At 71.9% G+C, this 111,440-nt stretch carries 110 protein-coding genes and 2 pseudogenes (1 of these 112 cut by a window edge); 68 read left to right on the forward strand and 44 right to left on the reverse strand.

The window, feature by feature from the left end:
- Nucleotides 1-6: 6 nt before the first annotated feature.
- Nucleotides 7-2,064, reverse strand: a complete 2,058-nt coding sequence (locus AB0M54_RS21740) for a SpoIIE family protein phosphatase (protein WP_364473350.1) — start codon at nucleotides 2,062-2,064, stop codon at nucleotides 7-9.
- Nucleotides 2,065-2,245: 181 nt separating this feature from the next.
- Here AB0M54_RS21740 and AB0M54_RS21745 point away from each other — a divergent pair.
- Nucleotides 2,246-2,932 (forward strand): annotated as a pseudogene (locus AB0M54_RS21745) (hypothetical protein); the annotation flags it as partial.
- 1,124 nt (nucleotides 2,933-4,056) lie between these two features.
- Here AB0M54_RS21745 and AB0M54_RS21750 read toward each other — a convergent pair.
- Both AB0M54_RS21750 and AB0M54_RS21755 read right to left on the reverse strand, forming a co-directional pair.
- A complete protein-coding gene (locus AB0M54_RS21750; protein ID WP_364323382.1) occupies nucleotides 4,057-4,401 on the reverse strand; it encodes a DUF6401 family natural product biosynthesis protein in 345 nt (114 codons plus the stop codon).
- 65 nt (nucleotides 4,402-4,466) lie between these two features.
- Complete coding sequence (locus AB0M54_RS21755; RefSeq protein WP_364323384.1) at nucleotides 4,467-4,673, reverse strand: hypothetical protein; 207 nt, start codon at nucleotides 4,671-4,673, stop codon at nucleotides 4,467-4,469.
- Nucleotides 4,674-4,884: 211 nt separating this feature from the next.
- On the opposite strand from AB0M54_RS21755, the gene AB0M54_RS21760 reads away from it, so the two are divergent.
- The 4 genes from AB0M54_RS21760 (at nucleotide 4,885) to AB0M54_RS21775 (ending at nucleotide 7,318) form a co-directional block, all read left to right on the forward strand.
- On the forward strand, nucleotides 4,885-5,484 hold the full coding sequence (locus AB0M54_RS21760; RefSeq protein ID WP_364473352.1) for a hypothetical protein: 600 nt from the start codon (nucleotides 4,885-4,887) through the stop codon (nucleotides 5,482-5,484).
- 68 nt (nucleotides 5,485-5,552) lie between these two features.
- Entirely contained in the window at nucleotides 5,553-6,053 is a 501-nt protein-coding gene (locus tag AB0M54_RS21765) for a hypothetical protein (RefSeq protein ID WP_364473354.1), read from the forward strand.
- Between the two features lie 13 nt (nucleotides 6,054-6,066).
- Complete coding sequence (locus tag AB0M54_RS21770) at nucleotides 6,067-6,912, forward strand: helix-turn-helix domain-containing protein (RefSeq protein WP_364473356.1); 846 nt, start codon at nucleotides 6,067-6,069, stop codon at nucleotides 6,910-6,912.
- The gene (locus tag AB0M54_RS21775; protein ID WP_364323392.1) at nucleotides 6,905-7,318 is read left to right on the forward strand and encodes a VOC family protein; all 414 of its coding nucleotides are present in this window, start codon (nucleotides 6,905-6,907) and stop codon (nucleotides 7,316-7,318) included. Before AB0M54_RS21770 ends, AB0M54_RS21775 begins: the two co-directional genes overlap by 8 nt.
- On the opposite strand, the gene AB0M54_RS21780 is transcribed toward AB0M54_RS21775, so the two are convergent.
- The 5 genes and pseudogenes from AB0M54_RS21780 to AB0M54_RS21800 all read right to left on the reverse strand — a co-directional run.
- Complete coding sequence (locus tag AB0M54_RS21780) at nucleotides 7,315-7,941, reverse strand: response regulator transcription factor (RefSeq protein WP_364323394.1); 627 nt, start codon at nucleotides 7,939-7,941, stop codon at nucleotides 7,315-7,317. The genes AB0M54_RS21775 and AB0M54_RS21780 overlap by 4 nt on opposite strands.
- Nucleotides 7,938-9,170 (reverse strand): sensor histidine kinase, encoded by a 1,233-nt coding sequence (locus AB0M54_RS21785; RefSeq protein WP_364473358.1) that lies wholly within the window; start codon nucleotides 9,168-9,170, stop codon nucleotides 7,938-7,940. The genes AB0M54_RS21780 and AB0M54_RS21785 overlap by 4 nt, the downstream gene beginning before the upstream one ends.
- Before the next feature lie 56 nt (nucleotides 9,171-9,226).
- On the reverse strand, nucleotides 9,227-10,438 hold the full coding sequence (locus AB0M54_RS21790) for a glycosyltransferase (RefSeq protein WP_364323399.1): 1,212 nt from the start codon (nucleotides 10,436-10,438) through the stop codon (nucleotides 9,227-9,229).
- A gap of 101 nt (nucleotides 10,439-10,539) precedes the next feature.
- Entirely contained in the window at nucleotides 10,540-11,178 is a 639-nt protein-coding gene (locus AB0M54_RS21795; RefSeq protein ID WP_364473543.1) for a DUF5753 domain-containing protein, read from the reverse strand.
- 12 nt (nucleotides 11,179-11,190) lie between these two features.
- A pseudogene (locus AB0M54_RS21800) lies at nucleotides 11,191-11,499 on the reverse strand (helix-turn-helix transcriptional regulator); the annotation flags it as partial.
- 236 nt (nucleotides 11,500-11,735) lie between these two features.
- Between AB0M54_RS21800 and AB0M54_RS21805 the strand changes: the two are divergent.
- Nucleotides 11,736-11,960, forward strand: coding sequence for a hypothetical protein (locus AB0M54_RS21805; RefSeq protein WP_364323403.1), 225 nt, complete (start codon nucleotides 11,736-11,738; stop codon nucleotides 11,958-11,960).
- 14 nt (nucleotides 11,961-11,974) lie between these two features.
- Nucleotides 11,975-12,199 carry a hypothetical protein gene (locus AB0M54_RS21810; RefSeq protein ID WP_364323405.1) on the forward strand — a complete coding sequence of 75 codons (225 nt, stop codon included), beginning with the start codon at nucleotides 11,975-11,977 and terminating at the stop codon, nucleotides 12,197-12,199.
- 84 nt (nucleotides 12,200-12,283) lie between these two features.
- Here the strand turns inward: AB0M54_RS21810 and AB0M54_RS21815 are convergent, their stop codons facing one another.
- Complete coding sequence (locus tag AB0M54_RS21815; RefSeq protein WP_364473544.1) at nucleotides 12,284-12,517, reverse strand: hypothetical protein; 234 nt, start codon at nucleotides 12,515-12,517, stop codon at nucleotides 12,284-12,286.
- A gap of 76 nt (nucleotides 12,518-12,593) precedes the next feature.
- Nucleotides 12,594-14,180 (reverse strand): NAD(P)/FAD-dependent oxidoreductase, encoded by a 1,587-nt coding sequence (locus AB0M54_RS21820; RefSeq protein WP_364473360.1) that lies wholly within the window; start codon nucleotides 14,178-14,180, stop codon nucleotides 12,594-12,596.
- Nucleotides 14,181-14,253: 73 nt separating this feature from the next.
- Between AB0M54_RS21820 and AB0M54_RS21825 the strand changes: the two genes are divergently transcribed.
- Nucleotides 14,254-14,718, forward strand: coding sequence for an SRPBCC family protein (locus AB0M54_RS21825; RefSeq protein ID WP_364473362.1), 465 nt, complete (start codon nucleotides 14,254-14,256; stop codon nucleotides 14,716-14,718).
- A 153-nt stretch (nucleotides 14,719-14,871) separates the two neighbouring features.
- Here the strand turns inward: AB0M54_RS21825 and AB0M54_RS21830 are convergent, their stop codons facing one another.
- The 5 genes from AB0M54_RS21830 to AB0M54_RS21850 form a co-directional block, all read right to left on the reverse strand.
- Nucleotides 14,872-16,017: a S8 family serine peptidase gene (locus tag AB0M54_RS21830; RefSeq protein WP_364473364.1), complete on the reverse strand. Its 1,146-nt coding sequence runs from the start codon at nucleotides 16,015-16,017 to the stop codon at nucleotides 14,872-14,874.
- Complete coding sequence (locus AB0M54_RS21835; protein WP_364473366.1) at nucleotides 16,014-17,237, reverse strand: hypothetical protein; 1,224 nt, start codon at nucleotides 17,235-17,237, stop codon at nucleotides 16,014-16,016. Before AB0M54_RS21835 ends, AB0M54_RS21830 begins: the two co-directional genes overlap by 4 nt.
- Nucleotides 17,237-17,635, reverse strand: coding sequence for a hypothetical protein (locus AB0M54_RS21840; RefSeq protein WP_364473368.1), 399 nt, complete (start codon nucleotides 17,633-17,635; stop codon nucleotides 17,237-17,239). Before AB0M54_RS21840 ends, AB0M54_RS21835 begins: the two co-directional genes overlap by 1 nt.
- Nucleotides 17,636-17,729: 94 nt before the next feature.
- On the reverse strand, nucleotides 17,730-19,364 hold the full coding sequence (locus tag AB0M54_RS21845) for an ATP-dependent DNA helicase RecQ (RefSeq protein WP_364473370.1): 1,635 nt from the start codon (nucleotides 19,362-19,364) through the stop codon (nucleotides 17,730-17,732).
- Nucleotides 19,365-19,392: 28 nt separating this feature from the next.
- The gene (locus AB0M54_RS21850; protein ID WP_364473372.1) at nucleotides 19,393-19,515 is read right to left on the reverse strand and encodes a hypothetical protein; all 123 of its coding nucleotides are present in this window, start codon (nucleotides 19,513-19,515) and stop codon (nucleotides 19,393-19,395) included.
- A gap of 114 nt (nucleotides 19,516-19,629) precedes the next feature.
- On the opposite strand from AB0M54_RS21850, the gene AB0M54_RS21855 reads away from it, so the two are divergent.
- Nucleotides 19,630-21,189 (forward strand): glycoside hydrolase family 3 N-terminal domain-containing protein, encoded by a 1,560-nt coding sequence (locus tag AB0M54_RS21855; protein ID WP_364473374.1) that lies wholly within the window; start codon nucleotides 19,630-19,632, stop codon nucleotides 21,187-21,189.
- Between the two features lie 66 nt (nucleotides 21,190-21,255).
- On the opposite strand, the gene AB0M54_RS21860 is transcribed toward AB0M54_RS21855, so the two are convergent.
- The gene (locus AB0M54_RS21860) at nucleotides 21,256-21,537 is read right to left on the reverse strand and encodes a GNAT family N-acetyltransferase (RefSeq protein ID WP_364473376.1); all 282 of its coding nucleotides are present in this window, start codon (nucleotides 21,535-21,537) and stop codon (nucleotides 21,256-21,258) included.
- Between the two features lie 42 nt (nucleotides 21,538-21,579).
- Between AB0M54_RS21860 and AB0M54_RS21865 the strand changes: the two genes are divergently transcribed.
- From AB0M54_RS21865 to AB0M54_RS21895, 7 genes are all read left to right on the forward strand, one after another.
- Nucleotides 21,580-21,909 (forward strand): hypothetical protein, encoded by a 330-nt coding sequence (locus AB0M54_RS21865; RefSeq protein WP_364473378.1) that lies wholly within the window; start codon nucleotides 21,580-21,582, stop codon nucleotides 21,907-21,909.
- Nucleotides 21,910-21,949: 40 nt separating this feature from the next.
- Nucleotides 21,950-22,771, forward strand: a complete 822-nt coding sequence (locus tag AB0M54_RS21870) for a DUF1206 domain-containing protein (protein ID WP_364323433.1) — start codon at nucleotides 21,950-21,952, stop codon at nucleotides 22,769-22,771.
- Between the two features lie 72 nt (nucleotides 22,772-22,843).
- Nucleotides 22,844-23,980 carry a mechanosensitive ion channel domain-containing protein gene (locus AB0M54_RS21875; protein WP_364473545.1) on the forward strand — a complete coding sequence of 379 codons (1,137 nt, stop codon included), beginning with the start codon at nucleotides 22,844-22,846 and terminating at the stop codon, nucleotides 23,978-23,980.
- A gap of 61 nt (nucleotides 23,981-24,041) precedes the next feature.
- On the forward strand, nucleotides 24,042-24,476 hold the full coding sequence (locus tag AB0M54_RS21880; RefSeq protein WP_364473380.1) for a phage holin family protein: 435 nt from the start codon (nucleotides 24,042-24,044) through the stop codon (nucleotides 24,474-24,476).
- Nucleotides 24,473-24,883 (forward strand): DUF3618 domain-containing protein, encoded by a 411-nt coding sequence (locus AB0M54_RS21885; protein ID WP_364323437.1) that lies wholly within the window; start codon nucleotides 24,473-24,475, stop codon nucleotides 24,881-24,883. Before AB0M54_RS21880 ends, AB0M54_RS21885 begins: the two co-directional genes overlap by 4 nt.
- Nucleotides 24,880-25,152, forward strand: a complete 273-nt coding sequence (locus AB0M54_RS21890) for a DUF4235 domain-containing protein (RefSeq protein WP_364323439.1) — start codon at nucleotides 24,880-24,882, stop codon at nucleotides 25,150-25,152. Before AB0M54_RS21885 ends, AB0M54_RS21890 begins: the two co-directional genes overlap by 4 nt.
- A gap of 312 nt (nucleotides 25,153-25,464) precedes the next feature.
- Entirely contained in the window at nucleotides 25,465-25,668 is a 204-nt protein-coding gene (locus tag AB0M54_RS21895) for a cold-shock protein (RefSeq protein WP_364323441.1), read from the forward strand.
- 106 nt (nucleotides 25,669-25,774) lie between these two features.
- On the opposite strand, the gene AB0M54_RS21900 is transcribed toward AB0M54_RS21895, so the two are convergent.
- Complete coding sequence (locus AB0M54_RS21900) at nucleotides 25,775-25,999, reverse strand: hypothetical protein (RefSeq protein WP_364323806.1); 225 nt, start codon at nucleotides 25,997-25,999, stop codon at nucleotides 25,775-25,777.
- Between the two features lie 35 nt (nucleotides 26,000-26,034).
- The gene (locus tag AB0M54_RS21905; RefSeq protein ID WP_364323443.1) at nucleotides 26,035-27,012 is read right to left on the reverse strand and encodes an aldo/keto reductase; all 978 of its coding nucleotides are present in this window, start codon (nucleotides 27,010-27,012) and stop codon (nucleotides 26,035-26,037) included.
- A gap of 65 nt (nucleotides 27,013-27,077) precedes the next feature.
- Here AB0M54_RS21905 and AB0M54_RS21910 point away from each other — a divergent pair, with 65 nt between their 5' ends.
- Nucleotides 27,078-27,818, forward strand: a complete 741-nt coding sequence (locus AB0M54_RS21910) for a trans-aconitate 2-methyltransferase (RefSeq protein WP_364473382.1) — start codon at nucleotides 27,078-27,080, stop codon at nucleotides 27,816-27,818.
- Between the two features lie 67 nt (nucleotides 27,819-27,885).
- Nucleotides 27,886-28,905 (forward strand): adenosine deaminase, encoded by a 1,020-nt coding sequence (locus tag AB0M54_RS21915; RefSeq protein WP_364473384.1) that lies wholly within the window; start codon nucleotides 27,886-27,888, stop codon nucleotides 28,903-28,905.
- A 35-nt stretch (nucleotides 28,906-28,940) separates the two neighbouring features.
- On the opposite strand, the gene AB0M54_RS21920 is transcribed toward AB0M54_RS21915, so the two are convergent.
- From AB0M54_RS21920 to AB0M54_RS21935, 4 genes are all read right to left on the reverse strand, one after another.
- Complete coding sequence (locus AB0M54_RS21920) at nucleotides 28,941-29,099, reverse strand: hypothetical protein (RefSeq protein ID WP_364323449.1); 159 nt, start codon at nucleotides 29,097-29,099, stop codon at nucleotides 28,941-28,943.
- 58 nt (nucleotides 29,100-29,157) lie between these two features.
- A complete protein-coding gene (locus tag AB0M54_RS21925) occupies nucleotides 29,158-31,272 on the reverse strand; it encodes an RICIN domain-containing protein (protein ID WP_364473386.1) in 2,115 nt (704 codons plus the stop codon).
- A 277-nt stretch (nucleotides 31,273-31,549) separates the two neighbouring features.
- Nucleotides 31,550-32,944 carry a HAMP domain-containing sensor histidine kinase gene (locus AB0M54_RS21930; protein WP_364323808.1) on the reverse strand — a complete coding sequence of 465 codons (1,395 nt, stop codon included), beginning with the start codon at nucleotides 32,942-32,944 and terminating at the stop codon, nucleotides 31,550-31,552.
- Between the two features lie 8 nt (nucleotides 32,945-32,952).
- Nucleotides 32,953-33,642: a response regulator transcription factor gene (locus AB0M54_RS21935; protein WP_364323453.1), complete on the reverse strand. Its 690-nt coding sequence runs from the start codon at nucleotides 33,640-33,642 to the stop codon at nucleotides 32,953-32,955.
- Between the two features lie 169 nt (nucleotides 33,643-33,811).
- On the opposite strand from AB0M54_RS21935, the gene AB0M54_RS21940 reads away from it, so the two are divergent.
- The 5 genes from AB0M54_RS21940 to AB0M54_RS21960 are packed head-to-tail and all read left to right on the forward strand — an operon-like array spanning nucleotide 33,812 to nucleotide 37,144.
- Entirely contained in the window at nucleotides 33,812-34,483 is a 672-nt protein-coding gene (locus AB0M54_RS21940) for a DUF4184 family protein (protein ID WP_364473388.1), read from the forward strand.
- A 2-nt stretch (nucleotides 34,484-34,485) separates the two neighbouring features.
- Complete coding sequence (locus AB0M54_RS21945; protein ID WP_364473390.1) at nucleotides 34,486-35,373, forward strand: ADP-ribosylglycohydrolase family protein; 888 nt, start codon at nucleotides 34,486-34,488, stop codon at nucleotides 35,371-35,373.
- 3 nt (nucleotides 35,374-35,376) lie between these two features.
- The gene (locus tag AB0M54_RS21950) at nucleotides 35,377-35,835 is read left to right on the forward strand and encodes a metalloregulator ArsR/SmtB family transcription factor (protein WP_364473392.1); all 459 of its coding nucleotides are present in this window, start codon (nucleotides 35,377-35,379) and stop codon (nucleotides 35,833-35,835) included.
- Nucleotides 35,832-36,311 carry an SRPBCC family protein gene (locus tag AB0M54_RS21955; protein WP_364323461.1) on the forward strand — a complete coding sequence of 160 codons (480 nt, stop codon included), beginning with the start codon at nucleotides 35,832-35,834 and terminating at the stop codon, nucleotides 36,309-36,311. The genes AB0M54_RS21950 and AB0M54_RS21955 overlap by 4 nt, the downstream gene beginning before the upstream one ends.
- A 29-nt stretch (nucleotides 36,312-36,340) precedes the next feature.
- Nucleotides 36,341-37,144, forward strand: a complete 804-nt coding sequence (locus tag AB0M54_RS21960; protein WP_364473394.1) for an alpha/beta fold hydrolase — start codon at nucleotides 36,341-36,343, stop codon at nucleotides 37,142-37,144.
- On the opposite strand, the gene AB0M54_RS21965 is transcribed toward AB0M54_RS21960, so the two are convergent.
- Genes AB0M54_RS21965 through AB0M54_RS21975 form a run of 3 tightly spaced genes read right to left on the reverse strand, consistent with a single transcriptional unit; the run spans nucleotide 37,131 to nucleotide 41,619 of the window.
- Nucleotides 37,131-39,221: a glycosyl hydrolase gene (locus AB0M54_RS21965; RefSeq protein WP_364323465.1), complete on the reverse strand. Its 2,091-nt coding sequence runs from the start codon at nucleotides 39,219-39,221 to the stop codon at nucleotides 37,131-37,133. The two genes, AB0M54_RS21960 and AB0M54_RS21965, sit on opposite strands and share 14 nt — an antisense overlap.
- The gene (locus AB0M54_RS21970; RefSeq protein ID WP_364323467.1) at nucleotides 39,218-39,979 is read right to left on the reverse strand and encodes an HlyD family efflux transporter periplasmic adaptor subunit; all 762 of its coding nucleotides are present in this window, start codon (nucleotides 39,977-39,979) and stop codon (nucleotides 39,218-39,220) included. The genes AB0M54_RS21965 and AB0M54_RS21970 overlap by 4 nt, the downstream gene beginning before the upstream one ends.
- 26 nt (nucleotides 39,980-40,005) lie before the next feature.
- On the reverse strand, nucleotides 40,006-41,619 hold the full coding sequence (locus tag AB0M54_RS21975) for a glycosyltransferase family 2 protein (protein WP_364473396.1): 1,614 nt from the start codon (nucleotides 41,617-41,619) through the stop codon (nucleotides 40,006-40,008).
- A gap of 388 nt (nucleotides 41,620-42,007) precedes the next feature.
- Between AB0M54_RS21975 and thrS the strand changes: the two genes are divergently transcribed.
- Complete coding sequence (thrS, locus tag AB0M54_RS21980) at nucleotides 42,008-43,993, forward strand: threonine--tRNA ligase (RefSeq protein ID WP_364473398.1); 1,986 nt, start codon at nucleotides 42,008-42,010, stop codon at nucleotides 43,991-43,993.
- A complete protein-coding gene (locus AB0M54_RS21985; RefSeq protein ID WP_364323473.1) occupies nucleotides 43,990-44,487 on the forward strand; it encodes an HIT domain-containing protein in 498 nt (165 codons plus the stop codon). The genes thrS and AB0M54_RS21985 overlap by 4 nt, the downstream gene beginning before the upstream one ends.
- 26 nt (nucleotides 44,488-44,513) lie before the next feature.
- Here the strand turns inward: AB0M54_RS21985 and AB0M54_RS21990 are convergent, their stop codons facing one another.
- Nucleotides 44,514-45,110, reverse strand: a complete 597-nt coding sequence (locus tag AB0M54_RS21990) for a TetR/AcrR family transcriptional regulator (protein WP_364323475.1) — start codon at nucleotides 45,108-45,110, stop codon at nucleotides 44,514-44,516.
- Between the two features lie 54 nt (nucleotides 45,111-45,164).
- Here AB0M54_RS21990 and AB0M54_RS21995 point away from each other — a divergent pair, with 54 nt between their 5' ends.
- The gene (locus AB0M54_RS21995) at nucleotides 45,165-46,526 is read left to right on the forward strand and encodes an FAD-dependent monooxygenase (RefSeq protein ID WP_364473400.1); all 1,362 of its coding nucleotides are present in this window, start codon (nucleotides 45,165-45,167) and stop codon (nucleotides 46,524-46,526) included.
- A 20-nt stretch (nucleotides 46,527-46,546) separates the two neighbouring features.
- On the opposite strand, the gene AB0M54_RS22000 is transcribed toward AB0M54_RS21995, so the two are convergent.
- Nucleotides 46,547-48,706, reverse strand: a complete 2,160-nt coding sequence (locus tag AB0M54_RS22000) for an elongation factor G-like protein EF-G2 (protein ID WP_364323479.1) — start codon at nucleotides 48,704-48,706, stop codon at nucleotides 46,547-46,549.
- A gap of 155 nt (nucleotides 48,707-48,861) precedes the next feature.
- On the opposite strand from AB0M54_RS22000, the gene pgsA reads away from it, so the two are divergent.
- From pgsA to AB0M54_RS22040, 8 genes are all read left to right on the forward strand, one after another.
- Nucleotides 48,862-49,482 (forward strand): phosphatidylinositol phosphate synthase, encoded by a 621-nt coding sequence (pgsA, locus tag AB0M54_RS22005; RefSeq protein ID WP_364323481.1) that lies wholly within the window; start codon nucleotides 48,862-48,864, stop codon nucleotides 49,480-49,482.
- Complete coding sequence (locus AB0M54_RS22010; protein ID WP_364323483.1) at nucleotides 49,479-50,345, forward strand: phosphatidylinositol mannoside acyltransferase; 867 nt, start codon at nucleotides 49,479-49,481, stop codon at nucleotides 50,343-50,345. The genes pgsA and AB0M54_RS22010 overlap by 4 nt, the downstream gene beginning before the upstream one ends.
- 10 nt (nucleotides 50,346-50,355) lie before the next feature.
- Complete coding sequence (locus AB0M54_RS22015; protein ID WP_364323485.1) at nucleotides 50,356-51,510, forward strand: glycosyltransferase family 4 protein; 1,155 nt, start codon at nucleotides 50,356-50,358, stop codon at nucleotides 51,508-51,510.
- Between the two features lie 33 nt (nucleotides 51,511-51,543).
- The gene (locus AB0M54_RS22020; protein WP_364323487.1) at nucleotides 51,544-52,071 is read left to right on the forward strand and encodes a hypothetical protein; all 528 of its coding nucleotides are present in this window, start codon (nucleotides 51,544-51,546) and stop codon (nucleotides 52,069-52,071) included.
- A 99-nt stretch (nucleotides 52,072-52,170) separates the two neighbouring features.
- Nucleotides 52,171-53,085, forward strand: a complete 915-nt coding sequence (gene pdxS / locus AB0M54_RS22025; protein ID WP_364323489.1) for a pyridoxal 5'-phosphate synthase lyase subunit PdxS — start codon at nucleotides 52,171-52,173, stop codon at nucleotides 53,083-53,085.
- Nucleotides 53,082-53,684: a pyridoxal 5'-phosphate synthase glutaminase subunit PdxT gene (gene pdxT, locus AB0M54_RS22030; RefSeq protein WP_364323491.1), complete on the forward strand. Its 603-nt coding sequence runs from the start codon at nucleotides 53,082-53,084 to the stop codon at nucleotides 53,682-53,684. The genes pdxS and pdxT overlap by 4 nt, the downstream gene beginning before the upstream one ends.
- A 29-nt stretch (nucleotides 53,685-53,713) precedes the next feature.
- A complete protein-coding gene (locus AB0M54_RS22035) occupies nucleotides 53,714-54,466 on the forward strand; it encodes a YebC/PmpR family DNA-binding transcriptional regulator (RefSeq protein WP_364323493.1) in 753 nt (250 codons plus the stop codon).
- Between the two features lie 53 nt (nucleotides 54,467-54,519).
- Nucleotides 54,520-56,106 carry a methyl-accepting chemotaxis protein gene (locus tag AB0M54_RS22040; RefSeq protein WP_364323495.1) on the forward strand — a complete coding sequence of 529 codons (1,587 nt, stop codon included), beginning with the start codon at nucleotides 54,520-54,522 and terminating at the stop codon, nucleotides 56,104-56,106.
- Here AB0M54_RS22040 and AB0M54_RS22045 read toward each other — a convergent pair.
- Nucleotides 56,103-56,609: a hypothetical protein gene (locus AB0M54_RS22045; protein WP_364323497.1), complete on the reverse strand. Its 507-nt coding sequence runs from the start codon at nucleotides 56,607-56,609 to the stop codon at nucleotides 56,103-56,105. The genes AB0M54_RS22040 and AB0M54_RS22045 overlap by 4 nt on opposite strands.
- Before the next feature lie 103 nt (nucleotides 56,610-56,712).
- Here AB0M54_RS22045 and ruvC point away from each other — a divergent pair, with 103 nt between their 5' ends.
- The 8 genes from ruvC to AB0M54_RS22085 all read left to right on the forward strand — a co-directional run bounded on the left by ruvC (nucleotide 56,713) and on the right by AB0M54_RS22085 (nucleotide 67,192).
- A complete protein-coding gene (ruvC, locus tag AB0M54_RS22050) occupies nucleotides 56,713-57,279 on the forward strand; it encodes a crossover junction endodeoxyribonuclease RuvC (RefSeq protein WP_364323499.1) in 567 nt (188 codons plus the stop codon).
- Complete coding sequence (gene ruvA, locus AB0M54_RS22055) at nucleotides 57,276-57,881, forward strand: Holliday junction branch migration protein RuvA (RefSeq protein ID WP_364323501.1); 606 nt, start codon at nucleotides 57,276-57,278, stop codon at nucleotides 57,879-57,881. The genes ruvC and ruvA overlap by 4 nt, the downstream gene beginning before the upstream one ends.
- Entirely contained in the window at nucleotides 57,878-58,924 is a 1,047-nt protein-coding gene (ruvB, locus tag AB0M54_RS22060) for a Holliday junction branch migration DNA helicase RuvB (RefSeq protein ID WP_364323503.1), read from the forward strand. The genes ruvA and ruvB overlap by 4 nt, the downstream gene beginning before the upstream one ends.
- A 164-nt stretch (nucleotides 58,925-59,088) precedes the next feature.
- Entirely contained in the window at nucleotides 59,089-59,424 is a 336-nt protein-coding gene (yajC, locus tag AB0M54_RS22065; RefSeq protein WP_364473546.1) for a preprotein translocase subunit YajC, read from the forward strand.
- A gap of 144 nt (nucleotides 59,425-59,568) precedes the next feature.
- A complete protein-coding gene (secD, locus tag AB0M54_RS22070; protein ID WP_364473402.1) occupies nucleotides 59,569-61,491 on the forward strand; it encodes a protein translocase subunit SecD in 1,923 nt (640 codons plus the stop codon).
- Between the two features lies 1 nt (nucleotide 61,492).
- Nucleotides 61,493-62,758, forward strand: a complete 1,266-nt coding sequence (gene secF / locus AB0M54_RS22075; protein WP_364473404.1) for a protein translocase subunit SecF — start codon at nucleotides 61,493-61,495, stop codon at nucleotides 62,756-62,758.
- 1,330 nt (nucleotides 62,759-64,088) lie between these two features.
- The gene (locus AB0M54_RS22080; RefSeq protein WP_364323509.1) at nucleotides 64,089-64,622 is read left to right on the forward strand and encodes an adenine phosphoribosyltransferase; all 534 of its coding nucleotides are present in this window, start codon (nucleotides 64,089-64,091) and stop codon (nucleotides 64,620-64,622) included.
- Between the two features lie 116 nt (nucleotides 64,623-64,738).
- Nucleotides 64,739-67,192 (forward strand): RelA/SpoT family protein, encoded by a 2,454-nt coding sequence (locus tag AB0M54_RS22085; RefSeq protein ID WP_364473406.1) that lies wholly within the window; start codon nucleotides 64,739-64,741, stop codon nucleotides 67,190-67,192.
- 98 nt (nucleotides 67,193-67,290) lie between these two features.
- Here the strand turns inward: AB0M54_RS22085 and AB0M54_RS22090 are convergent, their stop codons facing one another.
- Nucleotides 67,291-68,172 (reverse strand): peptidylprolyl isomerase, encoded by an 882-nt coding sequence (locus tag AB0M54_RS22090; protein ID WP_364473408.1) that lies wholly within the window; start codon nucleotides 68,170-68,172, stop codon nucleotides 67,291-67,293.
- Nucleotides 68,173-68,203: 31 nt separating this feature from the next.
- The gene (locus tag AB0M54_RS22095) at nucleotides 68,204-69,076 is read right to left on the reverse strand and encodes a peptidylprolyl isomerase (protein WP_364473410.1); all 873 of its coding nucleotides are present in this window, start codon (nucleotides 69,074-69,076) and stop codon (nucleotides 68,204-68,206) included.
- Nucleotides 69,077-69,229: 153 nt separating this feature from the next.
- On the opposite strand from AB0M54_RS22095, the gene AB0M54_RS22100 reads away from it, so the two are divergent.
- Nucleotides 69,230-69,913, forward strand: coding sequence for an MBL fold metallo-hydrolase (locus tag AB0M54_RS22100; RefSeq protein ID WP_364473412.1), 684 nt, complete (start codon nucleotides 69,230-69,232; stop codon nucleotides 69,911-69,913).
- A gap of 15 nt (nucleotides 69,914-69,928) precedes the next feature.
- Nucleotides 69,929-71,233, forward strand: coding sequence for a histidine--tRNA ligase (gene hisS, locus AB0M54_RS22105; protein ID WP_364473414.1), 1,305 nt, complete (start codon nucleotides 69,929-69,931; stop codon nucleotides 71,231-71,233).
- Here the strand turns inward: hisS and AB0M54_RS22110 are convergent.
- Nucleotides 71,227-71,727 carry a PaaI family thioesterase gene (locus AB0M54_RS22110; protein ID WP_364323523.1) on the reverse strand — a complete coding sequence of 167 codons (501 nt, stop codon included), beginning with the start codon at nucleotides 71,725-71,727 and terminating at the stop codon, nucleotides 71,227-71,229. The two genes, hisS and AB0M54_RS22110, sit on opposite strands and share 7 nt — an antisense overlap.
- Nucleotides 71,728-71,781: 54 nt before the next feature.
- Here AB0M54_RS22110 and AB0M54_RS22115 point away from each other — a divergent pair, with 54 nt between their 5' ends.
- The 6 genes from AB0M54_RS22115 (at nucleotide 71,782) to AB0M54_RS22140 (ending at nucleotide 79,579) form a co-directional block, all read left to right on the forward strand.
- Entirely contained in the window at nucleotides 71,782-72,255 is a 474-nt protein-coding gene (locus AB0M54_RS22115; RefSeq protein ID WP_364473416.1) for a helix-turn-helix domain-containing protein, read from the forward strand.
- A 49-nt stretch (nucleotides 72,256-72,304) separates the two neighbouring features.
- On the forward strand, nucleotides 72,305-72,445 hold the full coding sequence (locus AB0M54_RS22120; protein WP_364473418.1) for a hypothetical protein: 141 nt from the start codon (nucleotides 72,305-72,307) through the stop codon (nucleotides 72,443-72,445).
- A 69-nt stretch (nucleotides 72,446-72,514) separates the two neighbouring features.
- Nucleotides 72,515-75,196: a cyanophycin synthetase gene (gene cphA / locus AB0M54_RS22125; protein WP_364473420.1), complete on the forward strand. Its 2,682-nt coding sequence runs from the start codon at nucleotides 72,515-72,517 to the stop codon at nucleotides 75,194-75,196.
- 540 nt (nucleotides 75,197-75,736) lie between these two features.
- Nucleotides 75,737-78,025 carry a protein kinase gene (locus AB0M54_RS22130; RefSeq protein WP_364473422.1) on the forward strand — a complete coding sequence of 763 codons (2,289 nt, stop codon included), beginning with the start codon at nucleotides 75,737-75,739 and terminating at the stop codon, nucleotides 78,023-78,025.
- Between the two features lie 191 nt (nucleotides 78,026-78,216).
- A complete protein-coding gene (locus AB0M54_RS22135) occupies nucleotides 78,217-78,480 on the forward strand; it encodes a hypothetical protein (protein WP_364323532.1) in 264 nt (87 codons plus the stop codon).
- A 196-nt stretch (nucleotides 78,481-78,676) separates the two neighbouring features.
- Nucleotides 78,677-79,579 carry a sigma-70 family RNA polymerase sigma factor gene (locus tag AB0M54_RS22140; protein WP_364323535.1) on the forward strand — a complete coding sequence of 301 codons (903 nt, stop codon included), beginning with the start codon at nucleotides 78,677-78,679 and terminating at the stop codon, nucleotides 79,577-79,579.
- 6 nt (nucleotides 79,580-79,585) lie between these two features.
- Here AB0M54_RS22140 and AB0M54_RS22145 read toward each other — a convergent pair whose 3' ends face one another.
- The 8 genes from AB0M54_RS22145 to AB0M54_RS22180 form a co-directional block, all read right to left on the reverse strand.
- A complete protein-coding gene (locus AB0M54_RS22145) occupies nucleotides 79,586-80,326 on the reverse strand; it encodes an urease accessory protein UreD (protein WP_364473424.1) in 741 nt (246 codons plus the stop codon).
- On the reverse strand, nucleotides 80,326-81,036 hold the full coding sequence (gene ureG / locus AB0M54_RS22150) for an urease accessory protein UreG (RefSeq protein WP_364323539.1): 711 nt from the start codon (nucleotides 81,034-81,036) through the stop codon (nucleotides 80,326-80,328). Before ureG ends, AB0M54_RS22145 begins: the two co-directional genes overlap by 1 nt.
- Before the next feature lie 16 nt (nucleotides 81,037-81,052).
- A complete protein-coding gene (locus AB0M54_RS22155) occupies nucleotides 81,053-81,697 on the reverse strand; it encodes an urease accessory UreF family protein (protein ID WP_364323541.1) in 645 nt (214 codons plus the stop codon).
- The gene (locus AB0M54_RS22160; RefSeq protein WP_364323543.1) at nucleotides 81,697-83,415 is read right to left on the reverse strand and encodes an urease subunit alpha; all 1,719 of its coding nucleotides are present in this window, start codon (nucleotides 83,413-83,415) and stop codon (nucleotides 81,697-81,699) included. The genes AB0M54_RS22155 and AB0M54_RS22160 overlap by 1 nt, the downstream gene beginning before the upstream one ends.
- Entirely contained in the window at nucleotides 83,412-83,717 is a 306-nt protein-coding gene (locus AB0M54_RS22165) for an urease subunit beta (RefSeq protein ID WP_364473426.1), read from the reverse strand. The genes AB0M54_RS22160 and AB0M54_RS22165 overlap by 4 nt, the downstream gene beginning before the upstream one ends.
- The gene (locus tag AB0M54_RS22170) at nucleotides 83,714-84,016 is read right to left on the reverse strand and encodes an urease subunit gamma (protein WP_364323548.1); all 303 of its coding nucleotides are present in this window, start codon (nucleotides 84,014-84,016) and stop codon (nucleotides 83,714-83,716) included. The genes AB0M54_RS22165 and AB0M54_RS22170 overlap by 4 nt, the downstream gene beginning before the upstream one ends.
- 105 nt (nucleotides 84,017-84,121) lie before the next feature.
- Nucleotides 84,122-84,499: a Rid family detoxifying hydrolase gene (locus AB0M54_RS22175; protein ID WP_364473428.1), complete on the reverse strand. Its 378-nt coding sequence runs from the start codon at nucleotides 84,497-84,499 to the stop codon at nucleotides 84,122-84,124.
- Nucleotides 84,499-85,752 (reverse strand): amidohydrolase/deacetylase family metallohydrolase, encoded by a 1,254-nt coding sequence (locus tag AB0M54_RS22180; RefSeq protein ID WP_364473430.1) that lies wholly within the window; start codon nucleotides 85,750-85,752, stop codon nucleotides 84,499-84,501. Before AB0M54_RS22180 ends, AB0M54_RS22175 begins: the two co-directional genes overlap by 1 nt.
- 163 nt (nucleotides 85,753-85,915) lie before the next feature.
- Between AB0M54_RS22180 and AB0M54_RS22185 the strand changes: the two genes are divergently transcribed.
- A complete protein-coding gene (locus AB0M54_RS22185; RefSeq protein ID WP_364473432.1) occupies nucleotides 85,916-87,094 on the forward strand; it encodes an alanine racemase in 1,179 nt (392 codons plus the stop codon).
- Nucleotides 87,094-88,893 (forward strand): beta-N-acetylhexosaminidase, encoded by a 1,800-nt coding sequence (locus AB0M54_RS22190; RefSeq protein WP_364473434.1) that lies wholly within the window; start codon nucleotides 87,094-87,096, stop codon nucleotides 88,891-88,893. The genes AB0M54_RS22185 and AB0M54_RS22190 overlap by 1 nt, the downstream gene beginning before the upstream one ends.
- Nucleotides 88,894-89,043: 150 nt before the next feature.
- On the opposite strand, the gene AB0M54_RS22195 is transcribed toward AB0M54_RS22190, so the two are convergent.
- Nucleotides 89,044-89,568 carry a tetratricopeptide repeat protein gene (locus AB0M54_RS22195; protein WP_364323561.1) on the reverse strand — a complete coding sequence of 175 codons (525 nt, stop codon included), beginning with the start codon at nucleotides 89,566-89,568 and terminating at the stop codon, nucleotides 89,044-89,046.
- Between the two features lie 66 nt (nucleotides 89,569-89,634).
- Between AB0M54_RS22195 and AB0M54_RS22200 the strand changes: the two genes are divergently transcribed.
- A complete protein-coding gene (locus AB0M54_RS22200) occupies nucleotides 89,635-90,072 on the forward strand; it encodes a hemerythrin domain-containing protein (protein ID WP_364473436.1) in 438 nt (145 codons plus the stop codon).
- A 346-nt stretch (nucleotides 90,073-90,418) separates the two neighbouring features.
- Nucleotides 90,419-92,221 (forward strand): aspartate--tRNA ligase, encoded by a 1,803-nt coding sequence (gene aspS / locus AB0M54_RS22205; protein WP_364323565.1) that lies wholly within the window; start codon nucleotides 90,419-90,421, stop codon nucleotides 92,219-92,221.
- 74 nt (nucleotides 92,222-92,295) lie between these two features.
- Here the strand turns inward: aspS and AB0M54_RS22210 are convergent, their stop codons facing one another.
- Together AB0M54_RS22210 and AB0M54_RS22215 are read right to left on the reverse strand one after the other, a co-directional pair.
- A complete protein-coding gene (locus AB0M54_RS22210) occupies nucleotides 92,296-92,784 on the reverse strand; it encodes a GyrI-like domain-containing protein (protein WP_364323567.1) in 489 nt (162 codons plus the stop codon).
- A 7-nt stretch (nucleotides 92,785-92,791) separates the two neighbouring features.
- A complete protein-coding gene (locus tag AB0M54_RS22215; protein WP_364473438.1) occupies nucleotides 92,792-93,262 on the reverse strand; it encodes a GNAT family N-acetyltransferase in 471 nt (156 codons plus the stop codon).
- A 52-nt stretch (nucleotides 93,263-93,314) separates the two neighbouring features.
- On the opposite strand from AB0M54_RS22215, the gene AB0M54_RS22220 reads away from it, so the two are divergent.
- The 11 genes from AB0M54_RS22220 (at nucleotide 93,315) to AB0M54_RS22270 (ending at nucleotide 106,708) form a co-directional block, all read left to right on the forward strand.
- Nucleotides 93,315-93,863 carry a helix-turn-helix domain-containing protein gene (locus AB0M54_RS22220; protein ID WP_364473440.1) on the forward strand — a complete coding sequence of 183 codons (549 nt, stop codon included), beginning with the start codon at nucleotides 93,315-93,317 and terminating at the stop codon, nucleotides 93,861-93,863.
- Complete coding sequence (locus tag AB0M54_RS22225) at nucleotides 93,860-95,107, forward strand: MFS transporter (protein WP_364473442.1); 1,248 nt, start codon at nucleotides 93,860-93,862, stop codon at nucleotides 95,105-95,107. Before AB0M54_RS22220 ends, AB0M54_RS22225 begins: the two co-directional genes overlap by 4 nt.
- Nucleotides 95,101-95,319 (forward strand): hypothetical protein, encoded by a 219-nt coding sequence (locus AB0M54_RS22230; RefSeq protein ID WP_364323576.1) that lies wholly within the window; start codon nucleotides 95,101-95,103, stop codon nucleotides 95,317-95,319. Before AB0M54_RS22225 ends, AB0M54_RS22230 begins: the two co-directional genes overlap by 7 nt.
- A 73-nt stretch (nucleotides 95,320-95,392) precedes the next feature.
- Nucleotides 95,393-96,937 carry a replication-associated recombination protein A gene (locus tag AB0M54_RS22235; RefSeq protein ID WP_364473444.1) on the forward strand — a complete coding sequence of 515 codons (1,545 nt, stop codon included), beginning with the start codon at nucleotides 95,393-95,395 and terminating at the stop codon, nucleotides 96,935-96,937.
- 1,463 nt (nucleotides 96,938-98,400) lie between these two features.
- Complete coding sequence (locus AB0M54_RS22240) at nucleotides 98,401-100,647, forward strand: hypothetical protein (RefSeq protein WP_364473446.1); 2,247 nt, start codon at nucleotides 98,401-98,403, stop codon at nucleotides 100,645-100,647.
- Between the two features lie 87 nt (nucleotides 100,648-100,734).
- Nucleotides 100,735-101,190 (forward strand): DUF948 domain-containing protein, encoded by a 456-nt coding sequence (locus tag AB0M54_RS22245; protein WP_364323583.1) that lies wholly within the window; start codon nucleotides 100,735-100,737, stop codon nucleotides 101,188-101,190.
- A 31-nt stretch (nucleotides 101,191-101,221) separates the two neighbouring features.
- Nucleotides 101,222-101,527 carry a hypothetical protein gene (locus AB0M54_RS22250; RefSeq protein ID WP_364323585.1) on the forward strand — a complete coding sequence of 102 codons (306 nt, stop codon included), beginning with the start codon at nucleotides 101,222-101,224 and terminating at the stop codon, nucleotides 101,525-101,527.
- On the forward strand, nucleotides 101,524-104,211 hold the full coding sequence (alaS, locus tag AB0M54_RS22255) for an alanine--tRNA ligase (protein ID WP_364323587.1): 2,688 nt from the start codon (nucleotides 101,524-101,526) through the stop codon (nucleotides 104,209-104,211). Before AB0M54_RS22250 ends, alaS begins: the two co-directional genes overlap by 4 nt.
- Nucleotides 104,212-104,226: 15 nt before the next feature.
- Nucleotides 104,227-104,688: a Holliday junction resolvase RuvX gene (gene ruvX, locus AB0M54_RS22260; RefSeq protein ID WP_364323589.1), complete on the forward strand. Its 462-nt coding sequence runs from the start codon at nucleotides 104,227-104,229 to the stop codon at nucleotides 104,686-104,688.
- A complete protein-coding gene (mltG, locus tag AB0M54_RS22265; protein ID WP_364323591.1) occupies nucleotides 104,685-105,881 on the forward strand; it encodes an endolytic transglycosylase MltG in 1,197 nt (398 codons plus the stop codon). The genes ruvX and mltG overlap by 4 nt, the downstream gene beginning before the upstream one ends.
- Nucleotides 105,878-106,708, forward strand: coding sequence for a shikimate dehydrogenase (locus tag AB0M54_RS22270; protein WP_364323593.1), 831 nt, complete (start codon nucleotides 105,878-105,880; stop codon nucleotides 106,706-106,708). The genes mltG and AB0M54_RS22270 overlap by 4 nt, the downstream gene beginning before the upstream one ends.
- Nucleotides 106,709-106,800: 92 nt before the next feature.
- Here AB0M54_RS22270 and AB0M54_RS22275 read toward each other — a convergent pair whose 3' ends face one another.
- Nucleotides 106,801-108,009, reverse strand: coding sequence for a multidrug effflux MFS transporter (locus tag AB0M54_RS22275; protein WP_364323595.1), 1,209 nt, complete (start codon nucleotides 108,007-108,009; stop codon nucleotides 106,801-106,803).
- 178 nt (nucleotides 108,010-108,187) lie between these two features.
- Between AB0M54_RS22275 and aroC the strand changes: the two genes are divergently transcribed.
- Nucleotides 108,188-109,366, forward strand: coding sequence for a chorismate synthase (gene aroC, locus AB0M54_RS22280; RefSeq protein ID WP_364473448.1), 1,179 nt, complete (start codon nucleotides 108,188-108,190; stop codon nucleotides 109,364-109,366).
- A complete protein-coding gene (locus AB0M54_RS22285; RefSeq protein WP_364323599.1) occupies nucleotides 109,366-109,872 on the forward strand; it encodes a shikimate kinase in 507 nt (168 codons plus the stop codon). The genes aroC and AB0M54_RS22285 overlap by 1 nt, the downstream gene beginning before the upstream one ends.
- 64 nt (nucleotides 109,873-109,936) lie before the next feature.
- Here the strand turns inward: AB0M54_RS22285 and AB0M54_RS22290 are convergent, their stop codons facing one another.
- Entirely contained in the window at nucleotides 109,937-110,614 is a 678-nt protein-coding gene (locus AB0M54_RS22290) for a Clp protease N-terminal domain-containing protein (protein WP_364473450.1), read from the reverse strand.
- 59 nt (nucleotides 110,615-110,673) lie between these two features.
- Between AB0M54_RS22290 and aroB the strand changes: the two genes are divergently transcribed.
- Nucleotides 110,674-111,440, forward strand: the 5' portion of a protein-coding gene (aroB, locus tag AB0M54_RS22295; protein ID WP_364473452.1) for a 3-dehydroquinate synthase. The gene runs 301 nt beyond the window's last position; only the first 767 of its 1,068 coding nucleotides appear in the window; its start codon is at nucleotides 110,674-110,676; its stop codon lies beyond the right edge, outside the window.

The raw sequence follows: 111,440 nt of genomic DNA on the forward strand, positions 1-111,440 counted from the left end.
CGGTGGTTATCCCGGGATCAGCATCTCGAACCACACGGTCGAACCTCGAACCGTCGGATCGGTGCCCCAGCTGTCGCTGAGCTCCTCGATCAGGCCCAGGCCGCGGCCCCGGCTGCTGAGCGCGTCGGTGTGCGCGCGGGTGACGCTGCCCCGGGTGCCGGTGTCGGCCACGGACACCAGCAGGCGTTCGGCGGTCAGATCGACGCGGACCGACGCGGGGGTGCCCGCGTGGAGCAGGGCGTTGGTGGTCAGCTCGCTGGTGCACAGCACCGCGGCGCCGACCACCGGCTCGGGCACCTGCCACTCGCGGAGCTTGCCGGCCATCCAGGCCCGCACCCGGCTCGGCCCGGTCGGCTCGGCCGCCACCTGCATCGTCGCCGACCGGCTCAGCGCCAGCGCCCGCTCGACGGCCAGCACCGCCACGTCGTCGTCGGTCGAGCCGGTCACCGCCGAGGTGGCCAGCGCGCACATGTTGCGAGGGTCGCCGCCGACCGCTTTCGCCGCCGCTTCGACCAGGTCGTCCAGGCCGTCGGTGAGCGGGCGGCCCCGGCGCTCGACCACGCCGTCGCTGAACATCAGGATGGTGTCGCCCGGCTCGAGCGTCACCACCCCGGTCTGCCAGCGCCCGCCCAGCCCCAGCGGCGCGCCCGGCGGAACCTTGACCAGTTCGGCCGTGGCCGGGCCGCCGGAGACGCCGGCGCGGCGCAGCACCGGCGGCGGGTGCCCGGCGCTGGCCAGGGTGATCGTGCCGTCCTCGGTGTCCAGCAGGCCGTACACCACGGTCACGAAGATCTCTTCGTTGCGCGACTCGGCGCCCAGCGAGCCGACCAGCCGGTCGAGCCCGGCCAGCACGCTCGGCGGCGCCGGGTCGGTCAGCGCCAGGGCCCGCAGCGCCGCCCGCACCTGACCCATCACCGCGGCCGCCCGCACGTCGTGCCCGGCCACGTCGCCCAGCACCATCGCCAGCCGGCCGTCGGCCAGCTCGAACGCGTCGTAGAAGTCGCCACCGGCCGCGTTGCCGTCGACGCCCACGTCGTAGCGGGCGGCGATGCGAAACGTGTCCAGCTCGGGCAGGTGTTCCGGCAGCATGCTGCGCTGGAGCAGCTGGGCCGTGCCATGTTGGGCCTCGAACCGGCGGGCCCGCTCGGCGGCCTGCGCCACCAGCTCGGCGATCGCCGTCAGCAGCGCCCGCTCGGCCGGCAGCCACGCGTGGGGGTCGATGAAACCCATGGTCAGAGCACCACGCAACGACGGGGTGCGTAACGGCAGCACGGCCAGCGCCCGGATCCGGCGCTCATGCCGGTCGGTGGCCACCTCGGCCAGCGGCGTCCCGTCGGCCACGAACGTCGCCCGCCCCGCCTCGGCCACCGCCACCAGCGGCGCCCGCGGCTCGGTGACCCGCTTCCAGACCGGCGGCAGCCGCTCGTCCGCCTCGTCCAGCATCTCGCCCCGCACCCGCCGCACGTAGCGGTAGGCGGTCGCGCCGTCGTCGACCGCGAACACGCAATGATCAACATCAAAGGCGCTCATCGCGTACGAGAGGACGACCCGGGCCACGTCGTCGATGGTCATCGCGCCGGCCAGCCGCGCGGTCAGGTCACCGAGGCTCTGCAGCCGCCGGGTCACCTGGGTGGTCTCGGCGGCGACGGTCAGCACGCCGGCCACCAGCCCGTCCTGCCCGCGGACCACGGAGTGTCCCCGGGTGAACCAAGCCTGCTCACCCCGCGGCAGGTGCACCTGGGTCTCGGTTTCGAGGAACGGCTGCCCGCTGCGGTAGACGTCGTTGATCACGCCGCCGACGCTCGGCGCCTGCCACAGCGTGCCGAACACCTCGCCGGCCGGCCGGCCCAGCGCGCCGGGGTGCTTGTCGCCGAGCAGCCCCGCATAGGCGTCGTTGTAGAGCAGCAGATGGGTGTCGCCCCAGGTGAAGACCATGGGCACCGGGGAGGCCAGCATCACCTCGACGGCCGCGCGCACCACCGGGTCCCACGAGTCGATCGGGCCCAATGGGGTACGAACCCAATCGTGCGCCTGGAGCAAAGCGGCGCACGTGGTTCCGGCCATGGGGAAAGAGTATCCCGCCTCGTCCGTTTGGACGATGCCCTCCTGCCCGATAGTCCGATTCCTGACCGTACGACGGTCTCGTCACTTGTGTACGCCCTGCCCCAGCCGTTTCATCCTGCGGGTGGAGCGCGGTACCCCTAAGGTCGTTGTGACTCTTCTCGGCTCTCCCTAGGAGAAACGCATGACTGGCGACGGCCTCGGCCGCGGACTGAGCGACATGTGGCGCTCGGTCCTGTTGTTCCTCCCGGCCCTGCTGGCGTTCATCGTCATCCTGGTCATCGGCTACGTGGTGGCCCGGCTGCTGCGCGCGGCCGTCGGCAAGGGCCTGCACCGGATCGGCTTCGACCGCGCCGTCGACCGCGGCCCGATCGGCCGGGCCCTGCGCGGCAGCAAGATCACCGCCAGCGACGTGTGCGCCAAGATCGTCTACTACGGCATCCTGCTCTTCGCCCTGCAGCTGGCCTTCGGCGTCTTCGGCCCCAACCCGGTCAGCGACCTGCTCTCCGCCCTGATCGCCTGGCTGCCGCGGGCCTTCGTGGCCATCGTGATCATCGTGGTCGCCGCGGCCATCGCGAACGCCGCCGGCGACCTGATCGCCAGCGCCCTCGGCACTCTGCCCTACGGCCGCCTGCTGGCCCGCATCGCCTCCGTGCTGATCATCGCCCTGGGCGTGATCGCCGCCTTGGAGCAGGTGCAGATCGCCACCGCGGTCACCGGCCCCGTCCTGATCGCCGTCCTGGCCACCATCGCCGGCGTCACCATCGTCGGCGTCGGCGGCGGCCTGATCCGCCCGATGCAGTCGCGCTGGGAGTTCTGGCTGGGCCGGATGAGCACCGAGTCGGCCGTCATCCGCGAGCGCGCCCGCGCCTTCCAGGAGGAGAAGGCCGAGGCCGCCCGCCTCGCCGAGGAGGCACGCCTCGCCGAAGAGGCGCGCAAGGCCGAAGAGGCCCGCCTCGCCGAGGAAGCCCGCCGCGCCGAAGAGGCCCGGAAGGCCGAGGAAGCACGCAAGGCCGAAGAGGCCCGCAAGGCCGAGGAAGCACGTCTGGCCGAGGAGAAGCGCAAGGCGGACGAGGCCCGCAAGGCCGAGGAGGCTCGCCTGGCCGAGGAGAAGCGCAAGGCGGACGAGGCCCGCAAGGCCGAGGAGAACCGCAAGGCTTCCGAGGCCCGCCTCGCGGAAGAGGCCCGCGTGGCCGAAGAGACCCGCAAGGCCGCCGAGGCCCGCCAGGCTTCCGAGGCGCGTCAGGCTTCCGAGGCGCGTCAGGCCGAAGAGGCCCGGCGTGCGGCCGAGGCCGCCGAGCAGACCCAGGTCATCTCGTCCCTGCCGCCGGTCGACGACCGTCCGCACCTGGTCCCCGGCTTCGACCGCGACGACGACCCGACCGCCGAGGTGGTCCGCGACGACGAGAGCGAGAAGACCCAGATCCTCCCGCAGCCCGGCCGCAACGCCGGCGAGACCCAGGTCCTGCCGCCCCCGGACGACGACCCCACCGAGGCCGGCCCCACCCCGGGCCCCGGCAAGCGCCGCTGACCCAACACCCGCCGCGGGCAACCGTGGCCAGGGCACGCCAAGAGCCGCCGGCCCCTTCTGCTCTGAGCGCGTATAGGCACCACTCGGCAGACGTGATCATCCGAGTGGTGCCTATACGCGCTCAGAGCAAGGCGTGGCGGAGGGGCTGGCGCGGCGTGCTCGGAGGGTGGTCACTTACGCGTGGTGCCTATACGCGCTCAGAGCAAGGCGCGGCGGGTGGGGGTTGGGCGCGGAGCGCCCGGAGGGTGACCACCTACCTGGAATGAAGGGTGGGCGGCTCTGTTCTGGCCGGTCACGGCCTTGGAGTCGCGCGCCCGGCCTCGGCGGGAGCTGCGGTCTGAACCACCCACCCAGGCACGACATCAAGCTCTTGATCTTGAAGTGTCGGGCATGGGAGTGGGCCGGCGCCGAAGAGGATCGGCGCCGGCCCTGGGAACGTGCGATGGCCGGTCAGCGGAAGAGCGTCAGAGCGTTGTGGCCAGCGTGACGACGGCCAGCAGGCGGCGGAGGACCCAGTCGTTGGCGGTCCAGTCGATGGCGCCGGTGGGAGGCGTCCAGCCGTGCTTGAAAGCGGCGTCGCGCACCCCCTCGGCGTAGGCGGCCAGGATCACCGGCGTGAGCGCCTTGACGTCCGCGGACAGGCTGTCGCGGACGCCGGCGGCGTGCTGGTCGATCGCGGCCAGCAGGGACGGCGAGGCGGCCACGGCGGCCAGGCCGGAGACGCCGACCGAGGCCGACAGCTCGTCGAGGGACACGTGGGCGGAGCGCAGGGCAGCGCGGGCGGCAGCGCCGCTGAACAGGCCATTCATGTGAGAGAACGTTAGGGAGCCCGGGGTTGCCGACGGTTCTCCCGACCGGTGCAGCTCGGTTGAAGCTATTCGGCGGCCTCGGCGCTGCTCCGGCGGCGGGTGGCGTCGTCGGCCAGGATCACGGTGGCCACGACCAGGGCCACGACCACGGCGAAGAGCCAGGAGGCGTCGTCGACCAGGCGGGCCGCCAGGGGGGCCTGGAATGCGACGATCAGGAAGCCCAGCCAGGCGAAGCGACGCTGACGAGCGGACAGGAAGCCTTCGGAACGCATTCGGACAGTCTGGCTCGATCCGGGCGCTTCGCCGTCACCCGTTCGGCCGATTCTGCGTTGACCGTTGGTGCCCCCAGCGCTGAGTCAAGGTAACTCAACCATTCGTGTGACATCGGCGTTCGCGCTGGTCACCGCCTTGACAGTGGGCGCGTGCACGCCGATGGCGCCCCGGCCGCCGGCGCCGGTGCCGCCGGCTACGGATCGTGTCGTGGTGGGTGCGCTCCGCGGGCGTACGGGCGCGGCGTTACTGGTCGGCGACGCGGCGTCCCGGGTCGAGGTGCGACTGGCCGAGATGCCGGGGCTGCTCTACCGGGTCACCACGCCGGCCGACGGGGGACTGGCGCCGCACGTGACGGTGCGGCGGGGGGTGCTGCGGCTGGATCTGCGGCCGACCGGCGGCACGGGGCCGGACATCGTGCGGATCGTCCTGAACCGCCGGGTCCGCTGGGATGTCCGGCTGCCCGCGGGCGCCGGCGAGCAGCAGCTGGACCTGTCGGCGGGGCGGGTCACCCGGGTCGAGCTGGGCGCGTCCGGCCTGGTCGAGCTCAACCTGCCACACCCCTGGGGCACCGTCCCGGTGGTGCTGCGCCGGGGCGCCGGCACGGTCGAGATGACCACGCCGCCGGCCACGCCCGTCCGCCTGAACCTGCTGGAAGGCGCCGGCGCGGTGACCACACCCTGGACCGTCAACAACGGCACCCCGGCCGCCACCATGCTGACCGCCCCGGGCTGGCACCGCAGCACCGACCGCTACACGATCCGCCTGGCCTCCGGCGCCGGCTCCATCACCGTGCGCGAGCGCGAGCCCTAGCGGAGAGCGGGATCGACGACGGCAGGACCCGGCGAATCAACAGCGGGGACGTCGGGTAAGAAGACCGCATGACCGACGAACCGTTGTACGCCAAATGGGGCTTCACCGACGCCGAATGGGGCCTCCTTGTCGGCCTGCCGCAGGCTGTGCTCACCGCGGCCAGCGCCGCCAGCCAGGACGGCGCCCGCAAGACCCGGGCCGAGAACGAGGCCGGGCTCGACAAGATCTCCGAGGCCCGCGCCTCGGCCAGCGGGCTGGTGGTCGAGGTGGCGTCCGAGGCGCTGGGCGCGGCCGGCGACCCCGAGCTGGGTGAGGACCCGCCGGTGATCGAGCCGGCCGACCCGATCGAGTACGCCCGGGACGTGCTCGTCCGGGCCAAGGAGGTGAACGCCGTCCTGGCCGCCAAGGCGACCCCGGCGGACGCCGAGACCTACAAGCACTGGCTGGTCGAGATCGCCGACTCGGTGGTCGGCGCGGCCAGCACCGGCGGGGTGCTCGGCATCGGCGGCGAGGCGGTCACCGACCGGGAGCGCAACTTCCGGGACAACCTCGCCCAGACGCTGAGCTGATACAAACTGCGGTATGACGGTTGACGAGTACGTGCAGGCCCGGCCCGCGCCGGGCCTGCGGCCGTTCGTCGGCTGGTACTCGGGCTACCGCCAGCGTGGCCTCCCGCCGGGCCTGCACCGCGGGCTGCCGTCGCCCTACCTCACGCTCATCCTCACCCTGGACGAGCCGCTCACCGTAAGCGCGCACCCCGACGGCCGCCAGCCGCCGGGCACCTACGACACGCTGCTCGGCGGTCTGCACCTCGCACCGGCCCTGATCGCGCACGACGGCGCCCAGTCCGGCGTGCAGATCGCCGTCCACCCGCTCGGCTGCCGGGCGCTGTTCGGCCTGCCCGCCGGTGAGCTCGGCGGCCTCGACGTCGACCTGCCCGCGGTGATCGGCGACCGGGCCGCGTCGGCCCTGCGCTCCGCCGTCCAGGCCCACGACCGCTGGCCCGACCGCTTCGCCGCGCTCGACACGACCCTCCTGCGCCTGCGCGGCGACAATTCCAAGATCAACCCCGATGTGGGGTACGCGTACGAGCGCCTGCTTGCCACCGGCGGCACCGTCACCGTTCGCGACCTGGCCGCCGAGGTCGGCTGGAGCACCCGCCACCTGACCACCCGGTTCCGGGCCGAGACCGGGCTCGGCCTCAAGGAGGCGGCCCGGGTGACCCGCTTCGACCGGGCCCGGCGCCGCCTGCGCCCCGGCGTCAAGCTGGCCGACCTGGCCGCCGCCACCGGCTACTTCGACCAGGCCCACCTGGCCCGCGACTTCCACGCGTTCGCCGGGGTCGCGCCCACGCGGTGGCTCGCCGACGAGATCGCATTTGTCCAAGCCGGCGCCGGCCTCACCGCCGAGGATGAAAGGCATGACTGATCTGACCCCGCCACCGGCCGTGTGGCCCACGCTCCGGGCGACCGACGCCCGCGCCCTGATCCGCTTCCTCGTCGACGTGGTCGGCTTCGAGGAGACCGCCGTGTACGGCGACGGCGACACCGTGCAGCACTGCCAGCTCTCCTGGCCGCTGGGCGGCGGCATCATGCTCGGCTCGGCCACCGGCCGCGGCGACGACGACACCTGGGCCCTGCGCCCGGGCACCTTCGGCTGCTACGTGGTCGCCGACGACATCGACGCCTTGCACGAGCGGGTCAAGGCCGGCGGCGCCCCGATCACCCGCGAGCCGGCGACCACCGACTACGGCTCCCGGGAGTTCGCGATGAAAGACCCCGAGGGCAACCTGTGGAGCTTCGGCACCTACCGCGGCGAGCCCAGGAAGGGCTAACCGCGTCCGAGGAGGCCTCGCTCGAAGGCGGCCGCCACGGCCGCGGCGCGGTCGCGGACGCCCAGTTTGGCGTACACGTGGAGCAGGTGGGTCTTGACCGTGGCCTCGGAGATGAAGAGGCGCTGGGCGGCCTCCCGGTTGGTGCCGCCCTGGGCGATCAGCGTCAGGACCTCCAGCTCGCGCTGGCTCAGCGGCTCGGCGGCGGGTGATCGCAGCCGGCCGATCAGCCGGCCGGCCACCGCGGGGGAGAGCACCGACTCGCCGCGGTGCGCCGCCGACACCGCCCGGAAGAGATCCTCGCGCGGGGTGTCCTTGAGGAGGTAGCCGGTCGCGCCGGCCTCGATCGCGGGCAGCACGTCGCGGTCGGTGTCGTACGTGGTCAGCACCAGGACGCGGGCGGCCGAGCCCGCCTTCTTCAGGGCCCCGATGGTGGTGACTCCGTCCATGCCGGGCATGCGCAGGTCCATCAGGACGACGTCCGGCCGCACCGACCCGGCCACGGCGAGCGCCTCCCGCCCGTCGCCGGCCTCGCCGACCACCTCGAACCGGTCGTCGCCGGCGAACATGCCGCGCAGGCCGTCGCGGACCACCGGGTGGTCGTCGACGATCAGCAGCCGGATCACGCGGCGGCCCGCACGCAGGCCGAGATCGCGGTGCCGGCGCCCGGCTCGGACTCGACCTCGAGCGTGCCGGCGATCCGGCGCAGGCGCTCACGCATCGCGGTCAGCCCGTGCCCGCCGGCCTCGGACGCCTCCCGGGGCGCCGCCGGGTCGAAGCCGGCGCCGTCGTCCCGCACGTCCAGCGACACCACATCCTCCATGTAGGACAGGGTGAGGGCGACCCGGGAGGCGCCGGCGTGCCGGGCCACGTTGGCCAGCGCCTCCTGCGCCGCCCGCAGCAACGTCGTCTCGACCTCGGGCGTGAGCGGCCGCACCGTGCCGGTGGTGATCAGCTCGGCCGGCACGTCGTTCAGCGCGGCCCAGTCGTCGACCACCCCGGTGAGGGCGTCCGGCAGCGCCGCCGCGGCCAGCTGCTGCGGGCGCAGCGCCTGCACCGACCGGCGGACCTCGGTCAGGCCGTCCCGGGCCAGGCGCCTGGCCTGGGCCAGGTGCCGGTCGTGGTCGGCCGGCCGGTCGGTGGCCGCGTCGGCCGCCTCCAGCTGCGTCACGATGCCGGTCAGCCCCTGCGCCAGCACGTCGTGGATCTCCCCGGCCAGCCGCTGGCGCTCGTCCAGCACGCCCGCCTCCCGGGCCTGGGCGAGCAGCTGGGCGTGCAGGCCGGCGTTCTCGCGCATCGCGGCGGCCAGTTTGGTGTTGGCCTCGCCCAGCTCGATCACCATCTGGCGGCGGCGTTCCGACTCGGCGTCGTTGGACATCGCCATCCGGGTCATCGCCACGCCGATGACGACGTTGAAGGCCAGCAGCACCAGGAAGCCCGGCAGCACCCCCGGCTCGGCGATGACGACGAAGCCACCGATCTGGCCGATGGCGCTGAACACGGCGACCAGCGCGGCCCCGGCCAGGGCCCGCCGCCCCTGCAGCGCCGTCACCACGAACATGTAGCCGCTCCAGATGAACAGCGCGAACAGCGGGCTGGCCAGGATCAGCACCGGGAAGAAGCAGTAGAGCCCGATCAGGAAGACCCGCATCACCGCCGGCCGGTCGATCCACTGCGGATGCAGGGTGATGAACCAGAACAGCCACAGCGCCACGGCGCCGACCACGGCCAGCCCGACCGGGATCGGCAGCACCTGCGAGAAGTCGGTGAGCAGCATCAGCACGGTGGAGCCGGCCAGCGTTCCGTACGGAAGCCAGCGGATCGCCCGCCGCCCGAACCCGTGGCGCGTATCCATGACTACGAGCCTGGCACGCGTTCGGGCCGCCGGTATCAACCGGTTGGTGGACCCGGTCAGACCTGGGCGACCGCTTCCTCTTCGGCGGGCTTGCCACGACCGGTGACCGCCGAGTAGACCGAGCCGACCTGGGCGGCGACCCGCTTCCACGAGTACGCCTGCCGGGCCCGGTCGAGCGCGGCCGTGGCGTACGCGAACCGGCGTACCTTGTCGTTGACCAACCGGCGCAACGCACCGCCCAGCGCGCGGGGGTCCCGGGGCGGGACCAGATCGCCGGTCAGGCCGTCCACGACAGTCTCGGTGAGACCACCGACGGCGGTGCCGACCACGGGTACGCCACACGCCATCGCCTCGAGCGGCGACATCTCGAACTGGTCCTGCCACGGCGCGGCGACCAGGAGGTCGGCCGAGCGGTACCAGGCCGGCAGGTCCCGGGCCGGCACCCCACCGATCAGCCGCACCCGGTCGGCGACCTGGTACTTCTCGGCCATCGCGCGCAGCGACCGCGCGGCCGGGTCGGAGGCGAGCTGCTCGGGCGGCGGACCACCGATCACGATCATCTCGGCGCCCGGCACGTACCGCAGCGCCTGGATCACGTCGCCGAAGCCCTTGCGCTCGACCAGCCGGCCCACCGACAGGATCCGTGGCCGTTCCGGGTCACGATCGGCGACCGGCCCGTCCGGGGAGAACCGCTCACTGTCGACCCCGGCCGGCACCACGGTCAGCCGGGCCCGCGGCACGCCGATGCGCATCAGGCCCTGCACCTCGTCCTGGCTCTGCGCGACCACCCGGTCGACGGCCCGGCCCAGCGCCCGCTCGTAGCCCGACCGCGACGGCGTCTTCCCGGCGGTGGTGGGCAGGTCGGCCAGCTCGTGGAAGGACTGCACGACCGGGATGCCGACCTGCCGGGCGGCGGTGACGGCGGCGAGGCCGCTGGTCCAGAAGTGCGCGTGTACGACCTCGGGGCGCCAGTCGCCGGCCCACGCCTGCTGCAGCCACTTCGCGAAGTCGCCCATGTGCGGGAGGAGCAGGTCGGGCGGCACGGTCTCGGCCGGTCCGGCCGGAACATGCACGACGCGTACGCCGGAAGCCATCGTCACGATTTCGTCGAGCCCGCCGCGGTCCCGCCGCGTGTACACCCGTACCTCGTGCCCGAGCCCCGCCAGCGCGGCCGACAGGTCGGCGACGTGCCGGCGCTGGGCGCCACCGGTGGCGTCCCCACCATCCGCAAGCGGACTGGCGTGCTCCGAGATCATCGCGATGCGCAACAGGGCCCCTCCTCCAGCGATTACGCGGTGCAGATGCCCGAACCCAAATTCCGTAAACATGAGCCCCGTTGCACCCCACCTTTCCGCAGCGTATCCCCCAGTCAGCCGGTCGAGGACTTGTACCGCCGCGCGTACTCCGCCAGGAGTGGTTCCACCTCGGGGGTGGCCGCTTCCCACAGCTCGTCGAACACCCTGATGTACCGCCGGACATCCTCTGCTCCCGGAGATGTCACGGCAGTGTTGAACAGGTCGATGACCACCCAGCGCTCGTCAGCCACCTCGAAGCCGGTGGAGAGCGGGCCGGGCAGCCGCTGGGTGAACGGCAGGATCCTGATCCGGAATCGGTCGGTGGCGGCGAGTTCCTGGATGAATTCGATCTGCTGAAGCATCGCGTGGTCGTCGGCCACGCGATTGGCCAGAGCCGCCTCGGACATGACGATAGCCACCCGGGTAGCGCGCTCCTGGAGCACCTCACGACGACGAATGCGGGCGGCGGCCGCGTCCATCAGCTCAGACTCCGGGGGCACCTTCCCCGGCGCGGCGCCGAGTGTCTGCGTGGAGATGATCACTGCTGTGGCGTAGTGACCGGTCTGAAGCAGGCCGGGAATCGTGGTCGGATTGAACAACCGGACGAACTTGCTCTTCTGCTCGAGTTCGGCGATCTGTCTCTGCGTGACGACAGCGCTCGCATCCGTGCGCAGGTCCTGCATCCGGTTGTGTTCCCCGTCGGCGTCGTCCACGAGTTGCTCAACCACCTCGGAGGGCAGATTCAGCGCGTCGGCGATGCGGCGGACAGCGGCCGGATCCGGCAGAACGGCTCCGGTCTCGATCCGGGAGATCTTGGACTGTGTCATTCCCACCAGGTCGGCCAGCTGGTGTCCGCTCAAGCCGGCCCGGCGGCGGTGGCTCTGGAGTCTTGGTCCGACGAGTCTCTCGTCAGCCGGACTGGACGAGCCCGATCCCGTGGGCCTCAAGGACTCGCCCCTCTCGTTGCGTTCAGCCGATGCCGTCGGCGGCGGCGGACCGGATGAGTTGGATCGGGACCTCCACAAGCAGTTCACCGGCGGGAACGGTGATCCCCGCAGCAGCGCTCGTGACCTGGTAAACCTGGATGATCATGGTGCCGCGACCCGATCGATACACGGTAGGGCGGGTCCCGCTGATGCAGGTGTTTGCACGACCCTTGGACCGAGGTCGTCAGACGTCTCATGTGCCAGGCCAGCATTGGTCACGGGCGCACCGTATGCAAACCTGCTCGTCCTATGCAAGATCAGTCCTGTCTCAATCAGGCTCATTCATGCTTTTGAACCTCGGGCCCATCGAAGCGATCGCGCCGGGTGCCGGCATCGTCGTCCTTCTCGGCCTCGCCGGTTTCTGTCTCCTGATGTCCGTCCGGCTGGTCCCGCGAGCGGTTGCCGCGCTCGGTGAGCTGGTGCAGGCGGCGGCCGCCGCCGCGATCGTCGCCATCGGGGCCTGCGCCGGGCTGTTCTTTCTTGCCGTCGCTCTGATCATGTCACTCTGACTGGAGGCCCGGAGATGAACAATTTCGCGGTGTTGTGCGCGGTCGTGGTCCTGATCGCGTTGTTCCTCACGGTGGAGATCGCCTCGGCTGTGCTGCCGATCGTCGTCGTCATCACGTTCGTGCCGCCGGAGCAGCGACCTGCTCTGGCTCATCTCATCGCGACCGCGGACAGCTCCCGGAAGTTCCGGCTGTGGCGAGCGCTGCGGCTCGCCGTTCAGGCCCGCCGAGGTCAGCGCTAGATCGGCAGGGCGGGGATTAGCCCACCGCGCGATCGTTCAGGATTCCCGCCTTGTAGACGATCCGCAACAACGCGCGCGCCTCGCTCAGGCGACGTTGTCGATGACCGACAGGAGAAGAGGCAAAGGGATCTCGACCAACTTTTCACCATCGGACACGGAAATGCCGACCGAGCCGGGTTCGATCATGTGCCCCTGCACGATCAACGTTCCCCGGTCGGTTCGATAGATGGTCGGGCAACTGCCCGAGCTGCAGGATGCGGCAATCTTTTCCACAATTGTGGGAGCGACCGCGTGCGGATCTTTCTGCTCGTCTGCCATCACTACCCGAGCGTGACACGACGAGTGCGCCGGGAGCGATTGTCGTTTTTCGCCGGTTAAAGGTGGTCCACCATCGTCAGCGATAGATGGCTCGGTGGGCCGCATTGATCGCCGCTCGATAGGCGCCGCCCGCCAGCGCGTTTTCTCGGGCCAGGGCGGCCCGGGCGGCGTTCGCGCCCGGCACCCCGTGGACGCCGCCGCCCGGATGGGCCGATGCGCTGGCCAGGAACAGGCGGTCGATGGGGGTGTCGGGGCGGCCCAGGCCGGGGATCGGGCGGAAGAACAGCTGCTGGTAGGCGGCCGCGGTGCCGCCGCCGAGGGCGCCGCCGACCAGGGAGGGGTTCTGCTGCTCGAGGTCGCCGGGGGCGAAGACGTTGCGGCCGATGACGGTGGCCTGGAAGCCGGGGGCCTGGGACTCGATGACCTGCTCCATGCGGGTCACGTGCTCGGCGATGTCATCGGGGTTCCACGAACGGCGGAACGGCAGGTGGGTGTACGCCCACAGCGACTCGGTGCCGGCCGGTGAGTGGGACGGGTCGGCCGTGGTCATCTGGCCCAGCAGCATGAACGGGCGGGTGGGCATCTCGTCGGAGGCCAGCTGGGCGGCGTAGCGGGTCAGGCTGTTCAGGTCGGCGGTCAGGTGCACGACCCCGGAGGTGGTGGCGGCGGGGTTGGTCCACGGGACCTTGGCGGAGACCGCCCAGTCGACCTTGACCGTGGCGCCGTCCCAGCGGAAGTTGTCCAGGTCGTCGACCATGCGCGTGGGGAGCAGGGGTGCGCCGACCAGGTCCAGGAAGAGGGCCGGCGCGGGTACGTCGGCCAGCACCGCCCGCCGGGCCCGATGGTTGGCGCCGTCGGCCGTGCGTACCCCCATCGCCCTGTCCTTCGCGATCAGCACGCGGGTCACCGGTGAGTCGTAGACGATCCGTCCGCCGCGGGCGAGAAGGCGGTCGACCAGGGCGGAGGTGATCTGCTGGGCACCGCCGACAGGGACCGGCCAGCCGCTCTCCTGGGCCAGCATGGCCAGCAGCCAGCCCAGCATGCCGCCGCCCGCGTCCTCGGGCGACAGGTCGGTGTGCAGCGTGCAGCCGGCCAGCGTCACCCGCGCGCCCTCGCCGCGGAACAGTTCCTCGCCCAGCCTGCGCGCCGGCAGCATCAGCCGGCGTCCCAGCCGCAGCGCGCCGCCGACGCCGAGCTTCCCGGCCAGCGCGGCGCCGTGCCGCACCGGTGGGAAACCCCCGAGCAGGGTGCCGACCAGGTGGTGCGAGATCTCCGACCATTCCGTGTACGCCGACCGCCAGCGCTCGCCGTCACCGGGCGCGAACGCCTCCATGGACGCCATCGTGCGGGTCACGTCGCGGCTGATGGTGGCGGCCCGGCCGTCGGGGAGCAGATGGGTGAGCGCGTCGGGGGCCTGGGTCCAGGTCAGGCCGTGCTCGTGCAGGTCGAGGCCGCGGAGCACCGGCGAGGCGTACCCGAGGGGGTAGAAGGAACTGAAGAGGTCGCTGAGGTAGCCGGGCGCGGTCACGTGGCCGGATCGGACCGCGCCGCCGGGCTGGGCGGTGGCCTCGACGACCAGGACCTCCCAGCCGGCGTCGGCGAGCAGGTTGGCGGCGACCAGGCCGTTGTGGCCCGCCCCGATGACGATTGCGTCCGCTGTCACAGTCCGGACCGTACCCGCGGCGGTTTGGGTCAATCTTTCCCGGGCACCTCTCGATGTGAAGGAGGGATTCACAGTGAGCACGGTTACCGAGTACATCGATGTTGACGTCCCGGTGCGGGCGGCCTACAACCAGTGGACCCAGTTCGAGGAGTTCCCGCAGTTCATGAGCGGTGTGACGGAGATCCGCCAGCTGGATCCGACCACCACTCACTGGAAGACCGACGTCGACGGCGTGAAGCGCGAGTTCGATGCCAAGATCACCGAGCAGCTGCCGGACGAGCGGGTGGCCTGGACCTCGACCGAGGGTTCCCGGCAGGCCGGCGTGGTCACGTTCCACCGGCTGGACGACGTCCGGACCCGGGTGACGGTCCAGATGGACTTCGAGCCCGAGGGTGTGGTCGAGACGGCCGGCGACAAGCTGGGCTTCCTGGACCGCCAGGTGAAGGGCGACCTGAAGAGGTTCAAGACCTTCATCGAGGAGCGCGGCGGCTCCGAGACTGGCGCCTGGCGCGGCGAGGTTGACCGCCCCGGCGCGTAACGCGTCGTCATAGGTGTGTGAGAAAGGCCGCCGGTGTTCCGGCGGCCTTTCTCAGGTCTCCGACCGGTGCTGGCCAGCGCGGCGGTGATGGCCGGCGCGGCGATGCTGGCCGGCCCGGTGGTGCTGGCCGGCCGGTGGTGACAGCCGGCTTCGTCAGGTGCGTTGCCGGCGGATCATCAGCACGATGACGACGATGCCGATGGCCAGCACGAGCAGCCCGGCCCCGACGGCGAGCACGATCGGCAGGACCTTGCGCAGCGGCAGCGCCTGGGGCGGATCGTCGTCCGGAACCGGAACCGGGGCCGGTGCGGGCGCCCCGGCCGAGGCGGCCGGAGCGGCGGCGCTCTCGGCCGGCGCCGGCCCGACCTCGGCGGTGAGCGCCTTCACCAGGTTGAGCCGCCCGAAGCCGTAGTTGTCGTCGCGTCCCTTCGGCCCGGCGTCGGTGGCCGTCGTGGTGAGCCGATGGATCACGTCGGCCGCCGACAGGTCGGGGTACTTCGCCCGGATCAACGCCGCCGCGCCGCTCACCATGGCCGTCGCCGGGCTGGTTCCGGTGCCGATGCTGTAGCCGGAGCTGAAGATGCCGGTGGTCGCGATGTCCTGACCGGGGGCGACGATGTCGACCCCCTCGTTGGTGACCGAGATCTTCGAGAGCTTGCCGTCCCGATCGACCGCGCCGACGCTGAGCACCTCGGGGTAGAGAGCGGGGAACCGGTCGGCGGCCGGCCGGTCGGTGTTGCCCGAGCCCGCGACCACGACGATGTCCGCCGCCCGGGCCCGTTGGATCGCCTCGCGGATGTTCTGGCCGGCGGGCCGCGCGAACGACAGGTTCATCACCATGGCGCCGCTCTTCGTCGCCTGGTCGATCGCGCGGGCGATGTCCGCGCCGTTCGAGGGCCCGTCGATGGCCGCGCCGGCGGGAAAGATCTTGGCGCCGGGCGCGATACCGAGGATGCCGCTGCCGCCGCCATGCCCGCGCCCGGCGATGATGCCCGCCATCTCGGTGCCGTGACCGACGGGGTCGTCCCGGCCGTCGCCACGCGCGTCGCCGGTGGCGTCGAAGCCGGGCAGGATCGCCGCGCGCAGGTCGCGATGCTCCGCCTTCACGCCGGTGTCGACCAGCGCGACCGTGACGCCGGCGCCGGTGCTGATCCGCTGGGCGTCGGCGACGTCGAGGGCGGACAGATACCACTGCTTGTCCCGGATCGAGTCGGCCGAGGCCGGCCCGGCCGGGGCCGCGATCAGACCGAGGGCGATCGCGGCCGCGACCAGAGAGCGTCCCGGACGGAGACGGATCACGGGCGGCGCCCGATGACGCCGGGGCCGGGATCGTGCCGGGCCTCGGTGGTGTCGGGCCGGATGACCGGCGTGACGCCGCTGTCGACGCCCCAGAGCTGGTCGGCCTCGCCGCCGGGCAGGATCTCTTCCTCGGACTCGCCGCCGGCCCCGCGCCCGCTCTGCCCGGTCATCATCTGACCGGGACCACCGCGGCCGCCGGGCTGGCCACCGATCACCGCCCCGGACGGCAGGCCCTGCCGCATCGGCACCGGCTGACGGCCCATGGCCGCACCGGAGCGACCGACACCCAGGCCGCTCATCGGCAGGCCGGCGCCCCCGCCCAGGCCGGGAGCCAGACCGAGCGCGCCGGTCATCAGCCCCGGCACCCCGCCGCCACCGCCGCCACCGCCGAGCGGAGTCGCCGGGGGAAGCGGACCGGGATTGCCGACGCCGATCGGCGCCGAGCCCGGGGTGATCACGCCGGCCAGGTCGGGCCCGGAGCCCGACCCCGGCGGGATGGTCGAACCCGGGATCGTTCCGGGATTGCCCGAACCGCCGTCAGCCGGCCCGCCCTCGGGCAGCGGCTGGATGTCGGGTGGATCGTTGGGGACCGTCACCGGGATGGGCGTGGCGTGCAGGACCGGGCCGGAGCCGGACCCGGAGCCGGAACCGGACCCGCCGCCCGAGCCCGGACCGCCCCCGCCGGGAGGCGGATCGCCCTGCAGCGGGTCGCCACGCTCGACGCCGCCACCGCTCATCGTGAACATCGCCGGCGACTCGATCTGGTTGAGGTGTTCGCTGATCGTGCGCTCGGCCTGCTCCATCGCCCGCTGGGCCTTCTCGTCGTACTCGTCCTCGGCGTGGTCGACCATGCGCGGCACGATGTCGTCGGCGGCGTCGGCCCGCTCGGATACCAGCGGGCGGATCGTCATCTGCGCCGTGCTGATCGCCTCGATCACGCCCTGGAGGCCCAGCCGGGTGTTCTCGGCGCGGGTCAGCGTGTCGCTCATCGAACTGGCCAGGTGGTCGAGGTAGCGGAAGAAGTTGCCGGCGGACTGGTTGGTGTCCGGCGACCAGGCCGCGGCGAGGTCTTCACCCGACTTCTTCAGCCTCCGGTGCTGTTCACGGACGCCCTGGGCCAGGTTCTGCCAGTCGAGGACCCGGTCGGCGCCGGTGCACTGGTTCTCCTGCTCGATCATGCTCCAGATCGCCGGCAGGTTGTAGTTTCCCCAGTTGCCCATCAGACCGCCCTCCGCGCGCCCGGGGCGCCGGCGATGATCTCGTTGGCCTTGGCGATCGCGCCGTCCATCAGGGCGCTCACCCGGGCCGTGGCCTCGGCGTTGTTGCGGTCGGTGCCCTTGAACTCGCGGGCGATGTCGTCGGCGACGTCGGCGAAGATCTCCGCCGCCTGCTGGTAGGCCCGCAGGTTGGCCTCGGTGTTGCTCAGGGCCACCGCGTAGCGCCCCTTCGCCTGCTGCACGATGTCGCTCATCGTGATGCGCGAGCCGAACGGCACCCCGTACGAGTGCAGTCTTGTGCCTCGATTGGCGACCTGGTTGAACCCAGTAGCCGCCTCGGAACGCATTCCCTTGGCGAAATCGCCCACCTGTCCGGTGTCGATCTCCACGCCGTCTGCCATGCCGCTGCCTCCCCGTGTTGCCAACCTCGGCGGACTCAGCATATCGACCCGGGCCGACATTCTTGCGCCCGTCCACAGCCGGTGGCCGAAACGACTACATAACGGTGAGCAGGTCGTTGGCGACGACGACAGGCACCGAGAGGGTCTTGTAGCCGACCTCGTCGAACAGGACGGTCATGCGTTCCTCCTCGTAGCCCATCACCATGCCGGGACCCCATTCCTCGTGACGCACCTTGGCGTGCACCCTGAACGGCTGGGCGGACGAGGGGGCCGGCGGGGCGGTGGCCGGCGCGGCGCAGTTGTCGCAGTGCCCGCAGGGTGACTTCATGATCTCGCCGAAGTAGGCGAGCAGGGCCTGCGTACGGCAGGCCTGGGTCTCGGCGAACGCGCGCATCATGTCGGTGCGGGACCGCTGCACGACCTGCTGCCGTTCGTACTCGTCCACCGCGGCCTCGGCCGCCGCGGCCGGGAGCGGCGCGAACACCGGGACCGTCCACTTGTTGCGGTCGCCGGCCGTCGCCGCGCCCACCTGTTCCAGCAGGCCGAGCATCGACCCGAGCTTGCGCGGCCCCAGCCCGGTCTTCTCCTTGAGCGCCGTCTTCGTCTGTGCCCCGTCACGCAGCGCCGCCGCCAGCTCGCGGATCTCCACCAGGTCGGGCGCCCCGCCGCTGAAGAACCGCTGGATGGCCTCGTCCTCGGACCGCCACAGCAGCAGCGCCCGGGAATCCAGGTCGTCGCGCCCGGCCCGGCCGATCTCCTGGAAGTACGCGTCCGGCGACCCGGGCAGGGCCACGTGGGCGACCCATCGGATGTTCGGCTTGTCGATGCCCATCCCGAACGCCGACGTGGCGACCATGATGTCCACTTTGTCGGCGTGAAAATCGGCCTGGCGTGACGTGCGGTCGGAAGCCGGTAGGCCGCCGTGGTAGAAGGTGGCGCTGTAGCCGGACGCGGTCAAGGAAGCCGCGAGTTCCTCGGCGGAGCGCCGGGTGGCCACGTAGATGATCCCCGGTGGCGGCGCCGAGTCGAGCAGGGCGTGCAGCTTGCGGGTCCGATACGACTCGTCGGGGCAGTACGCCACCTCGAGGAACAGGTTGCGCCGGTCCAGCCCGGACACGTGCACCTCGGGCTTGCGTAGCTGGAGCCGCGCGATGATGTCGTCGCGCACCGGCGGCGACGCGGTGGCCGTGAGCGCCAGCACCGGCGGCCGGCCGATGCCCTTGATCAGGTGTCCGATGGAGAGGTAGTCGGGCCGGAAGTCGTGTCCCCAGGCCGAGATGCAGTGCGCCTCGTCCACCGCGACCAGGCCGGGCCTGAGCGCCCGCACCTCGGCCATCCGGTCGGGGTCGCTGAGCTGCTCGGGCGTGATGAACAGGAACTCGGCCCGGCCGGACCGGATCTCCTCGATCGCCGCGCGCTGCTGGGCCGGCGACTCGGCCGAGCTGACCCGCACGGCGCGGGTGGCGGGGGAGCCGAGCGCGTTCAGCGCGAGGATCTGGTCCTGCTGCAGGGCCAGCAACGGCGAGATGACCACCGTCGGGCCGGGCAGCAGCACCGCCGGGATCTGGTAGATCGCCGACTTGCCGGCGCCGGTGGGCAGGACCACCAGGGTGTCCTTGCGGCGCAGCACGGCACGCATCGGTTTGAACTGACCGGGGCGCAGCGAGGGCCAGCCGAAGTACTTGCGGGCGACGCGGCGCAGACGGGGTCCGTAGACGGGAAGCTTCATCGAGCGTGCCGGATACCCGCGCCGGCCGCTACTTGAACATGCGCCGGATCGCCCAGACCAGGATCAGCACGGCCAAGGCGATACCCAGCAGTTTGACCGCGTGCACCTGGGACCAGTCGACCCCGGAGCCGGCCGCGAGCGGTGTGTCCACGGGGTGAGTCTACGGGTGCCCCTTCTTACACTTCTAATAGGAAGGTTTGTTGACTAAATCGACACGGGGTGTTTCCATAGCTATCGACCACGATCCGGACGGTACGGGGGACACATGCCGCAGCCGAGCGACGACCTGACGCATCTCGCCGGGGCCGTGCTCCAGCCGGGCTTCCACGGGACCCGGGCCCCCGACTGGGTGCGGCGCATGCTGGCCGAGGGGCTCGGCGGCGTGGCGCTGTTCGCCCGCAACGTGGAGTCGCCGGCCCAGGTGGCCGCGCTGACCGCCGAGCTGCGGGCCGAGCGCCCCGAGGTGATCGTGGCCATCGACGAGGAGGCGGGTGACGTCACCCGCTTCGAGTCGCGGCTGGGCAGCTCCCGACCCGGCAACCTGGCGCTGGGCGCCATCGACGACCCGGCGCTGACCGAGGCGGTCGCCCGTGACCTGGGCCGCGACCTGGCGCATGCCGGCATCACGCTCGACTACGCCCCCGACGTCGACGTCAACAGCAACCCCAAGAACCCGATCATCGGCGTACGCGCGTTCGGCGCCGACCCGGCCCTGGTGGCCCGGCACTCGGCCGCCTTCGTGACCGGCCTCCAGGCCTCCGGCGTGGCCGCCTGCGCCAAGCACTTCCCCGGTCACGGCGACACCGCGGTCGACTCGCACCACGCCGTGCCGTTGATCGACCGCGGCCGGGCCGAGCTGGAGTCGGTCGAGCTGGTCCCGTTCCGGGCCGCGGTGGCGGCCGGCGTCCAGTCGGTGATGACCGGCCACCTGCTCGTGCCCGCCTACGACCCGGACGTCCCGGCCACCCTCAGCCCGCGCATCCTCACCGGGCTGCTGCGCGAGGAGCTCGGGTACGACGGCCTGATCGTCACCGACGGCATCGAGATGCAGGGCGTGTCCCGGACGTACGGGCTGGCCGGCGCCACCGTGCGTGCCCTGGCGGCCGGCGCCGACGCGATCTGCGTGGGTGGCGACCACGCCGACGAGGCCACCGCGATCGCCCTGCGGGACGCGATCGTGGCCGCCGTCCGCAGCGGGGAGCTGCCCGAGGCGCGCCTGCGGGACGCCGCCGGGCGGGTCAACCGGCTGGCCGCCTGGACCGCCGAGACCCAGACCCGAACCGGCGCCCGCGCGGTGGCCGACGCGCTTTCCATCGGCAAGGTCGCCGCCTCGGTGATCGGGCTGGCCGCGGCCCGCCGCGCGGTCCGGGTGACCGGCGCCGGGGACATGCTGCCGCTCGCCGCCCCGCCGCACGTGGTCGAGTTCGCGCCGCCGCGGAACATCGCGATCGGCGCCGAGACGCCCTGGGGGCTCGGCATCCCGCTGCACGACCTGCTGCCCGGAACCACCTCGCTGCGGCTCAGCGAGGACGACCTGGGCGGCCTGGCCGAGCCGGAGTCCCGGGTCCTGGCCGGCCTCGGTGGCCGCCCGCTCGTGCTGGTGGTCCGCGACCTGCACCGGCACCCCTGGGTGGCCGACGCGGTGGCGCGCACGCTGGCGGTCTGCCCGGGCGCGATCGTGGTCGAGATGGGCCTGCCCGAGCGGGTGACCGGGGCGGTGCACCTGGCGACCTACGGCGCCACCCGCGCCTGCGGCCAGGCCGCGGCCGAGATCATCGCCGGCACCAGCGTCCCGGCGCCGGCCAAGCAGCCGGTCGCCGCCTGACCGATCAGTGGTAGCCGGGCCCGGCATCCGGGGCCCGAATACCGGGCCCGGCTACCACTGAGAAGGTCAGTCCTCGAGGATGTCGTCCCAGTCGTGGTGGGTCGACACGTACTTGGCGAAGAACGGGCAGGCCGGCACGACCCGCGCGCCGGTCGAACGAAGGTGGTCGAGGGTGAGCCGGGCCAGCCGGCCGCCCAGGCCCTGACCCTGGTGGGCCGGGTCGACCTCACTGTGGGTGATCACGGTGATGCCGTCGCGCACCCGATAGGCGGCCAGGCCGGCCTGGGCGCCGTCCACGATCAACTCGAAGCGGTGTTCCGCGGGGTTGTCACGCACGCTGACGTCCATCTTCCGAGCATAGGGTCGCTTTCACCTCGTACATTGGGATGGGTGTTGAAGACCACGGCCTCGCGCCGCGCCGCCTTGCTCACGACCGCCATCCTCGCGCTCGCCCCGCTCGCCGCCTGCGGCAACGACAACGTCGACTGCGGGCTCAACCAGTGCACGGTCACCATCCAGCGGGAGACCGACGCCTCCGCCAGCGTGCTCGGCGTGGAGGCGAAATTCATCAGCGCCGACCAGAACACGGTGACGCTCGAGGTGGCCGGCGAGCAGGTCCAGCTGACCAAGGGACAGCAGGCGGTCGACGTGGCCGGGTTGCAGGTGGCGCTGAACACGGTGACCCAGGACGACGTGTCATTCCAGGTGAGCCGCCCGTAGACAGGTTTGGCGAGAGTGGCCGCTGGTGACTTAAAGGCCCATGTCAGCCACTGCACAAGCACGAAGCTCGGCCTCGCGCGCGGCCAACAGCAAACCGCTGGAGATGCTCGCGCGCGGCGGCTTCATCGCGTACGGCGTCATCCACCTGTTGTTCGCGTGGCTGGCGCTCCAGGTCGCGTTCGGCAACTCGTCGGGCGAGACCGACCAGTCCGGCGCCCTCCAGGCCATCGCCCAGAGCCCGGGCGGCAAGTTCTCGCTCGTCCTGATCGCCATCGGCATGGGCGCGATGGCGATCTGGCAGGTCTTCGAGGCCGCGATCGGGGAGAGCGGGCCGCAGGACAAGCAGGCCGTCGCCGAGCGGGTGATCAGCGGCTTCCGGGCCATCCTGTACGGCTACTTCACCGTGATCACGATCAAGACGATCACCGGCGCGCAGGCCTCGCAGTCGCAGAACCAGCAGTCCTCCGCGTCGAACATGATGAGCAGCGGCGGTGGCCGGTTCCTGGTCGGGTTCATCGGCCTCGTGGTGGTCGGTGTCGGCGTGGGGCTGGCGATCTACGGCTACAAGAAGAAGTTCGAGAAGCACCTCAACACCGGCCGGATGAGCCCGCAGGTGCACCGGACCGTCGGCCGGCTCGGCAAGGCGGGTTACATCAGCAAGGGTGTGGCGTACGCCATCGCCGGTGCGCTCTTCACGGCCGCGGCGGTCACGATCGACGCGGAGAAGGCCGGTGGCCTCGACTCGGCGCTGAAGACGCTGGCCGGCACCGCCTGGGGCCCGTGGCTGCTCGGCCTGATCGCGCTGGGCATCGCCTGCTTCGGCGTCTACTGCTTCTTCCAGGCCAAGTTCCGTAAGGTCTGATCTTGAGTGAACCGGCGGCCGCGAAACGTGGCCGCCGTTTCCATGTGGTGTGATGCCGCAGTGAACGGCGTAATGACCGCCCTGCTCGCGGTCGTGGTGGCCGCCGGCGCCGCGCTGGTGCTGGTCGAGGCCATCCATCTGCTCGTCCAGCGGCTCGGCCGCCGGTCGGTGCTGTGGGCCGACCTGGCCCGGACGGCGCACAACCCGTTCCGGGCCCTGGTCGTGCTGTACGGCGTCCGGCTCGCCCTGCAGATCGGCGTCGAGGACTTCGGCGGCCGCCGGATCGTGCTGCACCTGTTGCTGCTGGCCCTGATCGCGGCCGCCGCCTGGCTGATCGCGGCGCTGCTGCTGGTCGTCGAGGACTTCGCGCTCACCAGGTGGCGCACCGACGTCCCGGACAATCTCCGCGCGCGGCGGCTCAAGACCCAGGTCGTGATGCTGCGCCGGGTCACCGTCGCGGCGATCGTGGTGCTCACCGCCGGCGTGATGCTGATGACCTTCCCCGGCGTACGCGCCCTCGGGGCCAGCGTCGTCGCCTCGGCCGGCGTGATCAGCGTGGTGGCCGCCCTGGCCGCGCAGAGCACGCTTGGGAACGTCTTCGCGGGGCTGCAGCTGGCGTTCAGCGACGCGGTGCGGGTCGACGACGTGGTGGTGGTCGAGAACGAGTGGGGCCGGATCGAGGAGCTCACCCTCACCTACGTCGCGGTGCAGATCTGGGACGACCGCCGGCTGATCCTGCCGACCTCGTACTTCACCACCAAGCCGTTCCAGAACTGGACCCGGACCGGCTCGGCGGTGCTCGGCACGGCCGAGGTGGACGTGGACTGGTCGGCGCCGGTCGAGGACCTGCGCGTCGAGCTGCGGCGGGTGGTCGGGCTCAGCGCGCTCTGGGACGGCCGGGTGTGCGTGCTCCAGGTGACCGACGCGACCGGCGGCATGATCCGGCTGCGCGCGCTGGTCAGCGCGGCCGACGCGGGCGCGTTGTGGGATTTGCGGTGCCTGGTCCGCGAGCGTCTGGTGAGCTGGGTGTGGGAGAACCGGCCGGGCTCGTTGCCGCGGCTGCGGGCGGACACCGATCCTCCTGGTCCGCCGGCGGCCGCTCCGGCCGTGGCGGATGGCGCGAAACACGACGATCAGGTCTTCGCCGGCGGGACCGACGGTGACCAGCGCGGCGCGGCCTTCGGAGGCGGCGCCGACGAACCGCGTTGAGCAGGAGGATTGCTTCTTCGCACTCCGGGGCATACACCCGACACAGGGAAAGGAGGACAGCATGGCGGATGTCCTGAACGGCAGCGCGGGTCGCAAGCCCGGCGAACAGTCCACGTCCGAACTGGTGCAGCGCGCCAGCGAACAGATCACCTTGCTCGTCCGTGACGAGCTCGCGCTCGCCAAGGCCGAGTTGGCCGAGAAGGGCAAGCACGCCGGGATCGGCATCGGGCTCTTCGGTGGCGGCGGGGTGCTCGCGCTGTACGGTGTGGGCGCGCTCATCGCGACCGGGATCATCGCGCTGAGCCTGGTACTGCCGCTGTGGCTGGCCGCACTGATCGTCACGGTGGTGTTGTTCGCGGTGGCGGGTGTTCTGGCCCTGCTAGGTAAGAAGCAGGTGACCCAGGCGGTGCCGCCGGGTCCGGAGGCGGCCATCGAGAGCGTGAAGGCGGATGTCGACGAAGTGAAGCACGCGGTCAAGGACAGGAGCCGGGCATGAGCGAGAAGAGCGGCGCGCCCGGGCAGAACGGCAAGCCGGACGTGGCGGCGCTGCGCGCCGAGATCGCGCAGACACGGGCCGAGCTCGGCGAGACCGTGCAGGCACTCGCGGCCAAGGCGGACGTCAAGGCTCGGGCCAAGGAACAGGTGGAACAGACCAAGCAGCGGGTCAAGACGCAGGCCGCCGAGGCCGGTCAGAAGGCGCTCGACGCGGTGCACCTGGCCGGAAACCGGGTCAAGGACGCGGCCGGCCAGGCCGGCGACAAGGCCCGCGAGACGGTCGCGCAGGTGCAGGAATCGGACTCGGTGGAGCAGGTACGCCGCCGGCCGATCCCGTTCCTGGCCATCGCGGCCGGGGTCGCGGCCGTGGTCGGCGTGATCCTGGTGGTGCGGGGGAGTCGCCGATGAGCGGGAAGCTGAACAAGATCGCGTACAAGCCGGTGGGCCTGCTTCTCGGCATCGCCGCCGGTTCCATCGCGGGCTTCGCCTTCAAGCAGGTGTGGAAGCTCGTCGAGGGCGAGGACGACGCGCCCAACGCGACCGACGAGGACCGCAGCTGGGGCGAGATCCTGGCCGCCGCGGCGATCCAGGGCGTCATCTTCTCGGTGGTCAAGGCCGCCGTGGACCGTGGCGGGGCGGTCGGCGTCCGCCGGCTGACGGGCGAGTGGCCGGATTAGCAACACGTAGAGTGATTGACCGTGGTCAAGGTCCTCCGCGACGCTCCGTCGATGTGGGGGACCTTTTCCGTATCTGCCATGGTTTCTTCGAATGTCGCCGAGGGCAGCTTCCACGCCCGGTTTTCGGGTACAGTGTGCCCAGTTTTTGCGTACGTGGTGTGCTGCTCCGCACGCCTCCGAGATGCCATCCAGGGACCTCGGCGGACGAGCGGATGGGACGTCCTCTGGAAAGGCCGCCTCACTGGCGCCGCTGCTCGAAAACGGACATCGGCCCCTAGCATCACGGGCCGGCATTTTCAGAAGGAGAACAGCATGGCAACAGGTGCGGTGAAGTGGTTCAACGCAGACAAGGGCTTCGGCTTTATCACCGTCGACGGCGGGGGTGCTGACGTTTTCGTCCACTTCTCGGCCATCCAGACGTCGGGCTACCGGACTCTGGAAGAGAACCAGCGGGTCGAGTTTGAGATCGCCCAGGGCCAGAAGGGTCCCCAGGCGGAGCAGGTTCGCCCGATCTGAGACCACTAGCCGGCGACGACGTCGGCTGTCGGCTCCAGCGCGCGGGAGCTGACCGACACACAAGCGCCCCGCCTCCCATGGATGGAAGGCGGGGTGCTTGCGTTCGCTAGCGGGGCGGGGGCTGCTCCTCGGCCTGACGCGCCAGCTCGGCCCGCTTGGCCTGGTTGCGCCGGCGGGTGCCCAGCACCAGCAGCACCAGCCCGGCCACGGCCACCACCGGACCCACGATCGCCCACAGTGTCACGCCGGACATCGCGCTGCCGCCGACCAGGTCGAGGCCCTGCAGTGTCCACAAGCCACCGAGGACGAGCAGCAGCAGACCGATCGTCATCGGGGTCCAGCCGACCAGCTTCGGCTTCGCCTCGCCTACCACCGGTCGTGCACCTGAGGCCGGACGACCTCGTCGTAGATCCCGCGGACCGCCTGCAGCACCTCGGGATCGAGCGGCGGCAGCCCGGCCACCGCGGCATTCGCGCGGGCCTGCTCGGGGTTGCGGGCGCCCGGGATGACCACCGTGACGCCGGGCTGGTCGATGACCCAGCGCAGCGCGAGCTGCGCCATCGTCTCGCCGTCGCGGACCAGCGGGCGCAGCCGCTCGACCGTGGCCAGCCCGGTCGCGTAGTCCACACCGGAGAACGTCTCGCCGACGTCGAACGCCTCGCCGTTCCGGTTGTAGTTGCGGTGGTCGTCGGCCGCGAACGTGGTGTTCGCGTCGTACCGGCCGGAGAGCAGACCGCTGGCCAGCGGCACCCGGGCGATGATGCCGACGCCCGCCTCCCGCGCCGCGGGCAGCACCTGCTCGAGCGGCTTGAGGCGCAGCGCGTTCAGGATGATCTGCACGCTCGCCGTGTTCGGCCGGGCGATCGCGGCCAGCGCCTGGTCGGTGGTCTCGACGCTGACCCCGTACGCCGCGATCCGCTTCTCCTGCACCAACAGGTCGAGCGCGTCGTAGGTGGCGTCCGTCGAGAACACCGGCGTCGGCGGGCAGTGCAGCTGCACCAGGTCGAGGGTGTCGACGCCGAGGTTGGCGCGGGACCGGTCGGTCCAGGCGCGGAAGTTGTCGAGCGAGTAGTTCGCCACCTCCTGCGCCATCCGCCGGCCCATCTTCGTGGCCACGAACAGCCCCGGCCGGTCCTTGACGAACGAGCCGATGATCTGCTCGCTGCGGCCGTCGCCGTACACGTCGGCGGTGTCGATGAAGGTGACCCCGGCGTCGACGGCCGCGGCCAGCGTGGCGTGCGCGTCGTCCTCGGTCACCGTGCCCCAGTCGGCGCCCAGCTGCCAGGCGCCGAGCCCGATCACCGAGGCGTCCCGTCCGATCCTTCGAAAGCTGCGATTTTCCACGGCTTGAGCCTATCCCTCGCGGTGCTAGAGTCCTGCAAGACGTACGTACGGTTTGGAGTCGCGCCGTGTGGGACCCCACCCTTTATCAGCGGTACGGAGATGAGCGCTCGCGTCCGTTCTTCGATCTGGTGGCCCGCGTGGGCGCCGAGAAGCCCCGGGCCGTGGTGGATCTCGGCTGCGGGCCGGGTGCGCTCACGGCCGCCCTCGCCCGGCGGTGGCCCGGCGCCCGGGTGACCGGCGTCGACTCGTCGCCCGAGATGATCGCGGAAGCGACCAGGGTGATCGACGCCGAACTGGGCGACGTGCGGGAGTGGCGGCCGGCGCCGGACGTCGACGTGCTGGTCACCAACGCGACGCTGCAGTGGGTGCCCGGGCACGAAGACCTGCTGGTCCGATGGGCGGCCCAACTGCCCGCCGGCGCCTGGATCGCGATGCAGGTGCCCGGCAACTTCGACGCGCCGTCCCACCGGGCCCTCCGCGAGCTCGGCGCCGGCTACGGCCTGGGCGAGGTGCTGCGCGAGGCGCCGGTCCTCGATCCGGCCGGCTACGCGGCCCTGTTCGGCGGCGCGGTCGACGCCTGGGAGACCACGTATCTCCACCTCCTCCCCGAGACTGGGCCCGATCACCCGGTGCTGCGCTGGATGGAGGGCACCGCGCTGCGCCCGGTCCGGGCGGGGCTGGACGACGCGGCATGGCAGGATTTCCGGGGTGCCCTGGCCGCCCGGCTGGCCGCCGCCTACCCGGCGCGCGACGGTCGCGTGGCCTTCCCGTTCCGCCGCGTCTTCGTGGTGGCCCGAACGCCGTAGTGGTAGGAACGGGCGGCATCCGCGCCCGGAATACCGCGCTGAGCTACCACTGAGCTGAGGAGACGCCGTGACCGACCTGACCGCCTTCATCGCCGGGCTGCCCAAGGCCGAGCTGCACGTGCACCACGTCGGCTCGGCCTCGCCGCGGATCGTGGCCGAGCTGGCCGCCCGGCACGAGGGGTCCTCGCCGGTGCCGGCCGACCCGGCGGCGCTCGCCGACTACTTCGCGTTCCGCGACTTCGCCCATTTCATCGAGATCTACCTGAGCGTCGTCGACCTGATCCGGGACGACGAGGACGTGCGGATGCTGACCTACGAGATCGGCCGCGAGCTGGCCCGCGGTCAGGTGCGGTACGCCGAGCTGACCGTCACGCCGTACTCCAGCGTCCGCCGCGGCATCCCGGCCCCCGCGTTCTGCGACGCCATCGAGGACGCCCGGAAGGCGGCGGCCAAGGAGTTCGGGGTCGAGCTGCGCTGGTGCTTCGACATCCCGGGCGAGGCCGGCCTGGCCGCGGCCGAGGAGACGCTGCGCATCGCGCTCGACGAGCGGCCGGACGGGCTGATCAGTTTCGGGCTCGGCGGGCCCGAGATCGGGGTGCCGCGGCCGCAGTTCAAACCGTACTTCGACCAGGCCCGCGCGGCCGGTCTGCACAGCGTCCCGCACGCCGGCGAGACCACCGGCCCGGAGACCGTCTGGGCTGCGCTGCGTGACCTTGGGGCCGAGCGGATCGGGCACGGCATCTCCGCCGCCCAGGACCCGGCGCTGATGGCCCACCTGGCCGAGCACGGCATTCCGCTGGAGGTGTGCCCGACCTCCAACGTGCGCACCCGGGCGGTGGCCGACCTGGCCGAACACCCGCTGCCGGCGCTGGTCGCGGCCGGGGTCCGGGTCACCATCAACTCCGACGACCCGCCGATGTTCGGCACCACCATCGAGCAGGAGTACGCCGTGGCCGCCCGCCTGCTCGACCTGGACCAGGCCGGGGTGGCCGCGCTGGCCAAGGCGGCCGTCGAGGCGTCCTTCCAGCCCGCCGACGACCGCGCCCGGCTGTCCGCCGCGATCGACGACTACACAGCGGCGTTCTAGCGAACCGCGCGACCCGGAGTGACCGGACCGCGCGGTCAGAACCGCAGGGCGTAGAGCGGTTCCTGCCAGATCGCCAGCACGGCGAGAATGCCCAGGGTCAGCACGACCGCCCAGCGGATCAGGCGCCGCTTGCGGAAGCGGGGCTCGAACTCGTCCTCGTCGGTGATCGGGTCCACCCGCACATCGGTCTTCATCTGCGTCGTCTCCTCTCCCCGGCCGGCCGCCGGGTTCTCCGCGCCGGGAGCGTGCCGGTCAGGCCGGCACCGCCGCCCAGCTCTGGTGCCGGGATTCGTTGCCGTTCTGGAGCACCAGCACGCGTTGCGCGCCGAACCGCTGCTCACCCACCCCGACGAACAGGTCGCCGGTCGTGGTGCGCAGGGTGAAACCGTAGGCCGACTGGCGCAGCGTCCACAGGGCCGTCGCCGTCCCCTCGCAGTCGGACTGCACCAGCGGCGTGCCGGCGACCGGGTTGCCGCTCAGCGGCATCGCACACTTGCCGGTCGCCTTGGACCTCAGCGAGAAGTCGCCACCCGACCCGGGCACCAGCATCCACTGCTGCTGGGCGTCGCCGTCCGAGCCGCTCAGCGTGATCGCCGTGCCGTTCGCGGTGCGGGCCGCGTAGAGGTCGGCGGCGCCGCCGGTCAGCGCGTTCTCCAGGACGAACCAGGAGTTCTGGGTGGGCCGGGCGGCCGGCAGGGTGCGGGCCTCGGCCTTGGCCCGGAACTTGAGCGCGGCGTTGTTGATCGTCACCTGGTAGGCGGTGCCCGGCCGCAACCCGATCAGGCCGGCCCGGGTCGCCTTGGTGGTGGCGATGGTCACGCCGTCCACGGCCACCTCGTACGTGGCGTCGGGCGCGGCGGCGGCCCAGGTCAGCCGGACCGAGTTGTTGGTCGCGTCGCGTACCTCGAGGAACGCCGGGGCCGGCGCGGCCGGCGCCTGGAGCTGCTTGGCCGGCGGGCCGGACGCGGCCGGCGCCGGTCCCGACGGCCCGGCGCCCGGCGGGGGAACAGCGTCGCCCCCGCCGTCCGACTCGTCGCCCCCGGCCGCCTGCGACGGCCCGGCCGACGGCTTCCCGGGCGGCGAGGCGGACCCGCCGGGAACCGCGCCGGGCGCGTCCGGGACGTCGTCGCCGCCGTCGCCGCGCAGCAGGAACTCGCTCTGCGCCACGTTCCAGTTCTCGGCCAGCCAGCTGTTCTTCGGCGGGTTGGTGCTGAAGTAGTCGTCGTGCCCGCAGTCCAGCCGGTTCTCGTTCTTCTTCGGGCAGCGCTGGCGCACCGTCGCCCCGGACCGGTCCGGGTGGCACATCAGGTCGAAGTCGTCCGTGCAGCTGCCGCCGCCGGACGAGTTCGGCGAGGTCAGCAGGGCCGCGCCGAGCGAGCGGGTGAGCTGCTGGGCGGCCGCCACGGTGCTCCAGCAGCCGGCGTCGACCCGGGCGTACGACGGGCCGCCGTTGTTGCGGTTGCCCCCGCCGGGCCGGTTGTCGGCCACGAACGTGCTGATCCCGCAGTAGCGGTAGGCGTCGGAGAACAGCAGGTACTTGCGGTCGGTGCGGTTGTAGCCGAGGTCGGACAGCGCCTTCACGGTCTGCGGGAACGTGTCCAGCCCGTGCAACGGCACCTGCACCTCGGCCACGTCGACCCGGCAGGACGGGGTGGCTACGTACCGGATGTGCCGGGAGCCGCCGGTCTCGGCCGCCGACGCGTCGTAGATCGCGTCCACCCCGGCCGCCCAGTTCCGGATCGAGCCCACGAAGTCGGTGAAGCGGCTCGGCGTGCCGAGCGCGTGCACGTAGACGACCTGGACCCGGTTGCCGTCCCGGCCGTCGCCGGTGCAGGCCACGCCGTGGTTGCCCATCACGAAGTCGGCGTCGCCCGGCGCGGCGTCCGGCACCAGCGCCGGCTTGCCCTCGGCGAGCAGGCTGCCGCCCTCGTCCCGGACGATCTCGGCGTCCGAGGGCACCTTGGCCGCCTCACGTCGCGGCGGGACCGGCTCGGCCGCCTTCGCGGTCACCGGGACCACCGCGCGGGTGACCTTCAGGCCGGTCGGCGCCGGGTCGGGGCCGTGGGTGCAGGTCAGCGCGTCCAGCTCGTACGCCCCGGCGCACACCGAGCCCTCCGAGGCCGGCTTCAGGCCCTGGTAGATCAGCCCCTGCGCGGGCCGGTCGGTCTGCGCGGCGGCGAGCCGGACCGCCTGGCCCCGCGGCGGGTCGCCGCCGGAGCGCCCGGCCTCGATCATGCTCGGGCCGGCGATCGCGGCCGTGCCCAGGACGGCGACACCGACCGCGATCGGGAAGAGGTGTTTCCGTAGCCGCTTGGGAATTCTCCGCAGGGCGGCTCCGCGCAACGCATTCCGTCGGTGCGCGGACAAGAGAACATCTCCTCGGTGGGCGGCCGGGCGGTCGGGTGCGCGGTGGGTGGCGGTCATGGGGTTTCCGCCTCCCACCGCTCGGTGGCTACGCCGGCCCTGATCTCGGGGACGTTCTGGCGTCGGACCGGCAAGCCGGATGGGATCGGTCAAAAGCGTGCCAGCCCGGGACCGCGAGCGGAACGCCTTTAATACAGTTCTAAGCAAGTCGTCTACCGTCCGGAGTAATACGCCCACGGTGTGTTTCAGATCCGAGTGCTGGGGGGTCCACTGGGTCCGATCAGTGCGGCCGGCGCCTCCGGATGGTCTCGCGTTCTCGGGCCAGTCTTCCTATCAGACCGAAGCGGCTGGCCTGTTTCGGGGGCGCTTCCGCGTCGGCCAGCAACATCACCACGCTGGCCCCGCCGAGCGCGGCCCGGTCCAGGCTGACCGAGCCGCCGGTGGACTGGGCCGCCCGCCGCGCGATGTCCAGGCCCAGGCCGGTCGAGCCCTGGTTGCTCTCGCCGCGCTTCATCGCCCGTTCCGGGTCGGGGATGCCCGCGCCGGCGTCGTCCACCCGCAGCGCCACCCAGCCGTCCCGGCGGGACAGGCCCACCTCGAACGCGGTGCCCTGCGGGGTGTAGCGGAAGACGTTGCCCAGCACCGCGTCGAGCGCCGCCGCCAGTTCGGGCCGGGCCACCGGCACCGGCACCCGGGTGCTGGCGCCGACCACCTGGTACGGCCGGTTCTGGTCGCCGGCCAGCGCCGACCAGAACTGCATCCGCTCGCGGACCACCTCGGCGGCGTCGCACATGCCCACCTCGGGCGCGGAGGCGACCTGCTTGGCCACCGCCTGGCGGGTGGTGGTGATCAGGTCGTCGACCTCGCCCTCGAGCGTGGCGATGGCCACCCGGATGCGCCGGATGCCGCGGCGGCGGTCGAGCTCGGCCGCGGAGAACTGGCCGATCTGGGTGTCGTCCGGGTCGAGCGCCTCGGCGTCCAGGCGTAGCGCGGTCAGCGGGGTGCGCAGCCGATGGGACAGGTCGGCGACCATCTCGCGCTCGCTGGTGCGGGACGTGACCAGGCGGTCGGCCATCCGGTTGAAGGCGTACCCGGCCTCGGCCAGTTCGCGCGGGCCGGAGGGCTGGATGCGTACGCCCAGATCGCCGCCGCCCACCCGCAGCGCCGCCTGCACCAGGTTGCGCGCCGACATCACCGCGCCCCGGGCCAGCCGGTCGACCACGATCACCGAGCCGAGCACCAGGATCAGCGCGATCCCGACCAGCGTCCACAGGTCACGCGCCGTGCCCGCGGACAGCTCACTCTGCGGTACGAAGACCTCGATCACCGAGGTACGCCCGGCCACCGTCACCGGGCGCAGATGGACCAGCCCGTCGTCGGTGCCGACCAGCTGCGTCCCGGCCGTCGTGGCCGCCTTCGTCACGTCGGCGGCGGTCGCCCTGGTGCCGGCCGTGGTGTTCGGCGCGTGCACGACCAGATCGCCACCGGCCGACTGCACGGCCGCGTTGATGCCACCCCGGCCGGCGCCCGCGATGAGCGCGCCGGCGACCACGGAACTCTGCCGTTCCGCGGTGGCCACGGCCTTGTCCCGGTGGTCCGAACGGAGTTCCCAGCCCAGCGGGACGAGGAAGGCGAGGGCGGCGACGCCGGTCGTGGCGGCGGTGACCCAGGCCAGGCGCGCCCTTAGTCCGGCGCCACCAGCCGGAATCCGACTCCCCGCACGGTGCGCAGGTAACGAGGCTTCGCGGCTGATTCGCCCAGTTTCCTCCGTAGCCAGTACAGATGCACGTCGATCGTCTGGTCCTCGCCGACTGACGGCTGTCGCCATACCTCCTCCAGCAACTCCCGACGCGACACCACCCGGCCGGGCCGGGCGGCGAGGTACGCCAGCAGGTCGAACTCCTTGCGGGTCAGGGCCAACAGGGTGTCGCCGAGGCTGGCGCTGCGCTCGCCGATGTCGACGCGCAGCTCACCGACCTCGTGCACGGCCGGCTGCGCGGTGCGGCTGGCCCGGCCCACCCGGCGCAGCACGGTGGTGATCCGGGCGTCCAGGTGGGCGCCGGTGAAGGGCTTGACCATGTAGTCGTCGGCGCCGGAGCGGAGCAGCCGCACCACGGTCTGCTCGTCGTCGCGGGCGGTCGCGATGATGATCGGGACGTCGGTGATGCCGCGCAGCATGCGCAACGCGTCCGACCCGTCGAGGTCGGGCAGCCCGAGATCGAGGACGACCAGGTCGGGAGTCTCCGCGGCGACCCGGCGCAGGGCGTCCAGGGCCGTGCCGACGGCGTGCACGGCATGCCCCCGGTCGGCCAGCGACCGGAGCATCGCACCGCGCACGACGTGATCGTCTTCGACGAGCAACACCGTGGCCATGCGAAGACCGTAGCGCCCGTGGCAAGCAACGCCTAAACCGTGATGCTGAGGAATCTATCGATCACCGAGAGTCACGGATTTCCATCCCGTCGTTGTCTTGACACGATCTCCGCAATCCCTGCACGCCGGCGTCACCGATGGCGCCGCCCGCGCTCCTAGCGTCGGGATCATGCCGCTGACGATTCCCACCCATCCGATCGCCGTCGTGCCGCTGAAGATCTGGCGGCCGCGCTGGTTCGACGGTGTCGCGCTGGTCATCGGGACGATGGCGCCGGACCTCTCGTACGCCATCCATGGTTTCGGGGTTCTGCCGCGCACCCACAACCTGCCCTCGCTGGTGTGGTGGAGCCTGCCGGTCACGCTGGTGCTCACCCGGCTGGTCCGGTGGGCGGCGCCGGGGGTGGCCGGGCATTTCCGGCTGGGCGACTACGGCGTGCTCGGCACGGTGCGTCATCGGTGGCACGTGACCGTGGGCTCGGCGCTGCTCGGGGCGTTCAGCCACCTGGTGTGGGACGCGTTCACCCATCCCGGCTACCTCTCGTGGTGGGGGCCGCTGTCCGACGCCTCGAACGTCGCCGGGTTCGTGGTCGGGACCTACCTGGTGGTCCGGATCGGGCGGTCGGGGCTGCTCCGGAAGTGGCACGGCGCCCCGCCCCGGTTCTCGCCGCGGCCGCTGGTCTTCTGGCCGATGGTGGCCGGGGTGGCCGGGTGCGGGCTGGCCGCCGTGCTGGCGTGGCCGGTCGACTGGTTCGCCGGGCAGGCGATCCGGGTCCTGGTGATCTGCGGACTGGCCCTGCTGGCGGGTGCCGCGGCCGCCCGGCGTGGGTTATTCTCAGGGTGACTATGACTTTTACCCTCTACCCCGACACCCGCCGCACCCTCGCTCTCGACAGCCTCGCCGGGCTCAGCGTCGGCGACGCGCTCGGCGCTCAATACTTCGTGCCGGGCAACTCCGCGCACGACCTCCTCGACGCCCGGCTTCCCGCCGCCCCCTGGCCGTGGACGGACGACACCGAGGAGGCCTGCTGCCTGGTGGCGTGCCTCGGCGACGAGAGCGACTTCGACCGCGACCGGTTCGCCACGCTGCTCGCTTCGACCTTCGACCCCTATCGGGGGTACGGGCCCGGCGCCGTCGTCATGCTCCGCCAGATCCGTGAGGGCGTGCCGTGGCCGGTGGCCGCCGCGGCCGCCTTCGACGGGCAGGGCTCGGCCGGGAACGGCGCCGCGATGCGAGCCGCGCCGCTCGGCGCGTGGCACGCCGACTCCCTGGCCCGCGCGGCCGGGCAGGGCGCCCGGGCCGCCGAGGTGACCCACGCCCACCCCGAGGGCATCGCGGGCGGCGTCGCGGTGGCCGTGGCCGCGGCGGTGGCCACCGCGGCCCGGCTCGACGGTGACCGTCCCGACCTTCTCGGCGCCGCGCTCGCGCACACCCCGCCCGGTCGTGTTCACGACGGGCTGGCCCGGGCGCGGTCCTTGAGCGGCGTCGAGCGGGCCGCCTACGAATTGGGCAACGGCACCCGCTCGATGGCGTCCGACACGGTCCCGTTCGCCCTCTGGGTGGCCGCGCGGTACCTGGACGACTACCCGGCGGCCGTGGCGGCGTGCGTCTCCGCGGGTGGCGATGTCGACACCACGGCGGCGATCGCGGGCGGCGTCGTGGCCGCGTACACCGGGGTGGACGGCATCCCGCCGGCCTGGCTCTCGGCGCGGGAAGCTCTTCCCGACGTGTAACCGATGGGTTACGCTTCCGCCGTGGACGAGGTGGCGGGCGCGATCGCCGACCCGGTGCGGCGGGAGATCCTGCTGATGCTCCGGGAACGGCCGTTGTCGGCCGGGCAGGTCGCCGACCGGTTCGCGATCAGCCGCCCGGCCGTCAGCCGGCACCTGCGGGTGCTGCGCGAGGCGGGCCTGGTGGACGACGTGGCCGAGGGCCGCCGCCGGGTCTACGCGCTGGTCACCGAGCCGCTCGACGAGCTGGCGGGCTGGCTGGCCCAGCTCACCGCCCCGGCCGACGCCACGCCGGCCGACACCACGCCGGCCGAGGCCGGCTGGCAGCGCCGTTTCGACGCGCTGGAGACCGAGGTCCACCGCACCCGCCGCGAGCGGCGCGTGGCCGCCGACCGCCACCCCGACCAGGACCGCGAGCGGCGCACCGCCGCCGAGAACCATCCCCACCAGGAGAAGAGCGCATGAGCCCTGCACCCACCGGGCGCCTGTCCGGCACCGATCTCGTGCTGACCCGCACCTTCCGCGCGCCCGTCGACGACGTCTGGGCCAGCCTCACCGAGTCCGGACGGACCGCCCGCTGGTTCGGCCCGTGGCAGGGCGACGCCGCGCCCGGCAACACCATCAAGGTCCAGATGGCGCTGGAGGAGGGCGAGCCGTGGATGGACATGACCATCGAGGCCTGCGAGCCGCCGCGCCGGCTCGCCCTGTCGTCGGTCGACGAGCACGGCAGCTGGCACCTGGAACTGGAGCTGGCCGAGACGGCCGGGGTGACCGAGCTGCGCTTCACCCAGCACGGCGTCGAGCCGGACGAGGTCGGCTCGGTCGGTCCCGGCTGGGAGTACTACCTCGACGCGCTGGTCGCCGCCCGCGAGGACCGGCCGTTGCCGAGCTTCGACGACTACTACCCGGCGATGAAGGACCACTTCGAGGCGCAGCGTTAGGCGCGCCCGATCCGGGGCACGTTGCCCGTATGAGATGGCTGACTCGCGCCGACCGGCGGCTGATCTTCTCGGCGCCGCGACCCGCCTCGGGGTTCACGAGCGCGATGGTGACCGCATGCGGCCTGCGCCTGCACGTGCGGCAGCGGCCGGACGCCGAGGGCACGCCCTGGGTGCTGCTGCACGGGCTGGCCGTGTCACACCGCTACCTGATGCCGACGGCGGCGGCGCTGCCCGGCCCGGTGTACGTGCCCGACCTGCCGGGGTTCGGCCACTCGGCGAAGCCCGGCCGGGTGTTCGACGTGGCCGAGCACGCCGACCTGATCGCGTCCTGGATGGACGTGGCCGGTCTGACCCGCGCCCACGTCCTGGGCAACTCGTTCGGCTGTCAGGTCGCCGTCGAGCTCGCCGTGCGCCGGCCCGACCTGGTCGCCTCGCTCGTGCTGGTCGGGCCGACCGTCGACCCGGCGGCGCCGACCGCCGGCGGTCAGGCCGGTCGCTTCGTCCGGGACCTGTTGTGGGAGGACCCGCGGCAGCTGCCGATGATCGCCACCGACGTCTGGGACGCGGGGCTGGGCCGGGTCCTGCGTACCCTGCGGCATTCCGTTGACCATCGGATCGACCAGCGCCTGCCGCTGGTGACCGCGCCCGTCCTCGTACTGCGCGGGGAACACGACCGGATCGCCCCGGCCGGCTGGACCGCCCAGGCGGCCGGGCTCGCGCAGGCAGGCCGCACCGGAGAAATTCCCGGCGCGGCCCACAACGCGATCACCACCGCCGGCCCGGCCACGGCGGCCGGCGCGGTGATGTTCGTGCGAGCCGCTATTCCGACGTGACCGTCCGCGGCGCCCTGGCCGATCCGAACGCCAGCGAGCCGATCGGCGCCGCGACGCCGGGTTGCGGCGGTCCCAGCACGACCAGGGACTCGACCCAGTAGCGGACCATGGCCCGGCTGGTGCTGTCCTCGCGGGTGACGCCCGCGTCGAGCCGGCGCTTGGCCGCCGCCGGGTCGGACAGCGCCAGGTCGGCGGCGAACAGGTCGCCCCACACCGCGGGCCGGTCGCCCAGCGCCCGCTCGCGGCCGGCCGACGGCCCGCGGTAGAACGCGCCCGCGGTCAGCGGCAGCAACTGGATGCCGAGGATGGACTCCGGCTTGGGGTCGAACCACGTCGCGAAGTCCACCTTGGCGTCCCACACGATGCCGGCGTTGCCGTGGGCGTACCCCGGCGGGCGGGTCAGCCCGTCGCCGAGCCAGTACATCCGGGCCGTGGCGGCCTCGACCGCGTAGTGGGTGATGCCGTACCCGGTCATCGCGTCGTTGCCCCGTACCCGGCCCCAGCGCACCACCGCCTCCCAGGCCGCGACCGCCTCGCTGGACGACTCCTGGTTGTTGCCGTCGGCGAACGGCGCGAAGCCGGAGGCGGCCGAGCTGCCCAGGTAGGCGTTGAAGGCCCGGAACGGCGGCAGCCCGCTCGCCGGTCCGATCGCCAGCGACCCGGCGTAGTCGCGGACGATCAGGTCGACCACGTCGCCGTAGTCGCGGGCGAAGCCGGGGTCGGCCGCGGCCAGCACGGCCGCGGCGCGAACCAGGTAGCCGTACTGGAAGTGATGGTCGTTGTAGTCCTGGGCGCCGAACTCGGCCGGCACCGCGATGAGCCCGCCCCAGCCCTTGTCGTAGCCGAAGTGACGACCGTCGGACGGCCCGCCGTAGGTGAGCCAGTCGACCAGTTGTGGCCGCAGCCGGTCGAGCGCCGTCTTCCGCTGGGCGTCCGCGCCCGAGGCCGCCGCGACCTCGGCGATCGTGGACAGCCGGCCGAGCTCCTTGAGTCCGAAGTAGCTGCCGCCCGCGCCGGCCCGGTCGGCCAGGTCGGCATCCAGATCCTTGCGTACGGCGGTCAGCGCCGCCGCGCTCAGGGCCACCTTCGGTACGGCGGTGAGCAGCCCCGGCATCGGCACGGTGACCTTCACCTCGGACGCCGAGGCCAGGGACAGCGTCCCCCGCGCGTCCGGGTAGGAGCCGGGCAGCGTGGCGGCTCCGGCCCGCTGGTGGGGGAGCAGGGCCCACGCCCCGGTCCGGTCGGTGGTCAGCGTCTGGGTGACCGTGCCGGCCTCGGGGTCGTACGACATCGCGGCCGTGGTGCGGGTGACCGGGTCGGCGGTGCTGGCCTTCTCCCAGCCGGCCCGGTCGGCGCCGTCGGGCACCCGGGCGACCGCGAGCTGCTCGCCGGCGCCGGTGATGGTGGCGCCGCTGAGCCGCAGGCCGGTGCCGAGAACATCCCAGCGCCCGCCCGCGATCTCGAGCCGGGCCCGGGCGCCCGAGCCGCCGACGTCCCGGAAGGCGCCGATCAGGCTGGGCGCCGCGCCCTGGAAGCGCAGCCACACCACCGGGCTGCCCTGCGCCACGGTGACGTCGACCCGCCCGCCGCCGGCCAGCTCCACCCGCAGCACGACGTGGAAGGCCCCGTAGCCGGCCACGCTGACCGCTCCGGTGGCGCCGCCCACGGTGAGGGCGGGCACGAACGCGGTGGTGATGGCGTTGGCCGAGGCGGTCACCGGCCCGCCGCTGATCTGCAGGCCGGCCGGGTCGGCCCGGACGGCCAGCGGGTGGGCCCAGATCGGCTGGGTGCGGGGCCCGGTCAGCGCCGAGCTCCACCACTGGTTGGTCGGCACCGCCCGGCCGGCGAGGTCGCCCGCCTGGGCGGGGGCCTTGGTCGGGGCGGAGGCGGCCGGCAGCGTGCCGGCGATGCTGCCGCGGCCGGTCACCGTGGGCACGGCGATCGGGTTCGCCGCGGCGTCCTCCATCACCGGGCCGGCCCGGTTCGGGGCGGCTTCGCGGTCCGGCGCGGCCGGGCCCGAGGTGCACGCGGACAGGGTCAGGATCACGGCCAGGGCGACCGGCAGGCGGATCCTCATGCGCTGTTCACCGCCGGGGTACGGCCGACGGCCGTCTTGGTGTCGACGACGACGTCGAACTGGAGACCCGGCACCAGCGTCCGCACCGTGGCCAGGGACGCCGGGTCGGGCTGGAGCACCACGGTGAGCAGGTCGGCGGTGGCCGGCGTGGCGGTGGAGTCGACCTTGGGCTCGACCTGCTTCAGGGTCGTCGGGATCCGGCCGGACAGTCCGGGGCCGGTCACGTACGCGGTCATCCCGAGCCGCAGCTTGCGCAACGTCTCGAGCGGCACGTCGACCTGGAACGCGAGGTCGGCCGGGTCGTACAGGGTGACGATCGGCTCGCCGGCCCGGGCGACCTGGCCCGGTGCGATGTTGATCTCGGTGACGATGCCCGCGGCGGGTGCCCGGAGCTGCTGCACCCGGGGCTCGCCGCCACCGTCGGCGGTCAGCGTGGCGGTGGCCAGCACGGCGCCGGCGGTGACGCTGGCCCGCTCGGTGGTCAGCACCCGGCTGACCACGGCGGCGTCGGCCGAGCCCACGGTGATCGGCTGGGCGGTCAGCACGGCCGTGCCGGCGTCCACCATGGTCCGTTCGGCGAGGCGCTGCCGCACGATGTGGTTGCCGCCCAGGACGGCGGCGGTGAGCAGGATCGAGACGACCAGGACGGTACGGGTGACCAGCAGCGCCCGCCGCAGCCGGTGTCTCGGCTGTTTCGGTTGCTCCGCCGGGGCTTCGGTCGCTTCGGTGTCCGGGGCAGGGGTGATCGTGGCGTTCATGGGGTGTGCCTTTCTCGACAGGAAGGTCAGGCGACGGCCGCGACGGGCCGCGGCTGAGCGTCGGGCTGTCCGCCGGTGGGAACGGGCGGGTTCTCCGGCGGGTTGGCGGGCGCTGCCGAGCGGTACCGGATCCGGCCGCCGGTGACCGATTCGACGATCATCCGGCCCAGGATCAGCACGATCATGGCGGCCCAGCCGACCGACAACCAGGTCGGCGCCGGGTCGGCCATGACCAGCACACCGACCACGATGGCGGTGGCGTTCAGCACCAGCAGGGCGACCAGGGGGATGACCGCCCAGAGCGATCGGCCGCTCTCGCCACCGGCGTTGGTGGCCTTCCACTTCGACGGCCGGCCGATCAGCACGCCGCCGAGCGCGCGGAGGTGCACCGGCGCGGCGCCGATGCTGGCCACGATCGCGGACGGCTTGAACCCGCCCGACTGCAGCCAGGTGACCAGCAGGACGGCGGCCTGGAAGGGCAGGTAGTGGGTGGCCCAGGTGAAGCCGTCGGCCCGGATCGGGCTCAGCGCGAAGAGCAGGTAGAGCGCCGGGAAGAGCATGAAGGTCAGCATCGCCAGCGACAGCAGGTAGTGGGTGCCGCAGAACAGGTACTGCAGGCGCTGGTCGAGGGTCAGGCCGGTGCCGCGCTTGAACAGGCGGCCGCGCAGCAGCACCTCGAAGCCGCCGCTGGCCCAGCGCAGCTGCTGCTTCAGATAGGACGGAACATCCTCCGGGGCCAGCCCGCGGGCCAGCACCTGGGGCACGTAGATCGACTTCCAGCCGCGCCGGTGCAGCTCGATCGACGTCCAGATGTCCTCGGAGTTGCTGCCGGTCCAGATGCCGCCGATGCTGTCCAGCGCGGTCCGCCGGAACATCACGTTGGTGCCGACGCAGAAGGCGGCGTTGAAGTGGTTCTTGCCGGGGCAGACCAGCTCGTAGAAGATCCGCTGCGCCTCGCCGGAGCCGGTGGCGACCAGGTTGACGTTGTTCGTGTACGACTGCGGGGACTGCACGAACGCCACGTCCGGGTCCTGGAAGTGCGGCAGGATGCTGAGCAGGAAACCGGGCTCGGGCACGTGGTCGGCGTCGAGGACGACGACGAACTCGCCGTCGGTCCGGGCCAGCCCGGCGTTGACGTTGCCGGCCTTGGCGTGGGCGCCGCCCGAGCGGCGCAGGTAGCCGACGCCCACCTCGTCGGCGATGTCGCGCAGCTCGTCGCTGTCGCCGTCGTCGAGCAGGAACGTGCGGTGGGCCAGCTCCAGATCGCGGGCCGCCACCATGGTGCGCCGGACCAGCGCCGGCTCCTCGCCGTACGCGGTGATCAGCACGTCGATGGCCGGGACGTCGGCGCCGGCCCGGAGCCGGTTGCGCCAGACCGTGGCGTCCACCGCTTCGGGCCGGTCGTCGTGGGCCAGGATGGTCCACCAGGTGCCGATCAGGTGCAGCGCGGTCAGGCCCTCGGCCAGCAGCATGCTGATCCAGAGCCAGCCGGGTCCGCGGTAGGCCGGGTCGAGCAGGAACAGTTGATAGAACACGGTGGCCACGAGCGCCGCGATGATGCCGACGCGCGTGGAACGTTGCAGCGGCCGCCATGCCAGGCGGGCACCGGCCCGAGCCGGTGGTGCGGACGGTGCCGTCATTTAATGCTCCCGGAGAACTTGATATTCAGCGCCGTGAATTCGGTGCCGTCACCCAGACAACAGGACGATCGGGCGATCCGCGAGCGCTGGGGGAACATTTCTTCCGAGTCGGTTCTACCGATCGGTAATATGACGACACAAAATTGTTCGATCAAGTCCTGACCTGCGAATAACGGTGGCTTGATCGAATTCCCGACGAATGTGACGTGCGCGATCAGTGAGCGACGGCACAGTGTGAATAGAGCCCTGAGGCGCGATTTATCAATCACCGTGAAATGCCGCAGTAACGCGACCCGATGTGTCGCCGGTAACACCCTTTCGAGATGCGGCCCGGCCCGACCGGTAGCATCGGGGGCGATTCCACGTTCCGCTCCGAAGGAGAACCACCGTGTCTGCACCACTCGTCGTTCCGGCCGGTACCACCGCGGGCGACGCGGTGACGACCGCGGGTCTCCCGGCCAACGGGCCCAAGGCGATCGTCGTGGTGCGCGACCCGGGCGGCCGGCTCCGCGACCTCGACTGGGCGCCGGAGCTCGACACCGAGGTGACCCCGGTGGCGCTCGACGAGCCCGACGGGCTGAACGTGCTGCGCCACTCGGCCGCGCACGTGCTCGCGCAGGCCGTGCAGGACACGTTCCCCGAGGCCAAGCTCGGCATCGGGCCGCCGATCGAGAACGGCTTCTACTACGACTTCGACGTGGCGAAGCCGTTCGTACCCGAAGATCTCGCGAAGCTCGAGAAGCGCATGCAGGAGATCGTCAAGGCCGGGCAGCGCTTCCGGCGGCGGGTCTACGGCTCGCTCGACGAGGCGAAGGCCGAGCTGGCGAACGAGCCGTACAAGCTCGAGCTGGTCGACATCAAGGGGGAGATTGGCTCAGCCGACCTCGAAGCCGAGGTGATGGAGGTCGGCGCCGGCGAACTCACCGCGTACGACAACCTCGACGCCAAGGACGGCCACCGCGTCTGGGGCGACCTGTGCCGCGGCCCGCACCTGCCGTCGACCCGGCACATCCCGGCGTTCAAGCTGATGCGCAGCGCCGCCGCGTACTGGCGGGGCAGCGAGAAGAACCCGCAGCTCCAGCGGATCTACGGCACCGCGTGGCCGACCCGCGACGCCCAGAAGGAACACCTCCGCCTGCTCGAGGAGGCGGCCCGCCGCGACCACCGCAAGCTCGGCGCCGACCTCGACCTGTTCTCGTTCCCGGACGAGATCGGCTCCGGTCTCGCCGTGTTCCACCCCAAGGGCGGGATCATCCGGCGCGAGATGGAGAACTACTCGCGGATCAAGCACGAGCAGGCCGGCTACTCGTTCGTGAACACCCCGCACATCACCAAGGCCGACCTGTTCGAGACCTCCGGCCACCTCGGCTGGTACGCCGACGGCATGTTCCCGCCGATGGAGATGGAAGGGGCCACGTACTACCTCAAGCCGATGAACTGCCCGTTCCACGACCTCATCTTCCGGTCGCGCGGGCGGTCCTACCGCGAGCTGCCGCTGCGGATGTTCGAGTTCGGCACGGTCTACCGCTACGAGAAGTCGGGTGTGGTGCACGGCCTCACCCGGGTCCGCGGCATGACCCAGGACGACGCCCACATCTTCTGCACCGAGGAGCAGATGGCGGACGAGCTGAAGTCGCTGCTCCAGTTCGTCCTCGACCTGCTCCGCGACTACGGCCTGCCCGACTTCTACCTCGAGCTGTCCACCCGCAACCCGGAGAAGTCGGTCGGCACCGACGAGAACTGGGAGAAGGCCACCGAGGCGCTGCGGTCGGCCGCCGAGGATTCCGGCCTCGAGCTGGTGCCCGACCCGGGCGGCGCGGCCTTCTACGGCCCGAAGATCAGCGTGCAGGCCAAGGACGCGATCGGCCGGACCTGGCAGATGTCGACCATCCAGGTCGACTTCAACCTGCCCGAGCGGTTCAACCTCGAATACTCGGCGGCCAGCGGCGGCCGGGAGCGTCCGGTGATGATCCACCGCGCGCTGTTCGGGTCGATCGAGCGGTTCTTCGGCGTGCTCACCGAGCACTACGCGGGCGCGTTCCCGGCCTGGCTGGCGCCGGTGCAGGTGGTCGGCATCCCGATCCGCGACGACCACGCTTCGTATTTGGAAGACTTCGCGTCCTCTCTCCGCCGCGAAGGGGTGCGGGCCGAGGTGGACTTCTCCGACGACCGGATGCAGAAGAAGATCCGCACGGCACAACAGCAGAAGATCCCGTTCATGGTGATCGCCGGCGACGACGACGTGGCCGCCGGGACGGTGTCGTTCCGCTACCGCGACGGCTCGCAGCGCAACGGCGTGCCGCTGGACGAGGCGATCGCGCACGTGACCGAGGTCGTCCGCAGCCGCGTGAACACGGGTCCGTCGGCGTCATGACCGAGCCGGACGGGCTGGAGCGGCTCTGGACGCCGCACCGGATGGCCTATGTGACCGGCTCTGACCAGCCGCCGGGCTGCCCGTTCTGCGACGCGCCGAAGCACACCGACGAGGAGAAGCTGATCGTCGCGCGGGGCTCGTCGGTGTACGTGATCCTGAACCTCTACCCGTACAACCCCGGCCACCTGCTGATCTGCCCGTACCGGCACGTGGCCGACTACACCGACCTGACCGAGGAGGAGGTGGCCGAGGTGGCCGCCTTCACCCGGCGGGCGATGGTGACGATCCGCCGCGCCAGCAGCCCGCACGGCTTCAACCTGGGCATGAACCAGGGCTCGGTGGCCGGCGCGGGCATCGCGGCCCACCTGCACCAGCATGTCGTGCCGCGGTGGGGCGGCGACGCCAACTTCATGCCGGTCATCGGCCGCACCAAGACCATGCCCATGCTGCTGGCCGACACCCGTACCCTGCTCGCCAAGGCCTGGACTTCCTAAGACCTTTCTTTTGTACGCTCGACCGGTCAGGCCTTCCGCCCGGTGGAAGCGCCGGTCGAGGCGCCGGCCAGGGCTTTGATCCCGGCCACGACCTCTTCGGCCGACGGGGCGTTCTCGGGGTCGGTCATCCACTGGATGAGCACGCCCGACATCAGCGCCATCTGCACCGAGCCGAGCGTCCTGACCGTCTCGCGGTCGATCGACTCCTCGACCTGACCGGTGATCATCGCGGCCATGCCCGAGCGGCCCTGCCGGATGCCGTCGGCCATCTGTTCCCGCAGCTCCGGCGCGTGCTCGGCCTGGACCATGGCCTCGACCGTGGCCATGAAGAGCTCCCGGTCGGCCCGGGCCGTGCTGATGATCCGGCGCCACAGCCGGACCAGCTGCTCGTCGCCGGAGTCGCTGTCGTCGGTGACCATCGCGGCGCTGATCTTCTGACCCCACTCGTCGACCGCGCTGAGCATGGCCGCGTTCATCAGGGCCTTGGTCGAGCCGTAGTGGTAGCCGATGGAGCCCAGGTTGGTGCCCGACACGGCCACGATGTCGCGCGCGGTGGTGCGGGCGTAGCCCTTCTCGGACAGGCAGCGCCGTGCGCCGGCCAGCAGGTCCTCGCGATGCCCCATGGCTCTCATCCTAGGATCTATACAAACGTGTAAGACGTTTGTATAGTAACTCGCATGAGGAGTCGAGAGGTGCTGATCTCGGGGGCCGGCGTGGCGGGTCCCCTCCTGGCGTACTGGCTGGGCCGTCACGGCCTTCGGCCGACGATCGTCGAGCGGGCGCCCGCCCTGCGCGACGGTGGGTACAAGGTGGATGTCCGCGGAACGGCCATCGAGGTCCTCAAGCGGACCGGCGTCTACCCGGCGGCCCGGGCCCGGGACACCGGGATGCGGCAGGTCACCTACGTGACACCGACCGGTGGCAAGGTGGCCGCCCTCGACGCGAACCTGCTGATGGGCCGGCGCGGCGACGACATCGAGGTGATGCGCGGCGACCTGGTCCGGATCCTGGCCGAGGCGGCGGCGCCGGTCACCGAGTTCCGCTACGGCGACGCGATCGCCTCGATCTCGCCGGACGGCGACGTGGTATTCGAGAGCGGGCTGGAGCGGCGCTTCGACGTGATCGTGGGCGCGGACGGGTTGCATTCGGCGACCCGTCGGCTGGCCGGGCTGGACGCCCCGTTGCGGCACCTCGGCGCCTACCTGTCGATCGCCACGGTCCCCAACGACCTGCGGCTCGACCGTGAGGAGGTGTTCTGGGCGGTGCCCGGGCGGATGGTGTTCCTCTACAGCACCGGGCCCGACGAGCCGGCCAAGGCGGGGATGATCTTCGCGTCGCCCGAGCTGCCGCGCTCGACTGTCACCCGCGAACTGGTGGCGTCGAAGTTCGCCGGCGACGGCTGGCAGGTGCCGCGGCTGCTCGAATCGATCCTCGCCGAGGCGCCCGGCCCGAGTTCGATCCCCGGCGAGGCGCCCGGGGCGAGTTCGATCCTCGGCGAGGCGCCCGGCGCGAGTTCGATCTTGAGCGGTGGCGCGGGCCCCGCCGCCACCCCCACCCCGGCACTGGGTGGGCGGCAACGTAGCGCGGCGGGCCCGGAAATTTCCGGCGCGGGCGACTTCTTTGTGGACAGTCTCAGTCAGGTGGATATCCCGCGGTGGTCGGCCGGCCGTGTGGTATTGCTCGGGGACGCGGCGTTCTGCCCGTCACCGGCGTCGGGGCAGGGCACCAGCACGGCCCTGTGCGGCGCCTACGTGCTGGCTAGGACGCTGGCCCGGCACGGCGACACCGCGGCCGCGTTCGCGGAGTACGAGGGGACGCTGCGCCCGTACACCGAGCGGAATCTCGCGCTGGGCCGGAAGATGGCCGGTCAGATGGTGCCGGGCGGGCGGCTGAGCATCGCGATGCGCAACTACGCGATGCGGACGCTGCGCCTCAACCCGTGGCACAAGCAGATCATCGCTTCGGTGAACAAGCCGATCTTCGAGGCGGCCAACGCGCTGACGTTGCCCGATGAGGAGCTGCCGGCGGCCGCCCACTGAGTGGCCGGCCGCCGGTGGGATCACTTGGCCGCGTGCTCCTTCAGGACCGCGTCGGCCACCTGGGACGGCATCGGCTCATGGCGGGCGTACGTGCGGCTGAAGGTTCCGGCCCCGGAGGAGATGGCGCGCAGCTCCACCGCGTACCGGATCAGTTCGGTGGCCGGCACCTCGGCCCGCACCAGGCTGAACTCCCCGGTCTCGTCGGCCTCCGTGCCGAGCGGCCGGCCCCGCCGGCCGGAGAGGTCGCTCATCACCGCGCCGACGTACTCGTCGGGGACCCGGACCACGACCTCGTCCACCGGCTCCAGCAGCACCACCTCGGCCGCGGCGGCGGCCTCCTTCAGGGCCAGCGCCCCGGCCGTCTGGAACGCGGCATCCGACGAGTCGACGCTGTGCGCCTTGCCGTCGTAGAGCGTCACCTTCAGGTCGACGACCGGATAACCGGCCGCGATGCCCTTCTCGAGCTGGGCCCGGACGCCCTTCTCGACCGACGGGATGTAGTTGTGCGGCACCGCACCGCCCACCACCTTGTCGGCGAACTCGAAACCGGACCCGCGGGGGAGGGGCTCGACGTGGATGTCGCAGATCGCGTACTGACCGTGGCCGCCGCTCTGCTTGACGTGCCGGCCGTGACCCTTGGCGGCGCTGCCGAACGTCTCGCGCAGGGACACCTTGACCGGCTCGGTGTCGAGCTCGACGCCGCCGGCCCGGAGCCGGTCGAGGACCACGTCGGCGTGCGACTCGCCCATGCACCACAGGACCAGCTGGTGGGTGTCGGCGTTGCGTTCGAGCCGCAGCGTCGGGTCGCCCGCGACCAGCCGGGCCAGGTTCTTGGCCAGGGCGTCCTCATCGGACCGGGTCTTGGCGACCACCGCGATCGGCAGCAGCGGCTCGGGCATCGTCCACGGCGCCATCAGCATCGGGTCGTCCTTGCCGGACAGCGTGTCGCCGGTCTCGGCGCTGCCCGACTTGGTGATCGCGCAGATGTCGCCGGCGATGCAGCGGCCCGTCTCGCGCAGCTGGGCGCCGAGCGGGGAGTAGATGTGGGCGACCCGCTCGTCCGCGTCGTGGTCGGGATGGCCGCGTTCGGCCAGGCCGTGCCCGGAGACGTGCACCACCGACTCGGGGGTGAGCGTGCCCGAGAAGACCCGCACCAGGGAGACCCGGCCGACGTGCCGGTCGATGGTGGTCTTCACGACCTCGGCGACCAGCGGGCCGTCCGGGTCGCAGGTGAGTGGCGCCTTGGGCGAGCCGTCCACGCCGGTGACCAGGGGCAGGTCGTGCTCCAGGGGCGAGGGCGCGCCGGAGACCAGGCCGTCGAGCAGCGCGTCGAGGCCGACGCCGGTGGCTGAGCAGACCGGGATGACCGGGTAGAAGTGGCCGCGGGCCACCGCCTTCTCCAGGTCGGGGACCAGCACATCCGGACCGACGGTCTCGCCGCCGAGGTAACGGTCCATCAGGGACTCGTCCTCGGACTCGGCGATGATCCCCTCGATCAGCGCGTTGCGGTCCTCCTCGATCGGGGTCAGGTGGGCCGGCTCGGCCTGGCCGACCTGGGGCGGGTAGCCGGCCGAGTAGTCGAGCACCCGCAGCGTGACCAGGCCGAGCAGCCCGGCGATGGAGGCGCCGTCGTCGCCCAGCATCGGGCGGTAGATCGTCATCACGTTCTCGCCGAACGCGTCCTGGCAGTCGGCCAGGGTCTCGTCGAAGTCGGCGCGAGGGTGGTCGAGCCGGGTGATCGCCACCGCGCGGGGCATGCCCACCGCGGCGCACTCGGCCCAGAGCGCGGTCGTCGCCGCGTCCACCCCGTCGACCGCCGAGACCACGAAGAGCGCGGCGTCGGCGGCCCGCAGGCCGGCCCGGAGCTCCCCGACGAAGTCGGCGTAGCCGGGGGTGTCGAGCAGGTTGATCTTCACCCCGTCGTGGACGAGCGGAGCACAGGACAGGGCCACGGAACGCTGTTGCCGTACGGCCGCCGGATCGTGGTCGGTGACCGTGGTGCCGTCGGCGACCGTACCCGTCCTCGGGATCGTCGACGTGGCGGCGAGCAGCGCCTCGACCAGCGTCGTCTTCCCCGAACCGGAGTGGCCCACCAGCACCACGTTGCGAACTCTGCCTGGCTCGGTCACCACCGGCGCAGCAGCGCCGGTGACCCCCTTTTCCGAAGTCTTCTGCGCCATGCCAGCGCACCTCCGTTTCCCGGGTGTTACGACGCTATTGTGAGATCCCACACCCCGCGGTACGCGTGCCGCAACCCCTTGTAGTCATCCGAGCCGTGCTGATGACATCAGGGCCGATGCGGCCGGATCAGCGCGCCGATACAGTGGTGACCGCCATGGCAAAGATCTTCAGCGTCCCCGCCCGCCTCGTCCTCGCCCATGTGGTCGACCCGACCGCGCGATTCCTGCTGCGCCGGGGGGTGTCACCGAACGCCGTCACGGTAGCGGGCACCGTCGGCGTGGTGATCGGGGCACTGGCGCTCGGCGCCCGCGGCCATCTGATAGCGGGGGCGTTGGTCGTCACGTTCTTCGCGCTCACCGACATGCTCGACGGCACGATGGCCCGCATGCGGGGGCCGGCCGGCACGTTCGGCGCGCTGCTCGACTCGTCGATGGACCGGATCGCCGACGCGGCCATCTTCGGCGCGGTCTTCTGGTACCTGTTCGGGCAGGACAACCCGTACAACGGCATGGTCGCCGCGGTCATCTGCCTGGCCGCCGGCCAGGTGGTGTCATATGTGAAGGCGCGCGCCCAGAGCCTCGGCCTGAACGCCGACGTGGGCCTGGCCGAGCGCGCCGAGCGGCTGATCGTCGTCGGCGTCGGTGGCCTGCTCAGCGGGTTCGGGCTCGACTGGGGCCTGCCCGCGGCGCTCTGGGTGCTGGCCGTGCTGAGCGCGTTCACGGTCTTCCAGAGGCTGATCCACGCCGCCCGCAGCGACAAGGTGCCCGCCGAGTGAAGGACAGGCTGACCGAGCTGGGGTTCGCGGCGGGCTGGCGGCTGGTCCGGGCCATGCCCCTGGGGGTGGCCCGGCGGTTGTTCACGGCCGCCGCCGACCGCTCCTGGCGGACGAACGGGCCGGGGACCCAGCGGCTGCGTCGCAACCTTCAGCAGGTGGTGGGTCCCGATCTCGACGAGACGCTGGTACGCGACGGGCTGCGCTCGTACGCCCGGTATTGGATGGAGGCCTTCCGCCTGCCCTCCCGCAGCCGGGCCGACCACCTGGCCGGGTTCCGCCTGGAGCCCGAGGGTGAGTTCGAGAAGGTGCTGGCCGAGGGCAACGGGGCCATCATGGCGCTGCCGCACGCCGGCAACTGGGACGCCGCCGCGGCCTGGGTCTCGGCCAACGGGTTCAGGCTGGTCACGGTGGCCGAGCGGCTCAAGCCCGAGAAGGTCTACAAGCAGTTCATGGCCTACCGCGAGGCGCTGGGCATGGAGGTCGTCCCGCTGACCGGCTCGCCCCGGCCGCCGATCGACGTGCTGGCCGAGCGGGCCGGGCAGGGCTGGGCGGTGGCGTTGCTCAGCGAGCGTGACCTGTCGTCGCGCGGCGTCGAGGTGGAGTTCTTCGGCGGGCGGACCCGGATGCCGCCCGGCCCGGCGCTGCTCGCGCTGCGTACCCGGGCGCCTCTCTATGCCGTTGACATGTGGTTCGAGCCCGGGCGGGCGGTGGGCCGGCTGCGCCGCATCGAGCTGCCCGACCCGGCCGAGGGCACCCTGACGGAACGGGTCAAGCTGGTCACCCAGCGGCTGGCCGACTCGTTCGCGATCGGCATCGCGGAGCATCCGCAGGATTGGCACATGCTCCAGAAGCTGTGGTTGTGAGGGGTGGGGCGTGCGGATCGGGATCGTGTCGCCGTACTCGTTCGACGTGCCCGGCGGGGTGCAGAACCACATCGTCGACCTGGCTGAGGCGCTGATCGGGCTGGGCCACGAGGTCTCCGTGCTGGCCCCGGCCGACGAGGACGCCGAGCACCCGCCCTATGTCGTGCCGGCCGGCCGGGCGGTGCGTTTCCCGTACAACGGTTCGGTGGCCCGCATCTCGTTCGGCCCGGTCTCGTCGGCGCGGGTCCGGCGCTGGCTGTCCCGCGGCGATTTCGACGTGCTCCATGTGCACGAGCCGTTCGTGCTCAGCCTGTCGATGCTGGCCGTGCTGCGCACCCGTGGCCCGGTCGTGGCCACCTTCCACACCGCGATGACCCGGTCCCGGGCGCTGGCCGCGGCGCAGGGCATGTTGCAGCCGTTGATGGAGAAGATCACCGCGCGGATCGCGGTCAGTGAGCTCGCCCGCAAGGTGCAGGTGGAACACCTGGGCGGCGGCGCGGTGGAGATCCCCAACGGGGTCGCGGTGGCCAAGTTCGCCGGGGCCGAACCGCTGCCCGGCTGGCCCGGCGAGGGCGGCACGCTGGGCTTCCTGGGCCGGTTCACCGAGTCACGCAAGGGCTTTCCGATCCTGCGTACGGCGTTCGTCACGCTGGCCCGGCGCCGGCCCGGGCTGCGGCTGCTGGTGGCCGGCCCCGGCGACCGCGCCGACCTCTACGACCTGTTCCCGGCCGACGTTCGTGACCGGGTCGAGTTCCTCGGGCTGGTCAGCGAGCAGGACAAGGCGAGAATGTTACGCAGCGTGGATGTCTACGTCGCGCCGAACACGGGCGGTGAGTCCTTCGGGATGATCCTCACCGAGGCCATGGCGGCCGGCACCACCGTCGCCGCGAGCGACCTGGACGCCTTCCGCCGGGTGCTGGACGGCGGCCGGGCCGGGGCGCTCTTCCCGACCGGCGACGCGGCCGCGCTCACCGCCCTGCTGGACGAGTTGCTGGACGATCCCGCGCGGCGCAAGGACCTGGCGGCGGACGCGGTCAAGGCGGTCGCGGCCTTCGATTGGCCGAGCGTAGCCGGGCGGGTACTCGAGGTGTACGCCGCGGCGATCGAGGCCACCGACGGGCGCGTGATCGACGTGGAGTGGTCGGAACCACGTTCGGGCCGGTAACTCTTCGAAACCAACGCGCACTACCATTCCGGCATGCGTATGGTGCTGGGCTTAGCGGCGGTGATCGTCGTGCTGTGCGCGTACCTGTATTGGACCGCCCACCGGGTCGAGCGGGTGCACGTCCGTTCCGCCTCCGCGTTCCGGGCCCTCGACCAGCACCTTCTCCGCCGGGCGGCGGCCGCCGCCGTGGTCGCCGAGCACACCGACAACGCCGAGCTGTACGCCGCCGCCCGCCTCGCCCTGGACGCGGCGCCGGACGGGCGCGAGGCGGCCGAGAACGACCTGTCCCGCCAGCTGGCGAGCGTGCCACTGCCCCCGGGCGACGAGGCCACCCGGGCGCTGGTGGCCACCAGCCGCCGCGTGACGCTGGCCCGCCAGGTGCACACCGACACGGTCCGTGACGCCCTGCGCGCCCGGCGGCGCCCGGTGGTCCGGGTCTTCGGGCTGGCCCGGCGCTACCCGCGACCGGCGTACTTCGACATCGTCGAGCCGGTCCTGCCGGAGCTGCCGGTGGTCATCGCGCCTCGCGCCCAACCGGCCGCGGCCGTCGAAGCGGCCTGATCGGCGAAGGCCACCTTCCCCTCGATTGGCCCTCGTTGGCCCCTTCCACCGCTCCTAGAATCCTCCTCGCAAGCCCACGAGCGTGAGGAGCGGTATCCAGTGTCCGAGAGCGCAGCATCCACGACGCAGCAGCCGGCGGTCGGCACGGCCCGGGTCAAGCGCGGCATGGCCGAGATGCTCAAGGGCGGTGTGATCATGGACGTGGTCACCCCGGAGCAGGCGAAGATCGCCGAAGACGCCGGCGCGGTCGCCGTGATGGCGCTCGAGCGGGTCCCCGCCGACATCCGCGCGCAGGGGGGCGTCTCCCGGATGAGCGACCCCGACATGATCGACGGCATCATCGCCGCGGTGTCCATCCCGGTGATGGCCAAGGCCCGGATCGGCCACTTCGTCGAGGCCCGGGTGCTCCAGGCGCTCGGTGTCGACTACGTGGACGAGTCCGAGGTGCTGACCCCGGCCGACTACGCCAACCACATCGACAAGTGGCAGTTCACCGTGCCGTTCGTGTGTGGCGCGACCAACCTGGGCGAGGCGCTGCGCCGGATCACCGAGGGCGCGGCCATGATCCGCTCCAAGGGCGAGGCCGGCACCGGCGACGTCTCCAACGCCACGACACACATGCGCCAGATCCGGCAGCAGATCCGCCGGCTGCAGAACCTCCCTCCGGATGAGCTCTATGTCGCGGCCAAGGAGCTGCAGGCGCCGTACGAGCTGGTCAAGGAGGTGGCCGAGGCGGGCAAGCTGCCGGTTGTGCTGTTCACCGCGGGCGGCATCGCCACCCCGGCCGACGCGGCCATGATGATGCAGCTCGGCGCCGAGGGCGTCTTCGTCGGCTCGGGCATCTTCAAGGCCGGCAACCCGGCCCAGCGCGCCGCCGCGATCGTCAAGGCCACCACGTTCCACGACGACCCCGAGATGATCGCCAAGGTCTCCCGCGGTCTGGGCGAGGCCATGGTCGGCATCAACGTGGAAGAGGTGCCGCAGCCGCACCGGCTCGCCGAGCGTGGCTGGTGACCTTCTCCATCGGCGTCCTGGCGTTGCAGGGTTCGGTCCGGGAGCACGCCGAGGCCCTGTCGTCATGCGGGGCCGGCGCGCTTCCGGTGCGCCGGCCCGAGGAGCTGGACGCGGTCGACGCCCTGATCATCCCGGGCGGCGAGTCGACCGTGATGAGCAAGCTGGCCATCACGTTCGAGCTGCTGGAGCCGATCCGCAAGCGGATCGCCGGCGGGATGCCGGTGTACGGCTCCTGCGCCGGAATGATCATGCTGGCCTCGACGGTGCTGGACGGACGGCCCGACCAGGAGACCTTCGGCGGCATCGAGATGACGGTCCGGCGCAACGCGTTCGGGCGGCAGGTCGAATCATTCGAGGGCCCGGTCGACATCTCCGACATCTCGGGCGGGCCATTCGAGGCGGTCTTCATCCGGGCGCCGTGGGTTGAGCAGGTGGGACCGGAGGTGCAGGTGATGGGCCGCGTCACAGCCGGCCCGGCCGCCGGTAGGATTGTCGCCGTCCGGCAGGGCAACCTGCTCGCCACGGCTTTCCACCCGGAGCTCACCGGCGACCTTCGCGTGCACCGGTACTTCGTCGAGATGGTCCGCCGGGCCGCCTGACGAACGACGGATTCACACGGAGGTAACGCATGTCCGGCCACTCCAAGTGGGCGACGACCAAGCACAAGAAGGCCGTCATCGACGCCAAGCGCGGCAAGATGTTCGCCAAGCTGATCAAGAACGTCGAGGTCGCGGCCCGGGTCGGCGGTGGTGATCCGTCCGGTAACCCCACGCTCTACGACGCCATCCAGAAGGCGAAGAAGAGCTCGGTCCCCAACGACAACATCGCCAACGCGGTCAAGCGCGGCTCCGGCCTCGAGGCCGGCGGCGCCGACTGGCAGACGATCATGTACGAGGGCTACGGCCCCAACGGCGTCGCCCTGCTGATCGAGTGCCTCACCGACAACCGCAACCGCGCGGCGACCGAGGTCCGCACCGCGCTGACCCGCAACGGCGGCACCTTCGCCGACGCCGGGAGCGTGTCGTACCTGTTCAACCGCAAGGGCGTGATCATCGTCCCCAAGGGTGAGCTGACCGAGGACGACCTGATGATGGCGGTGCTGGAGGCCGGCGCCGAGGAGATCAACGACCTGGGCGAGTCGTTCGAGGTGGTCAGCGAGCCGACCGACCTGGTCGCGGTGCGCACGGCGCTGCAGGACGCGGGCATCGACTACGACTCGGCCGAATCCTCCCTGGTCCCGACCATGACGGTCGAGGTCGACGAGGACGCCGCCCGCAAGGTCCTCAAGCTGATCGACGTCCTGGAAGACTCCGACGACGTCCAGAACATCTACGCCAACTTCGACGTCTCCGACGAGGTCATGGCCAAGATCGACGCCTGACCGCTTTCCCGGTTCGGTCCCGCGACCCACCCACGGCGCGCGATAGTGCGTTCGTGGGCTGGTTCGCGAATCTGGGCGTCAATCTGAAGATCGTCCTGGCGGTCACCGTGGCGGTGGCCGTCACGGTCGTCGTGGGGATCGTCGGGCTGTTGCACTTGCGCGACGCCAGCCACTCGGCGCAGGTGATCTACACCAGCAACTTCGGCGGGCTCGAGAGCGTGTCCCGGGTCAAGGCGGCGATCGTGCATGCCCGGCTGGCCGCGGCGAACCAGGCGATCTCGCAGAACGATGCCGACATGCGGTCGTACGCCCAGGGCTTCGCCTCCCGTGTCGACGAGTACGAGCAGGCGCTGGCGCTGTACCGCGACAGCGAGCCGGCCGGCAACCCGGCCACCGTCGCGGCCCTGGACACCGCCTTCCGGTCCTACGTCACGATCGCCCAGAACGACCTGTTCCCGGCCGGCGCCCGCGACGACCTCGCCGCCTGGGCGAAGACCCGGGACGAGCGGGTCACGCCGCTGATGAAACAGGTCGACAGCTATCTCGAGGAATTGGATCGGTCGGAGCGCACGGTCGCGGCCGCGAACGCCGCCTCGGCCGCGAACGGCTACGACACCGGGCGGCTCACCTCGATCCTGGTCATGGTGCTCGGCTCGGTGCTGGCGCTGGTGCTCGGCCTGATGGTGGCCCGGCGGATCGTCGCGTCGCTGCGCCGGGTGCAGGGTGTCTGCGACGCGCTGGCGGCCGGCGACCTGACCCGGACCAGCGGGGTGGTCTCCCGGGACGAGCCCGGCCGGATGGCCCAGTCGCTGGACGCCGCGATCGAGAACCTGCGCGGCACGGTACGCACCATCGACGGCTCGGCCACCTCGCTGGCCGGGGCCGCCGAGGAGATGAGCAGCACCGCCGAGCAGATCGAAGCCTCCGCGCAGAACGCCTCCACCCAGGCCCGGGCCGCCTCCGCCGCGGCCGAGGAGGTGTCCCGCAGCGTCGAGACCGTCTCGGCCGGCGGCGAGGAGATGGGCGCCTCCATCCGGGAGATCTCGCAGAACGCCACCGAGGCCGCGCGGGTGGCGGCCGAGGCGGTCAGCGTCACCACCGCCACCTCGCAGACCATGAACAAGCTGGGCGAGTCGTCGGCCGAGGTCGGCAACGTGATCAAGGTGATCACCGCGATCGCCGAGCAGACCAACCTGCTGGCCCTGAACGCCACCATCGAGGCCGCCCGCGCCGGTGACGCCGGCAAGGGGTTCGCCGTGGTCGCGTCCGAGGTCAAGGACCTGGCGCAGGAGACCGCCCGGGCCACCGAGGACATCTCCCGCCGGATCGAGGCGATCCAGGCCGACACCTCCGGCGCGGTCAGCGCGATCGAGGAGATCTCGTCGGTGATCGCGCGGATCAGCGACTTCCAGACCACGATCGCCTCGGCCGTGGAGGAGCAGACCGCCACCACCAGCGAGATGAACCGCAGCGTGAGCGAGGCGGCGGCGGGCACCAACGAGATCGCCCGGAACATCATCGTGGTCGCCGACGCGACGATGGTGACCAGCCAGAGCGTGGCCGACACCCGGCAGGCGACCACCGAGCTGGCCCGGATGTCGGGCGACCTCAACGCGCTGGTGGCCGGCTTCCGCTACTAGTAGTAGTCCGGGTTGCTCGGGATCAGGCTGAGGAAGACGCCGATCGTCACCACGATGACGATGACCGTACGCACGATCTTGTGGATCTGGGCCCGGCGCCGGGCGTACGTCCACGCGATCGCGGCCTCGGCCATCGGCGCGGTCGACGAGCGGACCGTCGACGCCAGCACCTCGGCCTTACGGGCGGCGTAGCTCGCCGGGTAGTACGCCACCTGGTAAACCGGCCGCAGCACCCGCACCTCGACCTGGTAGATCTGGTCGTCCCGCCACTGCTTGCTCCGCAGCTGAAGCCGCCGGACGGTGAACGCGCGCGCCTCGTCGGCGTGGGAGAGGCGGGCGCGCAGGCCCAGCCGGCGCCAGTGCAGAGCCAAATCGCTGAGCACCAGGGCGGCGATGCCGGCGGCCTGGTCGGCCCCGTCGGTCAGACGATTCGCCTCCGCGGTCATCCACGGCAGACGGTCCGCGACGAACTCGACGAACTCCTGGGGAGGTTCGTCGGCCATCGGCGGGACGAGATACACGTCTCAGCTTGGAGGTGTGTCGCTGGTGCCGCAAGATGCGCCATCCACTACTGTCGTCGAACATACGTACAGGAGGTTGCCGCTGATGCGCGTGCTCGGCATCGACCCGGGGCTCACCCGCTGCGGCGTCGGCGTCGTCGAGGGTGTGCCGGGCCGGCAGTGCAAGCTGGTCGCCTACTACGTGGTCTACACCGAGCCCGACGACGACATCGCGCTGCGGCTGCTCCACCTCGACGAGTCGCTGGCCGAGCTGGTCACCGAACATCAGCCCGAGAGCGTGGCCGTCGAGCGGGTGTTCTCCCAGCACAACGTCCGGACGGTGATGGGCACGGCCCAGGCCAGCGCGGTCGCGATCCTGGCCGGGTCGCGCGCCCGGCTGCCCGTGCAGACCTACACGCCGAGCGAGGTCAAGGCGGCGGTCACCGGCTCCGGCACGGCGGGCAAGGCCCAGGTCACCTCGATGGTCACCCGGCTGCTCGGGCTCGACGAGCCACCCAAGCCGGCCGACGCCGCCGACGCCCTCGCCCTCGCCATCTGCCACATCTGGCGTGGCGGCACCCGGGCCCGCATCGAGGCGGCGGCGGCCAAGGCCAAGCAGATCGCGGCCGCGCAGCGTACGGCCCAGCGCCGGGTCAGGGGAGGGGTTCGATGATCGCCAGCGTACGGGGAGTGGTCGCGTCGATCGCGCCGGACAGCGCCGTGATCGAGGTCGGCGGGGTCGGGATGCAGCTGCAGTGCGCGCCCGGCACGCTGGCCGGGCTCAAGCCGGGCCATGAGACCCGGCTGGCGGCGAGCCTGGTGGTCCGGGAAGACTCGCTCACCCTCTACGGCTTCGCCGACGACGACGAGAAACAGCTCTTCGAGCTGCTCCAGACGGCGAGCGGGGTGGGACCACGTCTCGCTCAGGCGGTGCTCGCGGTCCATCACCCCGATGCCGTACGCCGGGCGATCAGCGGCGGCGACCTGACCGCGCTGACCAAGGTCCCGGGCATCGGCAAGAAGGGCGCCGAGCGGATGGTCCTCGAACTCCGCGACAAGATCGGCCCGGTCGGCGTGCTCGGCGCGGCGGCCACCGGCCCGCTCCGGCCCGGCGACTGGCAGGACCAGGTCCGGCAGGGTGTGCTCGCCCTGGGCTGGACGGCGTCGCAGGCCGACCAGGCGGTGGCCGCGGTCGCCGAGACCGTCGACGGTGAGGTGCCACCCGTGCCCGTGCTGCTCCGTCAGGCGATCCGCCTGCTCGGGCGTACCCGATGAACGACGATCTGGTCTCTCCCGAAGCCGACGAGAACGACCTCGACGCGGAAGCCAGCGTCCGGCCCCGCCGGCTCGCCGACTTCATCGCTCAACACCGGGTCCGCGACCAGCTCGACCTGCTGCTGCAGGGCGCCCTGAAACGCGGCACCCCACCCGACCACATCCTGCTCTCCGGCCCGCCCGGCCTCGGCAAGACCACCCTGGCCAACATCGTGGCGGCCGAACTGGGGAGCGGCATCCGCACCACCAGCGGCCCGGTGATCGAGCGGTCCGGCGACCTGGCCGCCATCCTGACCGGTCTGGCCGAAGGCGACGTGCTGTTCATCGACGAGATCCACCGCATCGCCAAGCCGGCCGAAGAACTGCTCTACAGCGCGATGGAAGACTTCCGGGTCGACGTGATCGTCGGCAAAGGACCGGGCGCCACCGCGATCCCGCTCGACGTGGAACCGTTCACCCTGGTCGGCGCGACCACCCGGGCCGGGCTGCTGTCCGGGCCGATGCGCGACCGGTTCGGCTTCGTCGCCCACCTCGACTTCTACTCGCCGGACGACCTCGACGCCCTGCTGCACCGCTCGGCACGGATCCTCGGCGTGCCGATCACGGCCGACGGCGCCCGCGAGATCGCCGGACGCTCCCGGGGCACGCCGCGCATCGCCAACCGGCTGCTCCGCCGGGTCCGTGACTACGCCGAGGTCCGGGGCGACGGCGTGGTCACCCACGACGCGGCGCGCGCGGCGCTCAAGGTCTACGACGTCGACGCGCTCGGGCTCGACCGGCTCGACCGGGCGGTGCTGCGGGCGCTGATCGAGTCGTTCCGGGGCGGGCCGGTGGGGCTGTCCACGCTGGCCGTGGCGGTCGGCGAGCAGTCCGACACGGTGGAAGAGGTGTGCGAGCCGTTCCTGGTGCGTGCGGGGCTGCTGGCGCGTACGCCGCGGGGCCGGGTCGCCACCGAGGCGGGCTGGCTGCACCTGGGCAAGACACCGCCGTCGGACGGGCGGGCCGTGCAGGCCGACCTCTTCGCCCGCGATGACACCCGTTAGGGGGATGGCGGAAAACCCGCTGTAATCGGACCGATACCAGTGCCGCGTAGGGACTTCCCAGCTAGAGGGATTAGACTCGCCGCCGATCGAGTGGGATGTGTATCCCCCAGGAAGGCTTTCTCGTGCCAAATTTCGCAGCGGCAGCACAGGGCGGCGGCAGCTTCATGCCGCTCGTGCTCATCGTCCTGCTCTTTGCCGTCATGTATTTCATGATGATCCGCCCGCAGCAGAAGCGGCGTCGTGAGGCCCAGGCGATGCAGTCGTCCCTCGGCCCCGGCGACGAGATCGTCACCATCGGCGGTCTGCACGCGACCGTGGTCTCGGTCGACGACGACGTGGTCACCGTGGAGATCTCGCCCGGCGTCCACGCCCGTTTCGCCCGGCCGGCCATCGCCCGTGTTCTGACCCAGAACTCGGTCGAGGAGCCCGAGCCCGAGCCCGAGGTTCCGGTCTCGGACGAGCCGGTCAGCCCGGTCGTCGAGACCCGCAAGAACGACTGACCCCTTCCGTCGGCTGCCCCAAGCGTGACGGGGCAGCCGACGATGTGAAAAATAGGCATAATCGTCGCGGCGCGGGCTGTCGGCGATGTCCGTCATGCCCACCCCACCTCGCCGGCCCATTCCGTACTAGGGAGATTCACAGCCGTGGCACGACCACCACAGGGGCAGCAACATCCCGGGCGGCAACTCGCCGTGCTCGGCCTGATCTTCATCATCCTCTATCTCGTGGCCTTCTTCGGCTTCGGCGCCAAGGGGCCGATCTCCGAACGCCTGCACCCCAAGCTCGGCCTCGACCTCATCGGTGGCACCCAGGCCACCTACGTGGCGTCGCTGGAATCCAACGGCCAGGCGCCCTCCCAGGCGAGCATGGAAGAGGCCCGGCGGATCATCGAGAGCCGGGTCAACGCGCTCGGCGTCTCCGAGGCCGAGGTGGTCATCGAGGGCAACCGCAACATCGTGGTGTCGCTCGCCGGTGAGGGCAACGACGAGCTGAAGAACGTGGGCCAGGCGGCGCAGATGCGCTTCCGCAAGGTCCTCCAGGCGACCGGCGACGTGGCCGCGCAGGCGATCAACCCGCCGCAGCCCAGCGCCGCGCCGTCCGCCCCGGCGCCCGGCGCCTCCGGCGGCGCGCCCAGCGCCCCCGCCCCGCCGGCCCCGTCCGGTGGCAGCGGCGGCCAGGGTGGCGGCGAGCTCGAGAAGGCGCCCGCCCCCAGCACCCCGCCGAGCGCCCCCGCGTCGGCCGCGCCCGCTCCGGCGCCGTCGCCGTCCGGGTCCGCCGAGCCGGTGCCCGCCGACAAGAAGGCGCTGATCGCCCAGGTCGAGAAGAAGGTCGGCCCGGCCATCTACGCCGCCGCGGCCAAGCTCACGGCCCCGGTCGACCTGCAGACCAACCCCACCGCGGGCAAGCAGTTCGCGCCGTTCAACACGCTCAGCGGCCCCGAGGTCAACGCGCTCTCCCCGCAGATGCAGTACTTCGTCCCGACGATCAGCTGCGACCAGCTCAACGGGCGTCCCAACGGTGCCATCGACGACGCCAAGTCGCAGGTCACCACCTGCCAGAGCGGCGCCAAGATGCTGCTCGACGTGGCCAAGGTGGTCGGCACCGACATCGCCACCGCCAGCCCGCAGCTCGACCAGCAGCAGGGCCAGTGGGTCGTCTCGCTCGACTTCACCTCGGCCGGCCAGGCCAAGTGGACCGCGCTGACCCGTGAGGCGTTCACGCCGGCCAGCGGCGACACCTGCCTCACCGCCGCCCAGGCGGTCTCCTCCGGCGCGACCCACTGCCTCGTCGCCGTGGTGCTCGACAAGGAGATCATCTCGGCGCCGGAGATCCAGGGCGTCCTCTCCGGCCAGTCCCAGATCACCGGCCAGTTCACCCCGGTCTCGGCCCGCGAGCTGGCCAACCAGATCAAGTACGGCGCGCTGCCGGTCACCTTCGAACCGGCCACCGCCCAGACCGTCTCGGCCACGCTCGGCATCGAGCAGCTCGAGGCCGGCCTGCTCGCCGCCGGCATCGGCATGGCGCTGGTCGCGATCTACGCGTTCTTCTACTACCGCCTGCTCGGCACGGTGATCTTCCTCAGCCTGATCCTCTCGGGTCTGCTGACCTTCGCCGCGCTCGTCGCGCTCGGCCGCTCCACCGGGTTCACCCTGACCCTCGCCGGCATCGCCGGTTTCATCGTGTCGCTGGGTGTCGCCGCCGACTCGTTCGTCATCTACTTCGAACGACTCAAGGACGAGATCCACGAGGGTCGAAGTCCGCGAAGCGCGGTGCCCCGAGCCTGGGCCCGGGCGCGGCGTACCATCATCTCCGCGAACACCATCACGATCATGGCCGCCGTGGTGCTCTACGTCGTGTCGGTGGGCGTGGTCCAGGGCTTCGCGTTCGCGCTGGGCCTTTCCACGATCCTCGACCTCGTCGTGGTGTTCCTGTTCCGCCACCCGATCATGACGCTGTTCGCGAACACCAAGGCGTTCCTGTCGCCACGGGTCAGCGGCCTCGGCCGTGTCCTGAAAAACGCCACCACCGACGAGCCGGTCAAGGGCCGGCGCGTGAAGGAGGCCTGACATGGCCAAGCAGGGACTCGCCGATCGCCTCTACCGGGGCGAAGCGAACATCAACATCGTGGGCCGCCGCAACACCTGGTTCATCGCGGCCGCCGTCCTCGTCCTCATCGCGATCGGCAGCTTCGTGTTCCGGGGCTTCGAACTCGGCATCGAGTTCTCCGGCGGCACCCAGATCATCATGCCGGCCGACGTCGGCACCAAGGAGGAAGCGCAGACCGCCGTCGAGCGCGCCATCTCCACCGCCGGCGTCGCCGAGGAAGCCCAGGTCACCGCGGCCCAGCAGCTGGGCAACGGCCCCGACGCGACCTACTCGGTGCGCACCTCGGCCCTCACCCAGGAGGAGTCCACCGCGGTGAAGTCCGCGCTGGTCGCCGACCTGGGCGTGCCGGCCGGCGAGGTCAGCGACAACCGCGTCTCCGCGGCCTGGGGCGGCCAGGTCACCCGGCAGGCCCTCATCGGCCTCGCGGTGTTCCTGGTGCTCGTCATGGCGTACCTGGTCATCCGCTTCGAATGGCGCATGGCGGCCGCGGCCGTCTCGTCACTGCTGCTCGACCTGATCCTCACCGCCGGCGTCTACTCGCTGGTCGGCTTCGAGGTGACCCCGTCGACGGTGATCGGCTTCCTCACGATTCTGGGCTTCTCGCTCTACGACGTGGTCGTGGTGTTCGACAAGGTCCAGGAGAACACCCGGGGAATCACCGCCGGCAGCACCCGCACCTACTCCGAGGCGACCAACCTGGCGGTCAACCAGACCCTGATGCGTTCCATCAACACGGGCCTGGTCGCCCTGCTCCCGGTCGGTGGCCTCCTCTTCATCGGCGCCGGCCTGCTCGGGGCGGGCACCCTGAAAGACCTCGGCCTGGTCCTCTTCGTCGGCATGGGCCTCGGCGTCCTGTCGTCGATCATGTTCGCGGCGCCGCTGCTGACGGCCCTGAAGGACCAGGAGCCCCGCATCAAGTCCCACACGGCCCGAGTCCTGGCCCGCCGGGGATCGGCCCGCTCGGGCGACGTGGCCCCGAGGTCGGAGCGCAAGAAGAGCACCAAGTCGTCGGTCTCCGCCGCGTCCGGCTCCCCGGGCGCCTCGGACTCCGCGGACGCCTCGGACGAAGAGGTGGCGCCGGTGCCGGACGACGCCCCGGTCAACTCGTCGGCCATGGCGGCTTCGGCGCCGCGGCCGGGTGCCCGTCCCACCTCGGGGCGGAACACCAACCGTGGCGGGCGTCCTGGGGCGTCCGGGAATCGGCCTGGGGGTAAGAAGCGTCGCTGACGTTTTTGGTTTCTTCGAACGGCCCGCCAGTTGGCGGGCCGTTCTGTTTGCCTGCGGTGGCGGCCTTTCGCCCGGCTCCGTTCTTTGGTCACCGTGGGGGCTGGGGCGGGGGCTTCAGGTTGCGGTTCGCCTGGCTTGAGGTGGCTGCATTTGTCGCTGAGCGTGATGTCGTGTGCGGTGCTCGCCTTGGCCTGCGTTGGCTTGGTGGTCGCGCTCTGGGAGGCCTTAGGTCGCGGCGGCCGGTAGCGGTTTCCGGATGCCGTGTCAGTACTTCACGCTTCAGGTCGCCGACAGTCGTGCGCTTCCGTTGTGCCGTGGCGTTGAGCAGCGCACTCGTTGCCCTTTGCTCTGAGCGCGTATAGGCAACACGGCTCTCGCCGCCGTGCTTCTGCTCGCGTGTGTTGTCGCTAGGTCGCTTGCTGGTGCGGGTATGCGCGGCATTGCGGCGCGTTCGGTCGACCGGGGCTTCCTTGTTGCGCTCGCTGGTGCTCGTGTGAGGAGCGTTGGTTGATGTGGCGCCCGGAGCTGGGGCCTGGGCTTGTGTGAGCTAGAACTTGGCACGGCGGGGGCTGTGGATAGCGGGCGAATCGTCGTGAACGAGGCCTACGTTGAACGCCCACCCAGTGTTGGGGTGGGGGAGGCGGAGGATCGTCGATCAGCGCAACCCACCCCCCACCGAAGGGGGCGCACGGTTGGCGGTTGTGCGCGAGGAACGCTGGCGTAGTTCAGCTCGGCTTTCGCGCACTTGCGCTGGACGGACTTCTGCTCGTCGACTCTGCCTCGGCAGGCCAGTGCGGAGCCGCTCATTCCTCAGCAAGGGGGGACTCCGCTGGTCCGGCGGGGTTCCGGGGGCTCAGACGCCGCCGTCGCCTGAGGAGTATCCGCAGGCTCAAACTTCTGCTTCCCGCCTTGGCTGCTTGGTCTTGGCGCGGATGCCGGAGGATGCGCTGATCTCGAAGCTGCTCGCGGCCGGGCGTACGAGGACACCTGGATTGTCTCGTTCGTGGTGTTTTGCCGGGACGCCGCTTGCGCACTGCTCGGGCCGGGTTGGCGGTGTTGGCTTCGGCGCCTTCGCGGACGGGCTTCTGGCGCCGGGGTTGGTCGCGAGGTGCGCATCGGCCACTGACACAACGAGCCGCGCACCAGCCTGGCGTGTTCGATGAGCCATCGAGGAACGCTGGGGTGGCGGGCGCGACCCAGCTCCCACTGTTACCAGAGAACCAAAGCCGGGAGCCACCATCGTCGGTGAGCGGCACCACCAACAAACAACCCGGAGGCGGCGCACGGAGCGCGCGGGCCGCTCCACGACAGGGGCCGATAGGGTTGCCGGGTGAGTGAGACGGATCTGGCCGCCGTGGTGGCCGGCAGTGTGCTGGATGTGCCGGATTTCCCGCGGCCCGGGATTGTGTTCAAGGATCTGATGCCGTTGTTCGCCGACGCCGCGGCGTTTCGGCGGGTGGTTGACGGGATTGTTGAGTACTACGGGGCCGGGTCGTTCGATGTGGTGGCCGGGATCGAGGCTCGCGGGTTTGTTGTCGCCGCGGCCGTTGCCTATGCCTCTGGTACGGGGGTGGTGCCGGTGCGCAAGGCGGGGAAGCTGCCTCGGGCGGTGCACTCGGCTTCGTACGCGCTGGAGTATGGGGAAGCCACGCTCGAAGTGCATCAGGATGCGTTTGTGGGTGGGCAGCGGGTGCTGGTGGTGGATGATGTGTTCGCGACCGGCGGTACTGCCTCGGCGGCTCTTGATCTTGTCGAGCGGGCCGGCGGAGTGGTCGCGGGGTTCACGGTTCTGATGGAGCTGGGGTTCCTTGAGGGGCGGAAGCGGCTGGCACCGCGTGAGGTGCATGCGCTCCTGACCGTTTAGTCCGAGTATGCGCCTGTGAGGGGCACCCATTTCGGGTGTTCGTCGCTGGGTATGCGGGAAGAGCAGACGGGTAGGATGGCGTTCCCAAGCAGGTGAGCAGTGAGGTGAGGAGGCCGGTGTCCAGCGACGTCGCACCCTCGACGGAGGACACGGTGCAGCCGGGCGGCTCGAGCGCGGCGGCCGAGGCCGTGTCGCCCGCCGCGGTGGAGAAGCCGGCTGAGCCGCCCGCGACCACGCCGGCCGAGAAGGCCGAGCCCGAGGTCGCCCCGCCGATGCCTCCGGCCGAAGAGGCTGCCGCCACGTTCGGGCTGGCCAGCGCGCCGACCGGGCGCCGGGTTCGGGCCCGGCTCGCCCGGTTCAACGCGCCGTGGCAGAGCACGCAGGTCAGCGAGGTTCTCGAGCCGCTGATCGCGACCCATCGGGCCTCGCACCCGAAGGCCGACGGGCGGGCGTTGCAGCGGGCCTTCGACGTCGCCGCGCGGTGGCATTCGGGGCAGTACCGCAAGTCCGGCGACCCGTACATCACACATCCGCTGGCCGTGGCGACGATTCTGGCCAACCTCGGGATGGACACCACCACGCTGGTGGCGGCGCTGCTGCATGACACGATCGAGGACACCGACTACTCGCTCGACTCGATGAAGGAAGACTTCGGGCCCGAGGTGGCGCTGCTGGTCGACGGCGTGACGAAGCTCGACCGGGTGAAACTGGGCGACGCGGCCAAGGCCGAGACGATCCGCAAGATGGTCGTGGCGATGGCCAAGGACCCGCGGGTGCTCGTCATCAAGCTGGCCGACCGGCTGCACAACATGCGTACCCTCACCTTCCTGCCGCGGGCCAAGCAGGAGCAGAAGGCCAAGGAGACGCTGGAGATCCTCGCGCCGCTGGCCCACCGGCTCGGTATGAACACGATCAAGTGGGAGCTCGAGGACCTCGCGTTCGGCACGCTGTTCCCGAAGCGGTTCGAAGAGATCAACCGGCTCATCGGCGAGCACCAGCCGCAGCGTGAGGCGTTGTTGCGCCAGGTGACGAACCGGGTCTCGCTCGACCTCAAGTCGGCGAAGATCAAGGCCGAGACGACCGGCCGGCCCAAGCACCTCTACTCGATCTATCAGAAGATGATCGTGCGGGGCCGCGACTTCAACGACATCTACGACCTGGTCGGCGTGCGGATCCTGGTGGACACCGTGCGTGACTGCTATGCGGCGCTCGGGGTGATCCACGCGAACTGGCAGCCGGTGCCGGGCCGGTTCAAGGACTACATCGCGATGCCGAAGTTCAACATGTACCAGTCGTTGCACACGACGGTGATCGGCCCGACCGGCAAGCCGGTCGAGATGCAGATCCGTACGTTCGCGATGCACCGGACGGCGGAGTTCGGCATCGCCGCGCACTGGAAGTACAAGGAGCAGAAGGGCGCGACGATCGTCGGGCCGCCGGCGCACATCGACGAGATGACCTGGCTGCGGCAGCTTCTCGACTGGCAGCGGGAGGCGAGCGACCCGTCCGAGTTCCTGGACGCGTTGCGCTTCGACCTGTCCAGCCAGGAGGTGTACGTCTTCACGCCGAAGGGCGACGTGATCCCGCTGCCGACCGGGTCGACGCCGGTCGACTTCGCGTACGCGGTGCACACCGAGGTCGGCCACAAGTGCATCGGCGCCCGGGTGAACGGCAAGCTGGTGCCGCTGGAGTCCACGTTGTCCAACGGCGACGTGATCGAGATCTTCACGTCGAAGTCGGCGACGGCCGGCCCGACGCAGGACTGGCTCGGGTACGTGAAGAGCCCGCGGGCGCGTACGAAGATCAGGCAGTACTTCAACAAGGAACGCCGCGAGGAAGCGATCGAGATCGGCAAGGAGTCGATCGTCAAGGCGATGCGCAAGCAGGGTCTGCCCCTGCAGCGCATGATGACGAGCGAGAACCTGCAGACGATCGCCCGCGACCTGCACCTGGCCGACCTGGCGTCGCTCTACGCGGCGGTCGGTGACAGCACCGTCTCGGCCCAGTCCGTGGTGCAGAAGCTGGTGGCCGGCTTCGGTGGCGAGGAAGGCGCGGTCGAGGACATCGCCGAGACCGCCGTCGCGACCCGCCCGCCGCGCAACCGCGGCACCGCACAGGACCCGGGCGTGGTGGTCAAGGATGTCAGCGACGTCTGGGTGAAGCTGGCCCGCTGCTGCACGCCGGTGCCGGGCGACGCCGTCTTCGGCTTCGTCACCCGCTCCGGCGGCGTGAGCGTGCACCGCGAAGACTGCGCGAACGCGGAAGACCTGCGTGAGCAGAGCGAGCGTGTGGTCGAGGTGACGTGGAAGCCGACGTCGGCGTCCACGTTCCTGGTGGCGATCCAGGTCGAGGCGCTCGACCGGCACAAGTTGCTGGCCGACGTGACCCGGGTGCTGTCCGAGGAGCGGGTGAACATCCTGTCGGCCACGGTGACCACGACCCGCGATCGGGTGGCGGTCAGCCGGTTCACGTTCGAGATGGCCGACCCGAAGCACCTGGGCCACCTGGTCGCCGCGGTGCGTAAGGTGGACGGCGTGTTCGACGCATACCGCGTGACGTCCGGCGCATAAGCAAGAGCGGCTGCCCCCGGTAAGCAAAAGCGGCGGGCCCCGGTGAAGGAGCCCGCCGCGATCGAAGACGCGATCGACGAAGGTTAAGCAGACGAAGGTTAAGCAGCCGCCATCGCCAGGGACTTGATCTCGATCTCGACCTTGGGGTGCCCGTCACCGGGGCCGTTCGCATCGTCCACGCCGCCCTTGGCGACCTTCTGGATGATGTCCATGCCCTTGGTGATGCTGCCCAGCAGGGTGTAGTCGGGCGGGAGCGGCGTCTCGCCGTACACGATGAAGAACTGGCTGCCGGTCGAGCCCGGCTCCTGGGTCTTGGCCATCGCGATCGAGCCGACCGGGTACGCGCCCGCGTTGGCGCCACTGCCGTCGGCCGGCGGGGACGCGCCGCCACCGGCCGCGTTGGTCGGCAGGTTCTCCTCGGCGTACCGGAAGCTGGGGCCGCCGGTACCGTCGGTCTTGCGGTAGCCCTTGCCCTTGGCGGTCGGGTCACCACACTGGAGCACCTTGATGCCCTGGGTGGTCATCCGGTGGCACTTGGAGCCGTCCCAGAATTTCTTGCTGGCGAGGAACTCGAAGGCGGACGCGGTGCACGGCGTCTTCGACTTGTCCACAGTGGCCTCGACGACGCCCAGCGAGGTGGTCATCGTCAGGGTGTCCTTGCCGATGTTCGAGGCGCTCGCCGGCGGGGTGCCGACGTCGACCGGCTTGGCGCCGCCCTGGGCCTCGCCACCGGCCTCGGGCGTCCAGGTGCAGGCGACCGTGCCGGGCGGGGGCGCGCCGGCCACGTTCTTCGGCTTGTCGTCGTTGCCGAGCGCGGTGACCAGCCAGATGGCTCCACCGGCGACGACCACGACGGCGATTGCCGCACCGATGATGGTCTGCCGCTGACGGCGCTTCCGGGCGGCCTCGGCGCGCTCGGCCATCTCCTTCTCGAGCCGGGCCCGCGCCGCCGCGCGCTGCCGGTCCTTTATCGACGACACGGTTGTCCTCCTGCTTTGCTGACTGACCTACTCAGGACTGGGTGCTCGCCGACGGAGCGGGCGCGGGTGCGTCGCCGGCCACGGCGTCGCCCACCGTCAGCGTCTGGATGAGAATCTTGTCCTTGGGCTTCACCTTGTCGCCCGCGGCGTTCGCCACGGTCGGCAGCTTGGCGATCTTGGTGAGCGTGTCCTGGCCACCGGTGACCTTGCCGATGATCGGGTACTGCGCCTGGTCCTTCGGCGCGTAGTCCTTGAAGAACACCAGGAACTGGCTGCCGTTGTTGCCCGGCGGGTCGCTGATCAGGGCGACGGTGCCGGCCGGGTACGCCGGCGGGGTGGCCGGCGAGGCCGGGGCCGACGGGGCGGCGGAGGGCAGGGTCGGGACGTCCTCGTTGTAGAACGTGTAGGTCGGACCGCCGAGCCCGTCGCCGCCGGGGTCACCGCAGCGCAGCGCGCCATACGCGGTGATCTCGGTGCATTCGGTGTTGTCGTAGAACTTCTTCGACGCCAGGTAGAACATGCTCTCGCCGCCGCACGGGGCGGTCGTGAGGTTCAGGTCGGCGGTGATCGGCGCGCCCTGGTTGGTGGTGATCGTCAGCGGCCGGGTGCCGGTGGTCGGGATGCCGTCGGCCGGCGGGGTGCCGACGTCCTTGAGGGAAGGAGTGTTGGCGGCGTTCTGCGGGGTCCACACGCAGATGTCGTCGGCGGCGGGGTCGACCGGCGGTTTGCTGTCGAAGACGCCGCCCAGCCAGGCGATGCCGCCGGCGATCAGCAGGACCGCCAGGCCGGCGCCCACACCGGCCCGCAGCCGCCGGGTGCGGCGCTGCTGGACGGCACGCTTCTCCAACTGGCGATCGAGCTTCGCCCGGGCGAGCTTGCGCTGCCGGTCCTTGCTGGGTGTCACCCGGTGTTCCCTTCCCGTTCGCACTGTGGCGGAGGCCTCACGCCACACCGCGAGAGAGTGTACGGGTATGGGCTGAGAAAGTGGTGTGCGGCTGTCCCGGATAGGCTCATAGGATTCCGACACCGGTAAAAACCGCGAGAGGAGCACCCCGCCGTGCTGGTCACCGGCTTCCCCGCGGAGGCGTTCGGCACGAACTGTTATGTCGTGGCGTCCGCGCCCGGCGAGCAGTGCCTGATCGTCGACCCGGGAATCGGGGTGCTCGACGACCTGGCCGAGGTGCTGGCCGAGCACCGGCTGCAACCGGCCGCCGTGCTGCTCACCCACGGGCACCTCGACCACACCTTCTCGGTGGCGCCGGTGTGTGGCGCCCGAGGCATCACGGCCTATCTCCACCCGGCCGACCGCGAGATGCTCGCCGACCCGCAGAAGGGTCTGAGCATGAACCTCGACCAGCTCTTCGGCGGGCGGCTGCCCTATGCCGAGCCCGACGATGTCGCCGAGCTGACCGACGGCGCCACGCTGAGCCTGGCCGGGCTCGAGGTGACCGTCGACCACGCGCCGGGCCATACCGGCGGGTCGGTGCTGTTCCGCCTGCCCGGCGCCGGCAGCCGGTGGGAGACCGAGCAGGTCTGCCTCTCCGGTGACGTGCTCTTCGCGGGTTCCATCGGACGCACCGACCTGCCGGGCGGCAGCACCGACACGATGCTGACCAGCTTGCGGGACAAGATCCTGCCGCTGTCCGACGACACCGTCGTCCTGCCCGGCCACGGCCCCGAGACGACCATCGGCCGTGAGCGCGCCAGTAACCCGTACCTCCGGGAACTGGTCGCTCGATGAAGAAAGCGAAACACCGTGCCTATTTCCGGCTTCCCTGAGTGGCTCCCGCCCCAGCGGATGATCGAGCAGTACGTCCTGGACCGCATCCGGACCACCTTCGAGCTGTACGGCTTCGCGCCCCTGGAGACGCGTGCCGTCGAGCCCGTCGACACCTTGCTGAGCAAGGGCGAGACGTCGAAGGAGGTCTACCTGCTGCGCCGGCTCCAGGAAGATCCCCGCGACCGGACCGATGACACGCTGGGCCTCCACTTCGACCTGACCGTGCCATTCGCGCGGTTCGTGGTGGAGAACGCGGGCAAGCTCAACTTCCCGTTCCGCCGCTACCAGATCCAGAAGGTGTGGCGGGGCGAGCGCCCGCAGGAGGGCCGGTACCGCGAGTTCCTCCAGGCCGACATCGACGTGGTCGACCGTGACACGCTGCCGTTCCACTACGACACCGAGATGCCGCTGGTGATCGGTGACGTGTTCGCCGGCCTGCCGATCCCGCGGGCCACGATCCTGGTCAACAACCGCAAGGTGTGCGAGGGCTTCTACCGGGGGCTCGGGCTGGCCGACACCGATCAGGTCCTGCGTACCGTGGACAAGCTGGACAAGATCGGCCCGGAGAAGGTCGCCGATCTGCTGATCGAGACCGCCGGCGCCTCGGCGAGCCAGGCCGCGGCCTGCCTCGAGCTGGCCGCGATCTCGGCCGTGGACGGCTCGTTCGCCGACGCGGTGGCCAAGCTCGGCGTCAGCGATCCGCTGCTCGACGAGGGTCTGGCCGAGCTGCTCCGGGTGGTGGAGACGGCCGGGCGGCACGCGCCGGGTCTGGTGCGGGCCGAGCTGAAGATCGCGCGCGGCCTCGACTACTACACCGGCACCGTCTACGAGACCCAGCTCGAGGGGTACGAGCGCTACGGCTCGATCTGCTCCGGCGGCCGCTACGACAACCTGGCCGCCTCGGGCAACGAGCGGTTCCCCGGCGTGGGTATCTCGATCGGGGTGTCCCGGATGCTCGGGCTGCTGTTCGGGCACGACGCGTTGTCCGTGTCCCGCAAGGTGCCGACCTGCGTGCTGGTGGCGCTGCCGAACGAGGAGCAGCGGCCCGACTGCGACCGGATCGCGGCGTCGCTGCGCGGCCGGGGGATCAGCACCGAGGTGGCGCCGGTCCCGGCGAAGTTCGGCAAGCAGATCCGGTTCGCCGAGCGGCGCGGCATTCCGTACGTGTGGTTCCCGGGCGAGACCGACGAGGTGAAGGACATCCGCTCGGGCGCGCAGGTGGCGGCGGACGCGGCGACGTGGTCGCCGCCGGCCGAAGACCTGCAGCCCGCCTTTTACTGAGAAAAGATCATGCAGGTCGAGGTGGCGTGCGCGGCGAGCCGGCCCTGGGCGTCGGTGAGCCGCGCCTCGGCCAGCGCGGTCCGGCGGCCGCGCTGGAGCACCGAGCCGGTGCAGGTCAGCCGGCCCGAGGCGATGGTGATCGGGCGCAGGAACTTCACCGTCAGGTCGAGCGAGGTGTAGCCGACCCCGGCCGGCAGCGTCGACTGCACCGAGCAGGCGGCGGCAGTGTCGAGCAGCGTGGAGATCACGCCGCCGTGCACCGAGCCGAGCGGGTTGTAGTGGAACTCCTGCGGCTCGAGGAACACGCTGACGCTGCCCTCCTCGACCGCGATCCCCTCGGCGCCGATCAGCCGCATGACCGGCGGGGCCGGCAGGTCGCCCTTGACCATGGCCTGCAGCAGCTCGAGGCCGGTCGCCCCACCCGCCAGCGTGGGGCCGTACGCGGCCGGGTCGGACCACTCGAAGGTGCGGGTGCGAGGCTGGGTCTGGGTCATGGACGCAGTTCAGCACGGCTTGCTAGGTCTGTCAACAAGACCTAGCCTGGCGGCATGCACCCTCGAGCCCTCGACTACTCGGTGGACAACTGCACCATCGGCCGCGCCATGGAGATCCTCGGTGAGAAGTGGACGATGGTCGTGATGCGCGAGGTGTTCCAGGGGATCCGGCGCTTCGACGACATCCGGGTCCGCACCGCGATCCCGCGGCAGGTGCTGTCCAACCGGCTGGCCATGCTGGTCGAGACCGGCATGCTGCGCAAGGTGCCCTATCGCGATCCCGGCTCCCGGGAGCGCCACGAGTACCGGCCGACCGACAAGGGGCTGGAGATCTATCCGGTCCTGGTCACGATCGCCGCCTGGGGTGAGCGCTACCTGGCCGGGCCCGAGGGGCCGCCGCAGATCTTCGTGCACCGCGACTGCGGGGCCGAGGTGCACGCCGAGCTGCACTGCGCGGCCGGCCATCACATCACCGGCAACCGGGACGTCGTGGGCGAGCTCGGACCCGGCGCTACGCTGCGCGGGTGAACTGGGCGCCCCTGCGGAACCGGATGCCCAGTACGTCGAGGTCTACCTGGTGCCCACCTGGGCCGAGCACCTGGCCCAGCACGAGGACCGGCTGACCGGCGCCGACGAACGCGCCGAGGAGGCCGCGGCCGCGCTGGCCTCGGGCCCGCCCGAGGTGACCCACCTGCTGCCCGCGGACTCCACCGATTAGTCCAATGTTACGGATTTGTTCCGTTTACCCTTAAGCCCTATCCAAGCCGGGGCAACGGGGGCGGTCCGTGTGGAGATCATCAGTGTCCGTCACCTGCGCGGCCCGAACGTGCACGTCGCCCGCCCGGCCATGGTCGCCCGGCTCGGCCTGGGCGAGCTGACCGGCCGCGAGACCAGCGACGTCGAGGGCTTCCCGGAACGGCTGCTGCGGATGCTGCCCGGGCTGGCCGAGCACCACTGCGCGGCCGGCGTGCCCGGCGGGTTCGTGAGCCGGATGCGCGGCGGGACCTACTTCGGCCACGTGACCGAGCACGTCTGCCTCGAGTTGTCCCAGCGGATCGGCCGGGACGTGAGCTTCGGGCGGACCGTGTCCTCGGGCGTCCGCGGTGAGTACGACGTGATCGTCGAATGCCCGCCGGACGAGGCGCCGTTCGTGGGGGAGGCGCTGCTGGCCGCCGCGGTCGACCTGGTCCGGTCGGTCGTCGAGGGATCCGTCCCGGCCGAGCCGCCGCTGGAACGGTTGCGGGAACTGGTCGACCGCGCCGCCACCGGGCCCAGCACCTCGGCCATCGTGGCCGCCGCCCGCCGCCGCGGCATCCCGGTCGAACGCCTCACCGACCTCAGCCTGCTCCGCCTCGGCTGGGGCAACCGCCGCCGGATGGCCTGGGCGGCGATGACCGACCGGACCGGCGGCGTCGGCATCGACATCGCCGGGGACAAGCAGATCACCCGCGAGCTGCTGACCGACGCCGGCGTGCCGGTGGTGCCGGGCGGCGCGGCGGCCACCGCCGACGAGGCGGTCGCCTGGCTCTCGCGGCTGGGTGGTCCGGTCGTGGTCAAGCCCCGGTACGGCCGTCAGGGCGAGCACGTGGCGCTCGGGCTGACCACGCCGGCGCAGGTGGTCGCCGCGTTCACCGCGGCCGGCGGCGACGTGGTCGTGGAACGGCAGCTGCCCGGCCGCGACTACCGCGTGCTCGTGGTGGCCGGCGAGATCGTGGCCGTCGCCGAGCGGATCGCCGCCCACCTGGTCGGCGACGGCGAGCACACCGTCGGCGAGCTGATCGACCGGGCCAACGCCGATCCGCGCCGGGGCGAGGGCCACACCCGGGTGCTGACCCGGATGCGGGTCGACGAGGTGGCGGCCGAGGTGCTGCGCCGGCAGGGCTGCGCGCTGGCCACCGTCCCGGCGGCCGGGCGCGAGGTCTGGCTGCGGGAGAACGCCAACCTGTCCACCGGGGGCACCAGCCGGGACGTCACCGACCGGCGGCACCCCGACGTGTCCCGGCTCTGCCTGCGGGTGGCCGGGCTGGTCGGGCTGGACGTGGCCGGGATCGACCTGCGGCTGCCGGACATCGGCGAGCCGGTGCCACCGTCGGCCGACCCGTCGCTCACCAGCGCCGGGATCATCGAGGTGAACGCGGTCCCGGGCCTGCGGATGCACCTCGCCCCGGTGCAGGGCAAGGCCCGCGACGCCGGGGACGCGATCGTGGCGGCGATGTTCCCGGCCGGCTCGGACGGGCGGATCCCGCTGGCCTCGGTGACCGGGACCAACGGGAAGACCAGCGTGGCGCGGCTGGCCGCGTACCTGCTCGAAGGGTCTGGTCTGAAGGTTGGTCTGACCTGCACGGACGGCGTGAGCATCGACGGCCGGACGATCTACTCCGGTGACGCCACCGGGCCGCGCTCGGCGCAGATGGTGCTCGGCGACCCGGGTGTGCAGGCGGCCGTCCTGGAGACCGCGCGCGGTGGCATCCTGCGGCGTGGCCTGGGCTACGACTGGTCCGACGTCGGGGTCGTCACCAACATCACCGGCGACCACCTGGGCCAGGACGGGCTCGAGTCGATCGAGGACGTCGCGCACGTCAAGGCTCTGGTCGCGGAGCGGGTGAAGGACGGCGGCACGCTGGTGCTCAACGCCGACGATCCGTACGTCCGCAACCTGCCGGAGCGGCCGCGGGTGCGCGCCGAGCACAAGCGGATCGTCTGGTTCGCCGAGGACGCCCGGCTTCCGGTGGTGGACGCGCACCTGGCCAAGGGCGGGATGGCGTACGTGCTCCAGGACGGCTGGCTGGTGCAGGCGGTGGGCGCCCGGCGTACGCCGCTGATCCGGATCGCCGAGCTGCGCGGGGCGTACGGCGGCGCCGCGCCCTACCAGGCGATGAACGCGCTGGCGGCGATCGCGACGGCCCGGGCCATGGGCGCCTCGCAGGACGTGGTGCTGGAACGGCTGACCACCTTCGACCCGCCGTCGCACAACCCGGGGCGCGGCACCCTGCTGCGGCGCGGCGACGTCTCGCTGTTCGTGGACTCGGCGCACAACCCGGCGGCGCTCGCGGCCGCGCTGCGTACCCTCCACAAGCTCTTCGGCGCCGACCGGTGCCTGGCCGTGGTGACGCTGCCCGGCGACCGCCGCGACGACCTGATCGCCGCCTCGGCCCAGGTGCTCGCCGACGGGGTCGCGCGGGCCGTCCTGCACGAGGACGATGACCTGCGGGGACGCGCGCCGGGGGAGGTGGTCGCGCTGGTGGAGCGCGAGATGCGCGGGCGGCGGCCGGTGATGCGATCGGTACGGGCGGACGGCTACCGCGAGGCGGTCACGACGGCGCTGGGGATGGCCGATCCGGGCGACGTGATCCTGGTGCTCTACGAGAAGATGGCGCCGATGCTGGCGCTGCTCACCGAGCTCGGTGCGGTGCCGGCCGACCCGCTGGTCGTGCGAAAACGCCGCACCGCCCAGGTTGTGGCCGATTAAAGCATGATCGACGTCGAGCCATGGGCCGATCAGGCGAGGTTGCGCAGGTGAGGATGGCTGATCTCCATCGTTGGAGGGGGGCAAAAGCCACTCTCCGGATGGCGACTCTCCGTAATCATTGCCGGTGGGGCTGTCGGATATCTGGTTAAGACACCGACAAATATGCTCGGTGCGTAACCTCATGGCCACAGTTGGTATATCTATTCCAGAGTGGATTCCCCGATCGGGTGAGTAGCTCGACATCCGACGAATCCTGTCTAAATGGACGGCCCCCCTTGGTAACGAGCCGATAAACCGGCTCTGAGCTGCTGAAACGCTGATGTTTGCAGTGCTCATACCCCTTTGTTCGGCCGGGCCACACAGAGTGACGACGTGCAGGTCATCCCGCTATTCGAGCAGTCGAGATAGTGGCCGAACGTCGGCTAACATCCGTGCCGTCGATGGGGAAAGCTGACGGTCCAGGTGGCCCGGACGCGCCCCCGGCGTCGAGAAGCATGGCGGTGCATCTCGACGTTTTCTCGAACGCGCATGTGGGGGCACATGAGCACGACGGACCTGCCCGGTTCGAGTCTGCTGGCCAACCGCTATCGGTTGGTCGAGCGACTCGGCGCCGGCGGGATGTCAGTGGTGTGGCGAGGCTTCGACGAGGTCCTCGGACGCCAGGTGGCGGTCAAGGTGCTGCCGCCCTCGACGAGCTCGGACTCGTCGTTCCGGCGACGGCTGCGTGCGGAAGCGCAGGCGGCCGCCCGGTTGAGCCACCCCAACATCACCAATGTGTACGACTACGGCGAGGCCGTGACGGTCGACGGCGAGCCCGTCCCGTACGTGGTCATGGAGCTGGTCGACGGCGAGTCGCTCGCCGCCGTGCTGGCCCGCTCCCGGCGGCTCCCGTGGCCCGCCGCCGTACGCATCGCCGCCGAGGTCTCCGCCGCGCTGGCCGCTGCCCACGCCCGGGGCATCGTGCACCGCGACGTCACCCCGGCCAACGTCATGCTCACCCCGACCGGGGCCAAGGTCGTCGACTTCGGCATCTCCGCGCTGATCGGCGAGAACGACATCGACCCGGACGGCAGCCTGCTCGGCACGCCGGCCTACCTCGCGCCCGAGCGGCTCGAGGGCGGCCAGGTCAGCCCGGCCACCGACGTCTACGCGGTCGGCCTGCTGATCTACCGCACCCTGATCGGGCAGCTGCCCTGGGACGTCGGCACCACGACCGCCCTGCTGCGGGCCCACCAGTACACCGAGCCCGACCCGCTGCCGCCGGTCGAGGGCCTCCCGCTCGCCGTCTCCGACCTGGTCGAGCGGTGCCTGGGCAAGCGGCCCGACGCGCGGCCGTCCAGCGCCGAGCTCGCCGAGGTCCTGGCCGGAGCGTCCGCGGGCGCCCCGGTGTCGCGCAGCTACGTCCCCGAGTGGGCGGCGGACAGCGGCGAGGACACCACGATCCTGCCCAGCGCCTACCCGTACACCGACGGTCTCGGCCGCATCCGGCCCGGCTACGCCCGCGCCGCCGACGGCCCGGTCCAGGCCGGGCGTGGGGTCGCCGCGGTGCGTGCGGCCGCCGACGGTCCGGCCGGCCTGGCCGCCGCGAGCGCGATGACCGCGGCGGCGGAAGAGAGCGCGCCGATCTCGCCGGCGCCCGGCAACCCGCCGATGCCGATCGCGGTCGCCGAGGTCGAGGCCGCCGTCGACGGGGCTCCTCCGCTGGCCCCCGGCCGCGCCCCCGGTCGCAACAATCGCTTCGGGGCCCTGCCCCTCCCCGCCCCGGTGGGCGGCGCTCCCGACAACTCGGCCACCGCCCTGCGGCCGGCCTTCGGAGCGCTCGTCGCACCGGACCAGGCCCCGGGTGGTGGCGGAACGCCGCCTCCGGGCTCGGACCGGCCGGCCGGTGCCGGTTCGAGCGCGCCCCGGCCTCGGCCGGGTCGCACGCACGGCCGCCGCGTGCTCATCGTGGCGGGAACGGTCGCGCTGCTCGGCGCGGCCACGTACGCATGGTCGCTCGCGGCCAGTGGCGGAGGTCGCACTCCCTCCGCCACGGGGCAGCCGCAGCCCAGTGTGCTGGCCGCGTCGGGCAAGTGCGTGGTGAGCTACGCGGTCTGGTCCGAGGCCGACAAGAGGTTCAAGGCGTCGGTCACGGTGGCGAACCGGGACAACCAGGCGATCAAGAACTGGAACCTCTGGTTCATCATGCCCGGCGACCAGGTGCTCAACAGCAACGGCCAGGCCGGCGTCAACCTCGACCAGCAGCAGCAGGCGGTCACCGTGAAGGGCGCGGCGACGCTCAGCCCGCAGAAGGCGATCACGCTCGACCTGACCGGGCGGTACGACATCAGCAACGCCGCGCCGATGGTGTTCCAGCTCGGCGGGCAGACCTGTGACACGTACGTCTCGCCGAAGCCCGGCGCGCCGTCGCAGCCGGTCCAGCGCCTCTCCAACGGCGACGTCCGGCTGGGCCCGCCGGTGGCGCCGAACACGGTGCCGGGCATCCGGATCGGCCCCAACGGTGTGGCGACGCCGGTCCCGGTGCCCTCCAAGAGCACCGGGCCGCCCAGGAACCCCGGCAACGGGAACGGCGATCCCACCACCCCGGTCAACACCGACAGCAAGGACCCGGACTGCACCACCGTGCCGGGCGGGTGCGATGCCGACCCCGACCCGAACAGCCCGGGCAGCGGTGTCATCAACTCCGGCTCGGCGTCCGCGTCGGCCTCGGCTTCGGCCTCGCCCTCACCCAGCAAGTCGTCACCGTCGCCGCTCAGCACCGACGACGACGAGCCGCTGCCCGAGGTCGGCGGCGGCGATGGCGGCGGGAGCAACCTGACCGCGGAGTGACCGTTTCGTTACGCATGATCGGTCGGCTGGTGATCAGCCGGCCGATCATGGCGTTATGGTGAGGTTGCGGGCCGCGTTCCTCCGCTTTTTCACCCGTGTCGGCGTGCCTGCGAGTCGGCTGACAGCTTCGCGTGGATGATGGCGCTGTCAGCTAGGTCACAGAGCAATACGTCGCATACGGGGAGCTCGTAATGATCAGCATTGTTGAGGACCTGGCGGCGGAGGCACTGTTCGTCTCCGACCTGCAGCCCTCGGACTGCCCGAACCAGGGCCGGGTCCAGGACGCGGTCACCGCGATGATCCTGCGCCACGGCAGTGACGGCTGTGCCGCCGCCGTGGCCGAGGAGTTCGGTGATCACCCTGAGGTGGCCGTGCGCCGGATGAGCTGGGTTCGCCAGGAGTTGCGGCTCGTGGTGGTCGCGCCTCGGCGGCCGGTCGGCGTCCCGCGGGCCTAGCTCGGCCTCGTTCCTGAGCGCTTCGAACGCTTCCTGAGGACTTTTCGCAAAAAACACCATAAAAGCAACCGAGTTCCGCCGCGCCTGCACCTGGGGGCGGCCAACGTTCTCCTCGTCAGCCGGTTGGCGCTGGGTCTTCCCGCGTCCGCCGGAGCATCCGGCCCCCGGCCGGATCGCACTTGCGAGGAGGACCACCGTGATCGTTACGACCGATCTCCCCGCCGCCGTCGGCGCCACCCACGACGCGCCTTCCGCGCGTGACATCGAGGACCTCGTCCGCGAGCACATGCCGATGGTTGGCCACCTGGTCCGGGAACTGCTCAACCGAGTACCCGGCCATGTCCACTCCGACGACCTGTCGTCCGCGGGATTCGCCGCGCTGCTCGGCGCCGCCCGGTCGTTCGACGTCAGTCGCGGCATCCCGTTCCACCGCTTCGCCGCGGTACGCATCCGCGGGGCGCTGCTGGACGAGCTGCGGGGCCAGGACTGGGCGAGCCGCTCCGTCCGCGCCCGGGCCCGCAAGACCACGGCCGCCCGGTCCGAGCTGACCGCGGCGCTGGGGCGGACGCCCACCGACGTCGAAGTGGCCGAGATGCTCGGCATCGGCGTGGCCGAGCTGGCCGCCGTCGAGGACGACGTGCAGAAGGCCGCGCTGCTCAGCCTCCAGGGCTTCCCCACCGGGGCGGCCGAGGAGATGGTGCCCGAGCAGTCCGAAGGCCCCGAGGACCTGCTGCTCAAGCGAGAACGCCTGGGCTACCTGCACCAGGCGATCCAGGCCCTGCCCGAGCGGCTGCGCCAGGTCGTCACCGAGTCGTTCCTGCAGGAGCAGCCGCTGAGCGACGTGGCGGCCCGGCTGGGCGTGACCGAGTCGCGCATCTCCCAGCTCCGCACCGAGGCGCTGCGTCTGCTGCGGGAGGGGCTGAACAGCTCCCTGGCGCCGGAACTGCTCACCGTGGCGGCCGGCGGGCCGCGTACGCGTAAGGGGTGTCTGCAGCGCCGCCGCACGGAGTATTTCGAGCGCGTGGCCACCCAGGGCAACCTGCGGACCAGGCTGGCGCTGACCGACGCCCACGGGGTGCCGATCGCCGTCGCGGCCTGATCGCGTTCAGGCCGCCGCCGTCGCGGCCGGCTGGGGTGTGCAGAGCGGATCCAGGGCGGCGCGGACCTCGCGGATGTCGGCGCCCACCACCGTCGCCAGCACGCCCGGGCCGGCCAGGGGCATCACGGCCGCGGTCTCGGCCGGCCGGTAGGGGTCAGGCAGGTCGGTCCCGGCCAGGATGACGGAGCCGGTGGCGCGGGCCTGACCCAGCACGGCCGCCCCGGACCACCCCGGGGCGTCGGGGCCGACGGTCAGGCGGTGGCGATAGAGGGTGCGGCCGGCATAGCGGATGGTGGTGTCGGCGCGGACGGCGCCGCTCGGCTCGTGGTGGCGGCCGCAGACCAGGTCGTCGCGCCAGAGCAGGGCGCCGCCCTCGGCCACCTCGACCTCGGTGATCGCGTGGTGGTCGCAGCCGGCGGCGGCGATGGTGGGCTCGGGCAGCCAGCGGAGGCTGCCCTCGACGCTCGCCTTGATGTGCAGGCGGGACGGGGGCGCGGGGCGGCCGGGCAGGAGCAGGGTGGCGGCCACGCTGCGGATCTCCAGGTCGGCGCCGGGGCCCACCTCGATCTCCAGCCGCAGGTCGTCGCCCCGCAGGGGGCCCGCCGCCCCGCCGACCAGGTGCACGGTCACCGCGGGCCGATGGGGGCCGGTGCGGCGCAGCAGCAGGGGGGACTCGCCGCGGAGGACGGTCAGGCGGGTGGCGCCGGAACGGTCGGCCTCGGCGACGACCCGCGCGGCCGCGCGCATCAGGCGGGGGCGGCGGCGCGGGACCTGACCAGCATGCGGATCCAGTCGGCCACGGGGGTGGCGGCGCGGTCCTCGACCAGGGACAGGAACGCGGTCGGCAGGTCGCCCCGCCGGGCCCGGGCGTCTCGGTCCATCACGCTCAGGTCGGCGCCGACGAGGGGGGCCAGGTCGGTCTTGTTGATCACCAGGAGGTCGGCCGTGGTGACGCCGGGGCCGCCCTTGCGCGGGACCTTGTCGCCGCCGGCCACGTCGACCACGAAGATCTGGTGGTCGATCAGGCCCTTGCTGAACGTGGCGGTCAGGTTGTCGCCGCCGCTCTCGACCAGGACCAGGTCGAGCGGGCCCAGGGCGTCCTCCAGGTCTTCCACGGCGTCGAGGTTGGCCGAGATGTCGTCGCGGATCGCGGTGTGCGGGCAGCAGCCGGTCTCGACGGCCCGGATGCGCTCGGCCGGCAGGACGCCGTTGCGGAGCAGGAAGTCGGCGTCCTCGGTGGTGTAGATGTCGTTGGTCACCACGGCCAGGCGGAGCTCGTCGCCGAGCGCTCGGCACAGGGCCGCGACCAGGGCGGTCTTGCCGGAGCCGACCGGGCCGCCGATGCCGATGCGCAGCGCCCGCGCTCCGGCGGACAGCGGCGTGTGCGGGTCGACGCCCGGGTCGGGGTGGGTGTGCGGCACCTCGTCGGGGCCGTGCTCGTGCGGGTGATCGGTCATGGGACAAACACCTTCCTTACGATGCGAAGAGCCGCACTTCCCAGCTCGCGTGGTGCTCGGCGCCGATGTCGAGCAGGGGTGCGCCGTCCGCGGGCAGGTCGTCGACGGGTGAGTCGGCGAACGCCACCGCTTCCGCCGCGATCCGGTCGCAGTCGGGGGCCAGCGCGGCGATCAGCGCGTGCGCCGCGTAGGGGTCGAAGCCCAGCAACCGCACGGCCGCACCGGCCGGCCCGGTCACCGTGCCGTGGGCGGCCGCGGTCGCCGCCTCGAGCGGGCCGAGCCCGGCCGCCGCGGCGACCACGCCGAGCGCGATGGGGTGATGAGGCTCGCGCAGGTCGCGCGAGACCGGCCACATCGCCCGGCCGGCCCGGAGCAGAGCACGACCCTGCGCGCGCGAGGCCTTCCGCAGCGCGGGCGACGGAGTCCGGGCGTCCAGCCCCTCGTCGAGAGAACCGAGCCGCGCGGAGGAAAAGCAGGCGGCGGCCGCGAAGGCCGCCGCCACCAGGCCGGAGGTGTGCAGGCGGCCGCGCAGGAAGCCGTCCAGCCCGGCCAGGTCGCGCACCCGCCCGGCCGACACGGCCGCCTCGAAGCCGCCGGAATGCGCGTGCCCGCCCGCGGGCAGCCGCCCGTCGGCGAGCACGAGCAGGGTGGCCAGCGACATCAGAACAGGAAGTAGCGCTGGGCCATCGGCAGCTCGGTGACCGGATCGGGCTCGACCACCTCACCGTCGACGCGGACGGTGAACGTGTCCGGCTCGACCTCGATGCGGGGCAGGGCGTCGTTCAGCGGCATGTCCGCCTTGCCGACCCGGCGGGTGTCGGCCACCGGCGCGAACGGCCGCTTGCAGCCGACCCGGTCGCCGACCAGGGCGTCGAGCGCGGCCTGGGCGACGAACGCCACCGAGGTCTGCGCGGGCACCGAACCGTACGCGCCGAACATCGGCCGGGGCAGCATCGGCTGCGGGGTGGGTATCGAGGCGTTGGCGTCGCCCATCTGGGCGTACGCGATCATGCCGCCCTTGATGACCAGCGCCGGGCGCACGCCGAAGAAGGCGGGGTCCCAGAGCACCAGGTCGGCCAGCTTCCCGGGCTCGACCGAGCCGACCAGGTCGGCCATCCCGTGCGCGACCGCGGGGCAGATCGTGTACTTCGCGACGTAGCGGCGGGCGCGCAGGTTGTCGGCGCCGTTGTCGCCGGGCAGCGAGCCGCGGCGCGCCTTCATCACGTGGGCGGTCTGCCAGGTTCGCAGGATGACCTCGCCGACCCGGCCCATGGCCTGCGAGTCGGAGCCGATCATCGAGATCGCGCCGAGGTCGTGCAGGAGGTCTTCGGCGGCCATCGTGGACGGCCGGATCCGGCTCTCGGCGAACGCCAGGTCTTCCGGCACCGACGCGTTCAGGTGGTGGCAGACCATCAGCATGTCGAGGTGTTCGCTGAGGGTGTTCCGCGTGTACGGCCGGGTCGGGTTGGTCGACGACGGCAGCACGTTGGGGTGGGAGGCGACGGTGATGATGTCCGGCGCGTGCCCGCCGCCGGCGCCCTCGGTGTGGTACGCGTGGATCGACCGCCCGCCGATGGCCCGCAGCGTCTCCTCGACGAACCCGGCCTCGTTCAGCGTGTCGGTGTGGATGGCCACCTGCACGCCGGACGCGTCGGCCACCTCGAGCGCGGCGTTGATCACGGCCGGGGTGGTGCCCCAGTCTTCGTGGAGCTTGAAGCCGCCCGCCCCGCCGCGCAGCTGTTCCCACATCGACTCGGCCGACATCGTGTTGCCCTTGCCGAGCAGCAGCACGTTGATCGGCCAGGCGTCGATCGCCTCGAGCATGCGGGCCAGGTGCCAGGCGTTGGGTGTGACCGTGGTGGCCTTGGTGCCCTCGGCCGGCCCGGTGCCGCCGCCGATGATCGTGGTGATGCCGGAGGCCAGCGCGGTGTCCAGGATGGTGGGGCTGATCAGGTGGACGTGACTGTCGATGGCCCCGGCGGTGAGGATCTTGCCGTTGCCGGCGATCACCTCGGTGCCGCCGCCGATGACCAGGTCGGGGTGTACGCCGTCCATGATGTCGGGGTTGCCGGCCTTGCCGAGCGCCACGATCCGGCCGTCGCGGATGCCGACGTCGGCCTTGACGATGCCCCAGTGGTCGAGCACCACGGCGCCGGTGATGATCGTGTCGGGGGTGCCCTCGGCGCGGGTGGCGCGGGACTGGCCCATCGACTCGCGGATCACCTTGCCGCCGCCGAAGACCACCTCGTCGCCGGCCGTGCGGCCGCCGCTGCGGTCCTCCTCGATCTCGATCAGCAGGTTGGTGTCGGCGAGCCGGATGCGGTCGCCGGCGGTGGGTCCGTAGAGGGCGGCGTACCGGCCCCGATCGAGCGTGCTCACAGCGGCCCACCGGCCAGTCCGCGCAGGCCGGGCACGATGCGGCGGCCGGACAGCGGCACCAGGACGATGTCTCGGGGCATGCCCGGTTCGAAGCGCACCGAGGTGCCCGCCGGGACCGCGAGCCGGTGACCCCAGGCGGCGTCCCGGTCGAACTCCAGCGCCTCGTTGGACTCGGCGAAGTGGAAGTGGGAGCCGACCTGCACGGGGCGGTCGCCGGTGTTGCGTACGGTCAGGGCCAGCTCGGGCCGGCCGATGTTGATCTCCACCTCACCGGCGCCGTGGATCACCTCGCCCGGGATCATGTGATCGGCCCGTGCACGGTGACCAGCTTGGTGCCGTCCGGGAAGGTCGCTTCCACCTGCACCTCCGGCAGCATCTCGGGCACACCCTCGAGCACGTCATCGCGGGTGAGCACGCGACGACCGGCGTCCATCAGGTCGGCCACCGTGCGGCCGTCACGCGCGCCCTCGAGCAGGAACGCGGTGATGATCGCGGTGGCCTCGGGGTAGTTGAGCCTGAGCCCACGCTCCCGCCGCCGGGTCGCGACGTCGGCCGCGACGTGGATGAGCAGCCGTTCCTGCTCGTGCTGGCTGAGGAACAACGGACCTCCCTGGTGTCGCCCAGCGCATGTTTGCAGCCTGGTGTTGCCGGCGTGTTACGCGATCTTCGCACTCCGTCACCGCGCGGACGGCCGCCGAAACGCCGGTCAGCCCAGGTAGAGAATCGCGTCGACCTCGATCTCCATGCCGCGCAGGTCGACCGGGATGGTCGTGCGGACCGGCGGGTGCTCGCCGCCGAAGTATTCGCCGTACACCTCGTTCATCGCCGCGAAGTTGTCGAAGTCGCGCAGGTAGACGCCGACCCGGACGGCCTGGTCGAGGCTGGCGCCGGCGGCCTCGGCGACGGCGGCGAGGTTGCGGAAGGCGGCATGGGCCTGGTCGGCGAACGAGCCGGTCACCCGGGTGCCGTCGGGCAACGCGGGCACCGCCCCGGCCAGGTAGACGGTGTCGCCGGCGACGATCGCCTGCGAGTACGGGCCGCCGGCGGGCGCGGCCTTGTCGGTGCTGACGGAACGCTTGGGCATCAGGACTCCTCGATATCGCGGGGAAACTGCTCGGCCAGCCCGTCCACGCCCACGAGCGGCGTGGACAGGAGATCGCGGAAGGCATTCTCGCGCTCCCGCAGAGCGGTCGTCTGCCCCTCGGTGAGCGGGACCCAGGGCGGCGGGGGAGCGGCGAACTGGGCCGGCAGGCGGCGGCCGCCCACGAACGTATGCCGGTTGACCAGCCGGAACGGGACCGTGCGGGTCTGCCGGTGCGCGTCCGTCAACTCCTGTGGCTGATCGATCCGGGTGAACACCGCCACATCGGCGGGCGAGCCGGGCGCGAGGGAGCCGGCCTGCAGACCCAGGGCCGTCGCCGGACGGATGGTGACGCTCGCCACCACCTCGTCGAGCGGCAGCCCGGCGGCGATCAGCTTGGTCATCGTGGTCGGCAGGTCGAACACCGGCCCGTAGACCGAGCGCGCGTGCAGGTCGGTGGAGATCGTGTGCGGCGGCATTCCGCTCGCCAGCTGGGCCTCGGCCACGTCGAACGCGAACGCGCCGGACCCGTGCCCGATGTCGAAGAGCACGCCACGCGCGTACGCCTCGCGGGCCGCCGGGCCGGTCGGCCGGCCCAGCCCGCTCGCGCAATGGGTGAGAATGTCGCCCGGCCGCAGCAGCTCGAGCACGTCGGCCAGGGCCGGCGGCGTCGTTCCGATGTGGACCATCACCGGCACGCCACACTCGCGCGCCGCGATCAGCCCCCGCCGCAACGGCTCCACACCGTTGTCACCGACGGTCTCCCGATCGATCCGCACCTTCACGCCACACAGGAGGTCGCGATGCTCCCGGATCGCCCGGGCCGCGAGATCAGGGTCACAATTCGCAAGATCAACACCTTCGCCGGTACGGGCGGAGAGGCCCTGACCGGCGATGTTGAGCAACGCGCGTACGCGGACCCGCCGGCTCGCCGCGAACTCCCGCAGCCCGGCCACCGAGTAGGCGCCCGCCGACCCCGCGTCGACCCAGGTGGTCACCCCGGTGTGCCAGGCGATCGGGTCGGGGTCGAGGCCCCAGTAACCGGCGCCCGGATAGACATGCGTGTGCAGGTCGACCAGGCCGGGCAGGACCAGGTCACCGGTCACGTCCACGGTCGCGTGGGCGTCGCCGGGCAGGCCCGCGCCCACGTCGGCGATCAGGCCACCGCGGATGGCCACGTCCAGCCGGCCACGCTGCCCGCCGCCCGGATCGAGCACCTCGCCCCCGGTCAGCAGCAGGTCGTACGGCTCGGGCATGCGCTCTCCGGAAAATGTCGGTGGTGATTGCTAGGTTTTGAGGGCTCTTCGCGACCTACCTCAACATCAAACCTTGCGTAACCTTCGCATTGGATCTCCACCGTCGCGAAGAGACCTCGGACTGACTCCATCGTTTCAGCGATCACTGGTCAAGGGAGGCAGGATGCTCGACATCCCCGACGAGCCGATCGACTGGCGGGCCAAGGGTTTCTGGTCGCCCTCCGGCGGCGGGCCGGCGCGCGGGTCGAGCATCTTCGACGGCGGGTTCACCTGGCCGCTGCTCACCATCCGGGAATCGGCCGTGCGGGCCAACATCGCGACGATGGCCGCGTACGCCGCTCGGCATGGTCTTGATTTCGCTCCGCACGCCAAGACGACGATGGCGCCGCGGCTGCTCGACCTGCAGCTCGAGGCGGGCGCGTGGGGGCTGACGGTGGCCACGCCCAACCAGGCGCTCGTGCTGCGCCGGCTGGGCGTACCCCGAGTCCTGATCGCCAACGAAGTGCTCGACCCCGCCGCCCTCCGCTGGCTCGCCACCGAGGTCGCGGCCGGGTGGGCGGTCTGGTTCCAGGTCGATTCGGTCGCCGGGGTCACGGCCGCCGCCGAGGCCGCCTCCGCCGTCGGGGGCCACCTGCGGGTGCTGGTCGAGCTCGGACACGCGGGGGGCCGCACGGGCGTGCGCGATCTCGGGGAGATGGAAGCGGTGGCGCGCGCGGTCTCCGCTTCGCCGGCGCTTTCGCTGTCGGGCGTGACCGGGTACGAAGGGCAGCTGTCCGACGAGCCCTCGGTCGACGCCTTCCTCGACCAGCTCGCGGCCGGTGTGCGCCGCCTGGGCGAGGCCGGGCTGCTGCCTCCGACGCCGATGGTGTCGGCCGGCGGCAGCGCGTGGTTCGACCGGGTCACCGCGCGGCTGGCCGGGGCCGGGCTGGGGCAGCTGATCCTGCGCAGCGGCGCGTCGGTCACCCACGACGACGGCTTCTACCGCGAGAAAACCCCGTTCAACCGGGTGCCCGCCGAGGGCCCGTTGACCGCCGCGATGGAGATGTGGGCCCAGATCATCTCGGTGCCCGAGCCCGGGCTGGCCCTGGCCGGCCTGGGCAAACGTGACGCGCCGTTCGACGAGGGCCTGCCGATCGTGCTCGAGCCGGCCACCGGCCTGACCGTGACCAAGCTCAACGACCACCATTGCTACCTGCGCGTCGCCCCCGACATGCCGGTGCGCCCCGGCGACCTGATCCGCTTCGGCCTCTCCCACCCGTGCACGGCGTTCGACAAGTGGCGCGACATCCCGCTCGTCGACGACGAGCGCCGCCTGGTCGACGTCCTGCACACCTATCTCTGATGGGCTCCCGATCCGTGCCGGCCACCCCGGCCGCCGTGCCCGGCGTTGTCCCCGCGCCCGCTTCCTGCGTTGTTCCTGCGCCCGCTTCCGGCGTGGTGTCGGCCGAGCGCACCCGCGACCTGACCGACCTGCCGCTGTCCTACCCGCCGGCGCTCTCCGGGGTGGCGACCTGGCTGCGCGGCGTCCTCCAGCCGGTCGGCGTGGCCCTGCCAGACGGCCCCGCCGGGCTTCCCGCGCCGGTGGCTCTTGACGCCGCGCTGCCCGCCTTCACTCCGTCTCCTGGGCTCGCCGCCTCCTCCTCCTCCGCCTCCACCACCGCCCCCGCCTCCGCCGACTCCGCCGACTCCGCCGGCGGCGCTGCTCGGGTCGGTGGGGTTGGCATCGTGCTCGCGCTCGACGAGTCCCGGCCGGCTGAGGGATATCGGCTGGTCGTCTCCGGCGCCGAGGTGTCGGTGACCGGGGGCTCGGCCGCCGGCGTGTTCTACGGGCTCCAGACGTTGCGTCAGTTGCTGCCACCGGCCTTCCTGCGGCGCGCGCTGCCGGCGCCCGCCGCGCCGATCGTTCCCCAGGTCGAGATCGACGACGCGCCGCGGTTCCGGTGGCGCGGCGTGATGCTCGACGTGGCGCGCCACTTCATGCCGGTGGCCGACGTGCTGCGGTTCATCGACCTGATCGCGTTCCACAAGCTCAACGTGCTGCACCTGCACCTGACCGACGACCAGGGCTGGCGGCTCGAAGTGCCCGGCTGGCCGCGGCTGACCGAGGTCGGGGCGTGGCGGCCGCGCAGCATGCTGGGCTCGTCGTCACACGGGCGCTACGACGACCGCCCGCACGGCGGCTTCTACCTGGCCGACGACCTGCGCGAGATCGTGGCCTACGCCGCCGCGCGCCAGGTCACGGTGGTCCCCGAGATCGACCTGCCCGGGCACATGCAGGCGGCGATCGCGGCCTACCCCGAACTGGGCAACGGCGCGACCCCCTCCGTACGCACCGCCTGGGGCATCTCCACCCACCTGCTGAACGTCTCCGACACGGCCGTGGGTTTCGTCCGCGACGTGCTCACCCAGGTCTGCGAGCTCTTCCCGGCCGAGACCATCGGCATCGGCGGCGACGAATGCCCGCCCGGGGAGTGGGCCGAGTCGCCGGCGGTGGTCCAGTTCCGGCGCGACCACGACCTCGCCGACGAACGCGCCGTGCACGCCTGGTGGATCGCCCAGGCCGCCGGGCATCTGCGCTCGCTGGGCCGCCGCGCCTACGGCTGGGACGAGATCCTCGACGGCGGCGCGCCCGACGGCGCCCTGGTCGCGGCCTGGCGTGGCCCGGCCCGAACTGCCCGCGCGGCCCGGGCCGGCCACGAGGTCGTCGCCTGCCCCGACACCGCGGTCTACCTCGACTACCGCCAGTCCGAACTCCCCGGCGAGCCCACCCCCGTCGGCACCCTGCTGCCGCTCGACGACCTGCTGACCTTCGACCCGGTCCCACCCGGCCTGACCGAGGCCGAGGCGTCCCGGGTGATCGGCGCCCAGGCCAACCTGTGGACCGAACACATGGAATCCGCGCGCCGCGTCGACTACATGGCGTTCCCGCGGCTGGCCGCCTTCGCCGAGGCCGTCTGGCACCCGGCGGCCGACTTCCCGGCGCGGCTGCCCGCCCACCTCGACCGGCTGGCCGCGCTGGGCGTCAACTACCGCCCGCCGTCCGGCCCCCGCCCGTGGGACGCCCGCCCCGACGCGCCCGGCCGCCCCCGCACCCGACAGGACCGCGACGACGAACTCTCCGCCATGACCGCCGAGCCCTGACCCGGCCCTTGATGGTGGTCGGCTTCGCGCCGGAGACCATGTCGGCCACGGATTCTGAACTCCTGGGCCGTTGCCCTCAGCGACTCAGGTCGCCGCGACGGCGGTCTGGGCGCCGTCGTCGCTTGATGGCGGCCGGGGCTGGACCGGGGGTCAGTCGTGGACGTCGGACTCGGGGTCGGCGGTGGGGTCGGGCTCGATGAGGAGGCGGGCGTAGTTGGCCATCGAACGCTGGTAGCGGGGGAGGTGGGCGGCCAGCGCGCCGACGGCCACGGCGACGGCCTCGCGTTCGCGGCCCACGTCGGTCAGGGCCAGGGCCAGGACGGCTCGGGCCGCGTCGTCGAGGTGGTCGGACGGTTGTTTCAGCTCGTCCTCGAGCAGGGCGACGCTCTCCTGGGAACGGCCCAGGTTGCGCAGGGAGCTGGCCATCTGGATCACCGAGCGGCGGCGGCGCTCGCCGGTCACGCCCGCGTCCAGGGCCTGGCGGTAGAGGGGGACGGCCAGATCGGAGTGTCCGGTCGAGTCGAGAGCGCAGGCGCGTTCGAAGAAGCCCTCGGGCGCGGCCGGCGGGAGTTCCTCGACCAGCTTCTCGATGAGCGTCAGGAACTCCGGCTCGTCGTAGTCGTCCATCGTGGCCCACAGGGCGGCCACGCGCTGCTCCCAATCCCCCGTCTGCATCCCGACAGCGTCTCATATCGGTCCGGCTTGACCGGGCTCGTCGGATTTGGTCGACTCGGGGGCGCGATGACATCTGAACGGATCGACGCTCTCGGGCTCCAGCTGATCGAAACCCACTCCCACCTGCGCGACGCGCTCGACCGGCTGCGCTCGGGGACGCTGCCGCCCGACGAACTGGCCCTCCACTGCGTGGCGTTCTGCGCGGCGGTCAGCGCCCATCACGGCGGGGAGGACGCGACCGTCTTCCCGGCGCTGGAGTCGCGGCATCCGGAGCTGCGGGAAGTGCTGGCCGGGCTGCGGCATGACCACGAGATGGTCGCTGAGCTGCTCCGGAAGGCGGCTGCCCTGGCCGGCGATCTGGACGCGCCGGGGACGCTGGCTGAACTGGACGGACTCGCGGCGATCCTCTCCTCGCACTTCGCCTGGGAGGAGAGGCGGCTCGTTGCCGCCCTCAACGCCATCGAGTCTCCCGAGGTCGCGGCGGCGGTCGCTCTCCCCGAGTGAAGCTCGCGCGGCTGGGCGCCATGGGGTTGGACGATGAGTTGCTCTGGTCGGTGGTAGGTCGGGACGGTGTTTTGGCTGTGGATGGCGCGCTTGCCTACCACTGGCGGGGCGGAAGCGCGGAGCGCTGAGCATGGGGTTCCGCGCAGCGGCGGCTCGAGTGGGCACGGGGGTGGGAGGGAGCGGTAGCGGACCGACCCTCGGCGGGAGCTGCGGTCTGTACCACCCACCTGGATGCGACATCCGGCTCTTGACCTTGATCTGAGGTGAAGGGTGGGAGGCCGGGGCGGAAGGAGTGGGGCGGGCTGACAGAATGTCGGGTGCTATCGACCTGTGAGGAGACGTTTCCGTGATCCGTACCCATGACGCCGGCTCTCTGCGTGCGAGCGACGCCGGAACTACGGTGACGCTGGCCGGCTGGGTGGCTCGCCGGCGTGACCACGGCGGGGTCGTGTTCGTGGATCTTCGGGACGGCTCGGGTGTGGTGCAGGTGGTCTTCCGGGAGGAAGACGCCCATGCGCTGCGCAACGAGTTCTGCATCTCGGTGACCGGCGTGGTGGCGGAGCGGCCCGAGGGGAACGAGAACCCGGAGCTGCCCACCGGCGCGATCGAGGTGCCGGTCGACACGCTGACCGTGCTGTCCGAGGCGGCGCCGCTGCCGTTGCCGGTCGACGACGCGGTCACTGCCAGTGACGATCTGCGGCTCAAGTACCGCTACCTCGACCTGCGGCGCAGCGGGCCGGCCAAGGCGCTCAAGCTGCGCTCCCGGGCCAACCAGATCGCCCGCGAGGTGCTGCACGCCCGTGACTTCAACGAGATCGAGACGCCGACGCTGACCCGGTCGACGCCGGAGGGCGCGCGCGACTTCCTGGTGCCGGTGCGCCTCCAGCCGGGCACCTGGTACGCCCTGCCGCAGTCGCCGCAGCTGTTCAAGCAGCTGCTCATGGTCGCCGGCCTGGAGCGGTACTACCAGATCGCCCGCTGCTACCGCGACGAAGACTTCCGGGCCGACCGGCAGCCCGAGTTCACCCAGCTCGACATCGAGATGTCCTTCGTCACCCAGGACGACATCATCGCGCTCGGCGAGGAGCTCGTCGTCAAGCTGTGGGGCGAGCTGGCCGGCTACCAGGTGCAGACGCCGATCCCGCGGATCACCTGGCACGACGCGATGGCGCGCTACGGGTCGGACAAGCCCGATCTCCGGTACGGGGTGGAGCTTACCGAGCTGACCTCCTACCTGTCGGGTACGTCGTTCCGGGTGTTCGCCGGCGCGATCGACGCGGGCGGTTACGTCGGCGCGGTGGTCATGCCGGGCGGGGCGTCGCAGACCCGCAAGGAACTCGACGGCTGGCAGGACTGGGCCAAGGCGCGGGGCGCGCGTGGTCTGGCCTACGTGCTGCTCGACGCTGACACCGGCGAGGCTCGTGGGCCGGTCGCCAAGAATCTGTCCGCCGAGCACCTCGGCGGGCTCGCGGACGCGGTCGGCGCCAAGCCTGGTGACGCGGTGTTCTTCGCGGCGGCGGCCGAGCGGCGCGAGGCTCAGGAACTGCTGGGCGCGGCACGCATCGAGATCGCCAAGCGGTCCGGGCTGATCGACGAGTCGGCGTGGGCGTTCTGCTGGGTGGTCGACGCGCCCATGTTCGAGAAGACGGACGAGGGCGGCTGGACCGCGGTGCACCACCCGTTCACGTCGCCGAACGCGGAGTGGATGGACCGGTTCGAGGAGGCGCCGGACGAGGCGCTGGCCTACGCGTACGACATCGTCTGCAACGGCAACGAGATCGGGGGCGGCAGCGTCCGTATCCACCGCGGCGACGTGCAGAGCCGGGTCTTCGACCTGCTCGGCATCTCGACCGAGGAGGCGCAGGACAAGTTCGGCTTCCTGCTCGAGGCGTTCAAGTACGGCCCGCCGCCGCACGCCGGCATCGCCATCGGCTGGGACCGCACCTGCATGCTGCTCTCCGGCAACGACTCGATCCGCGAGGTCATCGCCTTCCCGAAGACGCGCGGCGGCTACGACCCGCTGACCACGGCGCCGACCCCGATCACGGCGCAGCAGCGCCTCGAGGCCGGCATCGACGCCAAGCCGAAGCCGGCGGCCGGCGCCCCGGGCACCGACGGCGTCGCAGTACCGGTGGAGAAGTCCAACTAGGACGACCAAGCAGCACGCACGCGGCGCCGGATGACACATCCGGCGCCGCGAACGCGTTCTGGGCCGGCGGAGGGCTAGGCCAGTTTGAAGTACAGGTGGGTTTCCCACTTGTGCATGTCGGGCTCCTCGGCCGGGTTGGTGAACATCTGCTCGAGGCGGCACTCCCAGACCTCGCCGGAAGGGGTTTGGCGCATGTCGAAGGTGTGGCCCTGGTGGTGGGCCCAGTCGAGGAGTTTGGCGGTCACCGCGATCAGTTCGTCGGGGTGGCCGATGTGGCGGATCGTCGCGTAGCGGCCGGCCGGGAGGCAGTCGACGAACGTGGGGTCGGCCAGGGTCGCGGGGGCGTCGGTGACCGGGATACCGGCCTCGACGAGCAGGTCGGCGGCCATGTCGATGACGCGGTAGCGGAAGAACGGCGGGCCGGCGATCTCGACGCCCTCGGTGGTGAGGTCGTCGAACATGCGGGGCAGGTGGTCGGCGATGCGGGCGAACTCGGTCATCGTGATCGACTCGCGGCGGCCGATGTAGGGCTGTTCGGCGCGTTCGACAATCGTCGGGTCCATCACGACATCATCGCTGAGAAACGCGCCGCAGGCTGGGGTGGCTGGTGGGTTCGAAGCCGAGGTCGCGGTAGAGCGGCTCGCCCTGCTCGGACGCGCGCAGGTCGACCGTGGTGACGCCGGCCTCCTCGAACCAGGTGAGCAACGCCCGCATGCAGGCTCGCGAATAGCCGCGCCGGCGGTGGCCGGGCCGGGTCGCCACGTTGTAGACGTAGCCGCGCCGGCCGGTGGGGTCGCCGGGGCCGGGCAGCCGCTGGTCGATCTGGCCGACCGCGCAGGCGGCGAGGCCGGGCGCGTCGTCGCGGTCGACGACGAAGGCCGCCAGCTCGGCGCCCAGGCGTTGGCGCAGCAACCGCGCGCCGGTCGCCATCCACTCGCCGGGCTGGGCGTCACCCCGGCCCCAGAGCGCGCTGGTCATCACGCCGCGCAGCACCATCAACTCGTCGGCGTCGTCGGGGCCGGCCTGCCGTACATCGATCATGGTCTCGATCCTAGGACTTGCACAATCTCTTTGCACACTTATTGTGGATGGTGTGACCGACGACCTGAGCCACGTGCGTCTCAACTCCCGGCAGATCAGGACGCTGGCCCATCCGCTGCGCTCGCGGCTGGTGGGCGAGCTGCGGCTGAACGGGCCGGCCACCGCCACCCGGCTGGCCGAGCGGTTCGCGACCAACACCGGCGCCACCAGCTATCACCTGCGGCAGCTCGCCGAGGTCGGGCTGGTCGAAGAGACGGACGAGGGAACGCGCGGCCGGGAGCGCTGGTGGCGCGCCGCGCATGACGTGACGAGCTGGGAACGGGACGACTTCGCCGGCGACCCGGACGCGCTGGCCGCCGCCGACTGGCTGGTCAGCTCGTACGCGCGGAATGTGGCCGACCGGATCGACACCTGGACCCGCGGCGTGGACGGCGAGCCGGTCGAGTGGCGGGAGGCCGCCCAGTTCAACGACTACATCCTGCGGCTCGACCCGGACGACCTGACCGCGATGCTCGACGAGCTGGACGAGGTCATCGCGAAATATCAGAAGCGGCGGGGTACGCGGAACGTGCTGCTCTACTGCTGCCCGGTGCCGCTGTGAGGCGCTTCCTGTTCCTGCTCGGGCTGCGCTGGCTGCCCGTCGGCCTGATGATCCCGGTCCTGGTGCTGCTGCCGATGGAGCGCGGGCTGAGCATCGCCCAGATCGGCGTGGCCGCGTCCATGCAGGGCATCGTCGTGCTGCTGCTCGAACTGCCCACCGGCGGGCTGTCCGACGCGATCGGCCGCCGCCCGGTCCTGCTGCTGGCCGGCCTGCTCAACCTGGGTTCGCTGGCGGTGCTGACGGTCGCCGACACGATGCCCCTGCTGATGCTGGTCTACCTGCTGCAGGGCGTGTTCCGGGCGCTGGACAGCGGACCGCTCGAGGCCTGGTACGTGGACCGCGCCCTGGCCGACGACCCGGACGCCGACATCGAGACCGGACTGAGCCGCAGCGGCGTGGTGCTCGGCGTCGCGATCGGCGGTGGCGCGCTGCTCGGCGGGGCGGTGGTCGCGGTCAGCTCGCTGCTGGTGCCGGTGCTGCTGGCGATCGGGTTCGGCGTGGCCAACCTGGTCGCGATCATGGTGCTGCTGACCGAGGAGCGGTCCGCCCGCGGGATGGCCGCGCTGATCGCCTCGGCCAAGGGTGTGCCCGCGGCGATCGGTGGCGCGCTGCGGCTGGCCCGGCGCAACCGGGTGCTCGCCGCGCTGATCGCGGTCGAGTTGTTCTGGGGCTTCGGCATGCCCACCTTCGAGACGCTGATGCCGATCCGGCTCTCCGGCGTGCTGGCCGGCCCCGACGCGGCGGCCGCCCTGATGGGGCCGGTGGGCGCGGGCGGCTGGGCGGCCTCGGCGGTCGGCGCCGCGCTCGTACCCCTGCTCGTCAAGAAGATCGGCACCCGCTGGACCGGCTTCGCCCTGCGCATCGCGCAAGGGCTGACCATCGTCGGCATGGCCGTGCTGGCCGGGCCGGCCGGGATCATCGCGGCCTACCTGTTCTGCTACGCGATGCACGGCGCGGCGAACCCGGTGCACGCCGCGCTGCTGCACCGCCAGGTCGACGGGCCGCACCGGGCCAGCGTGCTGTCGCTGAACTCGATGATGTCCCAGCCCGGCTTCGCCATCGGCATCGTCACGCTGACCGCGATCGCGGCCGGCGCCGGCACCGCGGCCGCGATGGCCGTCGGCGCCGTGGTGCTCGCTCTGGCGGCGCCGCTGTATCTCGTCCACGGTGGAGTTTCAGCAGGTGGGGGGAATGGGTATGACGCCCGTCGAAGTGCTCTCACCCCCGGAGGACAGACATGCTAGCCATTGCCGCAGCCGCAGTTTTCGGCATCTACCTTCTGCTCGACCTGCTCGACGTGGTCCCCAAGGGCGACCTGTTCAACTTCAACACGTTCGTCATGCTCGGTCTCCTGCTGCTGTCGCTCTACCTGGCCGGCATCGGCAGCGGTCCGCGCAACAGCTCGGGCTCGGGCAGCGGCCGCCGCTTCTACGGCCGTCGTCCCGGCCGCGGCTGACACATAGACCACGGCGCCGGCCGTCCTCCGTGCGTTTCGGGCATGGCGGGACGGCCGGTACTCTCTGCTGCTGATGGAACCCGACGGGCTGTTCTCGCTCAAGGCACCCGCTCACTCCGCGGCGCCTGGCTTCACGCCGCCCGCCGCGGATGCGCCGCTGCCCGTCCGGATGCGCCCGGCCACCCTCGATGAGCTGGTCGGACAGCAGCATCTGCTGGCGCCCGGCGCGCCGCTGCGTCAGCTGGTGACCGGCGCGTCGCCGATGTCGGTGATCCTCTGGGGTCCGCCCGGCACCGGCAAGACCACGATCGCCCATCTGGTGGCGGCGGCTACCGACCGTAAGTTCGTGGCCATGTCCGCGCTCACCGCGGGCGTCAAGGACGTGCGTACGGTGATCGAGACCGCGCGCCGCGAACGCCGGGCCGGCGGACTGCCCACCGTGCTCTTCATCGACGAGGTGCACCGGTTCAGCAAGACCCAGCAGGACTCGCTGCTCGCCGCCGTCGAGGACCGCACGGTCACGTTGCTCGCGGCGACCACCGAGAACCCGTACTTCTCGGTCATCTCACCCCTGCTCTCCCGCTGTGTGCTGCTCACGCTGCACCCGCTCGACGACGACGCGGTGCGCTCGCTGGTCCGGCGCGCGGTCACCGACGAGCGCGGGCTGGGCGGTGCGGTCACGCTCACTTCCGAGGCCGAAGATCATCTGGTACGCCTGGCCGGCGGCGATGTCCGCAAGGCGCTGACCGCCCTGGAGGCGGCCGCCGGATCCGCCGAGGCCCAGGGCGCCCAGGAGATCGACCTCGCCACCGCGGAGAAGGCGGTGGACGTGGCGGCCGTCCGCTACGACCGCGACGGCGACGCGCACTACGACGTGACCAGCGCGTTCATCAAGAGCATGCGCGGCTCCGACCCGGACGCCGCCCTGCACTGGCTGGCCCGGATGCTGGTGGCCGGGGAGGACCCGCGGTTCATCGCCCGGCGCATCGTGATCTTCGCCAGTGAGGACGTCGGGATGGCCGACCCGCAGGCGCTGCTGGTGGCCACGGCGGCGGCTCAGGCCGTACAGAATGTGGGTCTGCCGGAGGCCGGTCTCAACCTGGCGCAGGCGGTGGTGCATCTGGCCACCGCGCCCAAGTCGAACAGCGTGACGACCGCGCTCGGCGCCGCGATGGCCGACGTCAGGTCGGGACGGGGCGGTGCCGTCCCGGCACATCTGCGTGACGCGCACTACCCCGGATCGCGTGGTCTTGGTCACGGTCGCGGCTACCGATATCCGCACGATGACCCACGTGGTGTGGTTAAGCAGCAGTATGTCCCGGATGACCTGGTCGGGTCGGATTACTACACTCCGACCGAGCACGGCGCCGAACGCGCGGTGGCCGAGCGTCTTCCGAGGCTGCGGCGCATCGTCCGGGGTACGCCGGGGCCGCCCGCCGCCGCCCGCCCGGCCGCCGAGACGTCCCGGGCTTCTCGGGCCAAGGACGGCGTTGGGGGCGCGGTAGGACATTCGGACGACGGCGCGGCACAGGATTCGACCGTAGGCTCGTCGGCTGGCGACCATATCGACGCCCGCCAGGACGACAGCGGCCCAGCCGCCGGAAAGGAACAGCCGTGAGCCCGCGCGGTGCCGAACGGCCCGACGACGCTGACCCGCGCAACAACGACCAGACCGGCCGTAGCCGCCGGCTGTTCGGGCGCGGCCGTGCGCCGGAGCCCGACGTGCCCGAGGACCTCGGCCAGGAAGAGACCGGCTGGCTCGACGACCTGCGCACGGCCAAGCAGGAACGCGGCGCGATCGGACCCGGCAAGGCGAACGACGGACGGGCCAGCAAGAAGGGCGCGGTGGCGCCGGGGCCGGACGACGACGACGGTCCGGCCGCGCCGGCTCCGCCCGCGCCGGCTCCCTCGGCGGCGCCGGTCAGTCCCGCGCGGGCGCGGTTCGACAACTCGTGGCAGACCCAGTCCGGGACCTGGCAGACGACCTCGGGGTCGTGGCAGGCGCCCTCGGGGCAGCAGCCGCAGGTTTCCGGTGAGGCCGGGCCCGGGCGTGGGCGGCGGCAGATCGATCCGGGTACGGCGCCGGCGCCTGCGCCGGCGAGTCCGGCCCGTGGGTACGGCGGGGCGGCGCCTGGCCCGGGTGAGGTTCCGGCCAGCGGGAACGCGCCTTCGGTGCCGCCGGCGGGCGCGACGCCGCCGGGTGGGACACCGCCGGGCGCGGTGCCTCCGCGGGCGGTGCCTCCTCGTGCGGTGCCGCCGGGTGCGATGCCCGGTGGGGTGCCGCCGGGTGCCGGGGCGCCGACCGGTGCGGTTTCGCCGGCGGGGCAGCCGCCGGGTGGGCCGCGTGGGACCGGGCGGGTGCCGGGTCCGGGGCCGGCGCCGGCCGGGCGTGCGGCGCCGGGGCAGTTCCCTGATCGCGATGAGCCCTCGGGGCCGATTCCGCGTGGCGAGCCGTCCGGTGTGGTCCGGCGTGGGCCGGGTGAAGGGCCGTCGGGGCGGGTCGGGCGGCCGCAGAGTCTTCAGGACGATCCCTCGGGGCCGATTCGGCGTGGGCCGCGAGATGAGACGTCCGGTGTTCCGCGTGGGGCGCAGCCGCCTCCGGGTGGGGCGCAGCCGCCTCCGCCCAGGCGCGCCGGTCGCGCTGCGCCGGGTGGACGTGGGCCGGACGGGATGCCGCCCGCAGGACCGCCGCCGGTCGGTGGGCCTCCGCAGGGCGCGCCTCCGCGGGGCGGGCCTTCTCACGGCGGGCCTTCACACGCCGCGCCTCCGCAGGGCGGCGGGCCTTCACACGCCGCGCCTCCGCAAGGCGGGCCCTCTCACGGTGGGGCGCCGCAGGGCGGTGCGCCGGGTGGGCGGCATGCGAGTGGTGAGTTTGCCCAGGTGGGGCCGCGTGGGCGCGGGCCGGCCGGGCCTGATGACGAAGGTACGGGGCGGCATGGGCTGCCCGAGCCCGGTGGGCGCACCGGGCCGATTCCACGTGGGCAGCGAGGGGCGCCGCCGCGGCCCGGTGGTGGCCGGACCGGCGCCGTTCCGAACCGGGCGACCGGAACCATCCAGGGCGTAGGGCCGACCGGCCAACCGGTGCGGGCCAGTGCCAGCATCGTGCCGCCGGTGGTGCCGGGGCGGGAGGGTGCTCGGGCGCCGGCGATCCCCGGTCGTGCGGGCGCGATGGCGGACAGTCCTTCGGGGCCGATCCGGCGCCCGGGTGACCAGACCGGCCGTGGCACCGGGCGGATCCCCCGCCCGGCGCAGCCCGGCCAGGACCGCCGGGGCCAGCCGGGTGACCAGGGCGCCAACGGCCCGAACGCCCTTCATGGACCCAACGGACCCCAGGCGCCGAACGCCCCGCAGGCCGACCCGCGTGGCCGTGACCAGGCCCAGGGTCAGCCAGGCCAGCGAACGGGCCGCCGCGCCGCGCCCGAGGGCCCGACCCGGGCCGGGCGCGCGGCGCCGCCGCCGCCGCCGCCGGGCGAGATCAGCCAGGCGTTGCCGGGCCGCGCCGGACTGCCGCCCGGCATCGACGACAGCCAGGGTTTCCCGGGTCGTCACCAGCCGGGTGTCGAGGACAGCCAGGGTCTGCCCGGGCGGAGGCAGCCGGGCGTCGACGACAGCCAGGGCATGCCGCTCCGCCCCGGCCGTCAGCCGGGCATTGAGGACAGTCAGGGACTTCCCGGGCGTCGGGGACGTCAGCCCGGTGAGGGGCGTCAGCCCGGTGGTGAGGACGGCCAGGGGCCGGCGGTTCGGTCCGCGGCTCCGGGGCGGGCCAGCGTGCCTGCTCCCGAGGCGGGAACCCCGACACCGGGCCGGGCGTCCGTGCCTCCGCCGCCGGCCGGGCGTGCCGAGCCGGGGACGGCCCGGGGTGAGCAGACCGGGCCGCGGGCGCGGTTCGCGACCGGGGAGTTCAGCCGGGCCTCGCTGACCGGGCCGGCTGACGCCGGCGCCGGGGTGCGTCCGGTCTCGCCGGCCGATGACCCGTCGGCGCGGCCGGGGATGCGGCGCGGCGGCCGGCACAGTGGCGAGTTCAGTCAGGTCCAGCCGCGTGAGGGTGGTGGCCGGCACAGCGGTGAGTTCACCGAGGTGCCGGGCCGGCACAGCGGCGGCGAACCGGGACGGGCGAGTGTGCCGCCGCCCGGTGAGCCGCCGGCCGGGCGGCACAGTGGTGAGTTCACCCAGGTCCAGCCCCGTGCGTCGGCGCCCGGCCGTGCTTCGGTGGCCGTTCCGGGCGAGGTCAGCCAGGCCATCCCGCGGCACGGCGTTCCCGAGCCGACCGGCCGGGCCACGGTGACGCCTCCGGGCGACGGCCGGGCGACGGTCACCCCGCCGGGTGACGTGAGCCAGGCGATGCCGGGCCGGGCATCCGTGGCCGCGCCGGCCGAGGCCGGTCCGGGCCGGGCGTCGGTCGCGAGGCCGGGCGACCTGGGTCAGGCCAAGCCGGGCCGGGCCTCGGTGTCCGTGCCGGGCGACGTCAGCCAGGCGATGCCAGGCCGGGCCACGCCGCCGGGTGACGTCAGTCAGGCGATGCCGGGCCGGGCCACCCCGCCGGGCGAGGCCGGTCAGGCCCTGCCGGGGCGGGCCTCCGTCGCGGTGCCGAGCGACGTCGGCCAGGCTCTGCCGGGGCGTGCTCCGGCCGTACCCCAGGAGGAGCCGGACCCGGACGACCTGGCCGAGGGGACTCTTCTCGAGAAGCTGCGGTCGCAGCGGCGTCTGCGGGTGGGCGCGCTGATCGCCGCGAGCATCGTCGCGCTGATCCTGCTGCCGGCGCTGGTGGTGTTCCGGTCGATCAGCACCGACCCGGTCTACGCGTCGCTCGACTCGCTGGACCTGCCGTCGTGGGCGACCACCCGGGTCGACGACCGCAGCACCGGCAGCCGCTGGTGCCTCGAGGAATGCAAGTTCCGGGAGCGGACCGTGCAGTCGGCGCAGGAGACCGACCCGACGGCCAAGGCGTACACCGCGGCGCTGACCAGTGCCGGCTGGCAGCCGTGGAAGGTCGAGTCCTGCCCGGACCAGCCGATCTCGGACGGCAAGTACTCGTGCTGGCGCCGCGACGAGTTCACTCTGGACCTCTGGGTGCGCCGGCCGGACTGTGCCGTCGACGCCGCCGCCGCGCAGGACCCGGACGCGCCGCCGTCGCTCGGGCCGGACGGCGTGGTGCCGACCGGGCCGCCGAAGGGCTGCAAGGGGTCGACGGTCAGCATCAAGGTGCAGGCCGCGATCGCCGACGGGCGGGGCAAGCCGCAGCCCGCGGTCGACCCGTCGCTGGTCGGCGAGACACCCGACCCGCAGCTGCCCAGCGATCCTCTGGAGCCGACACCCACACAGTCGTGAGGTGTCGCGAAGCGGCCACTCGTCACGGACGGTAGGGTCTGCACGTTGTCCTGCCGCTGTCGATCGGTTGTAAAGAGGAGAGGCTTCATGGACGCCGGAGAAATCGCAGGTCTCATCGCGGCGGGCGCCTTCCTGATGCTCGTGCTGTTCCTGGCCGTGCCCATTCTCAAGCTGGGCCGCACGGTGGATGCCGCGACCCGGGCGATCAATGAGGTGACCGAGCGGACCGGGCCGTTGCTCGGCAACGTGAACGAGACCGTCGAGGGCGTGAACACCGCCCTGGGTCAGGTGCAGGTCTCGCTCGACGGGGTGAACGTGCAGCTGGCCAAGGTCGACACGATGACCAGCCACGCCCAGAACGTGACCGCCAGCGTGGCCAACCTGGCCACCGTGGTGTCGGCCGCCGCCGCCAACCCGTTGATCAAGGTCGCTTCCTTCGGGTACGGCCTGCGCAAGGCCGCCTCCGCCCGCCGGCACGCCGAGGACGAGCGTGAGGTCCGCGCCACGCTCAAGCAGCGCCGCAAGGCCGCTCGGTCGCGCTGATCAGTCTCGCTCTGGGAAGGGAATACCGCACATGAAGCGCCTGCTCTGGCTGGGGGCCGGCCTGGCCGTCGGCGCCCTGGTGGTCCGTCAGCTCACCAAGAAGGCCAACCAGTACTCCCCGTCCGGCATCGCGACGTCGCTGTCGGAATCCGCTGGCGGTCTCGTCGAGTCGGTCCGTAACTTCGTGGATGACGTACGCGAGGGAATGGCCGAACGGGAGAACGAGATCCAGGAGGCCTTCGCCGCGGGCGAGCTGTACAAGGACGAGTTCGCCGAGCTGCGTGACGACCCGCAGGACGGCACGGTGGGGCGGCACGCCCAGGAGGGTCAGCGATGAGGACCGCGGAGATCAAGCGGCGCTTTCTGGCGCATTTCGAGGCCAACGGGCACACGGTCGTGCCGAGCGCCCCGCTGCCCGCCATCGACGACCCCAACCTGCTGTTCATCAACGCCGGCATGGTGCAGTTCGTGCCCTTCTTCCTGGGCCAGCGGGCGACGCCGTACCCGCGCGCGGTCAGCGTGCAGAAGTGCATCCGTACGCCCGACATCGACGAGGTCGGCAAGACGTCGAGGCACGGCACGTTCTTCCAGATGAACGGCAACTTCTCGTTCGGCGACTACTTCAAGGCGGGCGCGATCCCGCTGGCCTGGGAGCTGTCCACCAAGCCGGTCGCGGACGGCGGCTTCGGCCTCGACCCGGAGAAGATCTGGGCGACGGTCTACCTCGACGACGACGAGGCGATCGAGATCTGGAAGCAGCAGCCGGGCATGTCGCCCGACCGGATCGTGCGCCGCGGCAAGAAGGACAACTTCTGGTCGATGGGCATCCCCGGCCCGGCCGGCCCCTGCTCCGAGCTCTACTACGACCGCGGCCCGGCGTACGGCCCGGACGGCGGCCCCGAGGTCGACGAGGACCGGTTCCTGGAGTACTGGAACCTGGTCTTCATGCAGCACGAGATCACCGACGTCAAGTCCAAGGAAGACTTCACGATCGTCGGTGACCTGCCGAAACAGAACATCGACACCGGCATGGGCCTGGAGCGCATCGCGTCGATCCTGCAGGGCGTCGACAACCTGTACGAGATCGACGAGGTCCGGCCGATCCTGGCCCGCGCGGCCGAACTGACCGGGACGACGTACGGCCGTAACTCCGGCCACGCGGCGTCCGAGAGCCACCCCGACGACGTCCGGCTGCGGGTGATCGCCGACCACGTCCGCACCTCGCTGATGCTGATCGGCGACGGCGTGACCCCGTCCAACGAGGGCCGCGGCTACGTGCTGCGCCGGATCATGCGCCGCGCGATCCGGTCGATGCGCCTGCTCGGCTGGCAAGGACAGTCGTTCCCCGAGCTGCTGCCGGTGGCGCGCGACTGCATGGCGCCGTCCTACCCGGAGCTGGCCGAGGAGTTCGGCCGGATCTCGACCTACGCGTACGCGGAGGAGGACGCGTTCCTCTCCACCCTGCGCGCGGGCACGACGATCCTGGACACCGCGATCACCGAGACCAAGGCGGCGAGCCAGCCGCGGCTCTCCGGGGACAAGGCGTTCCAGCTGCACGACACCTACGGCTTCCCGATCGACCTGACCCTGGAGATCGCGCAGGAGCAGGGCCTGGAGGTCGACCAGGAGGGCTTCCGCCGGCTGATGGCCGACCAGCGGGCCCGGGCCAAGGCGGACGCGGCGGCGCGCAAGACCGGCCACGTCGACCTGTCGGCGTACCGGACCATGCTCGACCAGGGCGGCCCGGTCGAGTTCACCGGTTACGCCGAGGTCAGCCGGGAGTCCCGGGTGCGTGCGCTGCTCGGTGGCGACGGCACGGCGCTGCAGGCGGCGGGCGAGGGTGACTACGTCGAGCTGGTGCTCGACCACACGCCGTTCTACGCCGAGGGCGGTGGCCAGCAGGCCGACACCGGCATCATCAACGTGGGCGGCGGCCGGCTCGAGGTGGTCGACGTGCAGACGCCGGTGCCCGGGCTGATCGTGCACAAGGCGCGCGTGCTGCGTGGCGAGGTGCGCGCCGGCGAGGCGGGTTTCGCCGAGATCGACGTGACCCGGCGCAAGGCGATCTCCCGCTCGCACACCGCGACCCACCTGATCCACCAGACCATGCGGGCGTTCCTCGGCGAGTCGGCGACGCAGGCGGGCTCACTGAACGCCCCGGGCCGGCTCCGGTTCGACTTCAACACTCCGGGCGCGGTCTCGCCGGCCGTGCTGTTCGACGTGGAGCAGCAGGTCAACGAGGTGCTGCTGCGCGACCTCGAGGTGCACGCGTTCATCACCTCCCAGGAGGAAGCGCGCCGGCTGGGTGCGATGGCGCTGTTCGGGGAGAAGTACGGCGACGAGGTCCGCGTGGTTGAGGTCGGTGACTACGCGCGTGAGCTGTGTGGTGGAACACACGTCGCGCGGTCCGGTCAGCTCGGCCTGGTGAAGATCCTCTCCGAGGCGTCGATCGGTTCCGGCGTACGCCGGGTCGAGGCGCTGGTCGGCATCGACGCGTTCGGCTTCCTGGCCAAGGAGCACCTGCTGGTGTCCCGGCTGGCCGAGATGTTCCGGGTGCCCGGCGACCAGGTCGCCGAGCGGGTGGAACAGACGGTGACCGCGTTGCGTGACGCGGAGAAGGAGCTCGAGAAGCTTCGGGCGCAGATGGTGCTGGGTGGGGCCGGCGCGCTCGCCCAGCAGGCCCGTGACCTGGGTGGCGTCGCGTTCGTCGGCACCGAGGCTCCGGAGGGCGCGGCCGGCAACGACGTGCGTACGCTGGCTCAGGAGATCCGCGGCAAGATCGACCAGAGCCGTCCCGCGGTGGTCGCCGTGGCGGCCCGGGCGAACGGCAAGGCGTCGCTCATCGTGGCGGTCAACGCGACGGCGAAGTCGCGCGGTCTCTCCGCGAGCGACCTGGTCAAGGGCGCGCTGTCCGGCCGGGGTGGCGGCAACGCCGACCTTGCGCAGGGTGGTGGCGTGCCCGCCGACCAGGTTCCGTCCCTGCTCGCGGCGGTGGAGAAGGCGGTCGTCGAGGCCGCCTGACTACAGGGGGTGGCGATGACGGCACTGTCGCGGGGTAGGCGGCTGGGCGTCGATGTCGGTAAGGTCCGTGTCGGGGTCGCGATCTGCGACCCTGACGGGATCCTGGCGACCCCCTTGGCCACGGTTTCTCGTGACATGGGTGCGGCCGCCGATTCCGTACCCGCTGACATAGCTGAGCTCGGCCGTCTCGTGGGGGAACACGAGGTGGTGCAGATCGTGGTGGGTCTCCCCGTCCGTCTCAACGGCGACGAGGGGACCGCCGCCATTGACATTCGTGCGTACGCTGATCGGCTGGTGAGCGCGGTGCAACCCGTTCCCGTCGTCTTTGCGGACGAGAGGATGTCGACCGTGGTGGCGACCCGTAGGCTGGCCGAACGTGGCGTCCGCGGGAAGCGGCAGCGGGCGGTGGTCGACCAGGCCGCCGCGGTGGAGATCCTGCAGAGCTGGCTGGACGCGCAGCGGAGGCAGACAAGATGATCGACGAGCTGGACCTGGCGTTCGAGGAGCACGCCGACCGCAGTGGTAAACCGAAGCACCGGCGAGGCGCCCGGGGCAAGGGTGGCAAGGGTGGCGGCGGACGCTCCGCGATCGCCTTCCTGATGGCGTTCGTGCTGCTGGCGGTTCTGGGCGGCGGCGTCTACCTGGGCTACAGCAAGATCCGTGACTTCTTCACCGCGGCCGACTACGACGGCGCGGGCACCGGCACGATCCAGGTGCAGATCAAGGCGAACTCCTCGCTGACCGACATGGGTAACACGCTGGTCGGGGCCGATGTGGTGAAGAGCACCAAGGCCTTCACCCAGGCGGCCGAGAAGAACCCGCGCGGCAAGAACATCCAGTCGGGCACCTTCAATCTCAAGAAGCAGATGTCCGGCGACGCGGCCGTGGCGGCGCTGCTCGATCCGAAGTCCCGGGTCAGCAACGGCATCACCATCCCCGAGGGCAAGACCGCGTTCGAGGTGTACGCGATCCTGTCCCAGAAGACCGGCATCCCGGTGAAGGACTTCAAGGCCGCCGCGAAGGATCCCGAGGCCCTGGGCGTGCCCGGCTTCTGGTTCAACCGGACGGACAAGCAGAAGGCCACCAAGTCGATCGAGGGCTTCCTGTTCCCCGACACGTACGAGTTCGAGCCCAAGGCGACGGCCGAGCAGATGCTCACCGAGATGGTGACGCACTTCCTGACCGTGGCCGAGAGCCTCGACTTCGTGAACAAGGTGCAGGCCGAGCGGAAGATCAGCCCCTATGAGGCGCTGACCGTGGCGTCGCTGGCCGAGGCCGAGGCCGGCAACCGGGACGACCTCGGCAAGGTGGCCCGGGTCGCCTACAACCGCGTCTACAGCGACACGTTCCCGTGCAAGTGCCTGCAGTTCGACGTCGGGATCAACTACTACTACCAGTTGACCGGCCGGGCCAAGAAGGCGTCGAAGAACATGACGGCGACCGAGCTGAACGACCCGAAGAACCCGTACCGGACGCACAACAAGCCGGGCCTGACGCCGACGCCGATCAACAACCCGGGCGAGAACGCGCTGAAGGCCGCGATGAGCCCGCCGGCCGGTCCGTGGCTGTACTTCGTGGCGATCGACAAGCAGGGCCACTCGGCGTTCGCGGCGACGGTGGAACAGCACGAGAAGAACATCCAGACGGCCCGCAAGAACGGCGTCCTGTGACCGGTGGCCGCCGGGCCGCCGTCTGCGGCAAGCCGATCGCGCATTCGCTGTCGCCGGTCATCCACGCCGCCGGGTTCGCCGCGGCCGGGCTGCTGACCTGGTCGTACACGGCCATCGAGTGCGCGGCGGCCGAGCTGCCCGACCTGGTGGCCGGCCTCGGTCCGGAGTGGGCCGGGCTGTCGCTGACCATGCCGCTGAAGGAGGTCGCGCTCACGCTGGGCGCGACCTCGACGCCGGAGGCGGCGGCGGTCGGTGCGGCCAACACTCTGGTACGCCGGGCCGACGGCACGTGGCACGCCGACAACACCGACATTCCGGGCATGGTGCGTGTGCTGCGCGACGCCGGGGTGATCGCCGTCCCGACGGTCACCGTGCTGGGTGGCGGCGGCACGGCCCGCGCGGCGCTGGCGGCGGCCTCGTTGCTGGGCGCGCCGCGGGTGACGCTGGTGACCCGCCGGCCCGCGGCCGCCGAAGAGCTGGCGCCGGTGGCGGCCACGCTCGGCGTCGACCTGGAGCCGCTCGACTGGGCCAAGGCGCCGGACGCGTTCGACGCCGACGCGGTGATCTCCACGGTGCCCAAGGGCGCCGCCGACGACCTGGCCCTGGCTGTGCACTGGCGGCCGGGCACGGTCCTGTTCGACGCGATCTACGACCCGTGGCCGACGCCGCTGGCCGCGTCCGCGACCGCTTCCGGCCTGCGGGTGGCGTCCGGCCTCGACCTGCTGCTGGCCCAGGCGCTGGGGCAGTTCGAGCAGTTCACCGGGGTACGCCCGGCGCCCGAGTCCGCCATGCGCGACGCCCTCGCCGCGGCCGCCGCCCTGCGCTGACCGCCCCCCGAACTGTGGTAGCGCAGGGCGCTGTCCGCGGCCCGGATGCCGCCTTCGGCTACCACTGTCACAGGCAGTGGTAGGTGGGTGCGCTATCCGCGGCCCGGATGCCGCTCCGGGCTACCACCGGTCTGGGTCAGCACGGCCAGCAGGGCGATCGCCGACGCGCCCAGGATGATCGCGGCCATCGGGACGCCGGTTCCCGGGTCGCCGAACGCGCCGACCAGCGGCGTGATCAGAGCCGCGATCGTCATCTGGAGGCCGCCGAGCAGGGCCGCCGCGGTGCCGGCCCGTTCCGGGCGCCGGTCCAGGGCCAGGGCGGTGGCGTTCGGGGTGACCATGCCGATCGTCGACACGAGCAGGAAGAACCCGGCCGCGAGCAGCGGCAGTGCGCCCGTCACGGCGCCGGCCACGGCGATGGCGCCGGCCGCGACCTGCGCGACCATCGTCGCCACGAGCAGGCGCCGCGGCGGGAAACGGTCGAGCAGCCACGCGTTGAGCTGGCTGAGCGCGAGCAGGCCGCACGCGTTCAGCCCGAGCAGCAGGCTGAAGGCGGTCGGCGTCAGGCCGTACCCGTCCTGTAGAACGAACGACGACCCGGCGATGTAGGCGAACAGCGCGGCCAGCGACATGCCCTGGGCGACGGCGTAGCCGAGGAAGACCCGGTCGGCGAGCAGCGTCCGGGCGGTCGCGCGCAGGTCGGCCGGCCCGCCGGTGCTGCGCCGCCCGGCCGGGAGCGTCTCCCGCAGCCGGATCATGACGAAGCCGGCGAGCAGAGCGCCGATCCCTCCGAGCGTCACGAAGATCCCGTGCCAGCTGGTCAGGGTCAGCACCGCGCTGCCCAGCGCGGGCGCGGCGATCGGCGCGAGCCCGAGGATCAGCGTCAGCCGCGAGAAGAACTTGGCCGCGGCGACCCCTTCGTGCAGGTCACGCACGATCGCCCGGGCCACCACCACGCCGATGCCGCCCGCCGTCCCCTGCAGGAACCGCAACCCGATCAGGAGTGGCGCCGACGGCGCGAGGGCGATGGCCAGCGACGCCACCGCGTAGGCGCTCATCCCCAGGATCGCGGCCGGCCGCCGGCCCCATCGGTCGCTGAGCGGCCCGAAGATCAGCTGACCGGCCGCGAGACCCAGCAGACAGGTGGTCAGCGACAGCTGGATCTGGGTCGGCGGCACCCCCAGGTCGTCGGCGATCTCCGGGAAGGCCGGCAGGTACATGTCCAGGGACAGCGGCAGGAGCGCGGTCATCAACCCGAGCAGGACCACCAGCGTGACGCCGCCGAGTTTCGAGGATCGCATCCCCGCCAGGCTATCCACGCGCCGCCTTTGCTCTGAGCGCGTATAGGCACCACTTCCGTGGTGGCGGTGCCGGGTGTTGCCCATACGCGCTCAGAGCAAAGGGGGCGCGGGTGACCGCCTGACGGGATGGGGGCGGGGTGTGCGGGGCGCAGCGACGCGGCGTGACAGACTGGCTGCCGTGTTGCGCTGGTTGACCGCAGGTGAATCCCATGGCCCCGCGCTCGTCGCGCTCCTCGAGGGCGTGCCCGCCGGGGTGCGGGTGACGAGTGACGACATCGGGCGTGATCTGGCGCGCCGCCGGCTCGGTTACGGCCGGGGGGCGCGCATGTCCTTCGAGCGTGACGAGCTCGAGCTGATCGGCGGCATCCGTCACGGGGTGACGCAGGGCAGCCCGGTCGCGATCCGGATCGGCAACTCCGAGTGGCCCAAGTGGCAGACCGTGATGGCCGCCGACCCGGTCGACGCCGACGAGCTGGCGGCCCAGGCCCGCAACGCGCCGCTGACCCGGCCCCGGCCCGGTCACGCCGACCTGGCCGGCATGCAGAAGTACGGTCACGCCGACGCCCGCCCGATCCTGGAACGCGCCAGCGCCCGGGAGACCGCGGCCCGGGTCGCCGTCGGCGTGGTGGCCAAGGCGATCGTGAAGCAGACGCTCGGCATCGACATCGTGTCGCACGTGATCGAGCTGGGCTCGGTGGCGGCCAAGGCCGGTCTGATCCCGGCGCCCGAGGACGCCGACCGGATCGACGCCGACCCGTTGCGCTGCCTCGACCCGGAGGCCAGCGCCCGGATGGTGGCCGAGGTGGACGCGGCCAAGAAGGACGCGGACACCCTGGGCGGCATTGTCGAGGTGCTCGCTTACGGCGTACCCCCGGGCCTGGGTTCTCATGTGCAATGGGACCGCAAGCTGGACGCCCGCCTGGCCACCGCGCTGATGTCGATCCAGTCGGTCAAGGGTGTGGAGATCGGCGACGGCTTCACGCAGGCCCGGTCCCGCGGCTCGGTCGCGCACGACGAGATCATCCCCACCGAGGACGGCGTGCGGCGGGTCACCGATCGCGCGGGCGGCCTGGAGGGCGGCATCACCAACGGCGAGAATCTGCGGGTACGCGCGGCGCTCAAGCCGATCTCCTCGCTGAACCGGGCCCTGCAGACCGTCGACGTGCTCACCGGTGAGGCCGCGACGGCGATCAACCAGCGGTCCGACGTGTGCGCGGTCCCGGCCGGCGCCGTGGTGGCCGAGGCCATGGTGGCGCTGGTGCTGGCCGAGGCGGCGACCGAGAAGTTCGGTGGCGACTCGGCCGACGAGATGCGCCGCAACCTGGCCGGTTACCTGGCCGGCCTGGTGATCCGCTGATGGCGCCGGTGGTGGTCGTGGTCGGCGCGCCAGGCGCGGGCAAGACCACCGTGGGCTCGGCGCTGGCCGCACGGCTGGGTGTCGAGTTCGCCGACGCCGACACGCTGATCGAGGTCGCGGCGGGCAAGCCGATCCCGGAGATCTTCTTCGACGAGGGCGAGGACGAGTTCCGCCGGCTCGAGGTCGAGACGATCGCCGGGGCGCTGTCCACGTTCGACGGTGTGCTGGCGCTGGGCGGTGGCGCGGTGCTTCGCGAGGAGACCCGCGTGGCGCTGCGCGAGCACACCGTGATCTACCTGTCGGCCGAGTTCGCGACCGCGATCAAGCGGGTCGGGCTGGGCGCGGGCCGGCCGCTGCTGTCGATCAACCCGCGCGCCACCCTGAAACACCTGATGGATCAGCGCCGCCCGCTCTACACCGAGGTCGCGACCCACACCGTCGCCACCGACGAGCGCCTGCCCGACGAGATCGCGGCGGAGATCGCGAAGCTGATCTCAACACGCTGAGGCTCTCAGCAGGCCAGGGCGAAGAACAGGATCAGGATGATGATCACGTCTTCCTGGGTCAGGGTCATCGCGCCTCGAGGGCCTCGACGCGCTTGACGATCGGGGCCAGCTCGCGCCGCAGGAGCATCAGCAGCGCGCTGTTCTGGGCCGCGGGGTTCTTCGCCTGGGTGTAACCGGCCAGCGCGGCCGACACCGAGCGCCGCAGAACCTTGGCGTCCGCCCCCGCCTCGCGCAGCGCGTGGCCGGCGCCGCCGTCGGTCTCGGCGGCCAGCCCGATCAGCAGGTGTTCGCAGCCGACGTAGTTGTGGCCCAGGGCGGTCGCCTCGGCCACGGCCAGCTCCAGCGCGGTCGCCGCGGGCAGGCTGAAGCCCTCGGAGCCCGGCTCGTCGACCTGGCGGGCCGCCTCGACCAGCCGTTTCGGGGAGATCTCCATCGACTGGAGGATCGCCACGGCCATGTTCGCGCCCTCGTCGGCCATGCCCTGGAGCAGCTGGGTGGTGCCGATCTGGCCGTCGGCGGCGTCGCGGGCGAGCTTGAGCACGGTGACCGCGCGCGCCGTGAAGGAGGTCAGCTGGTTGCCCAGCTCCTCGTCGGAGATCGCGGTGAGCACGGTCTGCCGGATCGTGGTGATGCGCCGGACGGCCAGCTCGAGGGCGCGCTGGCAGATGGCGGAGACCGGGAGGCCGGCGTCGCGGACGGCGTCGGCCAGGTCGTCGGGAAGGTACACGTTGATTTTTGGCATGCGGCATTTATAACCCGTGTGGGGTTAGAAAGATATAACCCCACGACGGGCCGAATAGTGTGCTCGGTGTGACCACCCGCATCCCGGTGCGTGGCGACCGGCCGTACGACGTCCTCATCGGCCGGGACCTCGCGAAACACCTGCCCGAACTGATCGGCGGAGCGGCCCGCGCGGCCGTGCTCTTCGCCGCGCCGCTGCGGGACCACGCCGAGGCGGTGGCCCGGGAACTCCCGTCGCCGCTGCTCATCGAGGTGCCGGATGCCGAGGCCGGCAAGACCGTCGAGGTCGCCGCCCGCTGCTGGGACGAGCTGGGCGCGGCCACCTTCACCCGAACCGACGTGGTGATCGGCGTCGGCGGGGGAGCGGTGACCGACCTGGCCGGCTACGTCGCGGCGAGCTGGCTGCGCGGCGTCCGCTGGGTGCCGGTGTCGACGTCGCTGCTGGGCATGGTCGACGCCTCGGTCGGCGGCAAGACCGGAGTGAACGTGGCGGCCGGCAAGAACCTGGTCGGCGCGTTCCATCCGCCCGCCGGGGTGCTCTGCGATCTCGACATGTTGGACACTCTGCCCACCGACGACCTGCTCGCCGGGATGGCCGAGATCGTCAAGGCCGGCTTCATCGCCGACCCGCTGATCCTCGACCTGATCGAGGCCGATCCGGCCGCCGCCGTCGACCCGCGCGGCCCGGCGCTGCGGGAGCTGGTCGAGCGGGCGATCCAGGTCAAGGCCGACGTGGTCGGTCAAGATCTGCGCGAGTCCGGGTTGCGCGAAATCCTCAACTACGGCCACACGCTGGGTCACGCGATCGAGAAGCGCGAGGCGTACGC

Origin of the sequence: Actinoplanes sp. NPDC051470 (assembly GCF_040682035.1) — a bacterium.
Lineage (GTDB): Bacteria > Actinomycetota > Actinomycetes > Mycobacteriales > Micromonosporaceae > Actinoplanes.

Excerpts from the sequence above, each read along its gene's own strand:
- AB0M54_RS22145 (WP_364473424.1), bottom strand. The coding sequence starts at position 80,326 with ATGCGCGCGGCCGCGCGGGTCGTCGCCGAGGCCGACCGTTCCGGCGCC.
- AB0M54_RS21840 (WP_364473368.1), bottom strand. The coding sequence starts at position 17,635 with ATGGCAGACGGCGTGGAGATCGACACCGGACAGGTGGGCGATTTCGCC.
- AB0M54_RS21855 (WP_364473374.1), top strand. The coding sequence starts at position 19,630 with ATGCCGCAGCCGAGCGACGACCTGACGCATCTCGCCGGGGCCGTGCTC.
- AB0M54_RS21770 (WP_364473356.1), top strand. The coding sequence starts at position 6,067 with ATGACGGTTGACGAGTACGTGCAGGCCCGGCCCGCGCCGGGCCTGCGG.
- AB0M54_RS22235 (WP_364473444.1), top strand. The coding sequence starts at position 95,393 with ATGGAACCCGACGGGCTGTTCTCGCTCAAGGCACCCGCTCACTCCGCG.
- secF (WP_364473404.1), top strand. The coding sequence starts at position 61,493 with ATGGCCAAGCAGGGACTCGCCGATCGCCTCTACCGGGGCGAAGCGAAC.
- AB0M54_RS21975 (WP_364473396.1), bottom strand. The coding sequence starts at position 41,619 with ATGACGGCACCGTCCGCACCACCGGCTCGGGCCGGTGCCCGCCTGGCA.
- AB0M54_RS21935 (WP_364323453.1), bottom strand. The coding sequence starts at position 33,642 with ATGGCCACGGTGTTGCTCGTCGAAGACGATCACGTCGTGCGCGGTGCG.
- AB0M54_RS21845 (WP_364473370.1), bottom strand. The coding sequence starts at position 19,364 with ATGAAGCTTCCCGTCTACGGACCCCGTCTGCGCCGCGTCGCCCGCAAG.
- AB0M54_RS22135 (WP_364323532.1), top strand. The coding sequence starts at position 78,217 with ATGATCAGCATTGTTGAGGACCTGGCGGCGGAGGCACTGTTCGTCTCC.
- pgsA (WP_364323481.1), top strand. The coding sequence starts at position 48,862 with ATGGCAAAGATCTTCAGCGTCCCCGCCCGCCTCGTCCTCGCCCATGTG.
- AB0M54_RS22110 (WP_364323523.1), bottom strand. The coding sequence starts at position 71,727 with ATGACCCAGACCCAGCCTCGCACCCGCACCTTCGAGTGGTCCGACCCG.
- AB0M54_RS21950 (WP_364473392.1), top strand. The coding sequence starts at position 35,377 with ATGGGTTACGCTTCCGCCGTGGACGAGGTGGCGGGCGCGATCGCCGAC.
- AB0M54_RS22230 (WP_364323576.1), top strand. The coding sequence starts at position 95,101 with ATGCTAGCCATTGCCGCAGCCGCAGTTTTCGGCATCTACCTTCTGCTC.
- AB0M54_RS21740 (WP_364473350.1), bottom strand. The coding sequence starts at position 2,064 with ATGGCCGGAACCACGTGCGCCGCTTTGCTCCAGGCGCACGATTGGGTT.
- mltG (WP_364323591.1), top strand. The coding sequence starts at position 104,685 with ATGATCGACGAGCTGGACCTGGCGTTCGAGGAGCACGCCGACCGCAGT.
- AB0M54_RS21815 (WP_364473544.1), bottom strand. The coding sequence starts at position 12,517 with ATGGCAGACGAGCAGAAAGATCCGCACGCGGTCGCTCCCACAATTGTG.
- AB0M54_RS21940 (WP_364473388.1), top strand. The coding sequence starts at position 33,812 with ATGCCGCTGACGATTCCCACCCATCCGATCGCCGTCGTGCCGCTGAAG.
- AB0M54_RS22115 (WP_364473416.1), top strand. The coding sequence starts at position 71,782 with ATGCACCCTCGAGCCCTCGACTACTCGGTGGACAACTGCACCATCGGC.
- AB0M54_RS21765 (WP_364473354.1), top strand. The coding sequence starts at position 5,553 with ATGACCGACGAACCGTTGTACGCCAAATGGGGCTTCACCGACGCCGAA.
- AB0M54_RS21960 (WP_364473394.1), top strand. The coding sequence starts at position 36,341 with ATGAGATGGCTGACTCGCGCCGACCGGCGGCTGATCTTCTCGGCGCCG.
- AB0M54_RS22175 (WP_364473428.1), bottom strand. The coding sequence starts at position 84,499 with ATGCCCAAGCGTTCCGTCAGCACCGACAAGGCCGCGCCCGCCGGCGGC.
- AB0M54_RS21895 (WP_364323441.1), top strand. The coding sequence starts at position 25,465 with ATGGCAACAGGTGCGGTGAAGTGGTTCAACGCAGACAAGGGCTTCGGC.
- AB0M54_RS21785 (WP_364473358.1), bottom strand. The coding sequence starts at position 9,170 with ATGGATACGCGCCACGGGTTCGGGCGGCGGGCGATCCGCTGGCTTCCG.
- AB0M54_RS22165 (WP_364473426.1), bottom strand. The coding sequence starts at position 83,717 with ATGATCCCGGGCGAGGTGATCCACGGCGCCGGTGAGGTGGAGATCAAC.
- AB0M54_RS22275 (WP_364323595.1), bottom strand. The coding sequence starts at position 108,009 with ATGCGATCCTCGAAACTCGGCGGCGTCACGCTGGTGGTCCTGCTCGGG.
- AB0M54_RS21965 (WP_364323465.1), bottom strand. The coding sequence starts at position 39,221 with ATGAGGATCCGCCTGCCGGTCGCCCTGGCCGTGATCCTGACCCTGTCC.
- AB0M54_RS22245 (WP_364323583.1), top strand. The coding sequence starts at position 100,735 with ATGGACGCCGGAGAAATCGCAGGTCTCATCGCGGCGGGCGCCTTCCTG.
- ruvC (WP_364323499.1), top strand. The coding sequence starts at position 56,713 with ATGCGCGTGCTCGGCATCGACCCGGGGCTCACCCGCTGCGGCGTCGGC.
- AB0M54_RS22045 (WP_364323497.1), bottom strand. The coding sequence starts at position 56,609 with ATGGCCGACGAACCTCCCCAGGAGTTCGTCGAGTTCGTCGCGGACCGT.
- AB0M54_RS21805 (WP_364323403.1), top strand. The coding sequence starts at position 11,736 with ATGCTTTTGAACCTCGGGCCCATCGAAGCGATCGCGCCGGGTGCCGGC.
- ureG (WP_364323539.1), bottom strand. The coding sequence starts at position 81,036 with ATGACCGATCACCCGCACGAGCACGGCCCCGACGAGGTGCCGCACACC.
- AB0M54_RS22195 (WP_364323561.1), bottom strand. The coding sequence starts at position 89,568 with ATGCAGACGGGGGATTGGGAGCAGCGCGTGGCCGCCCTGTGGGCCACG.
- AB0M54_RS21945 (WP_364473390.1), top strand. The coding sequence starts at position 34,486 with ATGACTTTTACCCTCTACCCCGACACCCGCCGCACCCTCGCTCTCGAC.
- AB0M54_RS22035 (WP_364323493.1), top strand. The coding sequence starts at position 53,714 with ATGTCCGGCCACTCCAAGTGGGCGACGACCAAGCACAAGAAGGCCGTC.
- AB0M54_RS21880 (WP_364473380.1), top strand. The coding sequence starts at position 24,042 with ATGGCGGATGTCCTGAACGGCAGCGCGGGTCGCAAGCCCGGCGAACAG.
- AB0M54_RS21750 (WP_364323382.1), bottom strand. The coding sequence starts at position 4,401 with ATGAATGGCCTGTTCAGCGGCGCTGCCGCCCGCGCTGCCCTGCGCTCC.
- AB0M54_RS21970 (WP_364323467.1), bottom strand. The coding sequence starts at position 39,979 with ATGAACGCCACGATCACCCCTGCCCCGGACACCGAAGCGACCGAAGCC.
- AB0M54_RS21995 (WP_364473400.1), top strand. The coding sequence starts at position 45,165 with ATGAGGAGTCGAGAGGTGCTGATCTCGGGGGCCGGCGTGGCGGGTCCC.
- AB0M54_RS21985 (WP_364323473.1), top strand. The coding sequence starts at position 43,990 with ATGACCGAGCCGGACGGGCTGGAGCGGCTCTGGACGCCGCACCGGATG.
- AB0M54_RS21755 (WP_364323384.1), bottom strand. The coding sequence starts at position 4,673 with ATGCGTTCCGAAGGCTTCCTGTCCGCTCGTCAGCGTCGCTTCGCCTGG.
- AB0M54_RS21875 (WP_364473545.1), top strand. The coding sequence starts at position 22,844 with ATGACCGCCCTGCTCGCGGTCGTGGTGGCCGCCGGCGCCGCGCTGGTG.
- AB0M54_RS22200 (WP_364473436.1), top strand. The coding sequence starts at position 89,635 with ATGACATCTGAACGGATCGACGCTCTCGGGCTCCAGCTGATCGAAACC.
- AB0M54_RS21870 (WP_364323433.1), top strand. The coding sequence starts at position 21,950 with ATGTCAGCCACTGCACAAGCACGAAGCTCGGCCTCGCGCGCGGCCAAC.
- AB0M54_RS22285 (WP_364323599.1), top strand. The coding sequence starts at position 109,366 with ATGGCGCCGGTGGTGGTCGTGGTCGGCGCGCCAGGCGCGGGCAAGACC.
- ruvA (WP_364323501.1), top strand. The coding sequence starts at position 57,276 with ATGATCGCCAGCGTACGGGGAGTGGTCGCGTCGATCGCGCCGGACAGC.
- ruvB (WP_364323503.1), top strand. The coding sequence starts at position 57,878 with ATGAACGACGATCTGGTCTCTCCCGAAGCCGACGAGAACGACCTCGAC.
- AB0M54_RS22290 (WP_364473450.1), bottom strand. The coding sequence starts at position 110,614 with ATGCCAAAAATCAACGTGTACCTTCCCGACGACCTGGCCGACGCCGTC.
- AB0M54_RS22180 (WP_364473430.1), bottom strand. The coding sequence starts at position 85,752 with ATGCCCGAGCCGTACGACCTGCTGCTGACCGGGGGCGAGGTGCTCGAT.
- AB0M54_RS22190 (WP_364473434.1), top strand. The coding sequence starts at position 87,094 with ATGGGCTCCCGATCCGTGCCGGCCACCCCGGCCGCCGTGCCCGGCGTT.
- AB0M54_RS21885 (WP_364323437.1), top strand. The coding sequence starts at position 24,473 with ATGAGCGAGAAGAGCGGCGCGCCCGGGCAGAACGGCAAGCCGGACGTG.
- ruvX (WP_364323589.1), top strand. The coding sequence starts at position 104,227 with ATGACGGCACTGTCGCGGGGTAGGCGGCTGGGCGTCGATGTCGGTAAG.
- AB0M54_RS22020 (WP_364323487.1), top strand. The coding sequence starts at position 51,544 with ATGCGTATGGTGCTGGGCTTAGCGGCGGTGATCGTCGTGCTGTGCGCG.
- AB0M54_RS21990 (WP_364323475.1), bottom strand. The coding sequence starts at position 45,110 with ATGGGGCATCGCGAGGACCTGCTGGCCGGCGCACGGCGCTGCCTGTCC.
- yajC (WP_364473546.1), top strand. The coding sequence starts at position 59,089 with ATGCCGCTCGTGCTCATCGTCCTGCTCTTTGCCGTCATGTATTTCATG.
- AB0M54_RS22130 (WP_364473422.1), top strand. The coding sequence starts at position 75,737 with ATGAGCACGACGGACCTGCCCGGTTCGAGTCTGCTGGCCAACCGCTAT.
- AB0M54_RS22250 (WP_364323585.1), top strand. The coding sequence starts at position 101,222 with ATGAAGCGCCTGCTCTGGCTGGGGGCCGGCCTGGCCGTCGGCGCCCTG.
- AB0M54_RS21900 (WP_364323806.1), bottom strand. The coding sequence starts at position 25,999 with ATGACGATCGGTCTGCTGCTGCTCGTCCTCGGTGGCTTGTGGACACTG.
- AB0M54_RS21890 (WP_364323439.1), top strand. The coding sequence starts at position 24,880 with ATGAGCGGGAAGCTGAACAAGATCGCGTACAAGCCGGTGGGCCTGCTT.
- AB0M54_RS21860 (WP_364473376.1), bottom strand. The coding sequence starts at position 21,537 with ATGGACGTCAGCGTGCGTGACAACCCCGCGGAACACCGCTTCGAGTTG.
- AB0M54_RS21920 (WP_364323449.1), bottom strand. The coding sequence starts at position 29,099 with ATGAAGACCGATGTGCGGGTGGACCCGATCACCGACGAGGACGAGTTC.
- AB0M54_RS22215 (WP_364473438.1), bottom strand. The coding sequence starts at position 93,262 with ATGATCGATGTACGGCAGGCCGGCCCCGACGACGCCGACGAGTTGATG.
- AB0M54_RS21775 (WP_364323392.1), top strand. The coding sequence starts at position 6,905 with ATGACTGATCTGACCCCGCCACCGGCCGTGTGGCCCACGCTCCGGGCG.
- AB0M54_RS22000 (WP_364323479.1), bottom strand. The coding sequence starts at position 48,706 with ATGGCGCAGAAGACTTCGGAAAAGGGGGTCACCGGCGCTGCTGCGCCG.
- AB0M54_RS21810 (WP_364323405.1), top strand. The coding sequence starts at position 11,975 with ATGAACAATTTCGCGGTGTTGTGCGCGGTCGTGGTCCTGATCGCGTTG.
- AB0M54_RS21835 (WP_364473366.1), bottom strand. The coding sequence starts at position 17,237 with ATGGGCAACTGGGGAAACTACAACCTGCCGGCGATCTGGAGCATGATC.
- alaS (WP_364323587.1), top strand. The coding sequence starts at position 101,524 with ATGAGGACCGCGGAGATCAAGCGGCGCTTTCTGGCGCATTTCGAGGCC.
- AB0M54_RS22155 (WP_364323541.1), bottom strand. The coding sequence starts at position 81,697 with ATGTCGCTGGCCACCCTGCTCGTGCTCGCCGACGGGCGGCTGCCCGCG.
- AB0M54_RS22185 (WP_364473432.1), top strand. The coding sequence starts at position 85,916 with ATGCTCGACATCCCCGACGAGCCGATCGACTGGCGGGCCAAGGGTTTC.
- AB0M54_RS21955 (WP_364323461.1), top strand. The coding sequence starts at position 35,832 with ATGAGCCCTGCACCCACCGGGCGCCTGTCCGGCACCGATCTCGTGCTG.
- AB0M54_RS22210 (WP_364323567.1), bottom strand. The coding sequence starts at position 92,784 with ATGGACCCGACGATTGTCGAACGCGCCGAACAGCCCTACATCGGCCGC.